The organism is Endozoicomonas sp. PH6C, assembly GCF_059322965.1.
This window is the reverse complement of sequence record NZ_CP185342.1, coordinates 1,038,086-1,153,428: the sequence shown is the minus strand read 5'-3', so window position 1 is coordinate 1,153,428 and position 115,343 is coordinate 1,038,086. Positions and strand designations below refer to the sequence as shown.

71 protein-coding genes (2 of these 71 running past the window's edge) are annotated in these 115,343 nt (G+C 48.3%); 43 read left to right on the top strand and 28 right to left on the bottom strand.

Features of this window, described 5'->3' with window-relative positions; translation table 11 throughout:
* Both ACOMG9_RS04500 and lipA read right to left on the bottom strand, forming a co-directional pair.
* Positions 1-910: the beginning of a hypothetical protein gene (locus ACOMG9_RS04500; protein ID WP_494529850.1), read on the bottom strand. Its footprint begins 935 nt before the window's first position; only the first 910 of its 1,845 coding nucleotides appear in the window; its start codon is at positions 908-910; its stop codon lies off the left edge, out of view.
* 219 nt (positions 911-1,129) lie between these two features.
* On the bottom strand, positions 1,130-2,149 hold the full coding sequence (lipA, locus tag ACOMG9_RS04495; protein ID WP_448218609.1) for a lipoyl synthase: 1,020 nt from the start codon (positions 2,147-2,149) through the stop codon (positions 1,130-1,132).
* Positions 2,150-2,633: 484 nt separating this feature from the next.
* On the opposite strand from lipA, the gene ACOMG9_RS04490 reads away from it, so the two are divergent.
* The gene (locus tag ACOMG9_RS04490) at positions 2,634-3,647 is read left to right on the top strand and encodes an IS110 family RNA-guided transposase (RefSeq protein WP_448215063.1); all 1,014 of its coding nucleotides are present in this window, start codon (positions 2,634-2,636) and stop codon (positions 3,645-3,647) included.
* Positions 3,648-3,940: 293 nt separating this feature from the next.
* Here ACOMG9_RS04490 and lipB read toward each other — a convergent pair whose 3' ends face one another.
* From lipB to ACOMG9_RS04435, 11 genes are all read right to left on the bottom strand, one after another.
* Positions 3,941-4,594: a lipoyl(octanoyl) transferase LipB gene (lipB, locus tag ACOMG9_RS04485; protein ID WP_448215947.1), complete on the bottom strand. Its 654-nt coding sequence runs from the start codon at positions 4,592-4,594 to the stop codon at positions 3,941-3,943.
* Positions 4,594-4,860 (bottom strand): HP0495 family protein, encoded by a 267-nt coding sequence (locus tag ACOMG9_RS04480; RefSeq protein WP_422132487.1) that lies wholly within the window; start codon positions 4,858-4,860, stop codon positions 4,594-4,596. The genes lipB and ACOMG9_RS04480 overlap by 1 nt, the downstream gene beginning before the upstream one ends.
* Before the next feature lie 85 nt (positions 4,861-4,945).
* Entirely contained in the window at positions 4,946-6,094 is a 1,149-nt protein-coding gene (locus ACOMG9_RS04475; protein WP_448215946.1) for a D-alanyl-D-alanine carboxypeptidase family protein, read from the bottom strand.
* A gap of 239 nt (positions 6,095-6,333) precedes the next feature.
* The gene (locus ACOMG9_RS04470) at positions 6,334-7,158 is read right to left on the bottom strand and encodes a septal ring lytic transglycosylase RlpA family protein (RefSeq protein ID WP_448215945.1); all 825 of its coding nucleotides are present in this window, start codon (positions 7,156-7,158) and stop codon (positions 6,334-6,336) included.
* 133 nt (positions 7,159-7,291) lie between these two features.
* Positions 7,292-8,389: a lytic murein transglycosylase B gene (mltB, locus tag ACOMG9_RS04465; protein WP_422132484.1), complete on the bottom strand. Its 1,098-nt coding sequence runs from the start codon at positions 8,387-8,389 to the stop codon at positions 7,292-7,294.
* A gap of 498 nt (positions 8,390-8,887) precedes the next feature.
* A complete protein-coding gene (gene rodA, locus ACOMG9_RS04460) occupies positions 8,888-10,036 on the bottom strand; it encodes a rod shape-determining protein RodA (protein WP_422132483.1) in 1,149 nt (382 codons plus the stop codon).
* Complete coding sequence (gene mrdA, locus ACOMG9_RS04455; RefSeq protein WP_422132482.1) at positions 10,033-11,898, bottom strand: penicillin-binding protein 2; 1,866 nt, start codon at positions 11,896-11,898, stop codon at positions 10,033-10,035. Before mrdA ends, rodA begins: the two co-directional genes overlap by 4 nt.
* A gap of 12 nt (positions 11,899-11,910) precedes the next feature.
* Positions 11,911-12,378: a 23S rRNA (pseudouridine(1915)-N(3))-methyltransferase RlmH gene (rlmH, locus tag ACOMG9_RS04450; protein ID WP_422132481.1), complete on the bottom strand. Its 468-nt coding sequence runs from the start codon at positions 12,376-12,378 to the stop codon at positions 11,911-11,913.
* Entirely contained in the window at positions 12,378-12,728 is a 351-nt protein-coding gene (rsfS, locus tag ACOMG9_RS04445; protein WP_422137175.1) for a ribosome silencing factor, read from the bottom strand. Before rsfS ends, rlmH begins: the two co-directional genes overlap by 1 nt.
* A gap of 150 nt (positions 12,729-12,878) precedes the next feature.
* Complete coding sequence (locus tag ACOMG9_RS04440; RefSeq protein WP_448215944.1) at positions 12,879-14,141, bottom strand: glutamate-5-semialdehyde dehydrogenase; 1,263 nt, start codon at positions 14,139-14,141, stop codon at positions 12,879-12,881.
* A gap of 708 nt (positions 14,142-14,849) precedes the next feature.
* On the bottom strand, positions 14,850-16,460 hold the full coding sequence (locus ACOMG9_RS04435; protein WP_448215943.1) for an ATP-binding response regulator: 1,611 nt from the start codon (positions 16,458-16,460) through the stop codon (positions 14,850-14,852).
* Positions 16,461-16,904: 444 nt separating this feature from the next.
* On the opposite strand from ACOMG9_RS04435, the gene ACOMG9_RS04430 reads away from it, so the two are divergent.
* Entirely contained in the window at positions 16,905-17,918 is a 1,014-nt protein-coding gene (locus tag ACOMG9_RS04430) for an IS110 family RNA-guided transposase (RefSeq protein ID WP_448215063.1), read from the top strand.
* 341 nt (positions 17,919-18,259) lie between these two features.
* On the opposite strand, the gene ACOMG9_RS04425 is transcribed toward ACOMG9_RS04430, so the two are convergent.
* The 9 genes from ACOMG9_RS04425 to ACOMG9_RS04385 all read right to left on the bottom strand — a co-directional run bounded on the left by ACOMG9_RS04425 (position 18,260) and on the right by ACOMG9_RS04385 (position 39,336).
* Positions 18,260-21,019 (bottom strand): hypothetical protein, encoded by a 2,760-nt coding sequence (locus ACOMG9_RS04425; RefSeq protein ID WP_494529849.1) that lies wholly within the window; start codon positions 21,017-21,019, stop codon positions 18,260-18,262.
* Positions 21,020-21,336: 317 nt separating this feature from the next.
* Complete coding sequence (locus ACOMG9_RS04420; protein ID WP_448215941.1) at positions 21,337-23,358, bottom strand: hypothetical protein; 2,022 nt, start codon at positions 23,356-23,358, stop codon at positions 21,337-21,339.
* A gap of 356 nt (positions 23,359-23,714) precedes the next feature.
* The gene (locus tag ACOMG9_RS04415; protein WP_448215940.1) at positions 23,715-25,883 is read right to left on the bottom strand and encodes a hypothetical protein; all 2,169 of its coding nucleotides are present in this window, start codon (positions 25,881-25,883) and stop codon (positions 23,715-23,717) included.
* 266 nt (positions 25,884-26,149) lie between these two features.
* Positions 26,150-28,621 carry a hypothetical protein gene (locus ACOMG9_RS04410; RefSeq protein ID WP_494529848.1) on the bottom strand — a complete coding sequence of 824 codons (2,472 nt, stop codon included), beginning with the start codon at positions 28,619-28,621 and terminating at the stop codon, positions 26,150-26,152.
* Between the two features lie 322 nt (positions 28,622-28,943).
* Positions 28,944-31,085, bottom strand: a complete 2,142-nt coding sequence (locus ACOMG9_RS04405; RefSeq protein WP_448215938.1) for a hypothetical protein — start codon at positions 31,083-31,085, stop codon at positions 28,944-28,946.
* Positions 31,086-31,357: 272 nt separating this feature from the next.
* Positions 31,358-33,712, bottom strand: a complete 2,355-nt coding sequence (locus ACOMG9_RS04400) for a hypothetical protein (protein WP_494529847.1) — start codon at positions 33,710-33,712, stop codon at positions 31,358-31,360.
* A 254-nt stretch (positions 33,713-33,966) separates the two neighbouring features.
* Positions 33,967-37,020: a hypothetical protein gene (locus ACOMG9_RS04395; RefSeq protein WP_494529846.1), complete on the bottom strand. Its 3,054-nt coding sequence runs from the start codon at positions 37,018-37,020 to the stop codon at positions 33,967-33,969.
* A 294-nt stretch (positions 37,021-37,314) separates the two neighbouring features.
* Positions 37,315-37,521 carry a hypothetical protein gene (locus ACOMG9_RS04390; protein ID WP_448215935.1) on the bottom strand — a complete coding sequence of 69 codons (207 nt, stop codon included), beginning with the start codon at positions 37,519-37,521 and terminating at the stop codon, positions 37,315-37,317.
* A 60-nt stretch (positions 37,522-37,581) separates the two neighbouring features.
* Entirely contained in the window at positions 37,582-39,336 is a 1,755-nt protein-coding gene (locus ACOMG9_RS04385; RefSeq protein WP_494529845.1) for a hypothetical protein, read from the bottom strand.
* A 227-nt stretch (positions 39,337-39,563) separates the two neighbouring features.
* On the opposite strand from ACOMG9_RS04385, the gene ACOMG9_RS04380 reads away from it, so the two are divergent.
* Positions 39,564-40,454 carry an SDR family oxidoreductase gene (locus ACOMG9_RS04380; protein WP_448215933.1) on the top strand — a complete coding sequence of 297 codons (891 nt, stop codon included), beginning with the start codon at positions 39,564-39,566 and terminating at the stop codon, positions 40,452-40,454.
* A gap of 213 nt (positions 40,455-40,667) precedes the next feature.
* Here the strand turns inward: ACOMG9_RS04380 and ACOMG9_RS04375 are convergent, their stop codons facing one another.
* Positions 40,668-43,427 carry a hypothetical protein gene (locus ACOMG9_RS04375; protein WP_494529844.1) on the bottom strand — a complete coding sequence of 920 codons (2,760 nt, stop codon included), beginning with the start codon at positions 43,425-43,427 and terminating at the stop codon, positions 40,668-40,670.
* 319 nt (positions 43,428-43,746) lie between these two features.
* Between ACOMG9_RS04375 and ACOMG9_RS04370 the strand changes: the two genes are divergently transcribed.
* Entirely contained in the window at positions 43,747-44,481 is a 735-nt protein-coding gene (locus ACOMG9_RS04370; RefSeq protein WP_494529843.1) for an FAD-binding oxidoreductase, read from the top strand.
* Between the two features lie 199 nt (positions 44,482-44,680).
* Positions 44,681-46,351: an alpha/beta fold hydrolase gene (locus tag ACOMG9_RS04365; protein ID WP_494529842.1), complete on the top strand. Its 1,671-nt coding sequence runs from the start codon at positions 44,681-44,683 to the stop codon at positions 46,349-46,351.
* Between the two features lie 337 nt (positions 46,352-46,688).
* On the opposite strand, the gene ACOMG9_RS04360 is transcribed toward ACOMG9_RS04365, so the two are convergent.
* On the bottom strand, positions 46,689-47,978 hold the full coding sequence (locus ACOMG9_RS04360) for a bifunctional DedA family/phosphatase PAP2 family protein (RefSeq protein ID WP_494529841.1): 1,290 nt from the start codon (positions 47,976-47,978) through the stop codon (positions 46,689-46,691).
* Positions 47,979-48,131: 153 nt separating this feature from the next.
* Here ACOMG9_RS04360 and trmH point away from each other — a divergent pair, with 153 nt between their 5' ends.
* Positions 48,132-48,815, top strand: coding sequence for a tRNA (guanosine(18)-2'-O)-methyltransferase TrmH (gene trmH / locus ACOMG9_RS04355; RefSeq protein ID WP_422132466.1), 684 nt, complete (start codon positions 48,132-48,134; stop codon positions 48,813-48,815).
* A 156-nt stretch (positions 48,816-48,971) separates the two neighbouring features.
* Positions 48,972-50,081 (top strand): polysaccharide deacetylase family protein, encoded by a 1,110-nt coding sequence (locus ACOMG9_RS04350; protein ID WP_448215928.1) that lies wholly within the window; start codon positions 48,972-48,974, stop codon positions 50,079-50,081.
* Positions 50,082-50,283: 202 nt separating this feature from the next.
* On the opposite strand, the gene ACOMG9_RS04345 is transcribed toward ACOMG9_RS04350, so the two are convergent.
* Positions 50,284-51,096: a hypothetical protein gene (locus ACOMG9_RS04345; protein ID WP_448215927.1), complete on the bottom strand. Its 813-nt coding sequence runs from the start codon at positions 51,094-51,096 to the stop codon at positions 50,284-50,286.
* A 481-nt stretch (positions 51,097-51,577) separates the two neighbouring features.
* On the opposite strand from ACOMG9_RS04345, the gene ACOMG9_RS04340 reads away from it, so the two are divergent.
* The 6 genes from ACOMG9_RS04340 to ACOMG9_RS04315 all read left to right on the top strand — a co-directional run bounded on the left by ACOMG9_RS04340 (position 51,578) and on the right by ACOMG9_RS04315 (position 56,528).
* The gene (locus tag ACOMG9_RS04340) at positions 51,578-52,126 is read left to right on the top strand and encodes a hypothetical protein (RefSeq protein WP_494529840.1); all 549 of its coding nucleotides are present in this window, start codon (positions 51,578-51,580) and stop codon (positions 52,124-52,126) included.
* Positions 52,127-52,535: 409 nt separating this feature from the next.
* Positions 52,536-52,907 (top strand): c-type cytochrome, encoded by a 372-nt coding sequence (locus tag ACOMG9_RS04335; RefSeq protein ID WP_422132462.1) that lies wholly within the window; start codon positions 52,536-52,538, stop codon positions 52,905-52,907.
* 125 nt (positions 52,908-53,032) lie between these two features.
* Entirely contained in the window at positions 53,033-53,575 is a 543-nt protein-coding gene (locus tag ACOMG9_RS04330) for a hypothetical protein (protein WP_494529839.1), read from the top strand.
* 215 nt (positions 53,576-53,790) lie between these two features.
* Entirely contained in the window at positions 53,791-54,096 is a 306-nt protein-coding gene (locus ACOMG9_RS04325) for a hypothetical protein (protein ID WP_422132460.1), read from the top strand.
* A 50-nt stretch (positions 54,097-54,146) separates the two neighbouring features.
* The gene (locus ACOMG9_RS04320; protein ID WP_448215925.1) at positions 54,147-55,079 is read left to right on the top strand and encodes a hypothetical protein; all 933 of its coding nucleotides are present in this window, start codon (positions 54,147-54,149) and stop codon (positions 55,077-55,079) included.
* A gap of 588 nt (positions 55,080-55,667) precedes the next feature.
* Positions 55,668-56,528: a hypothetical protein gene (locus ACOMG9_RS04315; RefSeq protein ID WP_448215924.1), complete on the top strand. Its 861-nt coding sequence runs from the start codon at positions 55,668-55,670 to the stop codon at positions 56,526-56,528.
* Here the strand turns inward: ACOMG9_RS04315 and ACOMG9_RS04310 are convergent.
* Together ACOMG9_RS04310 and mpl are read right to left on the bottom strand one after the other, a co-directional pair.
* Positions 56,525-57,139 carry a flavin prenyltransferase UbiX gene (locus ACOMG9_RS04310; RefSeq protein WP_494529838.1) on the bottom strand — a complete coding sequence of 205 codons (615 nt, stop codon included), beginning with the start codon at positions 57,137-57,139 and terminating at the stop codon, positions 56,525-56,527. The genes ACOMG9_RS04315 and ACOMG9_RS04310 overlap by 4 nt on opposite strands.
* 4 nt (positions 57,140-57,143) lie before the next feature.
* Complete coding sequence (gene mpl, locus ACOMG9_RS04305; protein WP_448215923.1) at positions 57,144-58,511, bottom strand: UDP-N-acetylmuramate:L-alanyl-gamma-D-glutamyl-meso-diaminopimelate ligase; 1,368 nt, start codon at positions 58,509-58,511, stop codon at positions 57,144-57,146.
* A 251-nt stretch (positions 58,512-58,762) separates the two neighbouring features.
* On the opposite strand from mpl, the gene ACOMG9_RS04300 reads away from it, so the two are divergent.
* The 29 genes from ACOMG9_RS04300 to ACOMG9_RS04160 all read left to right on the top strand — a co-directional run bounded on the left by ACOMG9_RS04300 (position 58,763) and on the right by ACOMG9_RS04160 (position 114,572).
* Positions 58,763-60,028, top strand: coding sequence for a 6-phosphofructokinase (locus ACOMG9_RS04300; RefSeq protein WP_422474051.1), 1,266 nt, complete (start codon positions 58,763-58,765; stop codon positions 60,026-60,028).
* Between the two features lie 143 nt (positions 60,029-60,171).
* On the top strand, positions 60,172-61,572 hold the full coding sequence (locus tag ACOMG9_RS04295; protein ID WP_448215922.1) for a hypothetical protein: 1,401 nt from the start codon (positions 60,172-60,174) through the stop codon (positions 61,570-61,572).
* Between the two features lie 445 nt (positions 61,573-62,017).
* Positions 62,018-63,268 (top strand): RING finger protein, encoded by a 1,251-nt coding sequence (locus tag ACOMG9_RS04290; protein ID WP_448215921.1) that lies wholly within the window; start codon positions 62,018-62,020, stop codon positions 63,266-63,268.
* A 172-nt stretch (positions 63,269-63,440) separates the two neighbouring features.
* Positions 63,441-64,757 (top strand): RING finger protein, encoded by a 1,317-nt coding sequence (locus ACOMG9_RS04285; protein ID WP_494529837.1) that lies wholly within the window; start codon positions 63,441-63,443, stop codon positions 64,755-64,757.
* A 458-nt stretch (positions 64,758-65,215) separates the two neighbouring features.
* Entirely contained in the window at positions 65,216-65,542 is a 327-nt protein-coding gene (gene tnpA, locus ACOMG9_RS04280; RefSeq protein ID WP_448215653.1) for an IS66 family insertion sequence element accessory protein TnpA, read from the top strand.
* A complete protein-coding gene (gene tnpB, locus ACOMG9_RS04275; RefSeq protein WP_448215654.1) occupies positions 65,539-65,907 on the top strand; it encodes an IS66 family insertion sequence element accessory protein TnpB in 369 nt (122 codons plus the stop codon). The genes tnpA and tnpB overlap by 4 nt, the downstream gene beginning before the upstream one ends.
* A gap of 36 nt (positions 65,908-65,943) precedes the next feature.
* A complete protein-coding gene (gene tnpC / locus ACOMG9_RS04270; protein WP_494529122.1) occupies positions 65,944-67,638 on the top strand; it encodes an IS66 family transposase in 1,695 nt (564 codons plus the stop codon).
* A gap of 89 nt (positions 67,639-67,727) precedes the next feature.
* A complete protein-coding gene (locus tag ACOMG9_RS04265; protein ID WP_494529836.1) occupies positions 67,728-68,417 on the top strand; it encodes an RING finger protein in 690 nt (229 codons plus the stop codon).
* Positions 68,418-69,005: 588 nt separating this feature from the next.
* Positions 69,006-70,208: a hypothetical protein gene (locus ACOMG9_RS04260; RefSeq protein ID WP_448215918.1), complete on the top strand. Its 1,203-nt coding sequence runs from the start codon at positions 69,006-69,008 to the stop codon at positions 70,206-70,208.
* A 252-nt stretch (positions 70,209-70,460) separates the two neighbouring features.
* Positions 70,461-71,624, top strand: a complete 1,164-nt coding sequence (locus ACOMG9_RS04255) for a hypothetical protein (RefSeq protein WP_494529835.1) — start codon at positions 70,461-70,463, stop codon at positions 71,622-71,624.
* Positions 71,625-71,934: 310 nt separating this feature from the next.
* Entirely contained in the window at positions 71,935-73,704 is a 1,770-nt protein-coding gene (locus tag ACOMG9_RS04250; RefSeq protein ID WP_494529834.1) for a hypothetical protein, read from the top strand.
* 156 nt (positions 73,705-73,860) lie between these two features.
* Positions 73,861-76,758: a hypothetical protein gene (locus ACOMG9_RS04245; protein WP_494529833.1), complete on the top strand. Its 2,898-nt coding sequence runs from the start codon at positions 73,861-73,863 to the stop codon at positions 76,756-76,758.
* A 23-nt stretch (positions 76,759-76,781) separates the two neighbouring features.
* On the top strand, positions 76,782-78,836 hold the full coding sequence (locus tag ACOMG9_RS04240) for a hypothetical protein (protein WP_494529832.1): 2,055 nt from the start codon (positions 76,782-76,784) through the stop codon (positions 78,834-78,836).
* A gap of 660 nt (positions 78,837-79,496) precedes the next feature.
* Positions 79,497-81,473 carry a hypothetical protein gene (locus ACOMG9_RS04235; RefSeq protein WP_448215913.1) on the top strand — a complete coding sequence of 659 codons (1,977 nt, stop codon included), beginning with the start codon at positions 79,497-79,499 and terminating at the stop codon, positions 81,471-81,473.
* Between the two features lie 161 nt (positions 81,474-81,634).
* Positions 81,635-83,437: a hypothetical protein gene (locus tag ACOMG9_RS04230; protein WP_448215912.1), complete on the top strand. Its 1,803-nt coding sequence runs from the start codon at positions 81,635-81,637 to the stop codon at positions 83,435-83,437.
* Positions 83,438-83,668: 231 nt separating this feature from the next.
* Complete coding sequence (locus ACOMG9_RS04225) at positions 83,669-85,870, top strand: hypothetical protein (RefSeq protein WP_494529831.1); 2,202 nt, start codon at positions 83,669-83,671, stop codon at positions 85,868-85,870.
* A 134-nt stretch (positions 85,871-86,004) separates the two neighbouring features.
* On the top strand, positions 86,005-88,170 hold the full coding sequence (locus ACOMG9_RS04220; RefSeq protein ID WP_494529830.1) for a hypothetical protein: 2,166 nt from the start codon (positions 86,005-86,007) through the stop codon (positions 88,168-88,170).
* 117 nt (positions 88,171-88,287) lie between these two features.
* Positions 88,288-90,168: a hypothetical protein gene (locus tag ACOMG9_RS04215; protein WP_494529829.1), complete on the top strand. Its 1,881-nt coding sequence runs from the start codon at positions 88,288-88,290 to the stop codon at positions 90,166-90,168.
* Positions 90,169-90,303: 135 nt separating this feature from the next.
* The gene (locus tag ACOMG9_RS04210; RefSeq protein WP_448215908.1) at positions 90,304-92,811 is read left to right on the top strand and encodes a hypothetical protein; all 2,508 of its coding nucleotides are present in this window, start codon (positions 90,304-90,306) and stop codon (positions 92,809-92,811) included.
* A 133-nt stretch (positions 92,812-92,944) separates the two neighbouring features.
* Positions 92,945-94,996, top strand: a complete 2,052-nt coding sequence (locus ACOMG9_RS04205) for a hypothetical protein (protein WP_494529828.1) — start codon at positions 92,945-92,947, stop codon at positions 94,994-94,996.
* 109 nt (positions 94,997-95,105) lie between these two features.
* On the top strand, positions 95,106-97,223 hold the full coding sequence (locus tag ACOMG9_RS04200; protein WP_494529827.1) for a hypothetical protein: 2,118 nt from the start codon (positions 95,106-95,108) through the stop codon (positions 97,221-97,223).
* Positions 97,224-97,380: 157 nt separating this feature from the next.
* Positions 97,381-99,243, top strand: a complete 1,863-nt coding sequence (locus ACOMG9_RS04195; protein ID WP_448215905.1) for a hypothetical protein — start codon at positions 97,381-97,383, stop codon at positions 99,241-99,243.
* Between the two features lie 160 nt (positions 99,244-99,403).
* Positions 99,404-101,611, top strand: a complete 2,208-nt coding sequence (locus ACOMG9_RS04190) for a hypothetical protein (protein WP_448215904.1) — start codon at positions 99,404-99,406, stop codon at positions 101,609-101,611.
* A gap of 177 nt (positions 101,612-101,788) precedes the next feature.
* Positions 101,789-103,720 (top strand): hypothetical protein, encoded by a 1,932-nt coding sequence (locus tag ACOMG9_RS04185; RefSeq protein WP_494529826.1) that lies wholly within the window; start codon positions 101,789-101,791, stop codon positions 103,718-103,720.
* A gap of 161 nt (positions 103,721-103,881) precedes the next feature.
* The gene (locus ACOMG9_RS04180; RefSeq protein ID WP_448215902.1) at positions 103,882-106,035 is read left to right on the top strand and encodes a hypothetical protein; all 2,154 of its coding nucleotides are present in this window, start codon (positions 103,882-103,884) and stop codon (positions 106,033-106,035) included.
* Between the two features lie 93 nt (positions 106,036-106,128).
* Positions 106,129-108,051, top strand: coding sequence for a hypothetical protein (locus ACOMG9_RS04175; RefSeq protein WP_494529825.1), 1,923 nt, complete (start codon positions 106,129-106,131; stop codon positions 108,049-108,051).
* Between the two features lie 247 nt (positions 108,052-108,298).
* Positions 108,299-110,050 (top strand): hypothetical protein, encoded by a 1,752-nt coding sequence (locus tag ACOMG9_RS04170; RefSeq protein WP_448215900.1) that lies wholly within the window; start codon positions 108,299-108,301, stop codon positions 110,048-110,050.
* A 167-nt stretch (positions 110,051-110,217) separates the two neighbouring features.
* The gene (locus ACOMG9_RS04165; RefSeq protein ID WP_494529824.1) at positions 110,218-112,086 is read left to right on the top strand and encodes a hypothetical protein; all 1,869 of its coding nucleotides are present in this window, start codon (positions 110,218-110,220) and stop codon (positions 112,084-112,086) included.
* Between the two features lie 161 nt (positions 112,087-112,247).
* Positions 112,248-114,572 carry a hypothetical protein gene (locus tag ACOMG9_RS04160; protein WP_448215898.1) on the top strand — a complete coding sequence of 775 codons (2,325 nt, stop codon included), beginning with the start codon at positions 112,248-112,250 and terminating at the stop codon, positions 114,570-114,572.
* 104 nt (positions 114,573-114,676) lie between these two features.
* On the opposite strand, the gene ACOMG9_RS04155 is transcribed toward ACOMG9_RS04160, so the two are convergent.
* Positions 114,677-114,997: a hypothetical protein gene (locus ACOMG9_RS04155; protein WP_422132428.1), complete on the bottom strand. Its 321-nt coding sequence runs from the start codon at positions 114,995-114,997 to the stop codon at positions 114,677-114,679.
* A 176-nt stretch (positions 114,998-115,173) separates the two neighbouring features.
* Here ACOMG9_RS04155 and ACOMG9_RS04150 point away from each other — a divergent pair, with 176 nt between their 5' ends.
* Positions 115,174-115,343: the beginning of a hypothetical protein gene (locus ACOMG9_RS04150; RefSeq protein WP_494529823.1), read on the top strand. Its footprint extends 2,005 nt past the window's final position; only the first 170 of its 2,175 coding nucleotides appear in the window; the start codon lies at positions 115,174-115,176; the stop codon falls past the right edge of the window.

Genomic DNA, 115,343 nt, shown 5'->3' with positions numbered 1-115,343 from the left:
CCACCCACCCCATCTTGCGCTGGAATTTGTTCCCGTAAACACCGATCGCCATGAACCGTTTATTGATGGCGGGAAGTTTAACAAATAGCCCTCCATTGGGAATACAGTCGCGGCGCCGTGATTCGATGGTATAACCAGTCACCATGTTATTGTCAAAACTCAGGCTCGGACCCTGGTGCCTAAAATCGACAGATGCATCCAGAGGAAGTCTGCAATCAATTCTAACTCCGTTCTGGCAATTGAGATTGAATACGTTGTCTTCTACAAACAGTCTCCGGTTAATACAACGTGCTGTAATAATAGTACCAATTGGATTGCGGCCATTAGGTGCAGTTGGCTGGAAAGTAATGTGTCTTATACGGCTGTCCATTGTTTCATCGAAACTAAAGTACTTAAGGGACCCGAGCGTGATCATATATGAATCTGTATAACTTTCATCAGGCGAGATGACGATTTCGTAACCTTCATTTGGAGCCCCGATGATGTCCTGACCATCGTTCAAAACTATTTTACTGTCAATTAGATATACAACCTGAATTTTACCTGATGAGGGGGTAATAACGGATGGAGAAAGCGTTGCGCCAGAAGCAGTTTCGGAAGAGAGCAATATAACGGTGTTCTTTGGAACCTCATTTATAAACTTACCTAAATTCTCTGAAGAGTTGGTACTGAGAACAATGCACTGTCGTCCGCTAAAAAGGTCTCTATAATCGTTTAGCCGCTCCTGAACCCCTGTCGTCTGACCTTTAAGAGAATCGCATAGTACCGTTAGCGGGGGGGCAGGAATAGAGGTTGTAGGAACAGCGGTTGTAGATTGAGTGGTGATCTGAGCTTGCAGGTTAAGAGTCTCTAAGAGAAATAGAGGAGGGATTAAAAAAGCAAAACAACGCCGAAAATTAATCATTTCCATGGTTCCTTGTGAGACGTCTATAGGGAACCTAGCGTAGTGCATCATTGTGTTTTGAGATTAATCGAAATCGACGGTTCACACGAACCACATTATCCAATGAAACGGAAGAATACCCATCTTGGGGTTTTACGCTCATTCGATAACGTGTTGACCATCCGTGGCGATAGCACGTTGAAAATCACTGAACCAGGAAATGAATAAGTGATTATTTGCTGTCACTCATGAGCCCAGACCGACATTATTCTTCTGCAACACCTGCTCAGCACGATAGCTCGAACGTACCAGGGCACCGGCTACGACTTCAACAAAACCTCTTTCCAGGCCCCACTGACGATATTTCTCAAACTCTTGAGGGGTCACGTAACGCTCAATGGGTAAATGGTTTTTGGTGGGCTGAAGGTACTGCCCCAGGGTCAGGATATCGCAATCAATGGCCCTGAGATCATCCATTGTCTCAATTATCTCTTCCTCGGTTTCACCCAGACCCAGCATCAGACTGGTTTTAGTGAGTACGTCTGGACGATATTTTTTGGAGTGGGCCAGAACATTGAGCGTCTGCTCGTAGCTGGCACGCGGGTCACGAACAGGATGTGTCAGTCGTTTAACGGTTTCAACATTTTGAGCAAAAACGGCAATACCACTGTCGACCACTGTTTCCACATCCGCCAGGATACCGAGAAAATCCGGTGTCAGTGCTTCAACGTCGGTTTCAGGATTGACTTCCTTTACGCGTTTTACGACGGCGGCATAGTGACCGGCACCGCCATCTTCCAGATCATCACGGTTAACAGAGGTCAGAACCAGGTATTTCAGGTTCATTAATTTTACGCTGTTGGCCGTATGGTCTGGCTCATCTTTATCCAGCCAGCCTTTGGGGTTACCAGTATTCACCGCACAGAAGCGACAGGCACGGGTACAGACATCGCCCATCAGCATGATAGTAGCGGTACCGGAACTCCAGCATTCATTAATGTTGGGGCACATGGCTTCTTCACAAACGGTACTCAGCTTGTGCTCATGAACCGTCCCCTGGACTTCTTTGAACTTACTGCCGTAACTGGGCTTGATTCTCAACCACTCCGGCTTGCGCATAAAAGGCTGAACTGCTTCATCGGAGCGATTGCTGGCTTTGATGCCATTCTTGATGGCGGTAATGCCTTTTTCATTGACGAACTTCTCGCCACTCTGAATAGTAACAGCCGGAATCTGGACGGTTGGAATCAGGTTGTTATCGGTCATAGAGTCCCAGTCATGTTGGTCGGTTGTACCGGTTTCTGACACTCCCCGCCCTATCGGGCGAGGGTTCTTGATCGCTCAAGAACGTTTCTGTTTCATAGTTCGTTGCTCAGGGAACAGGCTTGGTTATCGCATAAAAGTTCCACAGTGGGAGCTTTTACGATGGCGAATCAACGGGGGCGCCTAGCCCCATGCTCCCCAAGTCTCACACAAACTCCACAGACTTAACATCCCGTCTGCCCGACGGTAGGTCTACAAGAGACAGGACAAAAGGTAGCAGTTTACCTACAAACACTCAACCGGAACGCTCTACGCGTTCCCGCCTTATATCCCCGCCCGCATTGGGCGAGGCTTTACGGCGAAACTGGTAAAGCCGCTCACTCTCTTGAATTGAAGACTAATGGGATGGTCCGCCCCTCCTAAACGGCTTCAAATGAGCCAAAATGGAGTTAACCATTTAAACAGGATTAACCGGAGCGAACCACCCATGACTATTTCAGTACTTGGTATCGATATTGGCAAGAACAACTTTCACCTGTTTGGTGTTGATGAGCAGGGTAGCAAAGTCATCAGAAAGAAGTCGTCCAGGAAGAACCTTCTAGAGTACGTGGCAAATCTGGAGCCATGCATTATCGCTATGGAAGCTTGTGGTGGTGCTCACTATTTGGCTCGGTTATTCAAGAACTATGAGCATACTGTCAAGCTGATTTCACCTCAATTTGTCAAGCCTTATGTCAAGACCAACAAAAATGACTACAACGATGCTGAAGCGATTGCAGAAGCAGCTTCACGGCCCAGCATGCGTTTTGTACCTGTTAAAACATCAGAGCAGCAGGCCTGGCAACTTCTGCACCGCTATCGTCAACAAGCGGTTGATCAGAGAACTGCCCTGGTTAACCAGATCCGGGGGTCACTATTGGAAGAAGGTATTGTAGTTGCCCAGGGTATTGGTAAAGTTCGTGCACAGCTTCCACGAATTCTGGAAGATGCTGAAAATGGACTCCATTCGCTGACTCGTGAGCTGCTACATGGTTTATCAGAAGAGTTGGCCAGTCTTGACAAGCGTATTCAACAGTATGACCAGAAAATTCAGGAGCTAGCAAAAAACGACGACGAATGTCGTCGAATGATGACTATGCCGGGTATCGGAGCCATCACTGCCACAGCATTGAAGGCAGCCATTGGTGATGCGACGTATTTTAAATCTGGTCGACACCTTGCCGCATGGATGGGATTAGTTCCAAGACAGCATTCCACAGGCGGTAAGTCAGTCCTGCTGGGCATCAGTAAACGGGGTGATAAATACCTGCGCACATTATTGATACACGGCGCACGTTCGGTACTCCACTGCCTCAAAAATAAGGATGACCGCTGTAAAAAATGGGTTAGCCAACTTAATGAGCGCAGCAATCACAACGTTGCCGCCGTTGGTCTGGCTAATAAAATGGCTCGGATTGTCTGGGTCATCATGACCCGAAATGAAGTTTACAAGGCTGCATAATGAAGTAAAGGCGGCAGCGGCAAAGTAAAGCATAAGCTTAATCAAAGGGGACCCCCCCGCAGATTGCGATGAGCATGTACAGTTGATGGCAAACAGGTAAAAACCGGCAACCTGAAACCTGATAGGAGCCTTGACCCTTGAGGCCGTCGGACTGATAAGGCCAGGTTGCGCGGATACCCATCAGGGCCAGAGGGTTAGACCTCATGAATAGGCCGTATATATGATTGCAGTTATCTTTGTTTGCTAATTAACAAAACAGGCTCTTGCAAAACGGGGCGGACCATATAAGGCTCCTAAGCCAGATCAAACTCTGTTGCTTCCTTTACTGTCTGAGCCTCATTATACCCAAGTTCCTCCATAAGGCACTCAAGTAAGCGATTGCTCACTTCATTCCATTGCACAGGATTTTGAAATTCCCTGAGCTGGGCGACCTGCAGATCCTTGTAACCGCAGGGGTTGATACGGGTAAACGGCTCCAGATCCATATCCAGATTGAAACTCAGTCCATGATAACTTTTCATCTGCCTGAATCGCAGCCCCAGGGCGGCAATTTTTGCTCCATCAATGTAAACGCCAGGAGCGTCAGGTCTGGCACAGGATTCTATACCATAGCTTGACAGTACTTTGATGATGGCCCTCTCAATAGCTGACACCACCTGCCTGGGACCACTGCCTGAGCGGCGAACATCCATCAGCAAGTAGACCACCAGCTGACCCGGACCGTGATAAGTGACCTGACCTCCACGGTCCACCTGGAGCACAGGAATATCTCCGGGTGCCAGAACATGTTCTGGCTTGCCGGCCTGACCCTGAGTAAAGACAGGGTCGTGCTCGACAAACCAGAACTCATCAACCGTCTGCTCATCTCTCTGTTCGGAGAATGCTTTCATGGCCTCGAATACTGGCTCATAAGGCTGCCTGCCCAAGTAGCGGATGTTCAGTTTCATCAAAGTACCATTTGCACCCGGCCGGTCGCTTTCAAATCTTCGAAGATCGCTTTCAGCTGAGATTCTCCGGTGGCCCGAATAGTCACCATAACCGAGGTGTATTTGCCAGTTCGACTCTCTTTCAGCCGGAAGTTGCCATCGTAATCCGGTGCATGCTGCTTGACGATAGCGCAGACAACCTTCTGAAAATCGACAGCGGCATTACCCACAATACGGATCTCGTAATCGCAGGGAAATTCAATTTTTGGCGCTTCTTGATCGGTCATTTTTTACACTGATGATAAATGAAATACCTTCAGATTCTGCGAGCCTGAAGGTACGGGCATTTCACTCACTGCTGCCACTGAATGTTCAGGACAGTCCTTTAAAGAACAGCACGATACTATCCCACAGACGTTTGAAGAAGCCACCACGCTCTATCGCAGTCTCTGCTCTGAGAGGGACTTCTTTGATAATTTCATCATCGATAGTCACTTTCAGTGTACCCAGCTGCTGGCCAGCTTCAACAGGGGCTTCAACAATTGGATCAATATTCAGAGTCGCTTTCAGCTTCTTACCCGTATGCCTGGGCACTGTGACAATCAGATCCTTGTCGATGGCGACGTCTACCTGATCTTGTGTGCCTTTCCAGACCTTCACAGTTTCAAGGGTTACGCCACCTTTTTTAACATCAACATTTTCGAAGAAACGGAAACCATAGGTCAGCAGTTTCTGTGCCTCCGCAGCACGCTGCTTCTCACCTCTGGCACCCAGAATAACAGTAATCAGACGACGCCCATCGCGCTTTGCGGTAGCTGCCAGACCAAAACCACTGGCCTCAATGTGCCCTGTTTTCAGACCATCAACATTAGGGTTAGTCCATAACAGACGGTTTCGGTTAGGCTGACGACGCAATGGCTTACCGGTTTTTTTGTTGGTACCGTATTGATAATACTTCTCAGCATAAAGCTCGTAATACTCAGGGTAATCCTTGACGATATGACGAGACAGTATCGCAAGATCCCTTGCAGAGGAATAGTGATCAGGCGCAGGCCAGCCCGATGCATTGACAAAATTGGAGTTAATCATCCCCAGTCGCTCGGCGGTACTGTTCATCAGCTCGGCAAAGGCGTCTTCACTGCCGGCAACATGTTCAGCGATGGCGACACTGGCGTCGTTACCGGAGACGATAATAATACCTTTCAACAGCTCCTGTACCGGAACCCGCTCACCCACCTCAATGAACATGGTTGAGCCGCCCATTTTCCAGGCTTTTTCGCTGATCAGCACTTCATCATCACGATGAATATTGCCTGACGCCAGCTCAACCTCGGCAATGTAAGCAGTCATCATTTTGGTCAGGCTGGCAGGGTGAACAGGGTCATCCGCATTCTCGGAGGCCAGGATCTCACCGCTGTCGGCATCCATCAATATAAAACTGTTGGCAGCAATCTTGGGTGCCGCAGGAATCAGGGCAGCGACTTCAGCACGAGCAGCGCCGGTCGCCAGAATAAATAGCATGGACACCCATCCGGCTAACCTTTTCAATCGCTCATGGTTGGCTCGGACAGGATTTAATCGTTTGATCATTATAGAAATTAGCTCTGAAATTCACAGTTGTCGGCCATTATAATGTTACCGACTAAGGAGTTTAAGAGAAGCATTGAAAATAGAATGTAATGTGCTCATTGCCTGATCAGTGAAAGTCTGTCAGGTCACGCTGGCATATCGGTCTGGCCGACTAAAAAGACTGACTCAAACTACTTCCCGGAAGCCTCAGTAACCTCTTCATAAATCAGGTAAGGCACGTCAAAATCGCCTTCATCCAGCTTCTCAAGCAGTTCTTCAAGATGCTCAATCGTTTGCACCGGCCCAATCCTGACACGGTAAAAAGGATCAGGCTCCTCTTCCCCTTTCACCACTCTGATATCACTGCCTATGGTCTCAGCCACCTGTCGACGCAATATCTGGGCATAGTGATAATTCTTCAGCGCAGCCAGTTGTACAAAGAGCAGTTGATTATTACCGCTCCCGCTAACCGCTTCATTGCCTTTGGCGGCAGCAAGAGACCTGACATCTATCCCCTCTACCAACACATCAGTCACTCCTTTCTTGGCGAACCCCAGCTTAACGGCAGCAGCATAAGAGAGGTCTATAATCCGATCGCCGTGGAATGGTCCGCGATCATTGACCCGAAGTACAACCGACTTGCCATTGTGACTGTTAGTGACCTTGACATAGGAAGGCAGGGGCAAAGTCTTGTGTGCCGCAGTCATACCGTAGAGATCGTAAACTTCACCGTTAGCCGTCTGCTTGCCATGAAACTTGGTGCCATACCATGAGGCCTTGCCCTTTTCCTGATAGCCTTTGGCACTCTTCATAGGGGTATAGGTCACATCATTGAGTTCATAGGAAGAATCCTTGAACTGACCATCATGGGTGACAGGAATCGCATCAGGAATCTGACTGACATCCCTTTTCTCGGTGGGAGGCCCGTCCTCAACGGTGACACAACCGTTTAAGAGGAGAAAGGTGAGTCCCAGAAGGCTTCCTGCTATAGATCTTGCTCTGATTATCGATTTCATAAAATAGGGTGCTTTTACGTTATTCTGCCTGAGATCAGGAGCCTGAATGAATACCCGCGAGGCAAAAAAGAATACCGTTTTTATGACTCGGGCATAAAAACGGTACCTTCACTGATGAACCGGGAGGATCAGACTATTCAGACTGCTTTCCTGCTAATGTCTTCGCAGACTTTGACGCTGATGTTATATAGCCTGTTTTTACATCACTTGCTAGCTGATAAACCGCCATTGCATAAAGCTTGCTGCGGTTATAAGTCGTGATGACATAAAAATTATGCATCCCCAGCCAGTACTCCGGCCCCTTGTCACCTTCAAGCTTGATAGCAGCTGCCTTGGCGGTCTCTGGTAAAAGAGCTTCAGGATGCCAGCCAGAACCTTCAAGCTGCTTTAGAGTTTTTTGCGGTCTGACCGAATCAGACACAGCTTTCTCATATTTGGTTCCGGTAACCTTAGCTTTACTGACAATAGGCTTGCCAACTTTCCAGCCGTTTTCCCGGAGATAGTTAGCAACGCTGGCAATTGCATCTTCTTCATGCTTCCAGATGTTGGACTGACCATCTCCGGTATAATCTACTGCATAAGCCCTGTAACTGGAGGGCATAAACTGGGGTATACCCATGGCTCCGGCATAAGAGCCGGTCAGGTCTGAAGCATCCAGCTCCTGCTCACGGGTCAGAATCAGAAACTCCTTCAGCTGCTGTGTGAAAAACTTGCTTCGCGGAGGGTAATCAAAACTCAGGGTAGAAAGAGCATCAAGAACCTTAAACCCACCGGTCTGTCGACCATAGTATGTCTCTACTCCGATAATGGCGACTATAACATCTGCAGGCACACCATACTCTTTTTCAACTCTTGAGAGTGTTTTCTCGTGAGCCTCCCAGAAGTCCACGCCAAGGTCTACTCGCTCCGGGGTCATGAAAATTTTCCGGTAGTCTTTCCACTCCAGACGTTTCTCGGCAGGTCTGCTGATCAACTCAAGCACTCTTTCAGACTTGTTTGCCTTACCCAGAATGTCTTGCAGTTCCTTACGGGAAAACTGTTCGTTCTTCACCAGATCATCAATGAACGCCTTCACCTCCGGTTGAAGTGCATAGTCAGGCTGATTATCGACCACCTTTTCAGCACCGGCCGTTACCGATCCTGAAAGAAGACAGCCGCTGAATAATATGCCCGCCGTCATGAGTCGAAATGTCGGCAGTCCTAAAAATTCTTTTACCATTCTTAAGGCCATAAACCCTCCCTGCTACTACTCAAGTGAATGTCGTTAGCTGATATAACTTCATACGGGATAACCTCTACTCTACAGCAGTCATGAAGAGACAACTAGCATACCGGCGCAGTTTAAGTTAAATGTCGTTTTCTCAGTGCAGAAAAACCGATATAAGGAACTCTCCCGTGAGATTGAAAGGATCTTAAGATACCGCTCCCTGCGGCAGGGACTCACCGGAGAGTCTTCCTGCCTGTCAGAGTCTGATAAGGGAGAAAGAGTTTTGTGAAGGACATTGACCTGACCGGCAATAGTCATTGCCCGCAGGATGCCCTTAGACTGAAGTGGTCGCATGACGAACATTCCAGACCCTACGAAAAACGGGTCGATTCTCATTATAGCTCATGCAAACAGCATCTAACGTAAAACAGAGCCAGCAAGCCTGCATAACAATCTCCATGCTCATCACGGGAGTTAGAAAGCACAACTGGCATAACTTATGGAAAAAAGCTTTCTCTGTGATTATCGACTTTGCCCCAGAAATGTTTTATGAGTGTGTATCGACATCAACAGACCAAAGCCAGCCATCAGAGTAGCCAGCGAGGTCCCTCCCCGGCTGACCAGAGGCAGAGGTACCCCGACCACGGGGAGCAGGCCGCTCACCATACCAATATTAACGAAGATGTAGACAAAAAACGTCAGTGTAATACTACCTGCGAGCAGTCTGCCAAACAGAGTCTGAGCCTTGAGCGTTATAAACAGGCCTCGACCAATAATCAGTGCGTATAATGCCAGAAGAACCAGACATCCCATCAGGCCGAACTCTTCTGCCAGCACTGCAATAATAAAATCAGTATGACTTTCCGGCAGAAAATCCAGATGCGACTGAGTTCCCAAAAGCCAGCCCTTGCCGTATAGCCCACCCGATCCTATGGCAATTTTTGACTGGATAATATTCCAGCCCGCACCCCAGGGATCACTCTGGGGATTGAGAAAGGTTAATACCCGCTGCTTCTGATAATTGAGCATGACAAAGTGCCAGAAGCCCCAAACAGAAGGAACAGCCAGCATAATGGCAGAAAAAATCAGCCGTTTCCTCAACCCGGCCAGCAATAATATAAACAGACCTGAAGCACCAATCAGCAGGGAGGTCCCCAGGTCGGGCTGCCTGGCAATCAACACGACCGGAATACCAATCAGAATCAGTACCAGCGCAATATCTTTTAGAGAAGGTGGCAACTGTCGTTTCGAAAGATAACTCGCCACCACAATCGGCATAATCAGCTTGATGATTTCTGAGGGCTGAAACCGTATGAAAGGCAATTGAATCCAACGCTGTGCGCCCTTGGAATGAATGCCCAGAAACAGCACAGCGACCAAGAGAATGACACCGCCAACATATATCCATGGTGACAACCGCATCAGCAGTCGGGGTGAAACCTGGGCAATGATGATCATTCCAACAAAACCAATGAGCATATAGACGGCCTGTCGAATAACAATGCTCATATCCTGTCCACTGGCACTGTATAGAACGAACAGACCGGCTCCACAAACAATGACCACAAACCCTGTCAGCATAAAGTCGATATGCAGACGCTCTGACCAGTCCGGTGCCCTGTGAAAGCCCTGTCCTTCATTCAGCTGACGAACAAAATCCTGGCCGGTCATTGTGCGGTCCCCTTGTTTTCAGCACTGGTTTTCTCCTGTTCGGCCCTGGCGAGTTTGGGAAGGAGATAAAAGTCCATCACCTCCCGGGCTATGTTGGCAGCACCATTATTGTTCTCCAATACCACAGCCATCGCTATCTGGGGATCTTCAACAGGCGCAAAGGCCACAAAAAGACTATGGTCCCGCTCGAATTCCTTGAGTTTCTCAGCATCATATTCTTCACCCTGAGGAATACTGACCACTTGGGCAGTACCTGTTTTTCCTGCCATTCGATACTTCAGGCCACGACCAATTCGCCAGTAAGCCGTGCCCCGATTGTAACTGACCACTTTTTCCATAGCATTGATGACCAACCCCCAATGCTGGTCATCCAGCTCAATGTCGTCCCCCCATTCGGGGCTTTGCAATTCCGGAATGTCTTCTTTCACCAGACGAGGCTCAACATGTTTCCCCCGGTTGGCAATCAGGGTAACCAGTTCTGCTAATTGCATGGGAGTCGTCAGCATGTAGCCCTGGCCAATGATGGCAATCACCGTTTCCCCGGGATACCAGGGCTGACCATAAGCGCCTTGTTTCCACTCTGTTGAAGGCAGCAAACCTGCTCTTTCTTCATGAATGTCAATACCGCTACTGCGCCCCATCCCGAACTGGCTGAGAAAATCATGGAGACGGTCAATCCCCATTTTTTCAGCCACCTTGTAGAAAAAAGTATCGTTGGAACGCAGGATTGCCCGATTCAGATCAATCCAGCCGTCACCCTTACGGTTCCAGTTACGGAAACGGTGCTCACTGCCCGGAAGTTGGAACCAACCTTTGTCATAGATTTTGTCATTCTTATCCACCACGTTATTGTCCAGCAGACCCAGAGCTACCAGAGGCTTGATCGTGGAAGCCGGCGGGTACTCACCCAATGTCGCACGATTATAGAGCGGCTTTTCGATGTCCGTATTCAGATCATTGAAAGTAGCGTAATCGATTCCGGTCACAAACAGATTGGGATCGAACGCCGGATTACTGACCATAGCCATGACACCACCAGTTTTGGGATCCAGAGCCACCACGGACCCCCTTCTTCCCTGCATTGCCTGAATAGCTGCATTTTGCAGATCGGTATCAATAAACAGCTGCAAATCTTTGCCAGGGATGGGATTAACCCGGTTCAGAACCCTGGTCACCCGACCACGGGCATTGACTTCAACTTCCTGGTAGCCCGGCTTACCTAAGAGTACAGGCTCATAAAAACGTTCCAGACCGATCTTACCGACAGTGTATGTGCCGTTATAGAGAGCCGGATCGAGGTTTTTTAACTCACGCTCGTTGATTCGCCCCACATAACCGACACTATGGGCGAAAGCGTCGCTTTCAGGGTATTCACGAACCAGTTCGGCATTAATCTCGACACCCGGCAGGCGAAACTGGTTTACAGCAATCAGCGCAACCTGCTCGTCGTTCAGCCGAAATTTGAGGGGGACCGATTCAAAAGGCCTGCGTCGTTTTATCTGCTGCAGGAAACGACTGCGCTCAGTCTCGGTAACAGTAATTAACCGGGCAATCTCGTCGAGCAGCTGATCAAGATCTTCTACGCGCTCCCGAACAATAGCCAGTGTCTGACTGGAGCGGTTGGTTGCCAGCAATCGGTTATTTCGGTCATAGATCAGTCCCCGAACCGGAGGCACTGTCTGCAAAAGAACACGGTTTTCTTCCGACTGGGTGGCCAGTTCATCGTATTGAACCACCTGCAGATAGAAAAGTCTGGAAATCAGCACCATGACTAAAAGGATCGTGAAGACCAGTGCTAACCAGACTCGAATGCTGACAATCCGTTGCTCTGCTTTGTGGTCCTTTAAGGTATTCACCGGCATCTGTATAACTGTCTATTTATGATAGGGGTGATTCTTGAGGATACTCCAGGCACGATAGACCTGTTCAGCAACAACGACCCTGACCAGGGGGTGAGGTAACGTCAATGGCGATAACGACCATCTGAGATCGGCCCGGGCCATCACACTGGGATGAAGCCCTTCTGGCCCTCCGACCATGAGGCTGACATTTCGGCCAGAATGCATCCACCCTCCCATATTGTCTGCCAGTTTATCCGTCGACCAGGGCTTCCCTGTGATTTCCATGGTCACTATCAGGTCACCCTGGCCGACTGTACTCAGCATTTGTCCAGCTTCTTTTTCCTGCAGGCGACTGATGTCAGCACCCTTGCCGCGCCGGTTCAACGGAATCTCAATCAGATCCAGTTTGAGGTCAGAACCCAGGCGACGACTGTATTCCCTGTAGCCCTCATCAACCCAGGGTGGCATTTTCGAGCCAACGGAGATCAGACGAACACGCATCAGGACTGCTCTGTAGCCCGCTGCTCCTCGCTGGCCTCCCAGAGGCGTTCAAGATCATAGAATGCACGGGTAGCTGGCATCATAACATGCACTACAACGTCACCCATGTCGACCAAAACCCATTCGGATTTCTCCTGGCCTTCTGTACCCAGTGGACGAACACCATTTTGCTTGCACTTATCGATTACATTGTCTGCTACAGACTTCACATGACGGTTGGAAGTACCGCTGGCGATAATCATGTAATCGGTCACGCTGGTCAGCCCGGAAACATCAAGAGAGGTAATGTCGTTACCTTTCATTTCTTCAATAGCATCAATGACCAGTTGCTTCAGTTGTTCAGATTGCATATATCTCTTTAGAACTCGATAAAAAACCAAAAGCCTGACCATGAATTGTACAGGCTTTTGTCATAATTGTTTGCTGATTAAGTACCTAAGTACCTAACCAGTGATTATTATGTACCATAATTAACCGCCACCTTGAGTGATGGCAATTCGTTATTTCCGGATATGACCATCGCCTAATACTACATATTTCCGGGATGTCAGCCCCTCCAGCCCCACAGGACCACGGGCATGAATTTTGTCCGTTGAAATACCAATCTCAGCACCCAGCCCATACTCAAAGCCGTCCGCAAACCGGGTAGAGGCATTGATCATAACAGAGCTGGAGTCTACTTCTCTCAGGAAGTCCCGGCCCCGGGTATAACTCTCGGTGATGATCGCATCGGTATGATGAGAGCCATAGCGATTAATATGCTCGATAGCTTCATTCATATCAGCGACCAACTTAATGGATAGCACCGGTGCCAGATACTCTGTCTGCCAGTCTTCTTCGGTGGCGGCCAAAGCATCCGGAACCTCGTCACAAACCTCTGCACAGCCTCTGAGCTCAACCCCCAATTTCCGCAAGCGCTGAGCCAGTTCCGGCAGTATATCGGCCGCAACAGCCCTGTTTATCAGCAGGGTCTCCATGGCATTGCATACACCATAGCGGTGGGTTTTGGCATTCACAGCAATGGCCAGTGCTTTCTCCCGATCTGCCAGATCATCAATATAAACATGGCAAATGCCATCCAGATGCTTGATAACAGGCACCCTGGCATCACGACTGATACGTTCGATCAGACCTTTGCCACCCCTTGGAACGATGACATCTACATATTCGGGCATACTGATCAGAGTTCCCACTGCTTCACGGTCAGTGGTCTCTACCACCTGAACCGCTGCTTCTGGCAAGCCAGCCGATACCAGGCCCTTCTGAATGCATTGGGCAATCGCCTTGTTAGAAGCAATTGACTCACTGCCTCCACGCAGAATCACAGCATTACCGGATTTCAGACAGAGACTGGCAGCCTCAATGGTTACGTTGGGTCGAGACTCATAGATAATGCCTATAACCCCCAAAGGGACTCGCATTTTACCCACCTGAATACCACTGGGTACATATTTGAGGTCATCAATCGTACCCACTGGATCAGGCAACGAAGCCACCTGATTCAGGTTCTCGATCATGGTATCAATGCGGGCATCTGTCAGTTCCAGGCGATCCAGCAATGCTGCATCCAGCCCTCGCCCCCGCCCGTTTTCCAGGTCCACAGCGTTAGCTTCACGCAGTAGCGGTCGAGTTGCTTCCAGCTCAGTGGCGATCGCCAGCAGAGCTCTGTTTTTCAGGCCAGTATCCGCTTTGGCTAGTTGTGCACTGGCTTCCCGGGCCTTTTTGCCCAGTTCATGCATGTACTCTGTTACCTGTTCAGTCACTGCGTGCTCCTTGTTCAGCCGGGCATTATAACCTGCCGACGGTTATACAGGAATGCTGCTATGCCTGCATAGTACCTCTGGACAGCAAAGTACCTCTGGACAGCAAAGTACCTCTGGACAGCAAAGTACCCCTGGACAGCAAACTTTCTGAATTTTACCCAGCGTCGCCCGATAGCATAGCCTTTGCTGCTAAGTGCGATCGAAGCAGCTTTAATCCTGAATGCAAATTGATTGGAATCAGGATGCTACGTGATCCCATAGCCTGAGGTGTGGGAAAAGCAGAGTTGTGAAGCTCTCCCAACGAGTTGTCGCAGTGCAAATGTCTGCTATCTTGATGGCTTCAGACAGAGGGAGTATGAAGTATCAAAACTATTCTCATATTATTTGCACTATTTATACAACCTGCTTTACCAGATACAGTCTTATGTGAACTGGGGGTCTTTCATCAAGTGAGGGAAAAACACTATATCCTTCGACATATTCAGAAAGAAACTGGTAAATATCTATGGACCCGGTCATATCCCGATGGCCGACACTATTGCATACCGTCGTATGTTTCCCCCTTGATCGGAGGTTATATTTTTGTATGTTTCGATGATAACTGCATTTATTATGAAGTCCTCTCGCATAATTGCCCGACCGAAGGCTCATATTCTCCTCCTGCTCACCCATCATTTGGTTGCCATTTAAGAGATGGAGCGAGGGGAGTCAGGCAATCGGCATTGTAAACTCAAAAATAGTGCCGCCCTCAGGGTGACGATTGAACGTCAGTCGTCCACCATGTGATTGAATAATCGAGTGGCAAACGGTCAGACCGATCCCCATACCATCTGACTTGGTGGTGTAGAAAGGCGTGAACAGTTTTTCTTCTGCATCAGCAGCCAGTCCATAACCCCGGTCAATGACGGATACCTTGACGAACCGATCATCGATCTGCTCTGCCTTAACCCAGACACCTATGTCCCGGGTGTCCTGATCTCTCATGGCTTCCATACCATTGCGAATCAGGTTCAAAGCCACCTGCTGAATCTGCACCGGGTCCACTTTCACCTCTGGCAGGTTCTGAGCCACCTCAGTATGAATTTCCATACTGTTATTTCGAGCATCCACCTCAGCCAGCTTGACGGTATCGCTAATCAGCTTGATCGGATCGACACAACCCAGAACGTGATCAGGCTTTTTAACAAATGAGCGAATGCGGGCAATGATCTCACCGGCACGACGGGCCTGAATATTAATTTTGTCCATAGCCTCATAAAGTGAATCGTAAACATCGTCGTCTTTATGTTCCAGCCTGACCATCATGCGCTTGGCTACCTGAGCGTAGTTGGAAATTGCGGTCAGAGGCTGGTTCACTTCATGGGCAAAACCTGCGGCCATCTCTCCCATGATACTCAAACGGGAAACATGGGTCAGTTTTTCCTTCTGGGTCTCCAGTTCGTCCAGAGCCTTCTGCAACGCTGCCTGTCCAAGCTTTTTGCTGCTGATGTCAGTAAAGACCACCACGGCACCGCTGGGCTGTCCCTCTTCCATAATGGGAGTGCATGAATAACTGACCGGGAATGATGAGCCCTCTTTATGCCAGAAGAGTGCATCGTCCACCCTTATGCTGACCCCTTTACTCAATGCCTCCTGAATAGGAGCCAGATGCAGACTGCGTGCTTCCTCTCCGGCTTCATCCAGCATCAGTTCAATCAGGCTACGACTGATGAGGGTGTCCATGGGCCAGCCCGTCATAATGGAAGCGGCTGCATTGGCAAAGGTGATTCGCCCCCTGCTGTCCAGACCAAAGATACCTTCGTTCATGCTTTCCAGAATACGGGCCTTGTCAGCTTCAAGCTGTCGATTGCGGGCAGAAAGCGCCTGCTCCAGTCGATGTATCTTGAGCTGGGTTTCTACCCGGGCAATCACTTCTTCGGCCTGAAAAGGTTTGGAGATAAAGTCAACGGCACCCGTTTCCAAACCTCGAACCTTGTCCTTGGTGTCATCAAGGGCTGATAGAAAAATCACGGTAATATTGCTGGTAGCCGGATCTTCTTTCAGCTGACGGCACACTTCATAGCCGTCCATGCCTGGCATCATGATATCCAGCAAAACCAGCGCTGGCTTGGCCTTGTGAGCAATCCTCACAGCACTTTCACCGTTTTTCGCAATAAGAAGCTTGTAGCCTCGTCCACTGAGGGTCTGCAGCAGCACCTGCAAGTTGGTAGGGTTGTCATCCACCAGGAGAATGCGTTCTACATCATCAACCGTTTCCGGAGGAGTGTCTGCCACGTACATAGTTTTCGCCAATTCGTTAGTCACAGCTGGAAAAAGCATAGTCGAAGAAGTGCGCCATTCTGACAGAATTTGCCCTGCAGGGCATGGGATCTTTACATACTTAACGATGTGCTTTTTTGCGTTTTTACGGCGCTCAACCAGGAGACCGACAGAGAATAGCGCGTCCGGGCGACCCCCTAGGAGCCTGACCGAGAATAGCGCCCGTCTAGGCGACCCCGTAGCGAGGACGGCAGAAAATTGAGGATGAAAATTTGGTTTTGTGAGGAGAATAGCGAGCTATTTGACGAACAAAAGCGGATTTTCAGACCAATTTGCTGCCGCCGCACGACTGCATGGATGCAGGAGCTAGAGCAACGCAGGAGCAGTTGCCGCGAAGGGCAGTCTATTCTCGGTCTAATGGGATGGTCCGCCCCTCCTAAACGGCTTCAAATGAGCCAAAATGGAGTTAACCATTTAAACAGGATTAACCGGAGCGAACCACCCATGACTATTTCAGTACTTGGTATCGATATTGGCAAGAACAACTTTCACCTGTTTGGTGTTGATGAGCAGGGTAGCAAAGTCATCAGAAAGAAGTCGTCCAGGAAGAACCTTCTAGAGTACGTGGCAAATCTGGAGCCATGCATTATCGCTATGGAAGCTTGTGGTGGTGCTCACTATTTGGCTCGGTTATTCAAGAACTATGAGCATACTGTCAAGCTGATTTCACCTCAATTTGTCAAGCCTTATGTCAAGACCAACAAAAATGACTACAACGATGCTGAAGCGATTGCAGAAGCAGCTTCACGGCCCAGCATGCGTTTTGTACCTGTTAAAACATCAGAGCAGCAGGCCTGGCAACTTCTGCACCGCTATCGTCAACAAGCGGTTGATCAGAGAACTGCCCTGGTTAACCAGATCCGGGGGTCACTATTGGAAGAAGGTATTGTAGTTGCCCAGGGTATTGGTAAAGTTCGTGCACAGCTTCCACGAATTCTGGAAGATGCTGAAAATGGACTCCATTCGCTGACTCGTGAGCTGCTACATGGTTTATCAGAAGAGTTGGCCAGTCTTGACAAGCGTATTCAACAGTATGACCAGAAAATTCAGGAGCTAGCAAAAAACGACGACGAATGTCGTCGAATGATGACTATGCCGGGTATCGGAGCCATCACTGCCACAGCATTGAAGGCAGCCATTGGTGATGCGACGTATTTTAAATCTGGTCGACACCTTGCCGCATGGATGGGATTAGTTCCAAGACAGCATTCCACAGGCGGTAAGTCAGTCCTGCTGGGCATCAGTAAACGGGGTGATAAATACCTGCGCACATTATTGATACACGGCGCACGTTCGGTACTCCACTGCCTCAAAAATAAGGATGACCGCTGTAAAAAATGGGTTAGCCAACTTAATGAGCGCAGCAATCACAACGTTGCCGCCGTTGGTCTGGCTAATAAAATGGCTCGGATTGTCTGGGTCATCATGACCCGAAATGAAGTTTACAAGGCTGCATAATGAAGTAAAGGCGGCAGCGGCAAAGTAAAGCATAAGCTTAATCAAAGGGGACCCCCCCGCAGATTGCGATGAGCATGTACAGTTGATGGCAAACAGGTAAAAACCGGCAACCTGAAACCTGATAGGAGCCTTGACCCTTGAGGCCGTCGGACTGATAAGGCCAGGTTGCGCGGATACCCATCAGGGCCAGAGGGTTAGACCTCATGAATAGGCCGTATATATGATTGCAGTTATCTTTGTTTGCTAATTAACAAAACAGGCTCTTGCAAAACGGGGCGGACCATATAAGGCTCCTAGCGAGGACGCCTAAGTTCAATAAGCCCCCGGGGCCTTGATAGGTATCAGTCCGTCAGCTTCTCCTGATAATCACATTTATTCACTTTATCTGCTGCAGGAATGAGTTCACCATCCTCGTCGAGATCAGCAGGTTTGCGTTTTCGATCTCTTCTGTTGTGATCCGACAGGTCTTGAGGTTTTTTGCAGACCATCACGGACGCTCGTTGCAGGCCATCCTCGATTACGCCTGGGTTAGGGTCTTGTTGCTTCTTGTGGGCACTTCTTTTGTGAGACCACAAGCTTTGAGCATTCTTATAGACTTTCCCGCATGGCTGCTGCTGACCATCAGCGCAGACCACAGTCACGTCACAGCTTTTCTGTCCGGTGTGGCATTTATTTTTGTGACTCGTCAGGGCTATCGCACTCTTAAAGACCTTCCTGCATGACTGCTGCTGGCCATCCTCCCCGGTCACGGTTGAGTCACAGATTTTTTCGCCGCTGTGGCATGTGCTTTTGTGTATCGACAGAGCTTTAGCATTCTTGCTGAGCTGCCCGCATAGCCGCTGCTGACCATCCTCTCCGACCAGGATCGCACAGATTCGCTGCTCGCTGTGGCATTTGCTTTTGTGATATATAAGGGCCCTGTGATTCTTGCAGAACGTCCCGCATGGCCGCAGCTGACCATCCTCCCCGAACACAATCACCTCACAGACTTGCCCGCTGTGGTAGTTTCTTTTATGGTCTGACAGAGCTCCGGCACTCTTACAGACCTTCCCGCATCGTCGCTGCCCGTCATCCTCCTCAAACATGATTATCTCACAAGTTTTTTGCCCGGAGTGTTTTCCTCTTTTATGGTTCACCAAGGCTCTGGCATTGTTGCAGAGCTTCCCGCATGGCCGCTGCCGACCATCCTCCCCGACCACTAGCACTTCACAGGTTTGTTGCCCGCTGTGGTAACTTCTTTTGTGCTTTGACACGGCTACAGCATTCTTGCAGTGATTGCTGCATGGCCGCAACTGACCCTCCTCCCCGACCACGACCACTTTACAGGCTCGTTTTCTGGAGTGTTCTTGTCTTTTGTGATACCTCAGTTTTTTTGTATTTGTGAAGAGCCTCCCACATGACCGCTGCTGGCCGTCCTCCGCAACCACAACCACATCACAGGTTCGTTCCCCGGAGTGTTCTTCTCTTTTGTGATATTCCAGGCAGTTAGTATTCATGAAGAGCTTCCCGCATGGCCGCTGCTGACCGTCCTCCCCGAATACGATCACTTCACAGGTTTTTTGCCCTTTGTGGTATTTACTTTTGTGATCCGACAGGGCGCCAGCATTCTTGCAAATCTTTCCGCATCGCCGCTGCTGGCCGTCCTCCCCGACTTCGATCTGATCACAGGTTTTTTGCCCGGTGTGGAATGTGCGTTTGTGATTCACCAGGGATCCAGCATTCTTGTAGACCATCCCGCATGGCCCCTGCTGGCCGTCCTCCCTCATCACGGTCAGGTCACAGACTTTTGGCCCGGTGTGGCATCGTCTTTTATGACTCGACAGGCTTATGGCATTCTTAAAGACCTTACCACATGGCTGCTGCTCGCCGCCCTTCAGGACCACGGTCAACTCACAGATTTTTTGACCACTGTCGGCTTTAGCTTGTAGTGCGCCTGTCAGGGAAAGATGAGCTTGACTTTGATCCAACTGGGATGACTTAAAGGTGGTTTGCTGTGTTTCTGAAGAATTAAGCGTAAAGGCAAGTTCGTGTTTTCCAAGAAGACGCTGCAGATCAAGTGACCCATTAGTGGCCGTTAAATCATCGGCAATGGAAGACAAATACCCGAGCATTTGCACATCATCATCGATTGACTCAGTAGCGTCAATGGCATTCTGGATTAAGTCTGCAAAATGACCATCAATGTCATCAAATTGTGGACCAGAATCGAATGGAAGCTGAATGTCAGAAAAATCATTGAATGTTCTGAAAAGAGGGTTTTGACGGGACTCCATAGCTTTTGCAGGATCAAAATGCCCCATGCAACCTGAGCAGTGTCCGGTAGCCAAGTGAGGGCATGAGCTTTTCAGGGTATTCAGGGGCCATTCAGCAGGCTCACTGCTACCAGATAAGGGGTGCAATTGACAAAAGCCATAACAGGGATGGACGAAACAATTTAAACCCAAAGTGTGCAGGTGTTGCTGGTCGCCTCCGTTTCCGCCGTTATAGTCATTATTCAGAGGGCTGATAAAAGAGCTCATAAGTGGCAGAGTGGCTTTTGGGGCTGGCTGGCTGGATGATTCTGACGACTGATATTGCGGTGAGTTCTCTCCGGAGCCAAACGCTGCAGTGATGGTTGCAAACCGGTGATCACCCTCTGTCATTATAGATGTCACCTGTTGTTCAATCATGCCAAACAGTCGTGTATCGGGATTCCAATAGTTTTTTAAAAACCAGGCAACAGCGACAAGCACTTCTGAAGGAAGCGATAAATAAGGAGTGGTGATTCTGGTTGCCACTTTTGTGGTCACGCTCATTTCGTAAGCAATAAGCAGATTTGTAGCGTAAAGCCATTGCCACGAAATCGACTCAATGATGGTTTTTTCTATTCCACAACCAGGTGACCTATTTCGCTTTTTACAAGGTGGCAAATATGATTGTTCGTAGTCGTTTATACGGGCAATATCTGATGGGTTGCCCGACAACGTATGCCAGTCAGATTTTATAGAAAAGTTTTGTTTTGGGGAACCTGCATCCTGTTCAAGCTCGACAATAAAACGTCTTGTCAACGATCCGGCCTGACAGATGACAGACAACGACAGCAGCAGTAACAGCAGTGCCACAAAGAGTGAGTGTTTAATAATTCTATCCTTGCATTCCGGTTTACAGAGAGGAAGGATAGATCAAGAAAACAAGCCTGTTTTCTGTCAAAACGCTCAAAAATCATACTCCTGGCGGCAGAAGGTAAAACTGATAATGCCACTCGTTGGAGTACTCGTTCCATGACTGCTGTCAGCGATGGCGGTGAAGCCAGCGTTCGACCAATCTGGAAGGCAAATGACCACTTGAAGAGACGTTCAAAGTCTCTTTCTTACCTGATCAACTTGTCAGGTCGCTGATAACCTGACCAAAAAGGCGGCTGCCAGGACGTTGAAAGGTATTAGTCCGCCAGCTTCTCCTGGTAATCACACTTATTCACTTTATTTCCCGGAGGACTGAGTTCCTCGTCCAGATCAGCAGGCTTGCGTTTTCGATCTCTTCTTTTGTGATCCGACAGGGCTTTAGCGTTCTTGCAGACTTTCCTGCATGGCCGCTGCTGACTATCCGCCCCTACCACAGTCACTTCACAGGTTTGTTGCCCTCTGTGGTTTTTACTTTTGTGATTCGACAGGGCTTTAGCATTCTTGCAGAGCTTCCCGCATGGCCGCTGCTGACCATCCTCCCCGACCACGATCACTTCACAGGTTTGTTGCCCTCTGTGGTATTTACTTTTGTGATCCGACAGGGCTCCAGCACTCTTACAGACCTTCCCGCATGGTCGCTGCTGGCCATCCTCAGCAAACATGATCACTTCACAGGCTTGTTGCCCTCTGTGGTATTTACTTTTGTGATCCGACAGGGCTTTAGCACTCTTGGCGAGCTTCCCGCATGACCGCTGCTGGCCATCCTCGCCGATCAGGATCACTTCACAGGTTCGTTGCCCGGAGTGTTCTCTACTTTTGTGATTCGATAAGGCTCCAGGGCTCTTGAAGACCTTCTCGCATGGCCGCTGCTGGCTGTCCTCCCCGACCACTCTCAGGTAACAGGTTTTTTGACCGCGGTGGTATTTGCTTTTGTGATTCGACAGGGCTCTGGCATTCTTAAAGACCTTCTCGCATGGCCGCTGCTGGCCTTCCTCCCCGACCACGGTCATCTGACAGACTTTTTGCCCGGTGTGGCATTTGCTTTTGTGATTCGCCAGGGATCTGGCGTTCTTGTAGACTGTCCCACACGGTCGTTGCTGGCCGTTCTGCCCGACCACGGTCAACTCACAGGTTTTTTGACTAGTGTCGGTTTTAGCTTGTACTGCGCCTGTTCGGGAAAGATGAGGTTGGCGATCCAATTGGGATGATCTGGAGATGCTTTGCTCTGTCTCTGAAGGGTTAAGCGTAAAGGTAAGCTCGTCTTCTTTGAGAAGACGCTGTAGATCAAGTGACCCATTAACGACCGAAAAATCATCAGCAATAGAAAACAGATGCCCGGGCATTGGCACATCATCATTGAGTGACCGGTTAGCGTCAATGGCATTCTGGATCAAGTCTATAAGGTGACCATCAATGCCATCAAAGGGTAGCTCGGACTCGAACGGGAACTGAATGTCAGAAAGATCATGCAATGTATTGAAAAAAGGGTTTTGATGGGACTCCAAAGCATATGCAGGATCAAAATGCCTCATGCAACTTGAGCAGTGTCCGGTAGCCAGGTGAACGCATGAGCTTGCCAGAGTATTCAGGGGCCATTCAGCGGGCTCACTGCTCTCGGACAAGGGGAGCAATTGACAAAATCCATGACAAGGATGAATGAAACAATTTAAACCCAAAGTGTGCAGGTGTTGCTGATCGCCTCCGTTGCCACCGTCGTAGTCATTATTCAGGGGTCTAATAAAAGAGCTTATAGATGGCAGGGTGGCTTTTGAGGCTGGCTGGCCGGATGGTTCTGACGACTGATATTGCGGTGAGCTCTCTCCGGAGCCATACACTGCAGTGATGGTTACAAACGGATGATCCCCCACTGTCATTATAGATGTCACCTGTTGTTCAATCTTGCTAAACAGCCGTGTATCGGGCTTGCAATAGTTTTTTAAAAACCAGGCAACAGCGACAAGTACTTCTAAAGGAAGCCATAAATAAGGAGTTGCGATCTTGGGTCCCACTTTTGTGGTCACGAACAGTTTGTAAGCAATCAGCAGATTCGAAGCGTAAAGCCACTGCCACGAAATTGACTCGATGATGGTCTTTTCTATTCCATAATCAGGTGATCTATGTCGTTTTTTATCAGGTAGCAAATCTGGTTGTTCATAGTCGTTTATGTGGGCAATATCTGATGGGTTGCCCAACAACGTATGCCCGCCAGGTTTTATAGAAAAGTTTTGTTTTGGTGAACCTCCATCCTGTTCAAGCTCGACAATAAAACGTCTTGTCAACGATCCTGCCGGACAGATGACAGACAACGACAGTAGCAGTAACAGCAATGCCGCAAAGAGTGAGTGTTTAATAATTCTATCTCTGCATTCCGGTTTACAGAGAGGAAGAATAGATCAGGAAAATAAACCTGGTTTCTGCATAAACGCTCAGACATCATACTCCTGTGCCCATTGGGAATCTTACTCGGAATAGCGCGTCTAGGCGACCCCGTCTAGGCGACCCCGTCCAGGCCGACCCCGCATAGGTGACGCTTAAAGCCGATAAGCTCCCGGGGCGCTGACAGGTATCAGTCCGTCAGCTTCCTCTGGTAATCACACTTATTCACTTTATCTGCAGAAGGACTGAGATCATCGTCCTAGTCCAGATCAGCAGACTTGCGTTTTCGACCTCTCCTTTTGTAATCCGACAGACATCGTGGATAGTAGCAGACCGTCGCGTATGGTCGTTGCTGGCCAACAGTTACTTTAGGGTTTTGTTGCTCGCTCTGGTCGTTTCTTTTGTGATTCAACAGAGCTTTAGCATTCTTGCAGTCTCTCCCCCATGGCTGCTGCTGACCATCCGCCCCGACTACGATCACATTGCTGGTTCGTTGTCGGCTGTGGTATGTTTTTTTGTGATACATCAGGGCCTTAGCATTCTTGCAGAGCTTCCCGCATGGCCGCCTCTGACCATCCACCCCGAACACGATCACTTTACAGGTTTGTTTCCCGCTGTGGTATTTGCTTTTGTGATCCGACAGGGCAGCAGCGCTCTTGAAGACCCTTCCGCATGGCCGCTGCTGACCACCCTCCCCACCCACGATCACTGTACAGGTTCGTTGCCCGGAGTGTTCTCTTCTTTTGTGATTTGCCAGGATTATAGCATTCTTGCAGATTTTCCCGCATGGCCCCTGCCGAACATCCTTCCCGAACACAATCACTTCACAGGTTTGTTGCCCTCTGTGGTATTTACTTTTGTGATCTATCAGGGCTTTAGCATTCTTGCAAAGCTTTCCGCATGGCCGCTGCTGACTGCCCTCCCCGAAAACGATCTCTTCACAGGTTCGTTGCCCAGTGTGGTATTTACTTTTGTGATCCGTCAGGGCTTTAGCATTCTTGCAAAGCTTTCCGCATGGCCGCTGCTGGCCGCCCTCCCCGACTTCGGTCAGGTCACAGACTTTTTGCCCGGTGTGGTATGAGCTTTTGTGATTTGCCAGGGCTCCAGTACTCTTCAAGACCTTCCCGCATGGCCGCTGCTGGCCGTCCTCCCCGACCACGGTCAGGCTACAGATTCTTTGACTGGTGTGGTATTTGCGTTTGTGATCCGACAGAGCTCTGGCACTCTTAAAGCCCCTCCGGCATGGCCGCTGTTGGCCGTCCTTACCGACCACGACCACCTCACAGGTTTCTTGACCGCTGTCGGCTTTAGCTTCTGCTGTACCTGTCCGGAAAAGATGAAATGGTTTCTGATTCAATAGGGACGACTTAGAGGTGGTTTGTTGTGTTTCTGAAGGGCTAAGCGTAAAGGCAACCTCGTCTTCTTTGAGAAAACGCTGTAGATCGAGTGACTTATTAATGACCGCAAAATCATCAGCAATAGAAGACAAGTGCCCGACCATTGGCACATCACCATTGAGTGACCCGGTAGCGTCAATGGTATTCTGGATTAAGCCTGTAAGTTGACCATCAAATAGTGGATCAGAATCGAATGGGAGCTGAATGTCAGAAAGATCATTCAATGTTTTGAAAAGAGGGTTTTGACTGGAATCCCCAGCATATGCTTTATCAAAATGCCTCATGCAACTTGAACAGTATCCAATAGCGACGTGAACGCATGCGCTTTCCAGGGTATTCCGGGGCCATTCAGCAGGCTCACTGCTACCGGATACGGTGTACAATTGACAAAAGCCATGACAGGGATAGACGAAACAATTTAAACCCAAAGTGTGCAGCTGTTGCTGATGGCCTCCGTTTCCCCCGTTATAGTCATTATTCAGGGGTCTAATAAAAGAGCTTATAGACGGCAGGGTGGCTTTTGAGGCTGGCTGACTGGATGATTCTGACGACTGGTATCCTGGTGAGTTCTCTGTGGAGCCAAACACTGCGGTGATGGTTGCAAACCGGTGATCCACCCGTGTCATCATAGATGTTGCCTGTTGTTCGATCGGGCCAGACAGCCGCATATCAGGCCTCCAATAGTTTTTTAAAAGCCAGGCAAACGCGACAAGCGCTTCCAAAGGCAGCCATAAATAAGGGTCGGTGTTCATGGGAGCCACTTTTGTGGTAACGAACAGTTCGTAAGCAATCAGCAGATTCGAAGCATAAAGCCATTGCCAGGAAATCGACTCAATGATGGTCTTTTCTGTTCCATAACCAGATGAACTATGTCGTTTTTTATCAGGTGGCAAATCTGCTTCTGCATAGTCGTTTGTGTGGGCAATATCTGATGGGTTGGCCGACAACGTATGCCAGTCGGGTTTTATAGAAAAGTTTTGTTTTGGGGAGCCTGCATCTCGTTCAAACTCTACAATAAAGCGTCTTGTCAACGATCCGGCCTGACAGATAACAGACAACGACAGTAGCAGTGACAGCAGTGCTGCAAAGGGTGAGTGCTTAATAATTCTATCTCTGCATTCCGGTTTACAGAAAGGAAGGATAGATCAAGAAAATAAACATGTTTTCTGCCAAAACGCTCAAAAATCATACTCCTGTGCCCCTTGGGAGTATGACTGGGAATAGCGCATCCAGGCGACCCCATCCAGGCGACCACAGAGGACGCTTAAGCCCGATAAGCTCCAGGGGCGTTCAGGTATCAATCCGTCAGCTTCCCCTGATAATCACGCTTACTCACTTTACCTCCCGGAGGACTGAGTTCAGCGTCCTCGCCCAAAGCAGGCTGGCGTTTTCGATCTCTTCTTTTGTGATACGACAGGGTTTGAGGTTTTTTGCAGGCGGACCCGGACGACCGTTGCTGGCCATCCTCGATTAAGGTCAGGTTACGGTTTTGTTTCTCTTTGTGGGCCTTTCTTTTGTGATGCCACATGACTCTGGCATTCTTGCAGAGTTTCCCGCATGGCTGCTGCTGACCGTCCGCACCGACCACGATCACTTTACAGCTTCGTAGCCCGCTGTGGTATTTGCTTTTGTGTTCTGACAAGGCTAGAGCACTCTTATAGACCTTCCCGCATGATCGCTGCTGGCCATCCTCCCCGAATACCATCACTTTGCAGCTTTGTTGCCCGCTGTGGTATTTTCTTTTGTGATCCGACAGGGCTCCAGCGCTCTTGAAGACCTTCCCGCATGGTCGCTGCTGGCCATCCTCAGCAAACATGATCACTTCACAGGTTTGTTGCCCTCTGTGGTATTTACTTTTGTGATCCGATAGGGCTTTAGCATTCTTGTAGAGCTTCCCGCATGGCCGCTGTTGACCATCCTCCCCGAACACGATCACTTTACAAGTTTGTTGCCCGGAGTGTTTTCCTCTTCTGTGGTTTGCCAGGACTATAGAATTCTTGCAGAGTTTCCCGCATGGCTGCAGCTGACCATCCTCCCCGGCCACCATCACCTCACAGGTTTGTAGCACGGAGTGTTCTTCTCTTTTGTGATCTATCAGGGTTCTGGCATTCTCGAAGAGCTCACCGCACGGCCGCTGCTGGCCATCCTCTCCGAACACGATCACTTCGCAGGTCCGTTGCCCTCTGTGGTATTTATTTTTGTGATCCGACAGAGCTCTAACACTCTTGGCGGGCTTCCCGCATGGCCGCTGCTGGCCATCCTCCCCGACCAGGATCACTTCACAGATTCGTTGCCCTGAGTGTTCTCCACTTTTTTTGTGATTCGATAAGGCTCCTGCGTTCTTGAAGATCTTCCCGCATGGCCGCTGCTGGCCGTCCTCCCCGACCACTTCCAGGTAACAGTTTTTTTGACCGCGGTGGTATTTGCTTTTGTGATTCGACAGGGCTCCGGCACTCTTAAAGACCTTCCTGCATGGCCGCTGCTGGCCGTCCTCCCCAACCAGGGTCAGCTCACAGACTTTTTGCCCGGTGTGGCATTTGCTTTTGTGATTCGCCAGGTATCTGGCATTCTTGTAGACCATGCCACACGGCCGTTGCAGGCCGTCCTGTCCGACCACGGTCAACTCACAGGTTTTTTGACTAGTGTCGGCTTTGGCTTTTACTGCACCTGTTCGGGAAAGATGAGGTTGGCGATCCAATTGGGATGACTTGGAGGTGGTTTGTTGTGTCTCTAAAGGGTTAAGCGTAAAGGCAACCTCGTCTTCTTTCAGAAGACGCTGTTGATCGAGCGACCTATTAATGACCGCAAAATCATCAGCAATAGAAGACAAGTGCCCGACCATTGGCACATCATCATTGAGTGACCCGGTAGCGTCAATGGTATTCTGGATTAAGCCTGTAAGGTGACCATCAAATAGTGGATCAGAATCGAATGGGAGCTGAATGTCAGAAAGATCATTCAATGTTTTGAAAAGAGGGTTTTGACTGGAATCCCCAGCATATGCTTTATCAAAATGCCTCATGCAACTTGAACAGTATCCAATAGCGACGTGAACGCATGCGCTTTCCAGGGTATTCCGGGGCCATTCAGCAGGCTCACTGCTACCGGATACGGTGTACAATCGACAAAAGCCATGACAGGGATGGACGAAACAATTTAAACCCAAAGTGTGCAGCTGTTGCTGATGGCCTCCGTTTCCCCCGTTATAGTCATTATTCAGGGGGCTAATAAAAGAGCTCATAAGCGACAGTGTGGCTTTTGGGGCTGGCTGACTGGATGATTCTGACGACTGGTATCCTGGTGAGTTCTCTGTGGAGCCAAACACTGCGGTGATGGTTGCAAACCGGTGATCCACCCGTGTCATCATAGATGTTGCCTGTTGTTCGATCGGGCCAGACAGCCGCATATCAGGCCTCCAATAGTTTTTTAAAAGCCAGGCAAACGCGACAAGCGCTTCCAAAGGCAGCCATAAATAAGGGTCGGTGTTCATGGGAGCCACTTTTGTGGTAACGAACAGTTCGTAAGCAATCAGCAGATTCGAAGCATAAAGCCATTGCCAGGAAATCGACTCAATGATGGTCTTTTCTGTTCCATAACCAGATGAACTATGTCGTTTTTTATCAGGTGGCAAATCTGCTTCTGCATAGTCGTTTGTGTGGGCAATATCTGATGGGTTGGCCGACAACGTATGCCAGTCGGGTTTTATAGAAAAGTTTTGTTTTGGGGAGCCTGCATCTCGTTCAAACTCTACAATAAAGCGTCTTGTCAACGATCCGGCCTGACAGATAACAGACAACGACAGTAGCAGTGACAGCAGTGCTGCAAAGGGTGAGTGCTTAATAATTCTATCTCTGCATTCCGGTTTACAGAAAGGAAGGATAGATCAAGAAAATAAACATGTTTTCTGCCAAAACGCTCAAAAATCATACTCCTGTGCCCCTTGGGAGTATGACTGGGAATAGCGCATCCAGGCGACCCCATCTAGGCGACCCCATCTAGGCGACCCCATCTAGGCGACCCCATCTAGGCGACCCCATCCAGGCGACCACAGAGGACGCTTAAGCCCGATAAGCTCCAGAGGCGTTCAGGTATCAGTCCGTCATCTTCCCCTGATAATCACGCTTATTCACTTTACCTCCCGGAGGACTGAGTTCATCGTTCTCGCCCAAAGCAGGCTTGCGTTTTCGATCTCTTCTTTTGTTGCAGGAAAGGGTTTGAGGTTTTTTGCAGGCCGTCCCAGACGACAGCTGCTGGCCATCCTCCCCGAACACGATCACTTCACAGGTTCGTTGCCCGGAGTGTTCTCTTCTTTTGTGATATAACAGGCTGTTAGCATTCATGAAGGGTTTCCCGCATTGTCGCCGCTGACCATCCTCCCCGACCACGATCATTGCACAAGCTTTTTGCCCTCTGTGGTATTTACCTTTGTGATCCGCCAGGGCTTTAGCATTCTGGCAAAGCTTTCCACATGGCCGCTGCTGGCCGTCCTTCGCGACTTTGGTCAGATCACAGACTTTTTGCCCGGTGTGGCATTTGATTTTGTGATTCGCCAGGGCGCCAGCATTCTTGCTAACCATCCCGCACGGCCGCTGCTGGCCGTCCTCCTCGACAACGGTCAGGTCACAGGTTTTTTGCCCCGTGTGGTATCTGCTTTTGTGATTCTCCAGTGATCCAGCATTCTTGAAGACCATCCCGCATGGCCGCTGCTGGCCGTCCTTGCGGACTTCGATCAGATCACAGACTTTTTGCCCGGTGTGGCATTTGCTTTTGTGACTCCACAGGGCTCGAGCATTCTTATAGACCTTCTCGCATGGCCGCTGCTGGCCGTCCTCCCCGACCACGGTCAGGTCACAGGTTTTTTGCCCCGTGTGGTATCTGCTTTTGTGATTCTCCAGTGATCCAACATTCTTGAAGACCATCCCGCATGGCCGCTGCTCACCGTCTTTCCCGACCACGCTCAGACCGCAGACTTTTTGCCCGGTGTGGCACTTGCTTTTGTGATTCCCCAGAGCTCGAACACTCTTAAAGACCTTCCCGCATGGCCGCTGCTGGCCGTCCTTCCCTGACACGATCACTTCACAGGTTTTCTGGGCGCTGTCAGCTTTAGCTTGCGCTGCGTCTGTCCGGGAAAGATGAGGTAGGCTCTGATCCAATCGGGATGACTTAGAGGTGGTTTGTTGTGTTTCTGAATGTTTAAGCTTAAAGGCAGGCTCATCTTCTTTAGGAAGACGCTGTAGATCGAGTGACCTATTAATGATCGCAAAATCATCAGCACTGGAAGACAGATGCCCGGGCGTTGGCACATCATCATTGAGTAACCCGTTAGCGTCAATGGTATTCTGGACTAAGCCTGTAAGGTGATCATCAATGCCTTCAAATGTTGGCTCAAGCTCGAGCGGGAGGTGAATATCAGAAAGATCATGCAATGTATTGAAAAAAGGATTTTGACAGGACTCCTCAACATATGCAGGATCAAAATGCTTCATGCAACCTGGGCAGTGTCCAGTAGCCAGGTGGACACATGAGCTTTTCAGGGTATTCAGGGGCCATTCAGCGGGCTTACCGAAGGATAAGGGTTGCAATTGACAAAAGCCATAACAGGGATGAATGAAACAATTTAAACCCAAAGTGTGCAGGTGTTGCTGATCGCCTCCGTTTCCGCCGCTATAGTCATCATTCAGAGGGTTAATAAAAGAGCTTATAAGCGTTAGGGTGGCTTTTGGGGCTTGCTGACTGGATGATTCTGACGACTGGTATTGTAGTGAGTTCTCTCCAGAGCCAAACACTGCGGTGATGGTTGCAAACCGGTACTCCCAACGTGTCAGCATAATAGATGCCGCCTGTTGTTCAATCGGGCTAAACAGCCGTGTATCGCGCCTCCAATAGTTTTTTAAAAGCAAGGCAACAGCGACAGACACTTCCAAAGACAGCCATAAATAAAGGGCGGCGCTCATGGGAGCCACCTTTGTGGTAACGAACAGTTCGTAAGCAATCAACAGATTCGAAGCGTAAAGCCATTGCCACGAAATCGACTCAATGATGGTCTTTTCTATGACATAACCATATAAACTGTGTCGTTTTTTAACAGGTGGCAAATCTGGTTCTGAATAGTCGTTTATGTGGGCAACATCTGGTGGGTTGCCCGACAACGTACGCCAGTCACGCTTTATAGAAAAGTTTTGTTTTGGCGAGTCTGCATCCCGTTCAAGCTCGACAATTAAGCGTCTTGTCAACGATCCGGCCTGACAGATGACAGACAACGACAGTAGCAGTGCCAACAGTGCCGCAAAGGGTGAGTGTTTAATAATTCTATCTCTGCATTCCGGTTTACAGAGAGGAAGGATAGATCAAGAAAATAAATATGTTTTCTGTCAAAAGCCTCAAAAATCCTGCTCCTATGCTTACTGGCAGTCTGACAAAAAATAGCGCATCCAGGCGACCCCGTCCAGGCGACCCCGTGCAGAGGACACTTAAGTCCGATAAGCTCCCGGAGCGTTGATAGATATCAGTCCGTCAGCTTCCCCTGGTAATCACACTTATTCACTTTATCTGCAGGAGGACTGAGTTCATCGTCCTCGCCCACAGGATGCTTGCGTTTTCGATCTCTTCTTTTGTGATTTGATAGAACTTGAGGTTTTTTGCAGACCGTCTGTCGACCATCCTCGATTACGGTTAGCTGCCAGTGTTGTTGCTTGCTGTGGACTTTTGTTTTGTGATTCGACAGGGCTTTAGCATTCTTGCAGACTTTCCTGCATGGTCGCTGCTGGCCATCCTTCCCTATCACGGTTGAGTCACAGGTTTGTTCCCCGGTGTGGCATATGCTTTTGTGGATCGACAGGGCATGAGCATTGATGCAGAGCTGCCCGCATGGTCGCTGCTGACCATCCTCCCTGAACACGTTCACTGTACAGGATTCTTGCCTGCTGTGGTGTTTAATTTTGTGATATCTCAGTGCTCTGGCATTCTTGCAGAGCCGCCCGCATGGCCGCTGCTGACCATCATCCCCGAGCAGGTTCACTTTACAGGCTTCTTGCCCGCTGTGGTAATTACTTTTGTGGTCTAACAGGGCTACGGTATTCTTACAGACCTTCCCGCATGGTCGCTGCTGACCATCCTCCCCGACCATAATCAAGACACAGGTTTTTTGCCCGGTGTGCCATGTGTTTTTGTGATTCGAGAGGGTCTTAACATTCTTGCAGAGCTTCCCGCATGGCCGCTGTTGACCATCCTCCCCGACCACGGTCACTTTACAGATTTGTTGCCCTCTGTGGTATTCACTTTTATGGCTCGACAGGACTCCAGCATTCTTACAGACCTTCCCGCATGGTCGCTGCTGACCATCCTCCCCGACTACAGTCACTTCACAGGTTTGTTGCACGCTGTGGTATTTAGTTTTGTGATAATTCAGTGCACTGGCATTCTTGCAGAGCCACCCGCATGGCCGCTGCTGACCACCCTCCACGAACACGATCACTTTACAGGTTTGTTGCCCGCTGTGGCATTTACTTTTGTGGCCCCAGAGGGCTTTAATGTTCTTAAGGACCTTACCGCATGGTCGCTGCTGGCCATCCTCCCCGACCACGCTCTGACCACAGACTTTTTGCCCGGTATGGTATTTGCTCTTGTGATTCGCCAGGGCTCCATCACTCTTAAAGAACTTCCCGCATGGCCGCTGCTGGCCGTCCTCCCCGACCACGGTCACCTCACAGGCTTTTTGAGCTCTTTCGGCTTTAGCCTTTACTGCGCCTGTCCGGGAAAGATGAGGTTGGCTTTGCGCCAATTCGGATGACTCAGCGGTGGTTTGTTGTATTTCTGAAGGGCTAAGCGTAAAGGCCTGCTCGTCTTCTTTGAAAAGATGCTCTAGATCGAGTGACCCATTAATGACCGCAATATCATCGGCAATGGAAGACAGATGCCCGAGCATTGGCACATCATCATTGAGTGACCCGGGAGCGTCAATGGCATCATGGATTAAGTCTGTGAGGTTACCATCACTGCCACCAAATAGTGGATCAGAATCCAATAGGAGCTGAATGTCAGAAAGTTCATGCAATGTATTGATAAGAGGGTTTTGACGGAACTCCGCAGCATATTCAGGATCAAAATGCCTCATACAACTTGAGCAGTGTCCAGTAGTCTGGTGAACGCATGAGCTTTCCATGGTATTCAGTGGCCATTCAGCGGGCCTGCTGCTATCGGACAGGGGCTGCAATTGACAAAAGCCATGACAGGGATGAATAAAACAATTTAAACCCAGGGTGTGCTGGTGTTGCTGATCGCCTCCATTTCCGCCGCTATAGTCATTATTCAGGGGCCTGATAAAAGAGCTTATAGACGGCAGTGTGGCTTTTGTGGCTTGCTGGCTGGATGATTCTGACGACTGGTATTGTGGTGAGTTCTCTCCAGAACCAAACACAGTGATGATGGTTGCAAGCCGTTCCCCCCAGCGTATCAACAAAGATGTCGCCTGTTGTTCAATTGGGCTAAACAGCCGTATATCAGGCTTCCAATAGTTTTTAAAAAGCCAGGCAACAGCGACAGGCACTTCCAAAGGCAGCCATAAATAAGGCTCGTCACTCATGAGGGTCACTTTTGTGGTAACGAACAGTCCATAAGCAATCAGCAGATTCGAAGCGTAAAGCCATTGCCACGAAATCGACTCAATGCTGGTCTTTTCCATTCCATAACAAGATGAACTATGTCGTCTTTTATCAGGTGGCAAATATGGTTCTTCATAGTCGTTTATGTGGGCAACATCTGATGGGTTGCCCGACAACGTATGCCAGTCACGTTTTACAGAAGAGTTTTGTTTTGGGGAGCCTGCATCCTGTTCAAGCTCGACAATAAAACGTCTTGTCAACGATCCGGCCTGACAGATGACAGACAACGACAGTAGCAGTGACAGCAGCGTCGCAAAGGGTGGGTGTTTAATAATTCTATCTCTGCATTCCGGTTTACAGAGAGGAAGGATAGATCAGGGAAATAAACCTGGCTTCTGCTAAAACGCTCAAACATCATACTCCTGTCCCCCCTGGGAGTCTGAACGGGAATAGCGCGGGCGACTCTGTATAGAGGACGCTTAAGCCCGATAAGCTCCCTGGGCGTTGACAGGTATTAGTCCGTCAGCTTCCACTGGTAATTAAACTTATTCACTTTACCTCTCGGAGGACTGAGTTCATCGTCCTCGACCAGATCAGCAGGCTTGCGTTTTCGACCTTTTCTTTCGTGATCTGATAGAACTTCAGGTTTTTTGCAGACCTCCCCTGACGACTGCTGCTGGCCATCCTCGATTATGGTCAGTTTACAGTGTTGTTGCTCTCTGTGGGCGTTTCTTTTGTGTCTCAACAGAGCTTTGGCATTCTTGCAGACTTTCCCGCATGGCTGCTGCTGACCATCCTCCCCAACCAGGCTCACTTTACAGCTTTGCTGCCCGCAGTGGTATTTACTTTTGTGATCCGACAAGGCAGCAGCACTTTTACAGACCTTCCCGCAGGGTCGCTGCTGGCCATCCTCCCCTATCTTGGTTGAGTCACAGGTTTGCTCCCCGGTGTGGCATCTGCTTTTGTGTCTCGACAGGGCTTGAGCATTCATGCAGAGCTGCCCGCATGGCCGCTGCTGACCATCCTCCCTGAAGACGTTCACTTTACAGGTTTCTTGCTTGCCGTGGTATTTAATTTTGTGGTATGCCAGTGCTCTGGCATTCTTGCAGAGCTGCCCACATAACCGCTGCTGACCATCCTCCCCGACCACGGTCACTTTACAGGTTTGTTGCACTCTGTGGTATTCAACTTTGTGGTTCGACAGGGTTGCAGCACTCTTAAAGACCTTCCCGCATGGTCGCTGCTGACCATCCTCGCCAAAGAGGATCACTTCACAGGTTTTTTGACGGCTGTGGTATTTACTTTTGTGATATAACAGGTAATTAGCATTCTTGCAGAGTTTCCCGCATGGCCGCTGCTGACCATCCTCCCCGGACACGATCACTTTACAGGTTCGTTGCCCGCTGTGGTATTTACTTTTGTGGTTCCAGAGGGCTCTGATATTCTTAAGGACCTTACCGCATGGTCGCTGCTGGCCATCCTCTTCAAACATGATCACTTCGCAGATTTGTTGCCCGGAGTGTTCGCTTCTTTTATGAGTCTTCAGGGATGAAGAACTCTTGCAAAGCTTTCCGCATGGCCGCTGCTGGCCGTCCTCCCCGATAACGGTTAAGTCACAGGTTTGTTGTCTGGTGTGGCATGTGCCTTTATGTCTCGACAGGTCTCTGGCATTCATACAGATCTGCCCGCATGGCCGCTGGCGACCATCCTCTCCGACCACGCCCACTTTACAGAGTTCTTGCCTGCCATGGTAGTGAATTTTGTGATATATCAGCGCTCTGACATTCTTACACAGCTGCCCGCATGACCGCCGCTGACCATCCTCCCCAACCACGCTCACTTTACAGGCTTCTTGCCCGCTGTGGAATTTACTTTTGTGGTCCGAAAGGGCTCTGGCGTTCTTAAAGACCTTCCCACATGGTCGCTGTTGGCCATCCTCCGTGAACATGATCACTTCACAGGATTGTCGCTCGGTGTGTTCTCCTCTTCTGTGATTCAACAGGGCTTGAGCACTCTTGAAGAGCTTTCCGCATGGCCCCTGCTGACCATCCTTCCCGAACACAATCAATTCACAGGTTCGTTGCCCTCTGTGGTATCTACTTTTATGATCCGTCAGGACTTTAGCATTCTTGCAAAGCTTTCCGCATGGCCGCTGCTGGCCGTCCTCCCCGACCACGGTCAGGCCACAGACTTTTTGCTCGGTGTGGTATGTGCTTTTGTGCGTCGATAAGGATCTGGCATCCTTGCAGACCTTCCGGCATGGCCGCTGCTGGCCGTCCTCCCCGACCAAGGTCAGGCCACAAACTTTTTTCCCGGTATGGCATTTGCTTTTGTGATTCACCAGGACTCGATCACTCTTAAAGACCCTCCCGCATGGTCGCTGCTGGCCGTCCTGCCCGACCACGGTCAACTCACAGACACTTTGAGTGCTGTCGGCTTTAGCCTGTGCTGCGCTTGCCCGGGAAAGATGAGGTTGTCTCTGAGTCAATTGGGATGATTTAGAGGTGGTTTGTTGTGTTTCTGAAGGGGTAAGCGTAAAGGCCAGCTCGTCTTCTTTGAAAAGACGCTGCAGATCGAGTGACCCATTGATGACCATTGAATCATCAGCAATGAAAGGCAGATGCCTGAGCATTGGCACATCACCATCAAGTGACTCATTAGCGTCAATGGCATTCTGGATTAAGTCTGCAACATTATCATCAATGTCATCAAAGGGTAGCTCAGAATCGAATGGGAACTGAATGTCAGAAAGATCATTCAATGAATTGAAAAAAGGTTTTTGACGGGACTCCGTAACATATGCAGGATCAAAATGATTCATGCAACCTGAGCAGTGTCCGGTAGCCAAGTGAACGCATGAACTTTCGAGGGTATTCAGGGGCAATTCAGCGGGCTCTGTGCTCTCGGGCAAGGGGTGCAAATGACAAAAGCCATGACAGGGATGAATGAAACAATTTAAACCCAAAGTGTGCAGGTGTTGCTGTTCGCCTCCGTTTCCGCCGCTATAGTCATTATTCAGGGGTCTGACAAAAGAGCTTATAGACGGCAGGCTGGCTTTTGAGGCTTGCTGGCCGGATGATTCTGACGACTGGTATTGTGGTGAGTTCTCTGCGGAGCCAAACACTGCTGTGATGGCCGCAAACCGGTGATTCTCTCGTGTCAACATAGATGTCGCCTGTTGTTCAATAGGGCTAAACAGCCGTGTATCAGGCTTCCAATAGTTTTTTAAAAGCCAGGCAACAGCGACAGGCAATTCCAAAGGCAGCCATGAATAAGGCTCGGCGCCCATGGGTGTCAATTTTGTGGTAACGAACAGTTCGTAAGCAATCAGCAGATTCGAAGCGTAAAGCCATTGCCATGAAATCGACTCAATGATGGTCTTTTCTATTCCATAACCATGAGTCCTATGTCGTTTTTTATCAGTTGGCAAATCTGATTCTGCATAGTCATTTATGTGGGCAATATCTGATGGGTTGCCCGACAACGTATGCCAGCCGTGCTTTATAGAAAAATTTTGTTTTGGGGAGCCTGCATCCCGTTCAATCTCCACAACAAAACGTCTTGTCAACGATCCTGCCTGACAGATGACAGACAACGACAGTAGCAGCAACATTACCGCAAAGAGTGAGTGCTTAATAATTCTATCTCTGCATTCCGGTTTACAGAGAGGAAGGATAGATCAAGAAAATAAACATGTTTTCTGTCAAACCGCTCAAAAATCGTACTCCTGTGCCCCCTGCGAGTCTGAGCGGGAATAGCGCACCCGGGCGATCCCGTAACGAGGACGCTTAAGTCCGACAAGCTTCCGGGGCATTGACAGGTATCAGTCCGTTAGCTTCCCCTGGTAATCACACTTATTCACTTAATCTGCAGAAGGACTGAGTTCATCCTCCTCGCCCAAAGCATGCTTGCGTTTTCGGTCTCTTCTTTTGTGATCTGATAGAGCTTGAGTTTTTTTGCAGAGCATCCCGGACGACTGTTGCTGGCCATCATCGACAACGGTCAGGTTACAGTGTTGTTGCTGTCTGTGGGCGATTTTTTTGTGATACGACATAACTCTGGCATTCATGCAGACTTTCCTGCATAGCTGCCACTGAAAATCCTCCCCGAATACGATCACTTTACTGTTTTATTGCCCGGTGTGGTATTTACTTTTGTGATCCGACAAGACAGCAGCACTCTTACAGACCTTCCCGCATGGCCGCTGCAGACCATCCTCCCCGACCACGCTCACTTCACAGGCTTCTTGCCTGCTGTGGTATTTAATTTTGTGATATCTCAGTGCACTGGTATTCTTGCAGAGCCGCCCGCATGGCCGCTGCTGACCATCCTCCCCGATCGCGATCACATTACAGGTTTGTTGCCCGCTGTGGTATTTACTTTTGTGGTCCGACAGAGCTCCAGAGCTCTTAAAGACCTTCCCGCAGGGTCGCTGCTGGCCACCCTCCCCAAACATAACCACTGCGCAGGTTCGTTGCCCGGAGTGTTTGCCTCTTTTATGATTCATCAGGGCTTTAGCATTCTTGCAGACATTCCCGCATGGCCGTTGCTGGCCGTCCTCCCCGACCACAATCACTTCACAGGTTCGTTGCCCGGTATGGCATTTGCTTTTGTGATTTATCAGGGCCTTAGCATCTTTGTAAAGCTTTCCGCATGGCCGCTGCTGGCCGCCCTCCCCGATCAGGGTCACCTCACAGACTTTTTTAGCACTGCAGGCTTTAGCCTGCGCTCTGCCTGTCCGTGAAAGATGAGGTTGTCTCTGATCCAATTGGGATGACTTAGAGGAGTTTTGTTGTGTTTCTGAGGGGGTAAGCGTAAAGGCCAGCTGGTCTTTTTTGAAAAGACGCTGTAGATCGAGTGATCCATTGATGACCGCCAAATCATTAGCAATGGAAGACGAATGTCTGAGCATTGGCACATCATTATTGAATGATCCGTTAGCGTCAATGGCATTCTGAATTAAGTCTGTAAGGTGACCATCAATGCCATCAATGCCATCAATGCCATCAATGCCATCAATGCCATCAAAGGGTGGCTCAGATTCGAACGGGAGCTGAATGCCAGAAAGATAATGCAATTTATTGAAAAAAGGGTTTTGATGGGACTCCCCGGCATATGCAAGATCAAAATGCCTCATGCAACTTGAGCAGTGTCCGGTAGCCAGGTGAACGCATGAGCCTTCCAGGGTGTTCAGGGGCCATTCAGCAGGCTCGCTACTTTCGGACAAAGGCTGCAATTGACAAAAGCCATGACAGGGATGAATAAAACAATTTAAACCCAAGGTGTGCTGGTGTTGCTGATCGCCTCCGTTTCCACCGTTATAGTCATTATTAAGGGGTCTGACAAAAGGGCTTATAGGCGGCAGGGTGGCTTTTGAAGCTGGCTGGCCGGATGATTCCGAAGACTGGTATTGTGGTGGGTTCTCTCCAGAGCCAAACACTGCGGAGATGGTTGCAAACCGGTGCCCCCACCGTGTCAACAAAGATGTCGCCTGTTGTTCAATTAGGCTAAACAGCTGTGTATGAGGCTTCCAATAGTTTTTTAAAAGCCAGGCAACAGCGACAGGCACTTCCAAAGGCAGCCATAGACAAAGCTCGGCGCTCATGGGGGGCACTTTTGTGGTAACGAACAGTTCGTAAGCAATCAGCAGATTCGAAGCGTAAAGCCATTGCCACGAAATCGACTCAATGATGGTCTTTTCTATTCCATAACCAGATGAACTATGTCGTTTTTTATCAGGTGACAAATCGGGTTCTGCATAGTCGTTTATGTGGACAATATCTGATGGGTTACCTGGCAACGTATGCCAGTCACGTTTTATAGAAAAGTTTTGTTCTGGGGAGCCTGCATCCCGTTCAAGCTCAACAACAAAACGTCTTGTCAACGATCCGGCCTGACAGATAACAGACAACGACAGTAGCAGTGACAGCAGTGTCGCAAAGGGTGAGTGTTTAATAATTCTATCCCTGCATTCCGGTTTACAGAGAGGAAGGATAGATCAGGAAAACAAACATGTTTTCTGACAAAACACTCAAACGCCTGTGCCCCTGGACAGCTATTCGTGCTTCAATAGCCTTTTAATCATTAAGCCTGTGATATTGGAATCCAAGTATGAAAGTACTGGTCATCGGTCAAACCGGCCAGGTCGGCCATGAAGTCTGCAAAAGACTGACAGAGAAAGGTATTCCCTGGCACGCGCCGGACAGAACGGAACTGGACTTATCCAGGCCCGATCAGATTCAGAGCTGTCTCAACCGCCACCAGCCAGATCTGGTCATCAATGCTGCGGCCTATAACAATCCGGTCAAGGCCGAGAATGAGCCTTCCCGCTGTTTCAGTATCAACAGAGACGCCGTTGCAGAATTGGCAGACTGCTGCCAGCGTCAAGGCATTATTCTGTTTCAGCTGTCAAGTTACAGGGTATTTGACGGTACCAAGCAGGAACCTTATAACGAAAAAGATCCTACCAACCCCATCGGTGTTCTCGGTAACAGCAGGCTTCAGGCGGAGCAACAAATCCGTGAACGCTGTGAGCGGCATATCATTCTGCGTCTGTCGTGGATCATCAGTGCGCGTCGTCCCAACATGCTTAGAAGACTGGCGGAACAGATGCTGGTTAACAAGGAAGTCTATGTAACTCCGGACCAGCTGGGTTGCCCGACACCGGCTGACGATGCTGCCCGGATTATTATCGCCATGGTTCAACAACTCGATTGTGGCGCCCAGACCTGGGGCACTTACCACTACTCCACCACAGAGTCGGTTTCTGAAAGCAACTTCGCCGAAATTCTTATTGCTGAGGCTTCCCAGCATCGCGACCTGAGCGTCCGAAAGCTGATCATGGCCAACATCGAATCCAGGGAAGGCATCAAACCTCCCGCCAATGGCACCCTATCTTCCAATAAGGTGCTGAACACTTTTGGCGTACATGCCCGCCCATGGAGAAGTGCTGTGGCCCGTATTGTCCGTGAAGTATGTGAGCTGACATCTTATCCACCGTAAACGACGGGGGATTGAAAAATAGCACAAGAGGCTTGCCCTGCAAGCCGGGCTTGCTGGTTTCAAAGTTGTTAGGTTGTTAAAGGTAATCGGGCCTTTCATTCTTTTCCATTTTTTCATCATCGCCTTTACCTTATCATCAAACCCGACGTTTTCAGCATCAATATCTCTTAGCTGTTTTTCACTAAGAACACCGGTATTTTTGGCAAATTTTTGTCAATCAATGCCTGGCTTAGAACCAATACTCAGGAGTTCATCCTCTGCAACGGTAGAATCCAAAGTTAGATGTGCAGTGGCGTATGCAACGGCTTGGGTTGACGGAACAGTTTCGGGATCTGATAGCTCATTAGATAGTTCTCTGGGAACCATACCAAAGATCAAAAACATACTATGTATAAATTTGTCTTTTTTTTCTGGCTCATCAGCTTCCAGAAGCTTAACAAGCTGTTCGTTGGCTTTAATGCTAAAGTTTTCTAAAAGCTCAAGTTGCTCACTGGGTACACCTTCAGCAAAACTGACATGCTCAGGAAACATATCTCTTAAACGCTGTCCGTGCATTGATCTTATAAGAACCATTGCAGTATACATAGCTTCAACATCGCTAAAATCATCATTTTCATCGCTAGTAACTCTTAACCCCATAAAATGAAGTGTTTCACTGGCATGTCTACCTAAATATTTCCTGTTAGATCGAGTAATAAAAGAATATCGACCAAAACTCGCACAGCCCCACATAACAATTCCTGATAAGTACTCATACTCCGTATCCGTACTCGGAAGACCAAAACCATACTTGACATAAACATCTCTGGCTAATTTATTTAACATTGCTATTGTTATAAACCTTGATGGGACTTTTTCACGGTACAGCCACAAACTCGCTTCAGAAAATATTTCAAAGATAAAATTAATTAATTCTGATTTCTCTCTCTGATCTAATCCGGAATAAAAAACTTTGCCCGGGTCATCAGAAGCCAAAAGATTATTAGTCGTCAAGTAGTCCAGCAATTCGTTTCTGAATTGTTTCAAACTGGTTTCGTTCTCAAACACATCTCTGTTAACAGCAAGTGCTTTGACAATTCTTGTCACCTCTACATAATCTTCAATTCCCTGAGATTTTGCCAATTCACCGACTTCTAAAATAAGATGGTAAAGAGACACACTGCCATTTAAAAATTTAACCCATTTCGAATAAAATTTACTTAGCGCATTATTATCTGATACAAAACTTTGCGTTAAAAGTCTATAAAGTTCCGGGAGCTTATAGTTATCATTAATGCGAAAACAATCATCTCTCTGGCTTCCATTTGAATCCAACGTTTTGAACCATTCAAATACCTGGATTGCTAAAGGATCAGCCTCTTCTGTGCCTGACACAGGTTCTTCACTGTCTTGTCCTGTTGCAGCAGACAGCCCTTCCGTCGATTCCTGCTCAGCGACAATGTTTCCTGACCCAGCTCCTTCCTTGTCTTGTCCCGTTGCAGGGAGCTGTTCTTTAGTCGGTTCCTGCTCAAGTTCACTGGATTCACGATCCAGACATTCTTTGCATTTATCGAAGGCGAGTACAGGTTTATTACAAATCAGGCATAAACCATTGTCTGATGACCCACCTGACCCATCATCTCCATCACTCTCACTGCCACTGCGGCTGCCTCGATTTTGACGACCATACTCTCGTTGACACCGGGGGCAAGAGGGTGGTCCAACGTCAGCCGTTTGTTTTCCAGCCTGAGTGGTTCCTCCGGAATGACCGATCCCGGTAGGCACGTAGCCCGGAAAAACGGACACGCTGTGTAATTGTTTGGGACTGAAAATGAACTCTTGCTGTGCATAACGATGGTAGTCTCCTGTTTGTAGCGGTTGTGCCGGGTTACTGTTCAGGTAATGATCAAATACGGCCTCCGGATTATCGGGATTTCTGGACAATGCCAGAAAAAACCCTGAACTCCTTTCAAGATTTGCACCTCTTATTTTATCCCAAAGTTCCCGCGAAATAATGATTGCCTGCTCATTCCAACCCTGCTTTATTTTGAGCACAATCCGGGTATCCCAAATCTGTTTTTTTACGGCCTGACCGTCAGTGCCAGGTATCAGGGTCATTCTGCTGACATGCTCACTGGTCCATTCAAAGGAGTAAAGAGGGCCCATCCCACTGCCCGGCCTTTTTTTGAATAAATCGTCTAAATCATCGCTGCCGCCAACACCGCCACCACCAGAGCTTGTATAGGGTTTGATGTTATCGGCAGTATCAGCGGCTCCGGGTATACCACTGAAACGGCTGCTGACGTCAGAATGACCAGGCCCATTTTTTACAGCTTGTTTATTGCGGTAAAAAATATCGACAAATGATGTTTTTTTGTTAGCTGACGTATTAATGCCCGATGACGAAGGTAAAGCAGCGCTTTCTGAAAAAAGACCGCTGCACTGCGGTTCTATAACCCATCCATTCTCGTTATCTTCAATGGTCAAAACCAAGGATTGATGACCAGCCGGTAAACGCCATCTGACCGAGTACTCATGCTGCCAGCGAACACTGTCAGGTGTCGATGCAACCCGTATCACGCTCCCATTTTGTATATCTGGCATACCCTGACCCGTTACAGGCTTTTTAATGACCGGCGGGGTGGGATAATTTCCTGTCGACAATACGGGGGGCGTCCTGAAACAAAAATTAAATTGATCGCCCGGTTGACTATCAAGGATGACATAAAGCTGATTGTTCGCCAATTCAGAAACTGTTTTAGCGTTCTCGTCAACCGCCTTGCGATCATAAGTAAGAAGGAGGGGCGGTTTGTTATCTCTAAACGATAGTTTATTAATCTCCCCCGATGTGTCAGTGACTTTGGAGAAGCTTCCCCAATCCGACCAGCTCAACAGGCTGGTATAAAAAGCACAGTGACCAGAAAGCGGCAAAATGACAGACAAGATGAACAAAAAAAACAGGCGAACCATAGTCAGAGGCCCTGCATTTTTCATGATCGGATTTTCCTGAAGATTTGTGATTGATAAGGCATAAAAGTAGACCTTAAATTTGAAAATTTTTTATTTATTTCTGAAGCTCTGATGTGTGATGAGACTAATCTGTATTTGCCTCGTGGAGAGGTGAATCCTGTTGAAAAGTCACTCTCAGGGCATTAACCTTGACGAGGGTACTCCCTTTTGCACCGGGAAAGAGTTTGAACCTTATGAAGCTGTTTCTTCAAGAAACAAAAACTTTCATTTGATATTAAAACATTAATGGAAATCCCCGAGACAGATTAATGAGTTCCTATTTAATACGCTCAAGGAGTTCGAAATGCCACGCCCACTCTATCCAGCAACCCTGACAGCCAAACACCAGCTCAGTCAGAACTCCGTACAACTGGACTTCAGGTTAGAGGCCGGTTTTGACTATCAGCCCGGACAATTTGTGCAGTTGCACTTCTCCTTCCAGGGACAGGACTATAAGAGAAGTTACAGCATTGCCAATTCACCCGAGTCTTTCCAAAACTCTCAACAGCTTGAGATAGCCATTAGCTTTGTTAAAGGGGGGGTTGCCTCTTCTCTGTTCAGTGAAGCAGAAGCGGGTCTGGAACTGTCCATCGGCGGGCCTTTCGGAGTTCTCACCGTACCGAAACAACACGACGGACGCATCATACTGGCAGCTACCGGAACAGGTCTTGCACCCTACCGGGCCATGGTACCTGAACTGAAAAAACTGGCCAGTGAAGGTACTCGGATTCTTGTTTTGATGGGTGTAAGAGACAGGGCCGATATGATTTACGAGCAGGATTTTCGAGACCTTGCAGCTTTATCCGAATCCATAGAATACAGGGCCTGTTATAGCAGGGAAAAGTCACTAAACTCCTCCGCCAACGAATACCCTGGTTACCTTCAGAATCAGTTTCCACAACTGAATCTTTCACCCGAAAAAGACCTGGTTTACCTGTGTGGCAACCCTGCCATGATTGACGATGCTTCCGCAGAACTGAAAGAGCTGGGCTTTGGACCAAGGCAGGTCAAGCGGGAAAAGTATGTCTTTTCCAGTTAATCCTTCTTGCGACTGAAACCATGGGCGCCCATTGCTGTTTTTTGATAGCACCAATAAGTTAGTACACACCCACTTAAAACCTGTGTATGATGAGTTGCACCCCGTTGAAACGCAACGGTAATCGTCGAGATTCAATTGCGGGTGAAAAAAATATAAAAACAACAAAAAACAATATAAAAATAATAAAAAAGGTAACTCCATGTCGAAACGGCTACTCAAGCTGCTGGTTCTTCATCTAGCACTGTCTCTCTTCCCTCTCCATTCCTTCGCATCCATACAGCCACTGTTTCAGTTCGCTGCCGGATTGCTGAACAATGGAAAGTTTCCAGAGTCTGACCGCTACACTACCGATGATGATATTGTCATTCTTACCAATGATGGCGTAGAACTGACCGCTAATATCTTTGTACCCACCCAACTTACCGGGTCTGCACCCGCTGTCGTATTTATTAACAGTTGGGGGATGAATGAGTACCAGTACCTGCAACAAGCTGCAGCACTGGCTGAACGAGGATATATTGTTCTTAGCTATTCTACCCGGGGCTTTGGCGAGTCTACCGGACAAATTGACACGGCTGGTCCTAAAGACATTGCCGACTACAGTCAGGTCATTGACTTTCTACTGAATAACTACCCTGTAAACCCCAATGCGGTTGGTACTGCGGGTATCTCTTATGGCTCAGGTATCAGCCTGATCGGAGCTGCTCACGATGAACGGGTCAAAGCCGTTGCCGCCATGAGCAGCTGGGGAAGCTTGCTGGAAGCACTCTACGGCAATCAAACCCCCAGACTGGCCTGGGGAGAATTACTGATTTTGTTATCTGACCTCCAAGGCAGTCCCGATCCGATCATTGCTGAAAACTGGAACATCATTAAAAACCAAAAGCTGGATCAGTTACCTGCCGTTATCGAGTGGGCAGATGAAAGGTCTCCGATCAGCTACGTCGAGCAACTGAATCAGAATAATACTGCCGTCTATTTTGCCAAAGCTTATGGCGATAACCTTTTCCAGGCAAACTCTCTGCTTGAGATGTACAGCCAGCTGAGTACCCCCAAATATATCGATCTGCTGACCGGAACCCATGCAACGGCAGAGCTGTTGCCTCCGCTGTTGGGCATTGGTGAAGACAGAATCTGGAACAATGTCTACCAATGGTTCGACATTCACCTGAAGGGTGAAAGTAACGAACTGAGTCAGGCCAGTCCGTTTCAGATGAAAGTAAAGTTCCAGGACCGGTATGAAGGGTTCGACGGTTTTCCAATAAAAGAAGCTGCAGAGCAGAAGTACTATCTTCATCCAAGGTCTGCATTTGATAACGGCGATTTGGAAACCTTTCCCTATGAACCACCGTTCTGGATGTCAAAAGACAACACTATCAACTCCTGGACGGGTAGTTTATTCAGTACCCAGATTCCTGTTCTTTCACAACTTCTGGAACAGCTTGAAGTCCCGGTCGTCACTAACATTTACGCCGCATCCGATTTCAGAGGCATTTATTTCAACACCGATAAGCTGCAGAACGTCATGAAAATAAGGGGTAATCCGGTGGTTAACCTTGTGGTTCAACCACACTATGACAAGGCACAACTGGTGGGTTATCTCTATGACATGGACAGATTGGGTAATGCAAGACTGATCACCCACGGCGTATCAACCCTGCCTCAGGCCGAACCCGGAGAAAAAATCGAAATGTCCTTCGAACTGGTCACCACAGCCTATGACGTACCGGAAGGAAACCGGGTTGTATTGGCAATAGATACTATGGACCCTCAGTATAAGAGGCCTACAAGCGACAATTACTTTATTGATTTCGAGTTTAGTCGCCAGAAGCAATCAACATTCACGATTCCAACCCTTCAGGCAAACTGAGCCTACACAGTTTCTTCTTCTGAACATCACCGCCCGGAACCATTCCGGGCGGTTTCTATCAGGATATTCGGGGCTTGGGGATTTCCTCGTTAAACTGACACTCCCCGCCCTATCGGGCGAGGGTTCTTGATCGCTCAAGAACGTTTCTGTTTCATAGTTCGTTGCTCAGGGAACAGGCTTGGTTATCGCGCAAAAGTCCCACAGTGGGAGCTTTTACGATGGCGAATCAACCCATGCTCCCCAAGTCTCACACAAACTCCACAGACTTAACTTCCCGTCTGCCCGACGGTAGGTCTACAAGAGACAGGACAAAAGGTAGCAGTTTACCTACAAACACTCAACCGGAACGCTCTACGCGTTCCCGCCTTATATCCCCGCCCGCATTGGGCGAGGCTTTACGGCGAAACAGGTAAACTCTCTCTGCAATCACCGCCACACTGAACCAGATACTTCCTAACAGCAAACCTGCCAGAACATCTCCAAACCAGTGGGCTTCAAGCACAAGTCTCGAGAGTGCCACCATCAGGGCAATCATCATGGCACAACTGTAGGCACTGAACTTAACAACGCCTCTCTTGGCGGCCACCAGGTATAAGGTCACCAGCAGCCAGACAAAGGTAGCCTGAGTGGTATGCCCGGAAGGGAAAGAAAACTGATCCAGACCATCAAAGTCAGCTGGTCTGGGTTTATCAATCCCCCATTTCATCAACCAGAGAGTTGCCTCCATACCCGCCAGGCAAGTCGACATAATCAACAATTTTTTATAGCGCCTGCACCAGAGAAAGTAGACAGCAAACAACACCAGAGGTAACCAGAGAATAAGGGCACTTCCCAGCCAGGTCACCAGACCGGACAGGTACTCAACTATCGGTACAGAAATACTGGCAATAAACGAGTGCATTCTGGGATTGTGGTCATCAAACTGACCACTGACGTCCATCACTGTCAGAAGTAACAGGCTGATATGCGCTATCACAATGAAGCTGAGCGGTAACGGCAGCATCAACTTTTTCCTGTAGAACCTGCGATCCAGAATCAGCCCCAGATAAGCAATCAACAACGAAACAACGGTCAAACCGGTTAAAAGATAGTAAAAGGATTGTGGCACATCCAGCTTCAGGGCAGCACCGGTCAGATAGCCCGGCATGGTGTAGGCTATCGCCCAGGGCGCCGTGGAGAGCAGGTTGATAATATAAAAACGCAGGGGAGGCATATCCATCATCCCGGCAACGGCTGGAATCACCGGACGGATAGGGCCTATAAAACGCCCCAGGGCAACACTGAAGCCACCGTACCGTTCAAAAAAGCGTTCGCCTTTTTCCAGCCAACCGGGATGCCTTGAAAATGGCCAGCAGTTGCGAATTCGACCATGTAAATGATAACCCACCTGAAAGCTGACACCATCTCCCAGGGCCGCACCCACAAAAGCCCAGGCCAACATGGGTAAGGGTTCCATCAACCCACTGCCAGCCAGAGCCCCAAGAGCAAACAGCAGTGCAACACCAGGAATGAGAAAACCGATGGCCACCAGCGACTCCACAAAAGCAGCCAATGCTATAATCGGGCCCAGCCAGTACCCGTGATGTTGAAGCCATTCATGCACTGCAACAAAGCTATCCGATTCCACAAAAAGCCTCTTTCAGAGTCATCATTTTTGGCCAGAAGCCAGTGTTCTCCTGCAAAGCAAGAAGGCTTATAACCCTGGGTGAATTCATTGATGTAAAATACTCCTATCATACCTACGAGAAATGCCACGCAATACAATATTGAGAGCAGAGCCATGACACCGGAACGTTACAAGAAATTTAAACACCTTCTGGATCGACGCCAGCCCGACCTGACGGTAATCACCGATCAGGTTCATAAACCCCATAACCTTTCAGCTATTATCCGAACCTGCGATGCAGTAGGCATTCCCGATATTCATCTCAGCCAGCCAAAGATGGGCTATCGAAATTTCCGCGGCAGGACTGTTGGCAGCCACAAATATGTCAATGTTCATCATCACAGCAGTGTAGAGGAAGGTATATCACAACTGAAAGCCAGCGGCTTTAAAGTTTATGCTGCGCATTTTTCCAACACTGCAATCCCCTATTCAGAAGTTGATTACACTTCACCTGTAGCCGTAATGATGGGCGCTGAGAAAAAAGGGATCAGCACCGAGGCAGCAGAGCTTGCTGACCAGCACATTATTATTCCCATGCAAGGTATTGTGGCTTCTTTCAACGTCTCGGTAGCAGCAGCGGTCATCCTGGTTGAAGCTCAAAGACAGCGTCTGTTAAAGGGAATGTATGATAAACCAAGCCTGCCTCCCGAGATCTACCCCCCAACCCTGTTTCGCTGGGGATACCCCGAACTGGCTCGGTATTGTGACCAGCGGGGGCTGAAATACCCGCAAATGGATGACAACGGGCAGCTTATAGACCCATCTTCCTGGTATGCCCAGGTCCGGACTGATACCTGAGTCCTATGGCAGTTTCTGCTCATTGAAGCCAGTCCCTTGTCATGAGCTGACATTGCTTGCCAAACATACCGTAAATGTCTTAGTTTCAAACATTGAAACTCTTCATAAGCAGTCCTTGTACTCATTACTCACTCTTACTTTAAAAACAGAGGCTACATGATCCCCCGTATAGTATCCCGCATCAGGCAACTCAACCGCACTGCCTCTTTGCCCTTGAGAGGATTACTGGCTGCAGCTGCATTCATACCTTCACTGGCTATTGCAGCAGATAGCGCGGTTTTCCTGCAATATCATCATGTCAGTGACAAGACCCCGGCTATCACGAGTATTACGCCAGAGATGTTCAGGCAACATCTGGATTACCTGGATAAGAATGACTTTAACGTAGCGCCCATAGAGGCCATCACCAAAGCCATACAAAATGGCGACTCAGTGCCTGATAAAACGGTAGTGATCACTTTCGATGATGCTTATAAGAACATCTACGAGAATGCTTTCCCAATGCTGAAAGAAAAGGGCTGGCCCTTTACCATTTTTGTCAGCACTCAGCCAGTAGACAGCGGCTTTGGCAACTTCCTGACCTGGCAGCAGATTCAGGAGATGACCCGCTCAGGCGCGACCATCGCCAACCACACCCTCAACCACCCTCACATGCCGGAAAAGCAACCCGGAGAATCCAATCAGGCCTGGCTCGAGCGTTCCAGAAAAGAGATCACCGAAACCGAACAACGCATCAGGAAAGAAACCGGTCAGAATGTGAAAATGCTGGCCTGGCCTTTCGGTGAGACAGCCCCGGAACTGAGAAAGATGATCAAAGAGATGGGCTATATTGGATTTGGACAGCAGTCTGGTGCCGTTGGCCCATTATCAGACTTTACCCGTCTGCCCCGCTTCCCTATGTCCGGAAGTTATTCCGATATGAGTGGTTTCAGAACCAAAGTTAACAGCAGACCCCTGCCAGTGATGCAGCAGGAACCCGATACCGCCATCATCGATCCAAAAAACCTGACACCCTCTTTAACCCTTACTCTGGCCGATGGCAGCTATCAGAAACAGCAACTCAATTGTTATGTCTCCGGACAGGGCAAAGTTGAAGTGAAATGGTTCGATAAAGAGAAAACCCGATTCACAACTCAGGCAAAATCGCCACTGCCAGTTGGTCGCAGTCGCTATAACTGCACGGCCCCTTCGATGGATGGACGTCATTATTACTGGTTTTCTCACCAATGGCTTCGCCTTACGGAAGATGGAAAAGCCATTGATTAGAGTCACCTGACCAGGGCTTGCTGTCTTTTGACAGAGAGTGATACAAACGCTTAATCCGTTTCAGCCACTCTGATTTAACTGAATGGCTGAAACAGGATTAAATGAATATTAGAGTGAGTCTCTTGGCAATAGCAGTCTTTGAGGTGTTTTTTCTAAAAACTCGTAATGTACTCTATATTTCATCATTCAAAGAAATGAATGACTAGTTTATATAGGATAGTGTGAGAAACTCTGAAACAAGTGTTTTTTGAAGCTTACACTGGCGAATAATCTCTTGAATTTCTTTTTGCTTACCACTAATTATTTCACATAAGATACTCATCACAATTCTTGAAATATCAGATGTCGAGCTTATACAAGAAACAATTAAAAGTCGCATATCCTGGGAAATTTCACATCCATTGAAAAGACATATTGCATCGTAAAGATCCAAATTTTTAATAAGCTCCAGCCACGACGGAGCTAATAGAATTGTACCTTCTGTGTCGTAAGTTGTTGAGTCAACAACCCCTCCCTCAATAAAAAACACAACTCCATCTTTCCTTTGACCTGCAATAGACCACTGTTCTCCTACCCATGATTTAATTTCACAATCATAAAGTACTACAGACTGAACAAGTTTTACTTCAAATTTATCAATTGGAGAATATGAAAGCAAACCAGGCAATGGTACCCCCTTTATAGTAAAACTTTGGTCATCGAGGCGAATTATATCTTCCTGCAAACAATTTTTTAACCCATTGACCCAGATTGTTTCTGAAACAAAAGAAAAATCAATATGGCTAACTTTATCGGCCACATCATTAGTTACCAGCACTATAGCTCTTTCCATACCCTCTACATCTTGAATTGCCTCAATAAGGTTTACTTCTTCTGGACAGCTTAAATAGTTTAAAATAATTAAAAGCGGCACGTCATATTTGAAAACATCTTTTAAGTTAATTGCTACAGCACCTTGCACGTTTAAAAGAAAAGTAGCTATTACCGCAACCAATAATTTTTCAATTAAGTTCATAGCATGACACTTATACAAATATCTTAATTTTAAGACTGCCCAGACTATCACATGTCATATTCTCAATAATATCTATATGAGGCCTTACATTGATCCTCATTCCACTGGTAATAGTTCAGGTAAATAATCTGTGCATTCCCGGTAGTATCAAAGCAGCTATTTTATTCAGCACCTAACTCTTCAAAAGTCTTCAAAAATTTCCATTTTGAGGCCACAGGTATAGCAGATTAGGTATGACACATCTCCTTATTTAAAAATTATTTACATTTCATTCGTAAAAGGAGTGGCACCCATGGAGAAGTGGCGAATAAGCAAAAAAGCTGGAACCCATGATTGCCAACCTGTTGACGATTTTTGGAGGTCGCTCAGCCTGCGGTGCAGCAACTGAAACCAGCATTATGCTTTCCCAGAAATTTCAACTATACATACTGCAGAACCACCACTCGGTTGGACGACAATGATGAAGATCATAAGGTGTTTGTTGGTTTTAATAGCTACATGTTCCGTAGAGCTTCATGCTGACCTACTATCTGAAACGAAAAAAGTATTGGATTTTTTTGATCGGGGCATGGAGAAAACTCTTCCATCAAACTCAGAGGAGTTTGGAAAACATGAAGACTTAAAAAGTTCTTCAGGGCTTAGCATTACTCTTGATGAACTCAGGGCATGTTTTTCAGTGCTTCACTCTAAACTGGAAGTTTCTGCAACATCTGCCAAAGACGTGTTTGTGCAGAATCTTCAAAAATCAATGAGCCAAGTCTTCCATAAGCATATACCTCAGGAGTTTGCTACAAAGGCGGCAGAGTTCGGTGCAACCACTCTGCATGGTGTAAGCTTGAGTGATTTCCTGCATCCGTATGAATCAATGGGGGTAGGAGATTTGAAAGCAAGAACCAAGTTTTTACTGGAACAAATATTAAGTACTTTTCTCAATAACCAAGGTTTTCATGACTTTTACAAGTCTATTGGAATCGACACCAATTTCTATGAAACCATAGTCTTGTTACAGTCTATTTCATCTGAAAAGTAATTTATCCAGCTTAACAACAAACATAACAATTGATCAGGTTCGTTCCGAGGCGTCGCCCTGCGATGCGCAGCTGAAGCAGGCGATAGCCGTACAAAACAAGATCAAAACCACTCAGAAATTTTGGTGTAGATTCTCATTCCTTTGTGTAATGCAAAAAATCGACATTTAATACTCCTCCTTTTTAAAGTTTTGTGAATTAGACAAAAATGTAAGTTCATTGTTTAATGTTTTGTCATACAGATTCACATTCTTGTCATTGATACTAACGTCATCGCAAGGCACGGCTAAACCGGGTAGCCGGAGGTCTCTAACCTTCAACACACACACCGCCTCAGCTAGCTGGCTCGCATCTGGTGATTCACCGGGGTGGCAAAACCTGACCCATTAGAGAGGTATCTTGGGGAACATTATGAACATTAAGCCCTGGCTGCCCATCAGCCTCTTCTCTGCGGTCCTGCTGGCCGGATGCGACCTGTCCGGGCACAAAAGCTCTGAATTTCGTCCGGTTGAAATGACTCCGAGACTGGAAGCTGCGAAAAATAAGGCCCTGGTTCTGTGTTCCGGATGCCATGGCCCCGACGGCATAGGCACTGCTGACATTAATCCTAATCTGGCCTGTCAGAAGAAAGTCTATATGGTGAAGCAGCTGAATGATTATCGGAATGGACTGCGAGGCAACCATATCCCCATGGTCAATATCGCCAGGATGCTGACCGGGGAAGAGATAGACGCCATCAGTGAATGGTACTCACTGCAAAGGTGTCCCATTGATACTTTTTAGGGAGCCTCTGAGAGCCTGATGTTAGCCACACTGACCGAACCGTCAGTGACCTCTCTTTTCACCCCATGTCATACTGCCTGTCGTGAAAAAACCAACCCGCTCATGGATTATCAAGGAGGTATGCCATGGCTTACGGAACAGAAGCAACGCATTCAACGCCAGTGTTTCAGGATCATAAGATCATTAATGGGACGCATGATCAGCTGGCGATAGACACTGCTAATACTTTGGTTAGAGCTGGAGGTAGAGCTCTTGAGCAATTGGGCGCCAGAGCCAAAAGAACCTTTATGGGGCTGTCTGTGGACAGTATCAAAGTACCGACCTTTATAAAGGACAAGATCAAATCCATTGGAACGTCCAGAGCCTGGAAAAGCATCAAGCAGTATTGTGTACGCATCAATGAAGCCTGGGGAACCTTCGCCCGATGGGGAATGGGGGGTGCATTGGCGGGAGGCTTCCTCTTTGGATCAACGGTAGGTGCTGCTTTCAGCATGGGCCTGGGTGGTGCGGTCGGGCTTTATTACGCCACCAGCACCTGGTCAAACGTTGCCAGACAACAGCAACAGACCAACCAGGATGCCGCCAAACTGCAAAGGTATCAGGATCTGTATGGAGATATTAAACCTGATGAGCCTTATAAGCTGACAGCAGAAAATTTTCATAATTAAGTATCAATAAACTGCTTTTGGTATAGCGTGGCATTTTGCCAATGCCACGCTTTGTGCTTCAAGAGTGAGGTCTCAAAAGGCAATCATGAGGTTTTTCCCCATTGACTTTCAAAACCATAAATTCAATTACCCGATCTATAAGAACCCGCTTTACTTTGACCGAATTCAACCGATCTACACTGAAGATAGGAAAACACACAAGCTGAGGAAGTCCCATGAATGATGATACCGTCAAAAAACTGGCCCTGATGATTGCTGCTAACTGTACCCGCAACTCTGTTCTGGAGGAGGCTGAAAAAACCAGGGCTATCTCAGAAGAACAGATGACACAGTTTAATCATCAGATGTCCAACCGCATCTATACCTTTCTGACCTACCTTCTTAATAAACCGGCAGAAGAATACTCGATCATGATTGCAGAACTCTCAAAAAACTACCCTGAAGCCTGGGCGCTCCCCGATCTGGATCAGAGCCTGATTAATGCGGTAGCGAAATCTTCTTTGCCATCTTTACCACATTGAATCAAAAACTGATCTATGCTGAGGTGTTTTAACCGGGTCCATCAATGGTCATGAACTTCAGCTCCTATCAACGCTATAAGCTCCAGCTATCAGGGCTTTTACTGACGCTCTTCCTGACAGCCAAGACTCTGGCTGCTGATCCTGCATTAAGCCAGCAGCAACTTGATACACTGTCAGCACTGCTCTCTGAAACGGGCACTCCTCACAAGAAAGATTTTAACTCCATGGTCGAAGCAACTCAGCAGTGGCGGAGAAAACCCGGCCAGGAGCGCTGGGAAGTGGCAGACCTGAATTTTTCTGCCAAACAGAAAAAAAAGGTGAGGAAGTATCTGGCAGCCCTGGGCTTAATCAATCAACAGAAACCCGACAAGAAACAGTTTGATTACGCTCTGGTGCTAGGTGCAACAGCACCACGGATGAAAAGTCGTTTTCAGCATCTGGTCACACTCTGGAAGGAAGGCGTTCGCTTCGACCGGATCATTTTTTTATCCGGAGAGCGCCCCATTCACGACGACATCGACATGACAGAATTACTGGTTTCTGACGTGATTGGTAAAGAGGCTTCCAGGGATAAAAAACAAAAGGCACGCCCTGCAACAGAAAAAGAAGCCGCCAGGATGGTCTATATGTCCACTGAAATGCCTGATGACATGCAAAATATTCCTGTTGAACTCTTCTCATCGAGCCGAACCTGGCTGGTCGATCGATGGCAACGGGGCAACACAAGAGACAGTTTCAAAAGCTGGGTAAAGAGCAACCCCAAACCCGGCTCTGCCCTGATCGTATCAAACCAGCCGCATCTTCTTTATCAGCAAGAGGTCATCCGGCAGGAATTACCCCAAGGCTTCATCACCGAGGGAACGGCCCAGCAAGCAGATCCTGACAGTCAAATCATCATGATCCTCGATGCTTTGGCCCTCTGGCTTCACAACCTGCAGATCAGAATCGCTCAGAAAGCAGGCCAGGAGGCTGACAGGCAATAGTCTAAATCACTCTTCTGCCCGGCCGAAAAATTCTATTACGGCTCTAGGAGCCTGACCGAGAATAGCGCCCGTAGCGAGGACGGCAGAAAATTGAGGATGAAAATTCGGTTTTGTGAGGAGAATAGCGAGCTATTTGACGAACAAAAGCGGATTTTCAGACCAATTTGCTGCCGCCGCAGTAGGGCAGACTATTCTCGGTCAGGCTCCTAGCAGCCTGTCGGACTTAAGACTGTCCTACTGCGGTTGCAATAAATTGGTCTAAAAATCCCTGTTTCTTCGTCAAATAGCTCGCTATTCTCCTCAGAAACAGAGATTTTTATCCTCAATTTCTTGCAATCCTCGCTACGGACGCTTAAGTCCGACAGGCTGCTAGTAAGTACCTGGCCAGTTGGTTTTGCATATTCTGGCGAGTGGATTTTTTCATCCTTCAAGGCGCAACGACGGGCGCGTAGCCATAGCTACGCAACCAGAGTTGGAACGCAGAAGGATGGAAAAAGCCGCCGTCCAGAATATGCGAAACCAACTGGTTAGGTACTTAATGTTTAACCCTGCCTTTTCCCATTCTGACTGATTCCATGGAAGGACTCTATGCACCGACATGCCCCCGCCTCTGACAGCTCGATTCTGGACCACAGCACAGTCATTAACCCTCTGAAACTGTCGGGCTTAGCCACTTTAATGGACGAAGTCGGTATCTCTCACACAAACTCCCTCGACTCTCTGATCATTGCTTCTCAACAGTGGCGCAGACAACCCGGTCACGAGCGCTGGGAGATGAAGGATCTGCCCCTGACACCGGACCAGCATCTGGCGGTTATGGGTCACCTTAAGGCGCTCAACTTCGTGCAGGAGTTACTCCCATCCTCTACAAACTATGAGTACTCCTTAGTCCTGGGGGCAACGGTTCCCGGAATGGAGCGAAGACTTAACCACCTCGCCAAACTCTGGCAGGAGGGTGTCCGGTTTAACAAAATTGTTTTTCTGGTAGGACAACGTCCACTGAAAGAGGGTATCGATAATATTGACAGTCTTGTTGCCAACAGTATTGGTGAACAGGCCCGGGGAAAGGGCGCCAGAACTGCCCGCCCCATCACAGAGACAGAAGGTGCCATGCAACTGTTTGCCACCATGAAACTTCCCGGGGAGATGAAAAAGCTGCCGACAGAGTTTGTTGACTCTCCCAGAGTGTGGAAACAGAATCACTGGCAGAGAGCCAACACGCGGGACACCCTGATTCAGTGGATGAAAGCAGCACCGACTCCCGGCAGAACACTGGTAATTTCTGACCAACCCCATGCCCACTATCAACTGGAAGTGGTGAAACAGGAGCTTCCTGACGCTTTCCAGCCTGAAGTAACCGCTCAGACTGCGGATGAAGGGACCCGAATAATACTTTATCTGGACGCACTGGCTCTCTGGCTTCACAACCTGCAGTCGCGAATTAACTAATTAACGTACGACTGCCCCCACCCGGGCATCAGTGTCTGCTCGATGCCCAGCTGGCTTAATATCCTGGCCACCACAAAATCCACCAGATCTTCCATGGTTTCAGGTTTGTTATAAAATCCGGGTGAGGCAGGCAAAATCACTGCCCCCATTCGGGTCAACTTGAGCATATTCTCAAGGTGAATCTCCGAATATGGTGCTTCTCTGGGCACCAGAACCAGCTTTCTGCGCTCTTTTAGAGCCACATCCGCAGCTCTCTCAATCAGATTATTACTGGCTCCATAGGTTATAGACGACAATGTGCCCGAACTGCAGGGACAGACGACCATCTTACTGGCAGCACCACTGCCAGAGGCAACGGGCGACATCCATTCTTCATGGCCCAATAGTTTGATCTGCCCGGCTCTGGCTTTGCAGTAATCAATCAAGACAGCCTCTGCTTCCCGGTCGCCGTCAGGCAGATGAAGAGACGTTTCCGTTTCAATCACCACTTTTGCGGCTCTTGAAATCATGCAAAAAACCTCTGCCCCCGAAGCGACAAGACACTGCATCAACCTGAGTCCATACTGGGCCCCAGAAGCCCCGGTAATAGCAAGAGTAATTCTCTCAGCCAATGTATTAACCTTTTTCTGACGCTGCCGCGTTATTAAGTTTCACCAGCAGACGCTGATGAATTCCCTCAAAGCCACCATTACTCATAATGACCAGATGATCACCCTTCTCAGAAGTTTCAATCAGGTAATCGATGATCTCTTCAGTAGACGACATTACACGGGTAGGAACGGGGCTTTTGTCAATAAACTCACCCTGTAACCACTCAATATTTGTGGGCTGAAACCAGATGACTTCAGACGCATTCCTGACACAACCCGACAAAGCATCACCATGAACGCCCATTTTCATGGTATTGGAGCGCGGCTCGATAACAGCCCGAATACGGTCATTCTGATGTCGGGCACGTAAGCCATTCAAAGTGGTTTCAATCGCCGTCGGATGATGGGCGAAGTCATCATACACTTTGATGCCACCTATATCAGCCAGCAATTCCATTCTGCGTTTGACCCCCTTGAAGAGGCTGAGTGCTTCACAAGCCAGAGCAGGCAACACCCCGACGTGCCGGGCAGCGGCTATAGCCGCCAGGCCGTTGGCAACGTTGTGATCACCCGTATGCGACCAGTTGACCTGGCCAACCACCTTGCCCTGATAGATGACATCAAAACCACTGCCATCCGTTGCAGTCAGGTGGGTCGTCCACTCAACTCCCAACTGCTCCTGTTGCGACCAGCACCCCATCGCCAGAACCTGGTTCAGGGCTTCGCAGTTCGCCGGAGATATAATTCGGCCATCACCCGGTATTGTTCTGACCAGATGGTGAAACTGCTTCTGGATAGCGGCAAGATTTTCGAAGATATCCGCGTGATCAAATTCAAGATTATTCAGTATGGCTGTACGGGGATGGTAGTGAACAAACTTAGAACGTTTATCGAAGAAGGCGGTATCGTACTCATCCGCTTCGACCACAAAAAACGGAGTCTTCCCCATTCTAGCCGAAATACCAAAGTTAGCCGGGATGCCACCAATCAGAAAACCCGGCGACATGCCTGCATATTCCAGAATCCACGCCAACATGCTGCCGGTTGTGGTTTTGCCATGAGTACCAGCGGCGGCCATCACCCATTTGTCTTTCAGAATGTGCTCGGCAAAAAACTGGGGACCCGAGGTATAAGCAAGTCCCTTGTTCAGGACGTGCTCTACAATCGGGTTCCCCCGGCTCATGGCATTCCCTATCACGACCAGATCAGGCTCATCATCCAGTTGTTCGATATGATAGCCCTGCATCAGCTGAATACCCTCAGCTTCCAGCTGTGTGCTCATGGGGGGATAGACATGTTCATCGGAACCACTGACCCTGATGCCAATATCCCTGGCCAGAAGGGCGAGGCTCCCCATAAATGTGCCGCAGATTCCCAGAATATGTATGCGCATACCATCCTTACTCATCGTCGGTCGCTGGCGGCTCTTCAACGGCCGCAAACGGTTCTGAAAACGTATGGCCAATGCGAAGTCGTTCTGGCCGTGGATTTAAGACTCTTTCCTTACCTTTTTACAGAAAAAATTCCGCTAAATAAACGGACAAACAGGCTTGTTTTAAGTATTATGCGGATCGAAACCCGCTAAACCATAGAACAACAGAAACATTCAAAGCCAAGATTACTATTCAGCGAGAGCCACTCAGGATGTCAATCAAACATGCATTTTATGCACAGTCAGGGGGCGTAACAGCAGTTATCAATGCCAGTGCCTGCGCCGTTATCGAGACCGCACGTCGCTATCCGGACCAAATTGGTAAGGTCTATGCGGGTTATAACGGTATTCTGGGAGCGCTCAGAGAAGAACTGATTGACACCAGTCAGGAATCCCATGAAACCATCGGAGCACTTCACCGAACCCCCGGAGGCGCATTTGGATCATGCCGTTACAAGCTCAAATCCTTCGAAGAGAGTGAAGCAGAATACCGCCGACTGATCGAAGTGTTTCAGACACACAATATTGGCTACTTCTTCTACAACGGCGGTAACGATTCCATGGATACTGCGCTGAAGGTGTCTCAGCTCAGTGAAAAAATGGGCTACCCCATCACCTGCATTGGTATTCCCAAAACCATCGATAATGATCTGGCGGTAACCGACAACTGCCCCGGGTTTGGTTCAGCCGCCAAATACCTTGCCGTTTCCACCAAAGAGGCCAGCCACGATATTGCCTCCATGTGCGATACCTCTACGAAGGTGTTTGTCATGGAAGTGATGGGCCGCCATGCCGGCTGGCTGGCAGCGGCCGCCGGACTGGCAGCCCGTCAGAATGGAGATCCTCCTCATATTATTGTGTTCCCGGAAACGCCCCTGAATAAAGAAAAGTTTCTGGCCAAGGTCAAGAAAACCGTGGATGAAGAAGGTTACTGTGTCATTGTCGCCTCTGAAGGCGCCAAATACGCCGATGGCACTTTTGTATCTGCTTCAACCACGGTCATCGACTCTTTTGGTCATCAGCAGCTCGGTGGTGTGGCACCGGCACTGTGCACCATGATCAAGCGGGAACACGGCTTCAAATACCACTATGCGGTGGCAGACTACCTGCAGCGTTCAGCCAGACATATTGCCTCCAGAGTGGATGTTGAACAGGCTTATGCCGTGGGTAAAGCAGCAGTTGAACTGGCGGTCACTGGCAAAAATGCCGTAATGCCCTGTATCACCCGTGAGTCCAATGCGCCCTATCGCTGGTCTATCGGTGAAGTGCAGTTGGAAGAAGTGGCCAACTTCGAAAAGAAAATGCCCATGGAGTTCATTGATGAGGAAGGCTTTGGCATTACTCCGGTCTGCCGGGAATACCTTGAGCCGCTGATTGAAGGTGAAGAATACCCGCCTTATCTCAATGGTCTGCCAAGATTCGCCAAGCTGAGAAAAGTCATGGTTGAGAAAAAACTCAACAACACTTTTGATAGCTGAATCGAACACGCCCGGACAGGAAATCATGTTATGTAGTGACCTCTTCCGGGCGTGCTTTATTAAAAAAACACTCTTACTTTCCTGATCTAAACTCAGTCTCGCAAGATTACTTGCAGAAACTTTAAGTCAGGATGTAAGAATAAATGTTCAAACACTCACTCCTTGCGGCACTGCTGTTGTTGCTGTCGTCATCTGTCACCTGCCAGGCTCAATGGTTGACAGAGCGTTATATTGTCGAGCTGCAACAAAATGTGGATTCTTCTGAAAAAATCTTTTCTATCAAGCGGCATGACCGGCATACATTGCCGGATAACCCTTCAATCACTGGCAAAACAAACAGCTATGCATTATTAGACTCCCCGGCAAATAACCTGGCATTCGGACCCGACGGTTACTGGCTAAAAAAGACCATTATTGAGTCGATTTCCTGGAATTTGCTTTTCGCTACTCATCTGCTGGTTGCCTTCGAACTGATCCTGACCACTCATGACACTTCTCCAGACGCCAAAACCTATTCTCAACTACCCCTTGCATTTATCGCTGTCGGCTCTCTTTTAAGCAGCTATTGGATCAGCGACTTACCGATGTTTAACCCGATAGGACAACCAGAGGCGAGTAAGGACCACCCGTTTGCAATCAACAGTATGATGCTCAGCCCCGAAGATAATTCTCAACAAGGCCAGCTATCAACAGCATCCACCCAGCATGCCTCAGGAACAACCATACGACTGAGAGGCACTATCACCAGCCACCCGCATTCTGACTCTGGCGAAGGTAACGGAGACCCTGAACAACAGCAACACACTTTCGATCTAAACTGTCACGCAGATAACTGTAATGGCGTTTGTAAATTCAGAAAATCAGAAGCAACAACGGAACAAGGCTCAGGGCTCGATGGGGAATTCGATCCACAAAGCCCTCCTTCAGAAGCCGTTGGGTTCTCACTTTCGCTTGCCCAGTCGCCGTCAACCTCCATAGCTGAGACTCCAGAAACACAGCCAATAAAAACAGAATCGAGGGAGTTATCATATTTGCGTCAGACCCAACACGCGACTCTTGCCCAAATAGCCACTGCAAGAGACCCGGAGGTTTTCCGAAACGGGTACATTTACCTACTCTGTGAAGAGGCAGTTTGTGGCGAACGCGTGAAAAGCCCGAATGGCACGCTGCAACCATGCGGGATGATCTGCGGGAGTCGTCAAGCCCTGGTGGATCACTTTGACAAGTTTCACAACGGCTGGGAAAAACAGCAGGGAGCCGGAACGGGTCTGAAGGACAATCTATCGAAGTTGTGGCAAAGGTTCTGTGCTGCGTTGAGTCGGAGCCAACCCACCCCTGAAGCCCCATCGGGTAACCAAAACAGACACGACCTGCTAGTCTGTGGCATTGAGGTTGAGGGCCCGGGGTGGCCGTGGTGCACGCGGATTTGCATGAATCCTCAGCGTCTGATGCAGCACAGAATGATGTATCATGGTCGTAGGCCTGCCAGTGTGAACCAGCATAACCCAGCCTCAGAAAAGCAAAAAGAAGTCAGTAGCGATTAAATCTGACGCTCGCCTTTTGCTCTCAACTCGTTCCCACGCTTTGCCCTCGTTCTTACGCTTTCAGGCCCTGTGGGTCAAAGCGTGGGAATGCATAAGCCCCTTCAGTAAAAGACAATAATCGTTTTGATAGGTACACAAAGCTACCCATCCACCACCGAATGGCTCGTGATTACCCTCTTCGGCCTAGCAGCCTGTCGGACTTAAGCGTCCGTAGCGAGGATTGCAGCAAATTGGTCTGAAAATCCGCTTTTGTTCGTCAAATAGCTCGCTATTCTCCTCACAAAACCGAATTTTCATCCTCAATTTTCTGCCGTCCTCGCTACGGGCGCTATTCTCGGTCAGGCTCCTAGCCAAAGGATACCGCAGCGCTTCAAAGAGTTTTCCTGGACTACACTTGGCCTCGCAAGATTGATTGCAGAATATTTAAATCACGATGCAAGAATAAATGATCAAACACCCACTCCCCGCAGTGCTGCTGTTGCTGCTATCATTACCGGTCACCTGCCAGGCTCAAATGCTGACAAAACGTTATATTGTCGAGCTGCGACAGAATACAGGTTCTCCAGACAAAAGCTTTCCTATCCAACAGCATTATCCACATACATTGCCTGACGACCCTACAATCATTGCCAAAACAAACGACTATGCAGAGTCAAATTACCCGGCAAATAACATACCATTTGGGCCCGACGGTTACGGGCTAAAAACAACCATTATTGAGTCGATTTCGTGGCATGTGCTTTATGCTACCCGTCTGCTGGTTGCCTTTGAACTTACCCTGACGACCAAAGACGCCTATATAAATTCCAACACCTCTTCATGGCTAGCGTTTATCGTTGTCGGATCACTTTTAAACAGCTATTGGAATCCCGATTCACCCATGTTTGGCACGATTGGACAACAAGAATTGAGTCAGGATTATCCGTTTGCGATCAACACTATGATGTTCAGCGCCGGAGATAACCCACAACAAGGCCAGCCACCAGCATCATCCGGTCAACAAGCCACAGGAACAACCACCCAACTGACAGGCTCTCCCACCAGCCCTCTGGACTCCGGCGCTGGCGATGGTAACGGAGACCCTGAACAACACCAGCATACTTACGGTTTAAATTGTTTCGTCGATTCCTGTAATGGTGTTTGTCGATTTCGACCACCATCCGATAGCAGTGAGCGAGCTGAAGCAGATGAGGAGTGTCCTATATGCTATGAAAAGTTTAGCGACACAATGATTACTCCCTGTTGTTCGCAGAAAATTGATAACCACTGTTTAAAAAGGACGTTTCAGAATGCTCCACGACGGTCAATGAAAACCTGCCCACTTTGCAGAGCAGACATGAATTTGTTAGCACAATCACCGGATTTTGCAGTAAGCGAAGAGGGACAGCAGGAACTGCCAGATCCTTATAACGAACCTTGGGGTTTTCGTTTGGCCCCTTTCGTTTTCACCGGGAGAGCAAACAGTCTGACATGTGACAGTGTCGTAATCGCCCAGAATGGCCAGCTGCTGCCATGCGGGAGGCTCTTCAGGAATAGAAGAGCCTTGGCAGAACACGCAAGACAGTACCACTCTGGGCAACAAACCTGTGAACTGACCGTGATCGGCGAGGATGGCCAGCAAAGGCCATGCAGCAGGATCTTCCGGAATGCCAGAACCTTGAGTTTTCACAAGATGATGCACCACCGACGGCAATGAACCTGTGACATGACCACGCCCCGGGGGCTCAGCAGCCAGCGATAGAGTTTTTTTAACAAATGATCTTTGATAGAAAACAAACCTGTTTTTCTGGTCTACACTTCTTCGCTTTAAATCAAAATGTAAGAAAAAAGTGATTCTAAACCCAATTTTTACGGCCCTGCTGTTACTCTTGTTATTATCTGTCACCTGCCGGGCTCAAGCATTAACAGAACGTTATATTGTCGAGCTTCAACAAAATACAGATTCTCCAGACAAAAGCTTTTCTAACCAACAGCACTACCCGCGTACATTGCCGAAAAACCCTTCAATCATTACCAAAATAAACAACTATGAAGGATCAGATTCCCCGGCATATAACATACCACCCGGACCCTGCGGATACGGACTACATACGGCCATCATTGAGTCAATTTCGTGGCATGTGCTCTACGCTACCCATGCACTGGTTGCCTACGATCTGACCCTGACGACCAAAGACGTCTATATAAATTCCAACACCTATTCATGGCTACCGTTTATCGTTGTCGGCTCGCTGCTAAGTAGCTATTGGAATCCCGATTCCCCCATGTTTAATCCGATTGGACAACATGAATTGAGTCAGGATTATCCGTTTGTAATCAACACCATGGCGCCCAGCCCCGGAGATAACCCACAACAAAGCCAGCTATCCGCATCATCCGGTCAGCAGGCATCAGGAACAACCACCCAATTAACAAGTTCTTTCACCAGCCCTCTGGATTCAGGTTATGGCGACGGTAACGGAGACCCTGAACAGCATCGACATACTTACGGTTTGGATTGTTACGTCGATTCCTGTAATGGCGTTTGTCGATTCCGACCTCCATCTGATAACAGTGAGCTGGCTGAAACAGACGAGAATTGCCCTATATGCTACGAAAAGTTTAGCGATGTAATTATCACTCCCTGTTGTTCGCAGAAAATTGACACATACTGTTTGCGAAGGGTGTTTCTGGCCACTCCACGATGGATCACAAAAACCTGCCCACTTTGCAGAGCAGACATGAATTTTTTAGCACAATCACCGAATTTTGCAGTAACTGAAGAAGCACAGCAGGACTTGCCAGATTCTTATAACGAGCCCCGGGGTGTCCGTTCGGACCCTCTCGTTTTCACCAGGAGAACAGACCATCTAATATGTGACAGGCCAGTAGTCGGCGAGGATGGCCGGGTTCGGCAGTGCAGGAAAATCTGCAGGAATCTCATATCCCTGTCATACCACATACGCTGCTGTCACACCCAGCAACAAACCTGTTATGTGACCGTCACCTCCAAAGATGGGCGGTTAGGTCCATGTGGGAAAAAATTCAGAAATGCTCAAGCTCTGGCGCATCACAAAAGTAAATACCACACAGTGCAAAAGACCTGCGTAATGACCGTGATCGGCAAGAATGGCCGACAAATACCATGCCGGATGATCCACAGAAATGCCAGTGCCCTGGCGGACCACGAAAGAAAAAGACACTGACGGCAATGAAGCTGTGACATAACCGTGGGACTGAGGAGGACCAGCAGCGTCCACGTTGACTCGTTCCCACACTCTCAGGCACTCCGGGCTCCCATCTTGGGAATTCATCGGCTCCTCCTAAAAGAGACTACTTGCTTGAGGAGATGCACGAGCCAAATGGCTCGTGACTACCCTCTCATGGCTCGCCAACGGGTACTGCTGCAACGCAATCAATTTTCCTGGTCTACACTTGGTCTCGCAAAATTACTTGCAGAACATTTAAACCAGGATGTAAGAATAAATGACCAAACAGTCAATCTATGTACCACTGCTGTTACTGCTGTCTTTGTCTGCCACCTGCCATGCTCAACGATCGACACAACATTTTGTTGTCGAACTGTAAACGCCAAATAAACCCACGCCCTTCAGAATCAAAACCCCATTTGAAATGATTAGCCTCCCGATATAAGGAGGCCAATATGTCAAAGAAATTACCCGCAGACAGTGAATGGCTAGAGCGTGTTCAGTCGTGGCGGGATTCAGGTTTGACTCAGAGTGCGTGGTGCCAACAGCATGGTATAAGGGTATCCAAATTCGGATACTGGAAGCGTAAACTCGACACAACCCCCAGCGTAAAACCGACCCCGAACAACTCTGGCTTTGTCCAGGTAACACCCCAACCAGAACCTGGTGCGCCTTCTCGGATAACACCACTCTCCATCACCCTACCCAGTGGTGTAACAGTGTCCGGTATTGATGAAAGTAACCTGTCGCTTTGTGAGCAACTGGTGAGGGATATGCTATGAACACCCCGGTTATGCGACCGTCAGAGGTATTACCAAAGGTGTTTCTCTACCGGGAGCCGATTGACTTTCGCAAGTCATTTCGTGGGCTTGCTGTGTTGGTTGAACAAGAGCTGGGGCACAACCCCTTTGACGGCTATTTATATGCGTTTACCAACCGGCAGCGTAATAAAATCAAGTGCCTGTTCTGGGAAGATAATGGTTTTGTGCTTTATTACAAGAGCCTGTCTGAGGACAAATTCCACTGGCCCAAACCGGACGAAGAGCTGGTTACATTAACCGGGAAACAATTAAACTGGCTGCTGGACGGCTACAATCTCAATGCCATGCAACCCCATAAAAAAAGGCATTATGAGAGCTGTTTTTAGTCCTGTTTTTCAGGGTTTTATGGTAAAATAGCGACCATGAAATCGACCGCCGACACTCTGATTTTTCAGCCGAAATCCGCACTGGATTTGCCCTTTCATCAGGCTGAGACTAACCCTGAAATGGTCGCCTTGTTTGAGGCGATCCATTCGCAGGAAAGTGTCATTCTTGAAAAAGAAAATGCCCTTCTTGAAAAAGAAAATGCCCTTCTTGAAAAAGACGACATTATTCAAAAGAAGTCAGAGGTCATCGATTCTCAAAAAAAACGCATTGCGCAACTGGAAGAGTACCTGAGGCTCTCCCGATCCCGCCTGTACGGAAGAAGCACTGAAAAAAACAACAGCCAGGTCGACATTTTCAACGAGGTGGAGCTGGAAGGCTGCACCGGAGAGCAAGACGAAGCTGAAGGTCAGCCAGAGCAAGAGCCTCCAAAACCACGCAAAAAGAAAACAGGGCGCAAGTCATTTTCAGAGTCTCTGCCCAGAGTGCAGGAACGCTCTGAACTCAGTGAAGAAGAAAAAGCCGGAGCCATTGATACCTTCTTTGTCAAAGTCCGTGAAGAGCTTGATATCGTTCCGACCAAGGTTCAGGTGAAAGAAATTCTGCAAGAGAAAGCAGTCTTTCCAGAAGTCGATGAGCATGGACAGGAGAAGCGGGTCATTAAAGTTGCAGAGCTGCCAAAACACCCACTGCCCAAATCTTCACTCTCTGTTTGCACACTGGCCTGGATCATTGTCTCCAAGTACTGCGACGCACTGCCTTTGTACAGGCAAGAGAATATCCTCAAGCGATACGGTGGCTCTGTCACCCGGACGACGATGGCCAACTCTTTGATTCGGCTGTCTACAGAACTGCGGCCACTCATCAATTTGATGAGAGATCATCAAAAGACCGGTTCGGTGATCCATGCTGACGAAACCCGAATTCAGGTGATCAAGGAAACCAGCAAGTCCATCAACTCTGACAAATATATGTGGGTCAGCCTTGGTGGGCCACCCGGACAAACATCGGTGGTGTTTGAATACGATCCCTCAAGAGGCAAGGAGGTTCCCCTGCGTCTGTTCGAAGGGTTCAGCGGTTACCTGCAAACTGACGGGTATGCCAGTTACGACGCTGTATGCAAACAAGAAGGCATCACCCAGGCGGGTTGCTTCGACCACGTTCGCAGGAAATTTCTGGATGCCAGGAAGGGCGAAGCCAAACCGGGCAAAAAGGTGAAAAACACCCGCGTTAGCAAGGCGAATGTCGCTTTAGGCAAAATCGGTAAGCTTTACGCCATTGAGAAAGAAATAGGAGATCTTCCTCCATCAGAAAAAGCCATCCTGCGTCAGCAAAAGAGTAAGCCACTACTGGACGACTTTCATGTATGGCTGGAGAAAAACATAACCAGGCTAGACCCGGGCAGCCTGTCGCACCAAGCCATGAGCTATGCATTGAACCAATGGCCAAAACTGGTCGTTTACTGTGACAACGGCCACCTGGATATCAGTAATGCCGCAGCGGAAAACACCATCCGCCCCTTCGCTATTGGCCGCAAGAACTGGATGTTTGCAGACACGCCAAAAGGGGCGCAAGCCAGTGCCCTTTTATACAGCCTGATTGAAAGCGCAAAGGTGAATGGTCTGGAGCCTTTCAATTACCTGAACCATATTTTAAAAGAGCTGCCTTACGCCGATACCGTTGAGAAACTGGAACAGCTTCTCCCCTGGAATGTTAAGACAGGCAAAGAATAAGAAATCTTGGGGGCGGCAGCCAGTACGCTGGTTTATTTGGCGCTTACGTCGAACTTGAACAGAATACAGATTTCCCTGAAACCCAGAGCTTGTCTGTCACGCAGCATGACCTGCGCACATTGCCGAACAACCCTTCAAGCATTGCCAAAACAAACAACTTTATGGGGTCAGATTCCCAGTCACCCGGACCCGGCAGTGACGGGCTAAAAACAGGCATTAGTGAGTCGATTTCGTGGCATCTGCTCTACGCTACCCATTTGCTGGTTGCCTGCAAACTGACCCTGACTACCAAAGACGCCCATCTAAACTCCAACATTTATTCATGGCTACCGTTTATTGTTGCCGACTCGTTGTTAAACACCTATTGGAGCCCGGATTCACCCATGTTTGGTACGATCGGACAACAAGAATTGAGCCAGTATTATCCGTTTGTGATCAATACAATGATGCTTAGCCCCGAAGATAACCCACAACAAAGCCAGCCATCAGAATCATCCGGTCAGCAGGTCTCAGGAACAACCACCCAACTTACAGGTTCTTTCACCAGCTCACTGGACTCAGGCTCTGGCGAAGGTAACGGAAACCCTGAACAACACCAGCACACTTACGGTTTGGATTGTTACGTCGATTCCTGTAATGGCGTCTGTCGATTCCGACCACCATCCGATAGCCAAGAGCTGGCTGAAGCAGGTGAGAACTGCCCTATATGTTTTGATAAATTTAACAATGCAATGGTTACTCCCTGTTGTTCACAGAAAATTGACACACACTGTTTATGAAGGGTGTTTCTGAACGCTCCGCGACGGTCAATGAAAACCTGCCCACTTTGCAGAGCAGATATGAATTTATTAGCACAATCACCTGATTTTGCAGTAACCGAAGAGGTACAACAGAACTTACCAGATACTCATAACGAGCCCCGGGATTTCCGTTCGTTGCCTTTCGTTTTCACAAGGAGAACAGACAATCTGACATGTCTCATACCCTTTGTCGACGAGGATGGCCTGCTGCGGTCATGCCAGAGAATCTGCTTAAATAGACGAGCCTTGACAGAGCACAAACGCCGCTGCCACAGAGGGCGATGAGTCTGTGAGGTCTAAATCAGCGAATATGGCCAATAGCTTCGATGTGGAAAGGTCTTCAAGACTGCCAATCCCTGAGTTTTCACAAAATGAGAAGCCACAGACGACAATGAACCTGTGACGTGACCACAGCCCGGGGGCTCAGCAGCCAGCGATAGAGTTTTTTTAACAAATGATCTTTGATAGAAAACACACCTGTTTTTCTGGTCTACACTTCTTCGCTTTAAATCAAAATGTAAGAAAAAAGTGATTCTAAACCCAATTTTTACGGCCCTGCTGTTACTCTTGTTATTATCCGTCACCAGCCGGGCTCAAGCATTAACAGAACGTTATATTGTCGAGCTTCAACAAAATACAGATTCTCCAGACAAAAGCTTTTCTAACCAACAGCACTACCCGCGTACATTGCCGAAAAACCCTTCAATCATTACCAAAATAAACAACTATGAAGGATCAGATTCCCCGGCAAATAACATACCACCCGGACCCTGCGGATACGGACTACATACGGCCATCATTGAGTCAATTTCGTGGCATGTGCTCTACGCTACCCATGCACTGGTTGCCTACGATCTGACCCTGACGACCAAAGACGTCTATATAAATTCCAACACCTATTCATGGCTACCGTTTATCGTTGTCGGCTTGCTGTTAAGCAGCTATTGGAATCCCGATTCCCCCATGTTTAATCCGGTTGGACAACAAGAATTGAGTCAGGATTATCCGTTTGTGATCAATACAATGATGCTTAGCCCCGGAGATAACGAACAACAAGGCCAACTGTCAGAATCATCCACCCAGCAAGCCTCAGGGACAACGACACGACTTAGAGGCATTATCAGCAGCCGCCAGCATTCTGACTCTGGTGGCGGTGACGGAGAACCTCAACAAAACCAGCATACTCTGGGTTTAAATTGTTTCGCGGATAACTGTAATGGCGTTTGTAAATTCCGACAATCTGGAGCAAGACCGAAAACAAGGTCAAGGCTCTACAGGAACTCAGAGCCACAGAGCTTACCTTCTGAAAAAGTCGGGTTCTCCTTTTCGCTAACCCAGACACTTTCACCATCCCCGGGAGCGTCTTCAGAAACACAACCAATAACAACACAAACGACGGAATTATCCCAACTGGATCATAGCCGCAGGGAAAGCCCGCAGGAAGCCCGAGCCAGTATAACGCCCCCTCCCGTATCGAGGCTGTGGAAAAGATTCTGCGCTGCTTTGGGTCGGAACCAACCTGACTTTTCCCAAACGGGCACCGTAAAAGCTGCGTCGGGTAACCAGAAAAGATACAGGACCGAACCGGAAACCTGTGACTTGCCCGTAGATCACCGCCCGAGGCCATGCAGACGTCTTTGCAAGAATGCTCGTCAGCTGAGCAAGCAAACAAGAATAGTGCATCTTCGAATGCCTGTTGGTGCAAACCGGGGACTTAGGCCTCCTGATGTAAATCAAAATCATCCAACCCCAAAAAGAGCAAGAGGATAAGTTTTGCAACACCCTCTTTCATGAGGGTAACATGTTTCGCTTGGCAGTCCGGAAACACCAAAGGACACAAGACTTCTAACTAAGTGACCGAAGTCATCCATCTAACCATCGAATGGCTCATGATTACACTCTCAGGGCCCAGCAATCGATACAGCTGCATTTTAATGAGTTTTTAGCAATTTTTTTTGTCAGAAAACACGCTTATTTTCCTGGTCTATACTTCTTCCCTTCAAACCAGGATGTAAGAATAAAGTGATTAAGAACCCTCTATTTGCGGCACTGCTGTTGCTGTCTGTCACCTGCCGGGCTCAGGTATTAACAGAACGTTATATTGTCGAGATTAAACAAAATACTGGCTCTCCAGACGGAAGTTTTTCTATCAAACAGCATGACCTGCACAAATTACCGCTCCCCCCTTCAACCACTACTAACATCAACGTTCATCCAGTCCGGGACTCTCAGGCAAATGACACAGCATTCGGGCTCAGCGTTTACGGGCTGAAAACGGTTATTATTGAGTCGATTTCGTGGCATTTGCTTTACACCACTCCTCTGCTGGTTGCTTACGAACTGTTCCTGACCACCCGTGACGCCCCTCAAAGCCCCAAAACTTATTCGCGACTACCTGTGGAAGCGTTTATCGCTGTCGGCTGGCTTTTAAACAGTTATTCGAACTTCGACTCACCGATGTTTAACACGATTGGACAACAGCAGGCGAGTCAGGATTACCCGTTCGTGATCAACACTATGATGCTCAGCCCGGCAGATAACCAACAGCATGACCAGCGGTCAAAATCATCCAGCCAGCCAGCTTCAGGAACAAGCACCCGGCTTATGGGCACTTTCTCCAGTCACGAGCATTATGTCTCTAGCGGCCGCAAAAGAGATCCTGAACTGGACCAACACACTTTTGGTTTAAATTGTTTCGCAAATGACTGTAATGGCGTTTGTCAATTCCGACAAGCAGAAGCAAGACCGGGAAAAAGGTCAAGGCTCAATGAGGACTTCGATCGACAGTCCACCCCTTGCAATGAGTTAACGCCCCCCTTCCCGCCAGGAATTTCAGAAACACAACAAATAACAACAGATACTACAAAATCATCCCCATTGGGTCAGAGCCAACCTCATTTTTCCAAAACAGGCACAATACAAACCCTGTCAGAAGACGAAGGTCTAGCGGATGACGATCCCCTTTCGGATGACGGTCCACTTTCAGATGAAGAACCTCTGTCGGATGATGAACCCCTGTCGGATGACGACAGCGATTACTACATTGAGCCACCAACCTGTGAGGTAATGGTGCGCGGGAGCGACGGCCAGTGGGAGATATGCGGGAAGGTCTGCGAGCCTTTTGAATTCCTGTCGGAACACAAAGGAACTCACCGAAGACGCCAGCCTTTTGATATGGACGAGTAAGGTAACCTCGGGCCTAATCTGCCCCTCTCTGTCGAGACTGTCGCAAAAGTACTGCGCTGATGCCGGTTAAAAAGGTAGCCCAGGCTTGCTCGCTTATCTTTTGCGACTTTCTTCAGCCTGGGAACCTATAGTCTATCTGAAGTTGTAGAGCGAGATTTTCTTAGGGGTATGCATTCCTACTAGGAATAAGTGAACGAGATGCTGGAGTTTTAGGATACCCTCTTTTTTCATAAGGTGGTCTAACCTTCTTCTCTATAGACAGGAATGCAAGTACAGAATCATTAACCAGTCACTCGTTACAGCACAGCTATTGCTGCTACTGTTGTCTGTAATCTGTCAGGCCGAACTGTGGACAGGATGTTTTACCGTTGAGCCTGAACAGAATGAAAACTTTCCAAACCACAGCTTTTCTATAAAGTGTGATCAGCCTGCAGTGCCTGGAAAGCGATCAGGCATTGCCAGTGCAGACACCTGTTCGGGATCAGCTTCACCGTCTAATGACAAGCGGCACAGACATGACGGTAACGAAGCAACAATGATCCTTATCGATTCGATTTCGTCGCAAAGATTTTATTCTACTAACCTGCTGGTTGCTTACGAACTGACCCTGGCCTCTGAGGACGCCGCTCTGAGTGCCAGCCCCTATTCATGGCTACCTTTAGAAGTGGTTGTCGCTGTCGGCTGGCTTTTAAAAAGTTATTGGAGCCCCGGTTCACCCCTGTTAAACACGATGGAACAACAGGGGGCATCTATGTTGTCACAGGTAGATCACGCTTTTTCAGTCATTACTGTGATGTTTAACTCTGGACATAACCAACAAGAAGGCCAACCATCAGAATCATCCTGCCAACAAGCCCCTGAAGCCAACAACCGGCCTACTGGCTCTCTCGCCAAGCCACTGCATTCTGACTTTGGTGACGGTAGCCAGAGCCCTGGACAAAACCAGCATACTTTAAGCCTGAATTGTTTCGTTCATCCCTGTTATGGCGTTTGTAAATTCCGACAAGCATCCGAAAACGCAGAGGCTGCTGAATGGCTGCTGGACATCGAAGAAAATTTGACAAACTACACTGAAAAAACACCCAAAAAAAGCTCATGCACTCATTTAGCCGATGGATACTGCTTTAGTTGCATGGATTATTTTGATCCTGTAGAACCGGGACAAACCATGCCTTTAAAAACATTTAATAATCTCGCTGACATCCAATTCCAATGCAACTCTGGTCAACTGTTTCAAACGTCTGGCTCTGATAGCAACCCAGACAATAACTGCAATCCTATAGAATCAATGAATACAGTAGCACCTGAGAACACTCTATCCGGAATAACACATTGCCATCAAGCCCTCTCCTGTGACGTCAAAGTGGTCGGGGAAGATGGGATGCAGTCGTGCGGGAAGATTTTCAAGAATGTTCGAACCCTTTCAATTCACAAAAAGAGATACCACACCGGACAAAAACGCTGTAATACAACTGTCGTCAGTAAAGATGGCCTGCAGCAGCCATGCGGGAGGCTATTGAAGAATGTTCAAGCTCTGTCAACTCACAAACAGAGATACCATACCGGACAAAAAAACTGTAATAGAACTGTCGTCGGGAATGATGGCCATCAAAAGCCATGCGGGATAGCTTTCAAGAATGCTCAAGCCCTGGCAGATCATAAAAGAAAAGTACATACCGGACAACAAATCTGCAACTTAATCGTGGTCAGGGAGGATGGCCTGCAGCAGCCATGCGGAAGGGTCTGCAAGAGTTCCAGAGCCCTGTCGGATCACAGAAGCATGCACCACACCAGCCACAGAACATGTAGTGTCATTGTGTTCAGGGAAGATGGCCTTCAGCGGCCATGCGGAAAGATCTGCAGGAGTAAAAAATCTCTGTCAGATCACAAAAGAAGTGTCCATAGCGGGCAAAAAACCTGTGACGTGATACAAGTCGGAGAAGATGAACGTTCGTCGCCATGCGGAAAAATTTGCAGGAGTACCATAACCCTGGAGCATCATAAAAGAAAACATCGAAAACGCCAGCCAGCCAGTGTGGTCCGGAACAAACCTGAGCCCTCAAAAAGTCACATTGAATAAGTAAAAATCTAATCTGTCTCCCGCCGTTACCGGGCTGTCACAAAACTCTGGTTCCCATGCTCAGGAGGGTGGTCTACTCTTCCTCTCTGTACACCAGAAAGCAAGGATAGAATTATTACACACTCACTCTTTGCGACACCTCTGCTACTTATGCTGATGTTGCCTGTCGTCTGCCAGGCCGAAGCGTTAACAAGACGTTTCATTTTTGAGCTTGCACAGGATGCAAGCTCTTCAAACGCGATTTTTTCTATACAGCGTGACCTGCCTGTATTACCGGTCAAAACGTTAGACATTGTCGACACAAATGACTACGCAGGGTCAGATTCACCATCGAATAAAAAACGACAGGGACTACTCTTTACGACACTGATGTTGGCGCTGTTGTTGTCTGTTACCTGTCAGGCAGATGCGTTGGCAAGACGTTTTGTTGTCAAACCCGGACAGGTTGCAGGCTTGCCAAATAAGAGCTTTTCTATAAATCCTTACCGACAGACATTGTCCGACAACCCGACAGAGATCGATCTTGAAAACGGCTATGCAGCCTCAGATTCTCCACCTGATGACAAACGACACAGAGCTGATGGTTACAGAGTAAAAACGCCCCTTATTGAGTTGATTTCGTGGCAATTGCCTGACCTCAGGCATCTTCTGGTTGCTTACGAACTGATCCTGACAATTAACACCACAACTCTCAGACCCAAACATTATTCCGGACTACCTGTCGAAGTGGGTGTCGCTCTCGGCTGGCTTTTCAAAAGCTATTGGAACCCCGATTCACTACTTTTTAATCCTATCAGACAACATTTTTTATCTATATTGAAACGGGGGGAAAACCTGTTCCAGATCATCACTGTGATGTATGGCTCTGGATATGACCCAGCAAAAAACCCGTCATCAGGATCATCCAGACAGCAAACCCTGAAAACCCATACCCACACTACAGGCACTTTCACTAGCCTCTTGAATCATGGGTATAGTGACGGTGACGAAGGCCCTGAACAAGACCAACATACATTGGGTTTAAATTGTTTCATCTACCCCTGCCGTGGCGTTTGTAGATTCAGACCATCATTTGATAGCAGAGAGCCCGCTGAAAAGGCTTTGAATCCCGAAGAAAGATCGACAGACTACAAAGAAGAAACACCCAGACAAAGCTCATGCTCTCATTTAGCCAATGGATACTGTTTTAGTTGTCTGGATCACACTAATTCTCTAAACATTTCATGTTCACAACAAAACACATTTCCAGAAACAAGGGATTATTTCCCTGGCATTCAAAGCCAATACACTTCCAGCCAGCTATCAGAGCCAGTGACCCATGACATTGATAACAACTGTTCAAACGATGTCGCTATAGGCGAGGCCGACTTTACTTTGATCAGTGCAGTAGCCGACTTTAAAAATGTCGCTAACGAGCCACTCGGTGACGAAGTATCAATGCTCAGTAATTTGTCTTTCACCACTGATAATTTTGCGGTCATGAATGAGTCAGTCAGTTTTGAAAGTCGTCTCGAAGAAATCGGGATTTCCTTTACACAAACCCAGACGGGCACAGTACAAACTTCTTCAGTATCTGACAATGTCCAGATAGAAACGGCATATTCTCAAGAAACTCAGTCGGTTCAAAAAAGCAAATACCACAACGGGCTAGTCTGTGACTACAAAATAGCTGGAAAGGATGGCCAGCCGCGACTCTGCGGAAGAGTCTACAAGAATACCAAGGCCCTGACGTGTCACAGAAGCAAATACCACAGCGGGAAAAAATTCTGTGACATGATCGTGGTCGGGGAAGATGGCCAGCAAAGACCATGCTGGAAAGCCTTTATGAATGCTCAAGCTCTGTCGAATCACAAGAACAGAGAGCACACCGGACCACAAATCTGTGACGTGACTGTTGTCGGCGAGGATGGCCAGCTGCGGCCATGCGGGAAGGCCAGTAAGAATATTCATGCCCTGTCGAGTCACAAAAACGAATACCACAACGGCCAGCAACAAATCTGTGACATTATCGTGGTCGGGGAGGATGGCCAGCAGAGGCCATGCAGGAAAGCCTGCAAGAATGCTAAAGCCCTGTCGAGTCACAGGAACAGATACCACACCGGACCACAAATCTGTGAGGTGACTGTCGTCGGGGAGGATGGCCAGCAGCGGCAATGCGCGAAGGTCTGCAAGAATATTCTTGCCCTGTTGACGCACAAAAGCGGATACCATACCGGCCAGCAAACCTGCGATGTATCCGTGTTCGGTGAAGATGGCCAGCGACAGCCATGCGGGAAGGTCTTCAATAGTGCTGTGGCCCTGACACGCCACAAAAACAAATGCCACACCAGGACAAGAACCTGTGACATGCCCGTGATCGGGGAAGATGGCCAACAAAGGCCATGCGGAAAGTTCTGTGTGAATAATCTTGTATTTGCGTATCACAAAACCGCATACCACTCCGGGCAGTCAACCTGTGAAGAAATCGTAATCGGGGAAGATAGACAGCAGCGGCCATGCGGGAAGGTCTTTAGCAATGTTAAATGCCTGTCATCTCACAAAATCAGATATCACGGCAGGGAACAAACCTGTGATGTGGTAGTCGTCTCAGAGGATGGTCAGACGCAGCGCTGTGGGAAGGTCTGCCCCCATCCTATAGCCCTGCGGTATCACAAACAAAATCACGGCAAACAAAAAAGCTGTAACCTGACCGTGATCGGGAAAGATGGCCAGCAGCGGCCATGCGGGAAGGTCTGTAAGAATGCTAAATGTCTGTCATCTCACAAAAGCAGATACCACAAAGGGGAAAAAACCTGTGACGTGCCAGTCGTCTCAAAGGATGGCCAGGCGCAGCCGTGTGGGAGGGTCTGCATCAATAATCAAGCTCTGAAGAATCACAAAAGAAGAGACCACGGAGAGAAACAAACCTGTTACCTGACATTGGTCGGGGAAGATGGCCAGAAAAGGCCATGCGGTGTGGTCTGCAAGAATGCTTCATCCATGTATGAACACATGAGAAGGCATCGAAAACGCAAACATGTTGATGTGGACCAGAACAATGAACTCCGTCCCTGAACTGACAACCACCCTTTCATGAAGTGATCTATCATTCATTCTTTAAACCATCAGGCAAGGATAGAATTATTAAACATTCACTCTTTGCGGTAACGCTTCTACTGCTACTGTCATTATCTGTCCTCAGTCAGACCGAGCCTGGAACAGGACGTTTTATTGTCAGGATTGAACGGACAGCAGGTTATCAAAAACAAAACTTTTCTATAAAGCCTGACCGTCACGCATTGTCGGGCACACCGTCAGACATTGCCGACACAATCAGCTTCGCAGGATCAGATTCGCTGCTTGATGACAAAGGAGACAGATTGGGTACTCACGGAGTAAAAACGCCCCATATCGAATCAATTTCCTGGCAACTGCTTTACGTCACGAATCTGCTGGCTTCTTTCGAGCCGATCCAGACCACCAAAGACGTCCTTCAAAGCCCTTATTCTCATCTATGTCTACCTGTAGAAATAGTTATCGCTGTCAGCTGGCTTTTAAAAGGCTGTTGGCCCCCTGATTCATCATTGTTTAACCCGATTGAACCACTGATCGAACAACAAGAAGCGAGTCAAAACCAGCCGTTTATGATCACCACTGTGATGATTGGCCCCGAACATCAGCAACAACAAAGTCAGCCATCAGATTCAACCCGCCAACAGTCTTCGGGTACGACCATTCCTTATAAAGGCTCTTTCACTCCTCCCATGAATTCTGGCTCTGGTGGTGGTGAAGAAAATCCTCAACAACACTCACATACTTTCGGTTTCAATTGTTTCACCAATCCCTGTCATGGTATTTGTCTATTCCGACCATCATCCGATAATGGAGAACCCGATGAATGGCTAGTGAATTCCATAGCAAAATCATGCCCCCATTTGGCTGGTGGAAATTGCTTTAGTTGCATAGATCATTTTCATTCTCAAAACACCAAAGACTCCCGGGAAAGTTCGCATTTCGGAACACTGGATGATCTTTTTGACATTCAGCGTCATTATGACTTTGATCTGCTATTTGAGCTACCTACTCATGACACTGGCAGCCACTTTGCCAATAGCTGCAACCCTGAACAAGCAGCAATTGCAGGGGACAATCATACAACGGCCCCTGACAGGCAAAAAATCTGCGACGCGATCGTGACTGGGAAAGATGGTCGGCAGCAGCCATGCCAGAAGGTCTGCAAGAATGCTCGAATTCTGACATCTCACAAAGCCAAGGCGCACAATGGGCAAAGAACCTGCGAGGTAACAGTGTTCGGGAAAGATGGCCAGCCGCAGCCATGCGGGAAGGTCCTCAAAAATACTCAATCTCTTTCATCCCACAAAAACAGATACCACTCAGGGCAGAAGACCTGTGACGTATACGTGATCGGCGAGGATGGCCAGAAGCGGCCATGCGGGACGAACTGCAAGAACGCTCAAGTCCTGACGATTCACAAAAAACAACATCACACCGGACAACAAACCTGTAGCGTGTTGGTGGAGGGGATGAATAAGCAGCTGCAACAATGCGGGACGATCTGCTTGAATGCTCAGGCCCTGCAGATGCACAAAAGCAATCATCACTCCGAGCAAAAAACATGTAGGGTATTCATGGTTGGGGAGGACGGTCAGACGCGGTCATGCGGTAAGATCTTCAAGAATAATCGAGACCTGTGTAATCACAAAAAAAAAGATCACTCCAAGCAACAAACCTGTGACTTGACAGTGCAAGGGAAGAATGGCCAGCCGCAGCCATGCGGAAAAGTCTGTAAGAATGCCAAAGCCCTGACGGATCACAAAAGCAGAGGTCACAGCGGGCAACAAACCTGTGCCACAAAAGTGATCGGGAAAGATGGTCAAGCTCATCCATGTGGGAAGATCTGCAAGAATGCTCGTGTCCTCAGATATCACAAATTAATCGCCCACACCAGCCAACAAACCTGTGAAGTAAAGGTAGTTGGGGAGAATGGTGAGCCGCAGCCATGCGGAAAAGTCTGCAAAAATGCCAAAGCTCTGACGGATCACAAAAGAAGACACCGTAAACGCAAACGTGCTGATGTCGATCAGGAGGATAAACTCGATCCCCGAACTGATACCCATATTTTCGTAAAATGATTTATCCTCTCTGTCTAATGAGTCGATTTCTCGGCAGTTGTTTTAAACCCTCTGTACTCTGGCTCTGGTGGCAGTAATGGAGGTCCTCAGGAACTCCTGCATGCAATGGGTTTATTGCTAATGTCCGGGAGTTTGCTCTCCAGCATAGATGATTTTGCAGACGTTAATCAGCTGCACGATTTAAATAGTCTTCTTGAAGAAATCTGGATTTCCATTACGCTTAACCATTCAGAAGCACAACCGAATCGTCACATTTGGGTCAGAGCCAACCTCATCTTTCTTTGGCTGACGCATTAAAGGTTTCGATAGGTGACAGTAATTGGAGAGGATGGCAGGCTGCGGCCATGGGGGACGATCGGTAAGAACCCTCGTAGTCCGGGGTGGTAGCTTTAATCCCTGGTCTGACCACCGCACCTTCATGAGGAAGACACAAAAAAATACTTATTTTCCTGACCTATCCTTCCTCTCTTTAAACCAGAAGACAAGGACGGAGTTATCAGACACTCACTCTCTGCGGCGCCGATTTTGCTGCTAATATTGTCTGTCACTTCCCAGACCGAAATGTTGACAGACCGTTATAGTGTTGAACTTCAACAGCATGCAAGTTCTCCAAATCAGGGCTTTTCTATAAATTCTGTTACTAGTACACTGTCGTATTATATGTCAGACTTAGTCGATTTCAACGGCTATTCAACCTCAGGTTCGCCACCTGATGAAAAACGACACATATACACCACAAACCTGCTGGCTGCATGCAAACTGATCCTGACCATCAAAGAAGCTCCACAATACTCACCCTCTTATTCACGGTTTTCTGTAGAAGTGATTGTCGCTGTCGATTGGCTTTTAAAAAGCTATTGGAACCCCGACTCATCACTGTTTAAACCGATTGAGCACATGGCGTCTTTGACAATCATCACTGCAATGTTTGGCTCTGGACATAACACACCGCAATACCAGCCATCAGGATCATCTGGCCAGAGAGCCTCAAAGGCTGCTCGCCAGGACACAGATTATTTCACAAGTCTCTTATATTCTGGCTCTGGCAGCGGTAACGGCGGCCCTCAACAACACCTGCATACCATGGGTTTAAATTGTTACGTTTATCCTTGTCATGGTGTTTGTAGCTACCGACTCTCTGCTGATAGCAGAGAGTCAATTGAATGGCTGCCGAATTCTGATGTAAGTGCGACAGGCCACATGTGGGCAACTTCCCGACAGAGCTCATGTCCTCATTTGCCCAGTGGCTACTGCCATCACTGTGTAAGCCATTTTAACCCTGTTAACGCTAAAGATTCCGCACAAAGATCGCTTATCGAACTATGGAATGATTTTTCTGACGTTCAACCCACCCTCTATTCTGGCCAACCATTTGAGTCTAATTCGCATGGCATTGGTTTCAACCCAGACGGGTCACTGAATAATGAAGTACCAATGCACAGGAATTTGCTCTCCAGCGTTGATAATTATGCGGCCATTGACAGACTTCCCGAGACAGATAGTTTTCTTGAAGAAGTCGGAATGTCCATTACGCTTAACCATTCGGCAACAGAACAAAAAAACACCGGATCACCCCAATTGAGTCAGAACCAACCTCACCTTTCTCAGACAGATGCATTACGAGTCCAGGTAGCAGAGAACGACTGCACTGGGCAGACAACTTGTGTCGAGATCCTGTTCGAGGAGGATGGCCAGCAGCGACTATGCGGGAGGGCCTACAAGAATTACAAGTCTCTGGCATCTCACAAAAGCAGAATCCACACCGGGCAAAAAAACTGTTACATGGCCGTGGTCAATAAAGATGGCCAAACACAACCATGTGGGAAGGTCTTTAAGAATGCCGGCGCCCTGGCATGTCACAAAAACAGATACCACAACACGAAGCAAACCAGTATTGTTACTGTGATCGGGGAGGATGGCCAGCACCAGCTATGCGGCAAGCTCTACCCAACTGCCCACGCCATTTCGATTCACAAAAGAAGAGTCGAAAGGAAAAGAAATACCTGTAATGTGGCCCTGGTTTCAGAAGATGGCCTGCAGCGGCCGTGCGGGATGCTCTTCAAGAATGTTCAATCTCTGTCGGTTCACAAAAATAGATACCATACCGGGCAACAAGCCTGTGACGTGATCGTGGTCGGAGAGGGTGGCCTGCAGCGGCCATGCGGGATAGTCTGCAAAAATACTCTATCCCTGTCAGTTCACAAAAGTAGATACCACACCGGGCAAAAAACCTGTGACGTGACCATGATTGGAAAGAATGGCCTACAGCAACCGTGTGGGATGATCTTCAAGAATGCTCAATCTCTGTCGTCTCATAAAGGCAGAGCCCACAGTAAGCAAAAAAAAATTTGTGACGCGACCCTGGTCGGGGAAAATGGACTGCAACGACAATGCGGGTTAGTCTGCAAAAATGCACCATCTCTATCAGTACACAAAAGCAAATATCATCGCAGACAACAAACCTGTGACGAAATCGTGGTTGGGAAAAATGGCCAGCTGCGACCATACGGGAAATTCTGCAAGAATGCTGGTGTCCTCCGGGATCACAAAAAAACACATCGAAAGCGCCAGTCTGTTGATGCGAATCAGGACAATGACTCCGATTCTCAAGAAGGCAAAGTAAACAAAGCAAAATGAATTAAATAACGATCTGATACTCATCCTCTCAAACACATTTATTTTCTTGATCTATCCTTCATCTCTGTGAACCATAATACAATGATAGAATTATTAAACACTCACTCTTTAAAACACTGCTGTTGTTACTTTCGCTATCTATCGTCTGTCAGGCAAAACCGTTGACAAGACGTACTGTTGTCGAGCTTGGACAAGATGCAGACTTTCCAAACCAGAGCTTTTCTATAAAGCTTAAGCTGAACACGTTGCCGGGTAGCCCTTCAGTCATTGCTGACAAAAACAGCTATGAAAGACCAGATTCGCCGCCTGATAATAATCGACAAGAATCGTTCGGTTACGAAATAAAAACGGCCATCATTAACTCGAGTTCCTGGCAGTTGCTTTACGCTACTCACCTTCTGGTTGCGTTCGAACCGATCCTTACCACCAAAGACGCCCCTCCATGCGCCAGCCCTTATTCATGGCTACTTGTAGAAGTGGTCATCACTGTCAACTGGCTTCTAAAGAACTATTGGAATCGCGACTTATTGCAGTTTAAGCCGATTAAACACCCAGCGACGTCTGCAGCCATCACTGCGATGTTTAGCCCAAGACACAATCCATCACAAACTCAACAATCAGAATCGTCCTGCCGGAAGCCCTCAAAGGCAGCTACCCACGCCAAAGGCTATTTCAATAGACTGCTATATTTTGGCTCTGCCGACGGTAACGGAGACCCAAAACAACAACTGCATACTATGGCTTTCAGTTGCTACGTCTATCCTTGTCATGGTGTTTGTAAATACAATCCATCTTACGCAGCGACACTCGAACAAAGCTCATGCCCTCATCTGACCAGTGAATACTGCTATAGTTGCGTAAGTCATGTTAAACCTGTTAACGCTACAAATATCGAACAAGAATCGCTTTTCGAACTATGGAATGATCATTCTTACATTCAGCCCCTATTCGATTTTGACCAACTATCCGAGCCAAATCTGCATGACATTGATGTCAACCCGACCGAACCACCCGACCACGAATTACCAATGCCCGGGAGCCTGCTCTCCGGCATCGATAATTTCGCAAACAATAATCGGCCATTCTGTGTAAATAGTTTTCTCAAAGGTATAAGTATTCCCGTTAGGGTTAACCATTCAGAAACACAACAAAAAACCACCGAATCATCCCAATCGGATCAGAACCATCCTCATCTTTCTCAGACAGACGCAATCCAGTTGCAGCCTGCAATTAACGACCACACCAAGCAGATAGCTTGTAACGTGACCGTGGTTGAGGAGGGTAACCAGCCGCGACCATGCGGTGTAGTCTGCAAGAATGTCAAAGCTCTGAGATGTCACAAAAGCAAGTACCACACCGGGCAAAAAACCTGTGACATAACAGAGGTTGGGCAGGATGGCCTGAAGCGGCATTGCGGGACGGTCTACAAGAATGCTCAATCCCTGTCGTCTCATAAAAGGAGAGCCCACAACCAGCAAAAACAAACCTGTGAAATGGGCGTGATTGGGGAGGATGGTCTGACACGGCCATGCGGGAGAGTCTGCAAAAATGCGCCGTCTCTGGCGGTTCACAAAAGCAGATACCATACCGGGCAACAAATTTGTGATGCAGCCGTGGTCGGGGGGGATGGCCAACAGTGGCCATGCGCGATGATCTGCAAGAATGCTCAAACCCTGTCGGATCACAAAAGAAGAGACCATAGCAGGCAAAAAGCCTGTGGCATAATAATGGTTGGGGACAATGGCCAGTGGAATATATGCGGCAAAATCTACAACAATCCTTATGCTCTGTCGGCTCACAAAAGAAAATATCACCCCAGGCAAAAAACCTGTTACGTGAAAGTATTCGGGCAGGATGGCCTGTCGCAGAGATGCGGGTTGGTCTGCAGCAGTGCTCTGGCCCTGTCATATCACAAAAAAACACATCGAAAACGCAGCACTTTTAATATCAGTGACGACAAGTAACTCAGCCCCTGATCTGACACTCCCCATTCCATAAAGTTGTGCCCCTTACAGCCTTAGTTTTTTAATAGAGTTTTTTAACATAAGGTCTTTGACAGATAAACACTCTTATTTTCTTGATCTATCCTTCCTCTCTGTTACCCGTAACACTAGGATAAAATTATTAAACACGCATCCCTTGTAACCCTGCACTTGCTGGTATTTTTCTTATCTGTCTTCTGTCAGGCTGAAACATTGACAAGACGTTTTATTGCCTTGCCTGAACAGGATACAGGTTTTCCAAATCAGAACTTTTCTATGAAAAATAACCGGCATACTTTGTCAGGCAGACCATCAGACATTGACGACACACCCAGCTACGCAGGATCTGATTCGCCGCAAGATCAAAAACGACACGAACCTGGCGGTTATAGAGTAAAAACGATAATCATTGAGTCGACTTCGTGGCAATGGTATTACGTCACTCATCTGCTGGTTGCTTTCGAACTGATCCAGACCAACAGAAACATCCCTCTAAGCTCTCACAGTTATTCATGGGTACCTGTAGAAGCGTTTTTCACGGTTGGTTGGCTTTTAAAAAGCTATTGGAACCACGGTTCACCGCTATTTAAACCAATTGAACAACAGGAGGCGACATCTATGCTGACACAGGGGGATCAGTCGTTTGCGATCACCACCATGATGTCTGGCTCTGGACATCAACAACAAGGCCAGCCATCAGAATCATCTGTCCAGCAAGCTTCACATTTCTCCACCCTGCCTACAGACTATTTCACAGGTCTCATGTATTTTGACTCAAGCGGAGGCAGGGGGGGCTCTGGACTATACTCACACACCTTTGGTCTAAATTGTTTCGTCCATCCATGTCGTGGCGTTTGTCACTTGGGATCATTACCCTTTCACCACTTATATTCTTTATACGGTTTTTTTGGTTTATCCGATTCATCTGACTCATCTGACTCATCTGACTCATCTGACTCATCTGACTCATCTGACTCATCTGACTCATCTGACTCATCTGACTCATCTGACTCATCTGACTCATCTGACTCATCTGACTCATCTGACTCATCTGACTCATCTGACTCATCTGACTCATCTGACTCATCCGATTCATCTGACTTATCCGATAGCGAAGAGCTGAATTCCGAAGAAAGTTCGACAGGGCACGCAGAATATAATTGCAACTATATGGACGGGGTCGCATCACAGTCAGTAGATGCAGAGAAGAACGATAGAATTGGCCCTGCCGGGCAGGTCATCTGCAACCTGATAGTGGTTGGGGAGGACGGCCGACAGAAGCTATGCAGGAAAGTCTGTGAGAATACTCGATCCCTGTCGTCTCACAAAAGCATATACCACTCCGGGAATAAAATCTGTAACTTTACAGTGACCGGGAAGGATGGTCAGAAGCAGCCATGCGGGTCAGTCTTCAAGAATGCTAAATCTTTATCATCACACAAAAGCAGATATCACTCCGGACAGAAAATCTGTAAAGCGATCATTGTCGGGAAGGACAGTCAGAAGCGGCCATGCGGGGTTGTCCTCAAAAATGCTCAATCACTGTCTGTACACAAAAGCAGATACCACAGCGGCCAAAAAATCTGTAGGTTCACCGTGTTTGAGGCGAACAAGCAGCCGCGACCCTGTGGAAAACTCTGCAAGAATGCTAAGGCCCTCTGGGATCACAAAGGAAAATACCACTCCGGGCAAAAAACCTGTAACTCTAAATTGATCGGGGAGGATGGTCAGCAGAAACTGTGCCTGATGACCTTCAGAAATTCCAGAGTCCTGTTGGATCACAAAAACAGATACCACTCAGAGCAAAAAAGCTGTGACTTCACTGTGTTCGCAGAGGATGGCCAGCCACAGCCATGCGGGAAGATCTGCAAGAATACCAGAGTCCTGCTTGATCACAAAAGAAAAGAGCACACTGGACAAAAAACCTGCGACTTGACATGGGTCGGGGAGGATGGCCAGCCGCTTTCATGCGGGAAGCTATGCAAGAATGCTAAAGCCCTGTCGGATCACAAAAGCAAACAACACAGCAGGCAAAAAATCTGTGGCGTAACCATTTTCCCAGAGCACAGCCGACCTCGGGCATGCGGGAAGATCTGCAAGAGTTCTCAGGCCCTGTCAGCTCACAAAACCAGAGCCCACAGCGGGCAACGAACCTGTGACCGGACCGTGATCGGTGAAGATGCTCGTCCACGCCCGTGCGGAGAGGTCTGCAAGAGTTCCAGAGCCCTGTCAGATCACAAAAGAGACAAGCACACAGGGCAACAAACCTGTTACGCGACCGTGGTCGGAGAGGATGGTCGGCAGCGACCATGCGGGAAGGTATTCAAGAATGCTCAAACCCTTTCGAATCACAAAAGAATACACCGTAAACGCATGCCTGTTAATGTGAACCTGGACAATGACCTCATTCCTTGAACTGATAACCCCCCTCTTAGAGGGAAAGACAAAACAATAAACTTATTTCTTGATCTATCCTTCCTCTCTGTAAATCAGAAGACAGGGATAGAATTATTAAACACTCACTTTTTTTGGTACTGCTATTGCTGTCGTTGTCTGTCATCTGCCAGGCTAAGCCGTTAACAAGGTGCTTTGTTATCGAACTTGAACAGAATGCAGATTTTTCAAACCAGAACTTTTTTATAAAGCTTGACCGACGAACATTGTCAGACAACCCGTCTGACATTGCCGAGACTAATGGCTGTATAGAACCCGGTTCACCGCCTGATAAAAAACGACACAAACCTGACATTTACGGTATAAAGACGCCCCTGATTGAGTCGATTTCCTGGCAATGGCTATACGCTACGAATCTGCTGGTTGCTTATGAACTGATCCTGAACACCAAAGACACCTTTCAATGCCCAACCCTGTATTCATCGCTACCTCTGGAAGCGGCCATCACTGTCGGCTGGCTTTTAAAAAGCTATTGGAACCTCGACTCACTGCGGTTTAACCCAATTGAACAACAAGAGGCGAATCAAAATCACCCGTTTGCCATTACCACTATGATGGCTGGCTCTAAACAGAATCAACCTCAATATCAGCCATCACAATTATCCGGTCAGCATACCCCAAAGGCCAGTACTCATATTACAGGCTATTTCACCAGCCTTCTGTATTCTGACTCTGGCAGTGGTAATGAAGACCCTCAACAATACCTGCACACTCTGGGTTTAAATTGTTTTATCTATCCCTGTAACGGTGTTTGTCGATTCCGACAATCTTCCGATCCGTCCAATAGCGTAAACGGGGTCGCCTCAGAATCAATGGTTGCAGGCGCAGCCGATACAACTCCCCCCGTCAGAAAGACAACCTGCAATGTGATCCTGATCGGAAACGATGGCCAGTTGCGACAATGTGGGAAGTTTTTAAAGAATAAAAAATCACTTTGGACTCACAAAAACAAATGCCATACCGGGCAAGAAACCTGTGACGTAACATTATCAGGAGAAGATGACCAGCCGCGCCCCTGTGGAATGGTCTGCAGTAATGCCAAAAAATTGGCATCTCACAAAAAGAGATTCCATAGTGGGCAACAAACCTGTAATACGACCGTGGTCAGCAAGGATGGCCAGCCGCGACCATGTGGAAAAATCTGCAAGAGTTCCGTAGCCCTGTCAGAGCACAAAAGCAAATCCCACACCGGGCAAAAAACCTGTAACTTGACCGTGCTCGGGGAGAATGACCAGCTGCAGCCTTGCGGGAGGGTCTTCAAGAATACACAAACACTCTTATCTCACAGAAGGAACATCCATTCCGGGCGAAAAACTTGTGAAATAACCATGGTCGGGGAAGATGGCCAGCCACAGCCTTGCGGGAAAGTCTACAAGAATATTCAAGCCCTGTCGTATCATAAAAGAAGCATACACAGCGGGCAACACATCTGTAATGAAAAGGTTGTCGGGGAGGATGGCCAGCCATGGCCGTGCGGGGAGATCTGCAAGAGTGCTCAAGCCCTGTCGAATCACAAAGCCAGATGCCACACCGGGCAAAAAACCTGTAACGAGGCCGTGGTCGGGGTGAATGGCCAGCTACAGCCTTGCGGGAAGGTCTTCAAGAATGGACGATCACTGTCATGTCACAGAAGGTGCATCCACAGCGGGCAAAAAACCTGTGACTTGACCGTGCCCGGGGAAAATGACCGACCACAACCATGCGGGACGCCCTGCAAGAATGCTCAGGCCCTTCGGGATCACAAAAGAAAAGCTCACACCGGACAACAAACCTGTGACTTGACCGTGCTCGGGGAGAATGACCAGCTGCAGCCTTGCGGGAAGGTCTTCAAAAATACACAATCACTGTCATCTCACAGAAGATGCCACCATTCCGGGCGACAAACTTGTGGAATAACCATGGTCGGGGATGATGGCAAGCCACGGCCTTGCGGGAAAGTCTACAAGAATATTCAAGCCCTGTCGTATCACAAAAGAAGCATGCACAGCGGGCAACTCATCTGTAATAAAAGCGTTGTCGGGGAGGATCGCCAGCCATGGCCGTGCGGGAAGACCTGCAAGAGTGCTCAAGCTCTGTCGGATCACAAAGCCAGATACCACACCGGGCAAAAAACCTGTAATGAGGCCGTGATCGGGGTGGATGGCCAAACGTGGTCGTGCGGGAAAATCTGCAAGAGCGTCAGAGCACTGTCGGATCACAAAAGAATACATCGAAAACGCAAGCCCGTTGCTAATTACCGGAACAATGACCCCACTCATTGAACTGTCCCCTCTTTGATGAGGAAATCAACACACTTATTTTCTTGATCTATCCTTCCTCTCTGTAAATCAGAAGACAGGGATAGAATTATTAAACGTTCACTCTTTTCGGTATTGCTGTTGCTGTTGCTGTTGCTGTTGTTGTCTGTCATCTGCCATGCTAAGCCGTTAACAAGGTGCTTTGTTATCGAGCTTGAGCAGAATGCAGATTTTTCAAACCAGAACTTTTGTATAAAACTTGACCGACGAGCATTGTCAGACAACCCGTCTGACATTGCCGTTACTAGTGGCTGTATAGAACCCGGTTCACCGCCTGATAAAAAACGACAAAAACCTGACATTTACGGTATAAAAACGGTCCTGATTGAGCCGATTTCCTGGCAATGGCTATACGCTATGAATCTGCTGGTTGCTTATGAACTGATCTTGATCACCAAAGACACCTTTCAATGCCCAACCCTTTATTCATTGCTACCTCTGGAAGCGGCCGTCACCGTCGGCTGGCTTTTAACAAGCTATAGGAACCTCGGCTCATCGCTGTTTAACCCAATTGAACAACAAGAGGCGAATCAAAATCACCCGGTTGCGATCACCACTATGATAGCTGGCGCTGAACATAATCAACCTCAATTTCAGCCATCACAATCATCCAGTCAGCATACCCCACAGGCCAGTACTCATATTACAGGCTATTTCACCAGCCTTCTGTATCCTGACTCTGGCGGCGGTAATGAAGACCCTCGACAATACCTGCATACTCTGGGTTTAAATTGTTTTATCTATCCCTGTAACGGTGTTTGTCGATTGCGACAATCTTCCGATCCGTCCAATAGCCTAAACGGGGTCGCCTCAGACGGGGTCGCCTCAGACGGGGTCGCCTCAGACGGGGTCGCCTCAGACGAGGTCGCCTCAGACGAGGTCGCCTCAGACGAGGTCGCCTCAGACGAGGTCGCCTCAGACGGGGTCGCCTCAGACGAGGTCGCCTCAGACGGGGTCGCCTCAGACTCGATGGCTGCAGGGGCAGTCGATACGACTCCCCTGGTCGGACAAACAACCTGCAACATAATCCTGATCGGAGATGATGGCCAGCTGCGACAATGTGGGAAGTTATTAAAGAATAAAAAAGTACTTTGGTCTCACAGAAGCAAATACCATACTGGGCAAAAAACCTGTGACCTAACATTATTCGGCGAAGATGGCCAGCCGCGCCGCTGCGGGAAGGTCTACAAAAGTGCTCAAGCCTTTTCTGAACATAAAAGCAGAATCCACAGTGGAAAAAAAACCTGTGATGTGACAGAAGTGTCGAAGGATGGCCAGCATCGACCATGCGGTAAGGTCTGCAAAAATTCCACAGCCCTGTCGAATCACAAAAGAATAGCTCACTCGGGACAACAAACCTGTGATGCCAACCTGGTTGGGGAGGATGGCCAGCTATACCCATGCGGGAAGCTCTGCAAGAATGCTAAAACCCTGTCGAATCACAGAAACCAATATCACACCGGGCAAAAAACCTGTGACGTAAAAGTCGTCGGAGACGATGGTCAGCCTCAGCCATGTGGAATGGTCTGTCAGAATGCTAAAGTTCTGTCGGATCACAAAAACAACTTCCACACCAGTCAACAAAGTTGTGATGCGAGCGTGGTTGGGGACGACGGCCAGCAGCGGCTATGCGGGAGGGTATACGGGAGTGTTCGATCTCTGTCGGTTCATAAAAGCAACAGCCACACCGGACAAAAAACCTGTGCCGTAACAGTAATTGGTGAGGATGGCCAGCCAGGGCCGTGCGGATTGGTCTGCAAGAATCTTAAAGCCCTGTCGAATCACAAAGCCAGATATCACAGCAAGGAAAAAACCTGCAAGGAGACCGTGTTCGGGTTAGATAGTCAACCGCGGCCGAGCGGGAAAGCCTGCAAGAATGTCAAAGCCCTGTCGGACCACAAAAGACAACACCGTAAACGCAAGCCTGTTGGAGTGAACCGGGACAATGACCTCAGTCCTTGAACTGATAACCGCCCCCTTAACGGGAAAGACAAACAAACACACTTATTTTCTTGATCTATCCTTCCTCTCTGTAAACCAGAAGACAGAGACAGAATTATTAAACACTCACTCTTTGCGGCACTTCTGTTACTGTCGTTGTCTGTCATCTGCCAGGCTAAACCGTTAACAAGGTGCTTTGTTATCGAGCTTGAACAGAATGCAGATGTTTCAAACCAGAACTTTTTTATAAAGATTGACCGAGGGACATTGTCAGGCAACCCGTCTGACATTACCGATACAAACGGCTTTAAAGAACCCGGTTCACCACCTGATAAAAAACGACACAAACTTTACATTTACGGTATGAAAACGACCCTGATTGAGTCGATTTCGTGGCAATGGCTACAGGCTACGATTATGCTGATTGCTCATGAACTGACCCTGACCACCAAAGACACCTTTCAATGCCCAACCCTTTGTTCATGGCTACCTCTGGAAGCGGTTATCGCTGTTGGCTGGCTTTTAAAAAACTATTGGAACCCCGACTCACCGCTGTTTAACTCAATTGAACAACAAGAGGAGAATCAAAATCACCCGTTTGCCATTGCCACTATGATGCCTGGCTCTGAACAGAACCAACCCCAATATCGGCCATCACAATCATTGGATCAGCATACCCCACAGGCGACTGCTCATATTACAGGCTATTTCACCAGCCTCCTGTATTCTGACTCTGGCAGCGGTAATGAAGACCCTGAACAACACCTGCACACTTTGGGTTTAAATTGTTTTATCTATCCCTGTAACGGTGTTTGTCGATTTCGACAATTTTCCGATCCATCCGATAACGTGAACGGGGTCGCCTCAGAGTCAATGTTCACAGGGGCAGCCTATACAACTCCCCCTGTCGGACAAGTAACCTGCAACGTGATCCTGATCGGAGATGATGGCCAGCTGCGACAATGTGGGAAAGCTTTAAAGAATAAAAAAATACTTAGGTCTCACAAAAGCAAATACCACACTGGGCAAAAAACCTGTGACGTGACATTATCAGGAGAAGATGACCAGCGACGCCCCTGTGGGAAGGTCTACAAAAGTGCTCAGGCTTTGTCTGAACATAAAAGCAAAGTCCACGCCAGAAAAAAAACCTGTGACTTAACAGAAGTAGGGGAGGATGGCCAGCCGCGAACATGCGGGAAGACCTACAACGGTGCACAAGCCCTCTCAATTCACCAAACCAAATACCACACCGGGCAAAAAACCTGTGAAGTAACCGTGGTCGGGAAAGATGGCCAGCCGCAGCCGTGCGGGAAGGTCTGCAGTAATGCAAAAAAATTGGCATCTCACAAAAAAAGAGTCCACAGCGGGGAACAAACCTGCAATACGACCGTGATCAGTGAGGATGGCCAGCCGCGAACATGTGGGAAAATCTGCAAGAGTCCTAAAGCCCTGTCAGAGCACAAAAGCAAGTTCCACAGTGGACAAAGAACCTGTAACGTGACAGAGACAGGAGAAGATGGCCAGTCACGACCCTGCGGAATGGTCTGCCCGAATGCTATGACCCTCTTGAGACACAAAAAAAGAACCCACGGTGGGCAACGAACCTGTGCTGGGACCGTTACCGGGGAAGATGGCGAGCAGCGACCGTGTGGGAAAATCTACAAGAGTGCGCAGAGCCTGTTAAATCACAAAGGCAAATACCACACAGGGCAAAAAACCTGTGCCTTTAAAGTCGTCGGGGAGGATGGCCAGTTATGGCCATGTGGATTGGTCTGCAAGAATGCTCAAACCCTTTGGACTCACAGAAGGTACGTCCACACCAGAGAGCAAACCTGTGATGCCAACGTAGTTGGGGAGGATGGCCAGCTGCACCGATGCGGAAGGGTCTGCAAGAGTGTGCAGAGCCTGTCGAATCACAAAAACGCATACCACACCGGGCAAAAAACCTGTAACGCAAAAGTCATCGGGGAAGACGGCCAGCCACGGCCATGTGGAATGGTTTGTCAGAATGCTAAAGTCCTGTCGAATCACAAAGGCAACTTCCACACCAGTCAACGAATTTGTGAAGCGAGCGTGTTTGGAGAGGACGGCAAGCAGCGGCGATGCGGGAAGGTCTTCAGAAGTGCTCAATCTCTGTCGGTTCATAAAAGCAACAACCACACCGGGCAAAAAACCTGCCACTTAACCGTGCTCGGGGAAGATGGACTGCCACAACCATGCGGGGCTCTCTGTAAGACTGCTCAGGTCCTGTTGAAGCACAAAAAAATGGCTCACACTAGCCAACAAACCTGTGACCTGGCTATGCCGGGGAAGAATGGCCAGCTGCAGTCTTGTGGGAAGGTCTTCAAGAATGCACAATCACTGTCATCTCACAGAATCACCATCCATTCCGGGCGAAAAACCTGTGAAATAACCATGATCAGTGAGGATGGTCAGTCAAGGCTATGCGGGAAAGTCTGCAAGAATATTCAAGCCCTGTCGTATCACAGAAGAAGCGTGCACAGCAAGCAACAAGTCTGTAATGAAACCGCAGTCGCCGAGGACGGCCAGCCGCAGCACTGCGGGGAGGTCTGCAAAGATGTCAAAGCCCTGTCGGACCACAAAAGAAAACACCGTAAACGCAAGCCTGTTAATGTGAACCGGGACAATGACCTCACTCCTTGAACTGATAACCGCCCTCTCAGTGAGAAAAGCAAAAAATACAGTTATTTCTTGATCTATCCTTCCTCTCTGTAAATCAGAAGACAGGGATAGAATCATTAAACACTCACTCTTTGCGGCACTGCTGTTACTGTCGTTGTCTGTCGTCTGCCAGGCTAAACCGTTAACGAGACGCTTTGTTATCGAGTTTGAACAGAATGCAGATTTTTCAAACCAGAACTTTTTTATAAAGCCTGACCGACAAATATTGTCAGACAACCCCTCTGACTTTGACAATACAAACGGCTATACAAAATCCGGTTCACCGCCTCATAACAAACGCCACAAAACTGACATATACGGGATCAAAACAACCCTGATTGAGTCGATTTCCCGGCAATGGCTAGACATTACCAATCTGCTGGTTGCTTATGAGATGATCCTGACCACCAAAGACACCTTTCAATGCCCAACCCTTTATTCATGGCTACCTCTGGAAGCGGTTATCACTGTCGGCTGGCTTTTAAAAAACTATTGGAACCCCTTCTCACCGTTGTTTAATCCAATTGAACACCAGGAGGCGAATCAAAATCACCCGTTTGCAATCACCACTCTGATGCCCGGCTCTGAACAGAACCAACCTCAATATCAGCCAACACAATCATCGGGTCAGCATGCCCCACAGGCCACTACCTGTTTTACAGGCTATTACACTAGCCCTCTGTATCCCGACTCTGGCAGCGGTAATCAAGACCCTGAACAAGACCTGCATACTTTGAATTTAAATTGTTTTGTCCATCCCTGTAACGGTGTCTGTCGATTTCGACAATCTTCCGATCCATCCAATGAGGTAAATGGGGTCGCCTCAGAACCAATGGCTGCAGGGACAGCCAATACAACTCCTCCGGTCGGACAAGCAACCTGTAACGTGATCCTGATCGCAGATGATGGCCAGCTGCGACAATGTGGAAAGGTCTTCAAGAATAAAAAAGTACTTTGGTCTCACAAAAGCAAATACCATACCGGGCAAAAAACCTGCGACATAACATTAGTCATCAAGAATGGCCAGCCGCGCCTCTGTGGGAAGGTCTGCGAGAACGCTCAAGCCCTGTCGAATCACAAAATATCTTGCCACTCCGGGCAAAAAACCTGTGTCGTGATTGTGTTCGGGGAGGATGGTCAGTCAAGGCCATGCGGAATGGTCTTCATGAATGCCGCAGCCCTGTCGAGTCATAAAAGGAGCGTCCACTGCAGCTTAAAAACCTGCGATGCCAACCTGGTTGGTGAGGATGACCAGCTTTACCCATGTGGGAAGGTCTGCAAGAGTGCACAAGCCCTGTCGTGTCACAAATACAGATACCACAGCGGGCAAAAAACCTGTCGCGTAAGAGTCTTCGGGGAGGATGGTCAGCCAAGGCCATGCGGATTGCTCTGCAAGAATTCCGGAGCCCTGCTCAATCACAAAAACAGCGTTCATGCTGAGCATAAAACCTGTGATGCGGCGGAGATCGGCGAGGATGGTCAGCTAAAGCCTTGCGGGAAGGTCTTCAAGAATCCACAATCACTGTCATCTCACAGAAGGTGTATCCACAGCGGGCAAAAAACCTGTGACTTGACCGTATTTGGGGAGGATGAGCAACCACAACCATGCGGGACGCTCTGCAAGAATGCTCAGGCCCTTCGGGATCACAAAAGGCTCGTTCACACCAGACCACAAACCTGTTATGCCAACGTGGTTGGGGAAGATGGCCAGCTGTACCCATGCGGGAAGCTCTGCAAGAATACTCAAGCCCTGTCGACTCACAGAAACCAATACCACAGCGGGCAAAAAACTTGTAACGTGACAATCGTCGGGGAGGATGGACAGCCGCGGCCATGTGGAGTGGTCTGCAATAACGCCAAAAAATTGTCATCTCATAAAAGCAGAGTCCACAGCGGGCAACAAATCTGTTATACGACCATGGTAGGAGAAGATGGCGAGCTGCGTTCATGCAGGAAGGTCTGCAAAAGCACTCAAGACCTGTACGTGCACAAAAGCACAGTTCACACCGGACAGAAAATCTGTAACCTGACACTAGTCGGGGAGGATCGACAGCCACGGCCATGCGCAGTGGTCTGCCAGAATGCCAGGGCCCTTTCGAATCACAAAAGAATACATCGAAAACGCAAGCCTGTTGATAAGTACCGGAGCAATGACCTCACTCCTTGAACTGCCGCCCTTTCATGAGGAAGCCACAAAAACACATTTATTTTCTTGATCTATCCTTCCTCTCTGTAAATCGGAAGACAGGGATAGAATTATTAAACACTCACTCTTTTTGGTACTGCTGTTACTGTCGCTGTCTGTCATCTGCGAGGCTAAATCGTTGACAAGAGGCTTTGTTATCGAGCTTGAACAGAATGCAGATTTTTCAAACCAGAATTTTTTTATCAATCTTGACCGACGAACATTGTCAGGCAACCCGCCTGACATTACCGACACAAACGGCTATAAAGAACCTGCTTCACCGCCTGATAAAAAACCACACAAAACTGACAATTACGAGATGAAAATCACCTTTCAATACCCAACCCCTTATTCATGGCTATCTCTGGAAGCAGTTCTCACGGTCAGCTGGCTTTTAAAAAACTACTGGAACCCCAACTCACAGTTATTTAATCCCACTAAACAACAAGAGGCGAGTCCTGATCACCCGTTTGCCATCATCATTCTGATGACTGGCTCTGAAGGGAATCAACCTCAAAATCGGCCATCACAATCATCGGGTCAGCATACCCCACAGGCCACTAACTATGTTACAGGCTACTCCACCAGCCTTCTGTATTCCGACTCTGGCAGCGGTAATGAAGACCCTGAACAAGACCTGCATACTTTGGGTTTAAATTGTTTTATCTATCCCTGTAACGGTGTTTGTCGATTCCGACAATCTTCCTATCCACCCAATAGTGTGAATGGGGTCGCCTTAGACGGGGTCGCCATAGACTCAATCGTAGCAGGAGCAGCCAATACAGTTCCACCTGTCGAACAAGCAACCTGCAACGTGATCCTGGTCGGAGATGATTGCCAGCTACGACAATGCGGGAAGGTCTTCAGTAGTGCTCAATCTCTGTCGGTTCATAAAAGCAACACCCACAGCGGGCAAAAAGCCTGTGACTTAAGCGTGCTCAGGGAGAATAGACAGGCACAAGCATGCGAGGCTCTCTGTGAGACTACCCAGGCTCTGTTGAATCACAAAAGAATAGCTCACACGAGACAACAAACCTGTAACTTGGTTATGCTCGGGGAGAATGGCCAGCTGCAGCCTTGCGGGAAGGTCTTCAAGAATGCACATTCACTGTCATCTCACAGAAGCGCCGTCCATTCCGGGCGACAAACCTGTGAAAAAACCATAATCGGAGAGGATGACCAGCCAAGGCCATGCGGGAAAGTCTGCAAGAATATTCCAACCCTGACGTATCATAAAAGGAGCGTGCACGGCGAGCAACAAGCCTGTAATGAAACCGTGGTGGGCGAGGACGGCCAGCTGCGGCGCTGCGGGAAGGTCTTTCAAAATGCACCATCACTGTCATTTCACAGAAGCGCCATCCATTCCGGACGACAAACCTGTGAAATAACCATGATCGCAGAGGATGGCCAGCCAAGGCCATGCGGGAAAGTCTGCAAGAATATTCCAGCCCTGACATATCACAGAAGAAGCACGCATGGCAAGCAACAAGCCTGTAATAAAACCGTGGTCGGCGAGGACGGCCAGCTGCGACCCTGCGGGAAAATCTGCGAGAATGCCACAGCCCTGTCAAGTCACAAAAGGTACGTCCACACCAGACAAGGAATCTGTGATGCCAACGTGCTTGGGGAGGATGGCCAGCTGCACCCATGCGGGAAGGTCTGCAAGAATGCTCAAGCCCTGTCGAATCACAAAAACCAATATCACAGCGGGCAAAAAACCTGTGACATAAGAGTCGTCAGGGAGGATGGTCGGCCACATCCATGCAGGACAGTTTGCAAAAATATTCGAGCCCTGATGTATCACAAATACAAATACCACACAGGGCGAAAAACCTGTGACGTAAAAGTAGTTGGGGAGGACGGCCTGCTGCATCTATGCGGGAAGGTTTGCAAGAATACTCATTCCCTGTCGAATCACAAAAACCAATATCACACAGGGCAAAAAACCTGTGACGTGAGAGTCGTCGGGGAGGATGGCCAGTCACGGCCATGCGGGACAGTCTGCAAGAATATTCCAACCCTGACGTATCACAAAAGCAAATACCACAGCGGGCAAAAAACCTGCGAGGAAACCGTGGTCGGGGTGGATGGCCAACCACAGTCGTGTGGGAGGATCTGCAAGGGTGTTAGAGCCCTGTCGAATCACAAAAGAATACATCGAAAACGCAAGCCTGTTGATTGGGACCGGAACGGTGACCTCACTCCTTGAACTGCCCCCCTTTCATGAGGAAGCCACAAAAGCACACTTATTTTCTTGATCTATCCTTCCTCTCTGTAAATCAGAAGACAGGGATCGAATTATTAAACACTCACTCTTTGCGGCACTTCTGTTACTATCGTTGTCTGTCATCTGCCAAGCTAAACCCTTGACAAGATGCTTTGTTATCGAGCTTGAACAGAATGCAGATTTTTCAAACCAGAACTTTTTTATAAAGCTTGACCAAGGAACATTGTCAGGCAACCCGTCTGACATTTCCGGTACAAACGGCTATACGGAACCCGATTTACCTCCGGATAAAATACGACATATACCTGACAATTACGGGATGAAAACCACCTTTCAATACCCAACCCCTTATTCATGGCTACCTCTGGAAGCAGTTCTCACTGTCAGCTGGCTTTTAAAAAACTATCGCAACACCTACTCACAGTTATTTAATCCCGGTAAACAACAAGAGGCGAATCCTGATCACCCGTTTGCCATCACCTCTCTGAGGCCCGGCTCTGAACAGGACCAAACGCAATATCAGCCAACACAATCATCGGGTCAGCTTCCCCCGCAGGCTACTACTCATATTACAGGCTATTTCACCAGCCTCCTGTATTCTGACTCTGGCAGCGGTAATGAAGACCCTGAACAACAACTGCATACTTTGAATTTAAATTGTTTTATCCATCCCTGTAACGGTGTCTGTCGATTTCGACAATCTTCAGATTCATCCAATAGCGGAACGCCTGTTTGTGAAAAAAGTTCAACAGACAACACTGGATCACCCCCCGTATCAGACTCATACCCTCATTGGGCCGATACAACGGCCCCTACCGGAGAGGCAACCTGCAGCGTGATCCAGATCGGAGATGATGGTCAGGTGCGGCAATGCAGTAAGGTATTTCAGAATAAACACAAGCTGTCGCTTCACAAAGGCAAATACCATACCGGGCAAAAAACCTGTGTCGAAACATTATTCGGAAAAGATGACCAGCTGCGACCCTGTGGTAAGGTCTTCAAAAGCGGTCAAGCCTTGTCTGGACATAAAAGCAAAGTCCACAGTGGAAAAAAAACCTGTGATGTAACAAAAATCGGTGAGGATTGCCAGCCTGGGCCATGCGGATTGGTCTTCAAAAATTCCAGAGCCCTGTCAAGTCACAAAAGGTGCGCTCACACCAGGCAAAAAACCTGTGATGCCAACCTGATTGGGGAGTATGGCCTGCTGCATCCATGCGGGAAGGTCTGCAAGAATGCTCAAGCCCTGTCGAGTCACAAATACAAATACCACAGCGGGCAAAAAATCTGTAACCTGAGAGTCATCGGGGAGTATGGCCAGCCACGGCCATGCGGGATGATTTGCCAGAATGCCAGAGTCCTGTCGACTCACAAAAGCAACTTCCACAAGGGGCAACGTAGCTGTGATGTGAACGTGCCTGGGCAGGACGGCCAGCTGCGACCATGTGGGAAGGTCTTCAGGAATGTTCAATCTCTGTCGGCCCATAAAAGCAGCATCCACAGCGGGCAAAAAACCTGTCACTTGACCGTACCCGGGGAGGACGAGAAACCACAACCATGCGGGACGATCTGCAAGAATGCCCAGGCCCTGTCGGATCACAAAAGAAGAGCTCACACCGGACAACAAAGCTGTGACTTGCCCATGCTCTGTGAGGATGGCCAGCCGAGGCCGTGCGGGAAGACCTACAAGAGTGCAAAAAGCCTCCTGGATCACAAACACAAGTATCACAGCGGGCAAAAAATCTGTATGGAAATCGTGATCGGGGTGGATGGACAGCCATGCCAGTGCGGGAAGGCCTGCAAGAATGCTAGAGCCCTGTCTGATCACAAAGCCCAATGCCACTCCGGGAAAAAAACCTGTAAGGAGGCCTTGGTCGGGATGGATGGCCAACTGCGGTCGTGCGGGAAGATCTGCAAGAGTCTCAAAGCCTTGACGGATCACAAAAGAATGCATCGAAAACGCAAACCTGCTAATGCGAATCAGGACAATGACCCCACTCCTTGAGCTGATAACCACCTCTGGTGTCAGAAACAAAAAAACACACTTATTTTCTTGATCTATCCTTCCTCTCTGTAAACCAGAAAGCAAGGATAGATTTATTAAACACTCACTTTTTGTGGCACTCTTTTTGCTGTCGTTGTCTGTCGTCTGCCTGGCTAAACCCTTGACAAGATGCTTTCTTATCGAGCTTGAACAGAATGCAGATTTTTCAAACCAGAATTTTTTTATACAGCTTGACCGACGAACATTGTCAGGCACCCCGTCTGACATTGCCGATACAAACGGCCATACGGAACCTGATTCACCGCCTGATAAAAAACGACACAAACCATCCAATTACGGGATGAAAACCACCCTTATTGAGTCGATTTTCTGGCACTGCCTATACGCTACGAATCTGCTGGTTGCTTATGAACTGATCCTGACCACCAAAAACATCTTTCTATGCCCAACCCTTTATTCATGGTTACCTCTGGAAACGGTTATCACTGTCGGCTGGTTTTTAAAAAATCACCCGTTTTCCATTACCACTATAATGAACGGTTCTGAACAGAACCAACCTCAATATCAGCCATCACAATCATCGGGTCAGCATACCCCACAGGCCGCTACTCATATTACAAGCTATTACACCAGCCCTCTGTATTCTGACTCTGGCAGCGGTAATGAAGACCCTCAAGAACACCTGCATACTTTGGGTTTAAATTGTTTTATCTATCCCTGTAAAGGTGTTTGTCGATTTCGACAATCTTCCGACCCTTCCAATAGGGTAGATGGGGTCGCCTCAGACGGAGTCGCCTTAGACTCAATGGTTGCATGGGCAGCCGATACAACTCCCCCGGTCGGACAAGCAACCTGTAACGTGATCCTGATCGCAGATGATGGCCAGCTGCGACAATGTGGGAAGATCTTCAGGAATGCTGAATCTCTCTCGGTTCATAAAAGCAGCACCCACAATGAGAGAAAAACCTGTGAAATGGTCGTACTCTGGGAGGATGAACAGCCACAACCATGGGGGATTCACTGCAAGAGTGCTCAGGCCCCGTGGGATCACAAAAGAATAGCTCACACGAGACAAAAAACCTGTGACTTGACTGTGCTCGGGGGGAATAGCCAGCTGCAGCCTTGCGGGAAGGTCTTCAAGAATGCACGATCACTGTCATCTCACAGAAGCGGCACCCATACCGGGCAACAAGCCTGTGATATCAACGTGTTTGGGGAGGATGGCCAGCTGCATCCATGCCGGAAGGTCTGCAAGAATACTCATTCCCTGTCGAATCACAAAAGCCAATATCATACCGGGCAAAAAGCCTGTGACGTAAGAGTCGTCGGGGAGGATGGCCAGTCACGGCCATGCGGGACAGTCTGCAAGAATATTCCAGCCCTGTCGTATCACAAAGGCAAATACCACACCAGACAACAAAGCTGTGACTTGACCATACTCTGTGAGGATGGCCAGCCGCGGCCGTGCGGGATGACCTTCAAGAGTGCAAAAGCCCTATGGGATCACAAAAGCAGATATCACAGCGGGCAACAAAACTGTCCCGTGACAGAAGTCGGGGAGAATGGACAGCCACGAACCTGCGGAATGATATGCAAGAATGCTAAAGCCCTATGGGATCACAAAAGCAGAGTACACTCCGGGCAAAAAAACTGTGAAGAAAATGTGGTCGGAAAGGATGGTAAGCCGCAACCATGCGGGAAGCTCTTCAAGCATGCTATGGCCCTCTCGAATCATAAAAGAAGGGCCCACACCGAACAAAAAGCCTGTGAATTTACAGTGATTGGAGAGAATGGCCAGTCGCGGCCATGCGGAGTAGTCTGCAATAATGCCAAAGCTCTGTCGAATCACAAAGGCAATTACCATACCGGTAAAAAAACCTGTGGCATGACTGTGCTCGGAGAGGGTGGTCAGCTGCGAAGATGCGGGAAGGTCTTCAAAAATGTATCATCACTGTCGTCTCACAAAAGCAGCGTCCACACCGAGCAGCAAACTTGCGAAGCTACTCTGATTGGGAAGAATGGCCAGCCTCTGCCATGCGGGACAGTCTGCAAGAATGCCAAAGCCCTGTCGAATCACAAAAGCAATCATCACACCGGGCAACAAACCTGTGAATTCATCACAGTCGGGGAGGATAACCAGCAGCGGCCGTGCGGTAGGATCTTCCGCAGTATTGCATCTCTGTCGGCTCACAAAAGCAAATATCACACCAGACAAGAAACCTGTGACTTAAACGTGCTCGACAAAAATGGTCTGTTGCGATCATGCGAGAAGGGCTGCAAGAATACTCAAGCCCTGTCGAAGCACAAAAGAACACATCGAAAACGCAAGTCTCTTGATGCGGACCGGAACGATTACCTGACACTTTGAACTGAAACCGGCCCTTTCATTGGGAAAACACAAAAACATACTTACTTGCTTGCTTGCTTGCTTGCTTGATCTATCCTTGCTCTCTGTAGACTTGAATACAAGAATAGAATCATTAAATACTCACTCTTTGCAGCACTGCTGATACTGTCGCTGTCTGTCACCTGCCAGGTTAAACCTTTGACAAGACGTTGTATTGTCGGGCTTGAACAGAATGCAAATTTTCCAAACCAGAACTTTTTTATAAAGCTTGAACGAAGGGTATTGCCAGGCAAAACAACGGACATTGTCGACACAAACGGCTATGCAGAACCCTATTCACAGCTTGATGACAAACGACACAGACCTGACAGCTACAGGTTGAAAACGTTCTTCATTCAGTCAATTTCGTGGCAGTGGTTTTATGCTACGAATCTGCTGGTTGCTTATGGACTGTTTCTGACCACCAATGACATCCCTTTAAGCTCAAGCCCTTATTCATGGATACCTGAAGAAACAGTTATCGCTGTGGGTTGGCTTTTAAAAAGCGATTGGAATCCCTATTCATCCCTGTATAACCCGATTGAACCACAAGAAGCGAGTCAGCCCCCCCCGTTTGCAATTTCCGCTATGATGGCTGGCTCTGAACATGCTCCGCAACAAGGCCAACCATCAGAATCACCCGGCCAACAGCCCCCCGCTCATATTAAAGGCTATTTCTACAGCCTCCTTTATTCTGACTCTAACGACGGTAACGAAGACCCTGAACAACACTCGCATACTTTAGGTTTAAACTGTTATATCTATCCCTGTCATGGCATTTGTCAATTCCGACAATCTTCCAATCCATACAATAGCGGTGAGTTGGCTTTTGAAGAAAGTTCGACAGACCACACAGAGACAAACCCAGAACCAGACTCATGTCCCTATTCGGCAAATACACACTACTATCTTTATAAATTTGAAGACGGGGTCGCCCTGGACGTGGTCGCCTCAGACGGGGTCGCCTCAGACGGGGTTTTCCTTAACCTAATGGGAGCAGGATCAGCTGATCCAACTCACCTTGCAGGGCAAACAAAGTGCAATGAAATAGTATCAGGGGAGGATGGCCAGCAGCGACAATGCGGGAAAGTCTGCAAAAATGCCAGAGCTCTGTCATCTCACAGAAGCAAGTACCATAGCGGAAAAAAAACCTGTGACTATACGGTAACCGGCGAGGATGGCCGACCTCAGCCATGCGGATTGCTCTGCCAGAATAACAGAGCCCTGTACAATCACAAAAACACCGATCATATCGGACAAAAAACCTGTGGTGTGACTGTGGTCGGGGAGGATGGCCAGCAGCGACCATGCGGGAAAGTCAGCAAGAATGCTCAAGCCCTGTCATCTCACAAAAGCGCATACCATACCGGGCAAAAAATCTGTAATTTGACCGTGCTCTGGAAAGATGGCCAGCTGCGACTATGCGGTCAGGTTTTCAAGACTTCACGATCACTGTCGTTTCACAAAAACAGCGCTCACAGCGAGAAAAAAATCTGCGAATTTACAGTGATTGGAGATAATGGCCAGCCGCGACCATGCGGAACTGTGTGCAAGAATGCTGAAGCCCTGTGGAGTCACAAAAACAGTTACCACAGCGGGAAAAAAACCTGTGGCATGACTGTCCTCGGGGAGGATGGCCAGCAGCGGGCATGCGGGAGGGTCTTCAAAAATTTAGCATTACTGTCGTCTCACAAAAGCGGCACCCACACCGGGCAAAAAACCTGTGAACTGAACCTGATTGATCAGGATGGCCAGCCGCAACCATGTGGAAAAGTCTGCAATAGTGCCAAAGCCCTCTCATCTCACAAAAGCAACTGCCACTCACGGCAAAAAGCCTGTGAACTGACTCTGGTTGATAAGGATGGTCAGCAGCGGGCATGCGGAAAGGTCTTCAAAAATTTAGCATCACTGTCGTCTCACAAAAGCAATTACCACTCAGGTCAAAAAACCTGTGAACTGCCCCTGATTGATAAGGATGGCCAGCCGCAACCATGCGGAAAGGTCTGCAAAAATGCTCAAGCCTTCTCGGATCACAAAAAAACACATCGGAAACGCAAATCTGTTAATACGAATCTGAACGGTCTCCCTTGATCTGACTCCCGCCCTTTCATACGAAAGACACAAAAACACTCTTATTTTCTTGATCTATCCTTCCTCTCTGTAAGCCAGAAGACAGGGATAGAATTATTAAACACTCACTCTTTGCTGTACTGCTGTTACTGTCGTTGTCTGTCACCTGTCAGGCTAACCCCTTGACAAAATGCTTTGTTATCGAGCCTGAACAAAGTGCAGATTCTTCAAACCAGTATTTTTTTATAAAGCTTGACCGAAGAACTTTGTCAGACAGCCCGTCTGATATTGCCAACACAAACGGTTATACAGAACCCGATTCACCGCCTGATGAAAAACGACACAAACTTTACAATAACGAGATGAAAACGACCCTGATTGAGTCGATTTCCTGGCTACCTCTGGAAGCAGTTATCACTGTCGGCTGGCTTTTAAAAAATTATTGGAACCCGGGCTCACAGTTGTTTTATCCCATCAAACAACAAGAGGCGAGTCCTAATCACCCGTTTGCCATCACCACTCTGATGCCTGGCTCTGAACAGGACCAACCACAATTTCAGCCATCACAATCATCGGGTCAGCATACCCCACATGCGGCTAGTTATATTACAGGCTATTACACCAGCCTTCTGTATTCAGACTCTGGCAGCGGTAATGAAGACCCTGGACAATACCTGCATACTTTTGATTTAAATTGTTTTATCTATCCATGCAACGGTGTTTGTCGATTTCGACAATCTTACGACCCATCCAATAGCGGAGCGCTGGTTTGTGAAAAAAGTTCGACAGACAACACTGGATCACCCCCTGTATCAGACTCATACCCCCATTTCGCTGATACACACTGCTTTGGTTGTACGTCTGTAGACGGTGTCGCGTCAAACTCTATGGTTGCAGGGGCAGCCGACTCAAGGCTCCCTGCCGGACAGGCAACTTGTAGCGTGATCCAGGTCGGAGATGATGGTCAGGTGCGGCAATGCAAGAAAGTATTCAATAATAAAAAATATCTGTTGTTTCACAGAAGCAGATACCATACCGGGCAAAAAGCCTGTGTCCTGACATCAGTCGGAGAGGATGGCCGGCCAAGACCCTGTGGGAAGGTCTGCAAAAATACTCAAGCCCTGTCGAGTCACAAACACAGATACCATAGCGGGCAAAAAACCTGCAACTTGATCGTAATCGGGGAAGATGGCCAGAAACGGCAGTGCGGGAAGGTCTTCAAGAATGCTGTCGATCTGTCAATTCATAAAATCAGCACTCACTACGGGCAAAAAACCTGTTATGAGCCCGTTGTCAGGGAGAATGGCCAGACACAGCCATGCGGAAGGGTCTGCCAGAATCCTAAAGCCTTGTCTAATCACAAAAGAAATTTCCACAGCAAGCAACAAACCTGTGATGCGATCGTTGTCGGGGAGGATGGCCAGCTGCGGCCATGCGGAACGTTATGTCAGAGTGCTAAAGCTTTGTCGAATCACAAAAACAATTACCACACCGGGCAAAAAACCTGTGAAATAACCGTGGTCGCCAAGGATGGCCAGCTGCGGCCGTGCGGGAAGGTTTTAGGGAGTGCTCAATCTCTGTCTGCTCATAAAAGCAGCATCCACACCAGGCAACAAACCTGTGACCTATCAGTAATCGGTGCGGATAGCCAACCACGGCCATGCGGAACGGTCTGCCGGAATGCTAAAGCCTTGTTGAATCACAAAAGTAATTTCCACACCGGTCAACAAACCTGTGATATGACCGTTATCGAGGAGGATGGCCAGCTGCGGCCGTGCGGAACGATCTGCAAGAATGCTAAAGCCTTGTCGAATCACAAAAACAATCACCACACCGGGCAACAAACCTGTGAAGTAACCGTGATCATGGAGGATGGCCAGCAGCGGCCATGCGGGAAGGTTTTAAGGAGTGCTCAATCTCTATCGTGTCATAAAAGCAGCATCCACAGAGGGCGACTAACCTGCGACCTATCAATAATTGGTGCGGATAGCCAACCACAGCCATGCGAAAAGGTCTGCCAGAATGCTAAAGCCTTGTCGAATCACAAAAGAAGAGACCACAGTGAGCCACAAACCTGCACTATGACAGTGGTTGGAAAGAATGGCCTGCAGCAGCCGTGCGGAAAGGCCTTCAGAAACGATCAATATCTGTCGGCTCATAAAAGCAGCGTCCACACTAGGCAACAAACCTGTGGCATGACCCTGGTCGGGGACGACGGTCTGCTGTGGCAATGCAGGAAGGTCTGCGAGAATGCTCATGCCCTCTCGGAGCACAAAAGAAGACATCAAAAACGCAAGCCTGTTTATGTGAACCAACTCAATAACCTCACTCCTTGAGCTGATACCCGCACTTTAAGGGAGTGTCGCAAAACTCCAAAAACCCGCACCTTCGCTCTGCGTGGGAATACATAACTCTCCAGAAAAATTTTCTTGATCTATCATTTCCTCTTTAAACCAGAAGGCAGAGATATAATTATTAAACACTCACTCTTTCCAGCACTGCTGTTACTGTCTTTGTCTGTCGCCTGTCAGGCTGAACCCTTGACAATATGCTTTGTTATCGAGCCTGAACAGAATGCAGACTGTTCAAACCATAATTTTTTTATAAAGCTCGACCAACAAACCTTGTCAGATAAACCGCCTGACATTGCCGACACAAACGGCTACACGGAACCCTATTCATCACCTGACAAGATACGACGTAAGACTTACAACTGCGGGGTAAAAAAGCCCCTCATTAAGTCGATTTCCTGGCATTGGCTATACGCTACGAATCTGCTGGTTACTTATAATTTGATCCTGACCACCAAAGACACCTCTCAATCCCCAACCCCTTGTTCATTGCTGCCTCTGGAAGTGATTATCACTCTTGGCTGGCTTTTAAAAAACTACTGGAACCCCGACTCACTGCTGTTCAACCCAATTGAACAACAAGAGGCGAGTCAACATCACCCGTTTGCCATCACCACTATGATGGCTGGCTCTGAACAGGACCGACCACAATATCAGTCATCACAATCATCAGCGCAGCATCCCCAGCAAGTCAATACTCACTTTAAAGGCTATTACACCAGCCACCTGTATTCTGACTCTGGCGGCAGTGATGAAGACCCTGAACAGTACCTGCATACTTTGGGTTTAAATTGTTTTATCTATCCCTGTAACGGTGTTTGTCGATTTCGACAATCTTCCGATCCGTCTAATAGCGTAAACGGGGTTGCCTCAGACGGGGTCATCACCAACTCAATAGCAGAAGTGGCAGCCGATAACACCAGCCCCGCCGGGCAAATTACTTGCAACGTGGTAGTGTTAGGGAAGGATGGCCTGCTGCAACAATGCGGAATGGCCTACAAGAATGCAAAAGTCCTGTCGGTTCATAAAAGCACATATCACACTGGACAAAAAACCTGTGACGCAACGGTAGTCGGGGAGGACTACCAGGAGCGGCTATGCGGGAGGGTCTACAAAAACACTAGAAGCCTTACGTATCATAAATACAAATACCACTCCAGGCAAAAGCCTTGTGACTTAGTCGTGGTTGATGAGGATGGCCAGCGGCGACCATGTGGGACGATCTGCATAGGTTATTTTGCCCTGAAACAGCACAAATCACGAAAGCACGCTGCTCAAGAAGCCTGTAACGTAACCGTGATCGGCGAAGATGGCCAACCGCAGTCATGCGGGAAGGTTTACAAGAATGCCCTATCCCTGTCATGTCACAAAAGCAACTTCCACTCAGGGCGACAATCCTGTAACGTGAACGTGGTCGGGGAAAATGGCAAACTACGTCCATGCGGAAAGGTTTGCAGGAATGCTCAAGCCTTGTCGTATCACAAGAGATCCTTCCACACCGTGCAACAAACCTGTCATGTAACCGTGGTCGGGAAAGGCGGCCACGCGCGAGAGTGCGGGAAAGTCTTAAAGAATGCTCAGTCTCTTTCAGTTCATAAATATACATACCACACCGGGCAACAAACCTGTGATGTGACCGTGGTTGGTGGGGATGGCCAACAGCGGCCATGCAGGAAGGTCTACAAAAATGCTCAAGCCCTTTCGCATCACAAAAGCAGTGTCCACACTGGGCAACAAACCTGTGACGTGGTAATAGTCGGCAAGAATGGTCAGCAGCGGCCATGCGGGACGGTCTGTATGAATGCTCTAGCCCTGAGGTATCACAAAAAAAAAGTCCACTCAGGACAACAAATCTGTGATATGACAGTGGTCGCAGAGGATAGTCAGCAGAGACCATGCAGGAGGGTCTGCAAGAGTAATCAAGACCTGTCGAATCACAAGAGAAGACATCGAAAACGAAAGTCTGTTGATTCGGACCAGGGCGATGACCTCACTCCCTGAACTGACACCCGGCCTTTATGAGTAAGACACAAAAACACACTTATTTTCTTGATCTATCCTTTCTCTCTGTAATCCAGAAGGCAAGGATAGAATTATTAAACACTCACTCTTTGCGGCACTTCTTCTGACGCTTTTATTACCTGTCGTTTATCAGGCCGAAGCATGTACAAGTCATTTTATTGTCGAGCCTGAACAAAATACAGGCTCTTCAAACGGGAATTTTTCTATAAATGGTGACCGCTACACATTGCCAAAAAAATCCTCAGAGATTGCCGACACAAATGGCCACGCAGAACACGAATTGCCAACGGATAAAAAACGACAGAGTTTTTATATTTACGGAGAAAAAATGCCTCTCACTGAGTTGATTTCGTGGGAATGCCTTTACACTGCGAATCTGCTGATTGCTAACGAACTGGCTCTAGCCACCAGAGACGCCCCTCTTCGCTCAAACCGCTATTCATGGATACCTTTGGAAGCGGTTACCACTGCCGGTTGGCTTCTAAAAAATTATTGGAATCGCTATTTACCTCTGTTTAACCCGATTGAACAACAAGAGGCGAGTCAAAATCGCCCGTTTGTAATCAACACTATGATGCCTGGTTCTGAGCAGGATCAACCTCAATATCAGCCATCAGAACCATCTGGCCAGCGTGCCCTGCAAGCCACCACTCACATTAGAGGCTATCACACCAGCCTCCTGTATTCAGATTCTGACGAAGGTAACGAAGACCCTGAAGGACAACTGCATACTTTGGGTTTAAATTGTTATATCTCTCCCTGTAATGGTGTTTGTCGATTCCGACAATGTTTAGATCCATCCAGTAGCGCAGGGTTGGTTTGTGAAGAAAGTTCAACAGGCTACGCAGAAGTAACATCCGGACAAAGCTCATGCCCCCAACTGGCCAGTAATGCCACCAGCCCTGCCCAGCAGGCAACTTGTAATGTGATAATGTTCGGGGAGGATGGCCAGCTCCGACAATGCGGGAAGGTTTACAAGAATAAAAAAATTCTTTTGTCTCACATAAGCGGATACCACACCGGGCAAAAAGCCTGTGACGCAATAGTGACTGGGGAGGATAACGAGCCGCAGCTATGCGGAGCGTCCTACCAGAATGCCAAAACTCTGTGGTATCACAAAAGCGTTGTCCACAGTGGGCAACAGACCTGTGTCGTAAACATAATCGGGGAAGATGGCCAACAGCGACCATGTGGAAAAATCTGTGAGAGTATTCGATCTCTGACGGTTCATAGAAGCAGATACCACACCGGGCAAAAAACCTGTTACGTAAACGTTATCTGTGAGAATGGCCAAGAGCGGCCATGCGCAAAGGTATGCATCAATAATGCTGCCCTGATGCACCACAAATCAAAAGATCACTGCACACAACAAACCTGCGGCATAACCGTGATCGGGGATGATGGCCAGCCGCAGCCGTGCGGAAAAGTATGCAAGAGTTATCGATCACTGTCATCTCACAAAAACTACTTCCACACCGGGCAAAAAAACTGTGACGTGATAGTGGTTGCTGAGAATGGCCAGCAGCGAGCATGCGGAAAAGTCTGCAAGAATTCTCATGCCCTCTCGGAGCACAAAAGCAGCAACCACTGCGAGCGGAAAACCTGTAACGTGACCGTGGCTGGAGAGGATGGTCAGCAGTGGGCATGCGAGAAGGTCTGCAACAACACCAGAGCCCTCCGGGAACACAAAAGAATATTCCACACCGGGCGACAAATCTGCGACATGCCAGTAATGGGAAAGGATGGTCGGTCGCGGCCGTGTGGGAAGGTCTTCAAAAATGCCAAAGCCATAATGGATCACAAAGGAAGAATCCACACCGGGAAAAAAAACTGTGACTTAATAGTACTCGGAGAGGATGGTCAGCTGCAGCAATGCGGTAAGATCTGCAAGAATGCTCATGCTCTCTCGGAGCACAAAAGAAGACATCGAAAACGCAAGCCTCTTGATGTGGGCCAGCAAGATGACCTCAGTCCTTGAACTGACACCCGCTCTTTTATGAGTAAGGCACAAAAACACACTTACTTCCCTGGTCTATCCTTCCCCTTGGTAAATCAGAAGGCAAGGATAGAATTATTAAACTCTCATGCTTTGCAGCACTGCTGTTGCTGATACTGTCATTATCTGTCTTCTGTCAGGCCGAGCCGTTGACAGAGCCTTTTATTGTCGGATCAAACGACCATACAGTGTCTGATTTACCATTGGATGACAAACGACACAGAAATGACAATCACAGAATAAAAATAAACTTCATTGACTCGATTTCATGGCAATGGCTTTACGCCGCGAACCTTCTGGTTACTCTTCAACTGATCCTGTCTAGCAAAGACGCCTCTTTAAGCTCCAATCTTTATCCATGGCTATCTGTAGAAACGATTATCGTTGTTGGTTGGCTTTTAAAAAGCAATCGGTCCCCTGATTCAGCGTTGTTTATGCCTCTTGAACAACAAGCGAGATTTATGTTGACAGAGGTGGATCTCTCGTTTGCGATCAACACTATGATGCCTGGCTCAGAACCTAATCAAGCACAGGCCCAGCCCTCAGAATCATCCATCCAACAAGCCCCGCAAATCACAACCTACCCTATAGGCTATTTCACCAGTCTACTGTATTCTGACTTTGATGACGGTAACGAAGCCCCTCAACAACACTCACATACTTTGGGTTTAAATTGTTTCGTCCATCCCTGTAATGATGTTTGTCAATTCCGAAAATCTTCAGATTCATCCGATAGCGGAGCGCTGGAATGTCGAGAAAGTTCTGCAGACCACACAGGCGCAACACTCGAACAAAGCTCAACCCCCCATCAAACTAATACACAATTTGATAGCTTCGACTCTACAGACGGGGTCGCCTTAGACGGGGTCGCCTTAGACGGGATCGCCTTAGACGGGATCGCCCTGAACTCAAAGGTTACTCTTCTGGCCGATACAACTAATTCCCCGCGGCAAACAATCTGCAGAGAGTTATTAGTCGGAAAGGATGGCCAACTGCAGCAATGCGGGAAGGTCGCCAAGAATGAAAGAGCACTTTCATCTCACAAAAGCAGTTACCATACCGGGCAAAAAACCTGTGAGCTAACCGTGGCCGGGGAGAACGGACGACGGCGGCCATGCAAGATGACCTGCCAGAATGCTCAAGCCCTCTACGCTCACAAAAAAATCGTCCACAGCGGGCAAAAAACCTGTGACTTTACTGTGGTCAGGGAGGATGGCCGAAAGCGGGTATGTGCCATGGTTTGCAAGAATGCTCAATCTCTTTGGAATCACAAAAGCAAAAACCACGGCGGGGAACAAACCTGTAGAGCGACCCTGGTCACAGAGGATGGCCTGCAGCAACCATGCGGGAAGATCTACAAGAATTTTCAGGCTCTGTCTTATCACAGAAGAAAAGAGCACACCGGGATACAAACCTGTAACACAACCGTGGTTGGTGAGGATGGCCAGTCGCGGCCATGCGGTATGACCTGCAAGAATCTCGTAGCCATTGGGATTCACAGGAGCATCTTCCATTCCGGGCAACAAACCTGTGACGAGGCATTAGTCGGGAAGGATGGCCAGCAGAGGCCATGCGGGACGGTCTGTAAGAATGCTTCAATCCTCTCGGTTCACAAAAGCAAAGTTCACAGCGGGCAAAAAACCTGTGATGTGGCAGTGGTCGAGAAAGATGGTCAGCAGCGACCATGTGGGAGGGTTTGTAAGAGTGCCCATGCCCTGCGGGATCACAAAAGCAAAATCCACAGCGGGCAAAAAACCTGTGACGCAACGGTGGTCGTTGAGGATGGACAGCAACGACCATGCGGAAAGGTTTGCAAGAATGCCAGAACCCTGACGAATCACTATAGAAGAGACCACAGCGGGCCAAAAGCCTGTGAAGTGACAGTGATCGGGGAGGATGGTCAGCAGCGGCCGTGCGGGAAGGTCTGTGAAAATCTCCAAGCCCTGTCGAATCACAAAAGAATTCATCGAAAACGCAAGCCTTTTGATGTGAATTTAGACAATGACCTTAATCCTTGAATGGACAACTTCCTTTTCATGAGAAAGTTACAAAAACACACTTATTTTCTTGATCTATCCTTCCTCTCTGTACACCAGAAGGCAGAGATAGAATTATTAAACACTCTCTCTTTGCAGCGCTGCTCTTGCTGTCGTTGTCCGTCATTTGCCAGGCCAAGCCATTGGTAAGACGTTTTATTGTCGAGCTTGAACAGAATGCTGATTTTCCCAAACAGCACTTTGCTATAAAACACGACTTGCGTATATTGTCGGGCCCTCCGTCAGGCATTGTCGACGAACACGGCTATGCAGAGCCCGGGTTGCCATCCCATAACAAACGACATAAACCTGACAGTTACGGAGTGAAAACCACCTTCATTGACTCGATTTCGTGGCAATGGCTCTGCACCACTAACCTACTGATTGCTTATGAACTGATCCTGACCAGCAAAGACAGCTCTCTATGGCGAAACGCTTATTCATGGCTGCCTTCAGAAGCGGCTATCACTGTCAGTTGGCTCTTAAAAAGCTATTGGAACCCCAATTCAACGCTGTTTAGCCCGATTGAACAAAAAAAGGCGATTCAGGATCATCCGTTTGCGATCACCACTGTGATGGCTGGCTCTGAACATGTCTCACAACAAACCACACCATCAGAATCATCCGGCCAGCCAGTCCGACAGACCATCACCTTCCCTAAAAGCTATTTCACTCAACTTCTTTATTATGATTCTGCCGACGGTAACGAAAACCCTCAACAGCACTCACATACTTTGGGTCTGAATTGTTTCGTCCATCCCTGTATTGACATTTGCCAATTCCGACAATCTTTGGATTCATCCAAAAGTTCAACAGACCACACAGGATCAATACCCGGACAGAGCTCATGCTCTCATTTGGCCAATGCACACTGTTATCGTTGCAACTTTAAAAATGGCGTCGCCTCAGACGGGGTCGCCTCAGACTCAGAGAATACAGAGGTAGCCCATACAACTGGCAATGCCGGGCAATTAATCTGCAACATGATAGTGTTCGGGAAGAATGAGCAACAGTCGTCATGCGGGAAGGTCTGCAAGAATGCTCGCGCCCTGGCGGTCCACAAAAGATCACTCCACTGCGGGCAACAAACCTGTAACCTGCCCCTGGTCGGGAAGGATGGCCAACTGCAGCTATGTGGAAAGGTTTACAAGGGTAAATACGCCTTGTCGGATCACAAAAGAAAAGTTCACACCGGGCAACGAACCTGTAACCTTACCGTGATCGGGGAGGATGGCCAGCGGCGGCCATGCGGAGTGCTCAGCAAGAATCTACAGGCCCTGATGTCACACAAAAGAAGATACCACTGCGGACAAAAAACCTGTGACGAGATTGTGACCGGGAAGGATGACCGGCAACGGCCATGCGAAAAGGTCTTCAAAAATGCTTTAGACTTGTGTAATCACAAAAACAGGGACCACGCCGGACAAGAAACCTGTAACGAGATCATGATCAGGAAAGATGGCCAGCAAGAGCCATGCGGGAAGCTCTTCAGGAGCGCTAAAGCTCTGTCATCCCACAAAAGAACCCATACCGGGCAAAAAACCTGCGAGATGACCGTAGCCGGGAAAGATGGTCAGCGATGGCAATGCGGAAAGGTCTGCAAGAATAAAAAAGTACTTTCATCTCACAAAAGCCAATACCATACCGGACAAAAAACCTGTGTCGTAACAGTAGTCAGGGAGGATGGCGAAAAGCAGCCATGCGGAACAGTCTGCGAGAATGCTTATGCCCTGATGAATCACAAAAGAATACTCCACTGCGAACAACAAACCTGCAACCAGACCGTGGCCGGAAAAAATAGCCAGCTGCGGCCATGCGGGAAAGTCCGCAAAAATGCCAAGGCCCTGTTGTATCACAAAAGAGTAGCTCACAGCGGGCAACAAATCTGTGACCTAGCCTGGCTTGGGAAGGGCAACCAGCGAGAGCTATGTGGGAAGGTCTTCAAGAATTTACAATCACTGTCGTCTCACAAAAGCAGCGCCCACAGCGGTCAAAAAACCTGTGCCGTAAAAGTGCTCACAGAGGATGGCATAGAGCAACTATGCGGTTCGGTCTGCAGTAGTGCTCAAGCCCTTCTGGATCACAAAAGCAGAGTCCACAGCGGACAACAAACCTGTGACAGGATCGTGGTGGGAGAAGATGGCCAGCAGCAGGCATGCGGGAGGGTCTTCGGTAATAGTAACTCTCTGTCATCTCACAAAACCAGATACCACAGCGGGCAAAAAATCTGTAGCCTGGCCATTGCCGGGAATAATGGCCAGCAACGGCCATGCGGAATGGTCTGCAAAAATACTCAGGCCCTGTCGGACCATAAAAGAAGAGACCACACCGAGCAAAAAACCTGTAACCTGTCCGTGATCGGGGAAGATGGCCAGCAGCGACTTTGTGGGAAGGTATACAAACATGCCTTTGAGCTGTCGAATCACAAAAAAACACATCGAAAACGCAAGCCTGTTGATGTGAAGTGAGGCAATGACGGGAGTGAAGCCGGGAACGACGGAAGTGTTCCCGATGCTCTCAGTAACGTGATTCTTGCCTCAAGACTCGTACTGACTGTCCTGTGAGGTTTGTGCTACGCGAGCTTATTGAAGATCTGGATTAGCATGTCTTCAATCTTGTCAAAACGACGGTCATGATCCTCTAAATAGTTTTCAATCTTGTCAAAACGCTGGTCAACCTTCTTAAAACGTTGATTAACCTCCTTAAAACGCTGGTCAACCTCCTTAAAACGTTGGTCAATCTTGTCAAATTTCCGATCATGTATTTTCAGGTGAATCTCTAATTGCTGATATGACCGAAGCATAAACGATAAGCTATCGCTTAAGCTTGCGGTCACTTTCTCCCATTTGTCTTGTTGTTCTTCCAGTACCGTGACTCTTGACTCAAGGCTCATACTGCCAGTCCCATGTGGTTTTTTGTTTGAAAATTGAGAATAGCAAAAACTCCCCCTTCCTCGAGGAAGATACAAAAACACACTTATTTTCTTGATCTATCCTTCCTCTCTGTAGACCAGAAGGCAGAGATAGAATTATTAAACACTCTCTCTTTGCAACACTGCTGTTGCTGTCGTTGTCGGTCATTTGCCAGGCCAAGCCATTGGTAAGACGTTTTATTGTCGAGCTTGAACAGAATGCTGATTTTCCTAAACAGCACTTTTCGATAAAAAACGACTTGCATATATTGCCAGGCCCCCTGTCAGACATTGCCGACAAAAACGGTAGTATTGAACCCAGTTTGTC

Excerpts from the sequence above, each read along its gene's own strand:
- ACOMG9_RS04365 (WP_494529842.1), top strand. The coding sequence starts at position 44,681 with ATGTCGAAACGGCTACTCAAGCTGCTGGTTCTTCATCTAGCACTGTCT.
- tnpA (WP_448215653.1), top strand. The coding sequence starts at position 65,216 with ATGTCAAAGAAATTACCCGCAGACAGTGAATGGCTAGAGCGTGTTCAG.
- mrdA (WP_422132482.1), bottom strand. The coding sequence starts at position 11,898 with ATGCCGGTGAATACCTTAAAGGACCACAAAGCAGAGCAACGGATTGTC.
- ACOMG9_RS04315 (WP_448215924.1), top strand. The coding sequence starts at position 55,668 with ATGCACCGACATGCCCCCGCCTCTGACAGCTCGATTCTGGACCACAGC.
- ACOMG9_RS04300 (WP_422474051.1), top strand. The coding sequence starts at position 58,763 with ATGTCAATCAAACATGCATTTTATGCACAGTCAGGGGGCGTAACAGCA.
- trmH (WP_422132466.1), top strand. The coding sequence starts at position 48,132 with ATGACACCGGAACGTTACAAGAAATTTAAACACCTTCTGGATCGACGC.
- lipA (WP_448218609.1), bottom strand. The coding sequence starts at position 2,149 with ATGACCGATAACAACCTGATTCCAACCGTCCAGATTCCGGCTGTTACT.
- ACOMG9_RS04325 (WP_422132460.1), top strand. The coding sequence starts at position 53,791 with ATGAATGATGATACCGTCAAAAAACTGGCCCTGATGATTGCTGCTAAC.
- ACOMG9_RS04345 (WP_448215927.1), bottom strand. The coding sequence starts at position 51,096 with ATGAACTTAATTGAAAAATTATTGGTTGCGGTAATAGCTACTTTTCTT.
- ACOMG9_RS04155 (WP_422132428.1), bottom strand. The coding sequence starts at position 114,997 with ATGAGCCTTGAGTCAAGAGTCACGGTACTGGAAGAACAACAAGACAAA.
- ACOMG9_RS04370 (WP_494529843.1), top strand. The coding sequence starts at position 43,747 with ATGCCACGCCCACTCTATCCAGCAACCCTGACAGCCAAACACCAGCTC.
- ACOMG9_RS04390 (WP_448215935.1), bottom strand. The coding sequence starts at position 37,521 with ATGAATGCCAGAGTTATGTCGTATCACAAAAAAATCGCCCACAGACAG.
- ACOMG9_RS04380 (WP_448215933.1), top strand. The coding sequence starts at position 39,564 with ATGAAAGTACTGGTCATCGGTCAAACCGGCCAGGTCGGCCATGAAGTC.
- ACOMG9_RS04320 (WP_448215925.1), top strand. The coding sequence starts at position 54,147 with ATGAACTTCAGCTCCTATCAACGCTATAAGCTCCAGCTATCAGGGCTT.
- mpl (WP_448215923.1), bottom strand. The coding sequence starts at position 58,511 with ATGCGCATACATATTCTGGGAATCTGCGGCACATTTATGGGGAGCCTC.
- ACOMG9_RS04430 (WP_448215063.1), top strand. The coding sequence starts at position 16,905 with ATGACTATTTCAGTACTTGGTATCGATATTGGCAAGAACAACTTTCAC.
- ACOMG9_RS04290 (WP_448215921.1), top strand. The coding sequence starts at position 62,018 with ATGATCAAACACCCACTCCCCGCAGTGCTGCTGTTGCTGCTATCATTA.
- ACOMG9_RS04335 (WP_422132462.1), top strand. The coding sequence starts at position 52,536 with ATGAACATTAAGCCCTGGCTGCCCATCAGCCTCTTCTCTGCGGTCCTG.
- rsfS (WP_422137175.1), bottom strand. The coding sequence starts at position 12,728 with ATGCAATCTGAACAACTGAAGCAACTGGTCATTGATGCTATTGAAGAA.
- ACOMG9_RS04475 (WP_448215946.1), bottom strand. The coding sequence starts at position 6,094 with ATGCTATTTATTCTGGCGACCGGCGCTGCTCGTGCTGAAGTCGCTGCC.
- lipB (WP_448215947.1), bottom strand. The coding sequence starts at position 4,594 with ATGAAACTGAACATCCGCTACTTGGGCAGGCAGCCTTATGAGCCAGTA.
- tnpB (WP_448215654.1), top strand. The coding sequence starts at position 65,539 with ATGAACACCCCGGTTATGCGACCGTCAGAGGTATTACCAAAGGTGTTT.
- ACOMG9_RS04295 (WP_448215922.1), top strand. The coding sequence starts at position 60,172 with ATGTTCAAACACTCACTCCTTGCGGCACTGCTGTTGTTGCTGTCGTCA.
- mltB (WP_422132484.1), bottom strand. The coding sequence starts at position 8,389 with ATGGCCTTAAGAATGGTAAAAGAATTTTTAGGACTGCCGACATTTCGA.
- ACOMG9_RS04480 (WP_422132487.1), bottom strand. The coding sequence starts at position 4,860 with ATGACCGATCAAGAAGCGCCAAAAATTGAATTTCCCTGCGATTACGAG.
- ACOMG9_RS04245 (WP_494529833.1), top strand. The coding sequence starts at position 73,861 with ATGTTGCCTGTCGTCTGCCAGGCCGAAGCGTTAACAAGACGTTTCATT.
- ACOMG9_RS04330 (WP_494529839.1), top strand. The coding sequence starts at position 53,033 with ATGGCTTACGGAACAGAAGCAACGCATTCAACGCCAGTGTTTCAGGAT.
- ACOMG9_RS04235 (WP_448215913.1), top strand. The coding sequence starts at position 79,497 with ATGTCAGACTTAGTCGATTTCAACGGCTATTCAACCTCAGGTTCGCCA.
- ACOMG9_RS04435 (WP_448215943.1), bottom strand. The coding sequence starts at position 16,460 with ATGCTTTTTCCAGCTGTGACTAACGAATTGGCGAAAACTATGTACGTG.
- ACOMG9_RS04375 (WP_494529844.1), bottom strand. The coding sequence starts at position 43,427 with ATGAAAAATGCAGGGCCTCTGACTATGGTTCGCCTGTTTTTTTTGTTC.
- ACOMG9_RS04470 (WP_448215945.1), bottom strand. The coding sequence starts at position 7,158 with ATGAAATCGATAATCAGAGCAAGATCTATAGCAGGAAGCCTTCTGGGA.
- ACOMG9_RS04350 (WP_448215928.1), top strand. The coding sequence starts at position 48,972 with ATGATCCCCCGTATAGTATCCCGCATCAGGCAACTCAACCGCACTGCC.
- rodA (WP_422132483.1), bottom strand. The coding sequence starts at position 10,036 with ATGACCGGCCAGGATTTTGTTCGTCAGCTGAATGAAGGACAGGGCTTT.
- rlmH (WP_422132481.1), bottom strand. The coding sequence starts at position 12,378 with ATGCGTGTTCGTCTGATCTCCGTTGGCTCGAAAATGCCACCCTGGGTT.
- tnpC (WP_494529122.1), top strand. The coding sequence starts at position 65,944 with ATGAAATCGACCGCCGACACTCTGATTTTTCAGCCGAAATCCGCACTG.
- ACOMG9_RS04490 (WP_448215063.1), top strand. The coding sequence starts at position 2,634 with ATGACTATTTCAGTACTTGGTATCGATATTGGCAAGAACAACTTTCAC.